General features: G+C 45.3%; 79 protein-coding genes. 33 read left to right on the top strand and 46 right to left on the bottom strand.

The features are described 5' to 3' along the window. Positions 1 to 184: 184 nt before the first annotated feature. The 5 genes from QUA80_RS13110 to mnmG form a co-directional block, all read right to left on the bottom strand. Positions 185 to 424: a type II toxin-antitoxin system RelN family antitoxin gene (locus tag QUA80_RS13110; RefSeq protein WP_333425076.1), complete on the bottom strand. Its 240-nt coding sequence runs from the start codon at positions 422 to 424 to the stop codon at positions 185 to 187. Positions 425 to 547: 123 nt separating this feature from the next. Further along, a complete protein-coding gene (locus QUA80_RS13115) occupies positions 548 to 1,282 on the bottom strand; it encodes a GDSL-type esterase/lipase family protein (protein WP_333425078.1) in 735 nt (244 codons plus the stop codon). Positions 1,283 to 1,410: 128 nt separating this feature from the next. Then, complete coding sequence (locus tag QUA80_RS13120; RefSeq protein ID WP_333425080.1) at positions 1,411 to 1,776, bottom strand: hypothetical protein; 366 nt, start codon at positions 1,774 to 1,776, stop codon at positions 1,411 to 1,413. Further along, positions 1,769 to 2,029, bottom strand: a complete 261-nt coding sequence (locus tag QUA80_RS13125) for a hypothetical protein (protein ID WP_333425082.1) — start codon at positions 2,027 to 2,029, stop codon at positions 1,769 to 1,771. Before QUA80_RS13125 ends, QUA80_RS13120 begins: the two co-directional genes overlap by 8 nt. Before the next feature lie 39 nt (positions 2,030 to 2,068). Then, entirely contained in the window at positions 2,069 to 3,985 is a 1,917-nt protein-coding gene (mnmG, locus tag QUA80_RS13130) for a tRNA uridine-5-carboxymethylaminomethyl(34) synthesis enzyme MnmG (RefSeq protein WP_333425084.1), read from the bottom strand. Positions 3,986 to 4,297: 312 nt separating this feature from the next. On the opposite strand from mnmG, the gene QUA80_RS13135 reads away from it, so the two are divergent. From QUA80_RS13135 to QUA80_RS13175, 9 genes are all read left to right on the top strand, one after another. Continuing rightward, the gene (locus QUA80_RS13135; protein WP_333425086.1) at positions 4,298 to 4,933 is read left to right on the top strand and encodes a DUF3800 domain-containing protein; all 636 of its coding nucleotides are present in this window, start codon (positions 4,298 to 4,300) and stop codon (positions 4,931 to 4,933) included. A gap of 859 nt (positions 4,934 to 5,792) precedes the next feature. Beyond that, complete coding sequence (locus QUA80_RS13140; protein ID WP_333425088.1) at positions 5,793 to 6,122, top strand: hypothetical protein; 330 nt, start codon at positions 5,793 to 5,795, stop codon at positions 6,120 to 6,122. 198 nt (positions 6,123 to 6,320) lie between these two features. Further along, on the top strand, positions 6,321 to 7,850 hold the full coding sequence (gene psbB / locus QUA80_RS13145; protein WP_333425090.1) for a photosystem II chlorophyll-binding protein CP47: 1,530 nt from the start codon (positions 6,321 to 6,323) through the stop codon (positions 7,848 to 7,850). A 143-nt stretch (positions 7,851 to 7,993) separates the two neighbouring features. After that, the gene (locus tag QUA80_RS13150) at positions 7,994 to 8,089 is read left to right on the top strand and encodes a photosystem II reaction center protein T (protein WP_006635641.1); all 96 of its coding nucleotides are present in this window, start codon (positions 7,994 to 7,996) and stop codon (positions 8,087 to 8,089) included. Positions 8,090 to 8,305: 216 nt separating this feature from the next. Next, on the top strand, positions 8,306 to 8,863 hold the full coding sequence (gene nrdR, locus QUA80_RS13155) for a transcriptional regulator NrdR (protein ID WP_333425206.1): 558 nt from the start codon (positions 8,306 to 8,308) through the stop codon (positions 8,861 to 8,863). A 639-nt stretch (positions 8,864 to 9,502) separates the two neighbouring features. Then, complete coding sequence (locus QUA80_RS13160; protein ID WP_333425092.1) at positions 9,503 to 10,597, top strand: 30S ribosomal protein S1; 1,095 nt, start codon at positions 9,503 to 9,505, stop codon at positions 10,595 to 10,597. Positions 10,598 to 11,476: 879 nt separating this feature from the next. After that, positions 11,477 to 11,653, top strand: coding sequence for a hypothetical protein (locus QUA80_RS13165; RefSeq protein ID WP_333425094.1), 177 nt, complete (start codon positions 11,477 to 11,479; stop codon positions 11,651 to 11,653). A gap of 433 nt (positions 11,654 to 12,086) precedes the next feature. Then, positions 12,087 to 12,692: an adenylate/guanylate cyclase domain-containing protein gene (locus QUA80_RS13170; RefSeq protein WP_333425208.1), complete on the top strand. Its 606-nt coding sequence runs from the start codon at positions 12,087 to 12,089 to the stop codon at positions 12,690 to 12,692. Positions 12,693 to 12,929: 237 nt separating this feature from the next. After that, entirely contained in the window at positions 12,930 to 17,144 is a 4,215-nt protein-coding gene (locus tag QUA80_RS13175; protein ID WP_333425096.1) for a chemotaxis protein CheB, read from the top strand. Positions 17,145 to 17,907: 763 nt separating this feature from the next. On the opposite strand, the gene QUA80_RS13180 is transcribed toward QUA80_RS13175, so the two are convergent. After that, a complete protein-coding gene (locus QUA80_RS13180) occupies positions 17,908 to 18,759 on the bottom strand; it encodes a M48 family metallopeptidase (protein ID WP_333425099.1) in 852 nt (283 codons plus the stop codon). 515 nt (positions 18,760 to 19,274) lie between these two features. Here QUA80_RS13180 and QUA80_RS13185 point away from each other — a divergent pair. Continuing rightward, complete coding sequence (locus QUA80_RS13185) at positions 19,275 to 19,799, top strand: DUF4330 domain-containing protein (RefSeq protein ID WP_333425100.1); 525 nt, start codon at positions 19,275 to 19,277, stop codon at positions 19,797 to 19,799. Between the two features lie 363 nt (positions 19,800 to 20,162). Here QUA80_RS13185 and QUA80_RS13190 read toward each other — a convergent pair whose 3' ends face one another. Beyond that, positions 20,163 to 21,068, bottom strand: a complete 906-nt coding sequence (locus QUA80_RS13190; RefSeq protein ID WP_333425102.1) for an alpha/beta fold hydrolase — start codon at positions 21,066 to 21,068, stop codon at positions 20,163 to 20,165. Positions 21,069 to 21,603: 535 nt separating this feature from the next. On the opposite strand from QUA80_RS13190, the gene QUA80_RS13195 reads away from it, so the two are divergent. Beyond that, positions 21,604 to 22,218, top strand: coding sequence for a hypothetical protein (locus QUA80_RS13195; RefSeq protein WP_333425104.1), 615 nt, complete (start codon positions 21,604 to 21,606; stop codon positions 22,216 to 22,218). Here the strand turns inward: QUA80_RS13195 and QUA80_RS13200 are convergent. Beyond that, positions 22,201 to 23,139, bottom strand: coding sequence for a hypothetical protein (locus tag QUA80_RS13200; protein WP_333425106.1), 939 nt, complete (start codon positions 23,137 to 23,139; stop codon positions 22,201 to 22,203). The two genes, QUA80_RS13195 and QUA80_RS13200, sit on opposite strands and share 18 nt — an antisense overlap. Positions 23,140 to 24,060: 921 nt before the next feature. Here QUA80_RS13200 and QUA80_RS13205 point away from each other — a divergent pair. From QUA80_RS13205 to QUA80_RS13215, 3 genes are all read left to right on the top strand, one after another. Then, positions 24,061 to 24,963 (top strand): MBL fold metallo-hydrolase, encoded by a 903-nt coding sequence (locus tag QUA80_RS13205; RefSeq protein ID WP_333425108.1) that lies wholly within the window; start codon positions 24,061 to 24,063, stop codon positions 24,961 to 24,963. A 189-nt stretch (positions 24,964 to 25,152) separates the two neighbouring features. After that, a complete protein-coding gene (locus tag QUA80_RS13210; protein WP_333425109.1) occupies positions 25,153 to 26,373 on the top strand; it encodes a bifunctional riboflavin kinase/FAD synthetase in 1,221 nt (406 codons plus the stop codon). A gap of 164 nt (positions 26,374 to 26,537) precedes the next feature. Further along, a complete protein-coding gene (locus QUA80_RS13215) occupies positions 26,538 to 27,446 on the top strand; it encodes an AAA family ATPase (protein ID WP_172188278.1) in 909 nt (302 codons plus the stop codon). 394 nt (positions 27,447 to 27,840) lie between these two features. Here QUA80_RS13215 and QUA80_RS13220 read toward each other — a convergent pair whose 3' ends face one another. The 18 genes from QUA80_RS13220 to QUA80_RS13305 all read right to left on the bottom strand — a co-directional run bounded on the left by QUA80_RS13220 (position 27,841) and on the right by QUA80_RS13305 (position 43,043). Then, the gene (locus QUA80_RS13220) at positions 27,841 to 29,040 is read right to left on the bottom strand and encodes a glycosyltransferase (RefSeq protein ID WP_333425111.1); all 1,200 of its coding nucleotides are present in this window, start codon (positions 29,038 to 29,040) and stop codon (positions 27,841 to 27,843) included. 99 nt (positions 29,041 to 29,139) lie between these two features. Beyond that, entirely contained in the window at positions 29,140 to 29,763 is a 624-nt protein-coding gene (locus QUA80_RS13225) for a hypothetical protein (protein ID WP_333425113.1), read from the bottom strand. 90 nt (positions 29,764 to 29,853) lie between these two features. Beyond that, a complete protein-coding gene (locus tag QUA80_RS13230) occupies positions 29,854 to 30,165 on the bottom strand; it encodes a hypothetical protein (RefSeq protein ID WP_015176578.1) in 312 nt (103 codons plus the stop codon). Positions 30,166 to 30,321: 156 nt separating this feature from the next. Continuing rightward, complete coding sequence (locus QUA80_RS13235; RefSeq protein ID WP_333425115.1) at positions 30,322 to 30,906, bottom strand: DUF7662 domain-containing protein; 585 nt, start codon at positions 30,904 to 30,906, stop codon at positions 30,322 to 30,324. A gap of 407 nt (positions 30,907 to 31,313) precedes the next feature. Then, positions 31,314 to 31,619, bottom strand: coding sequence for a transcriptional regulator (locus tag QUA80_RS13240; protein WP_333425117.1), 306 nt, complete (start codon positions 31,617 to 31,619; stop codon positions 31,314 to 31,316). After that, the gene (locus tag QUA80_RS13245) at positions 31,616 to 32,095 is read right to left on the bottom strand and encodes a type II toxin-antitoxin system RelE/ParE family toxin (RefSeq protein WP_333425119.1); all 480 of its coding nucleotides are present in this window, start codon (positions 32,093 to 32,095) and stop codon (positions 31,616 to 31,618) included. Before QUA80_RS13245 ends, QUA80_RS13240 begins: the two co-directional genes overlap by 4 nt. 122 nt (positions 32,096 to 32,217) lie before the next feature. Beyond that, entirely contained in the window at positions 32,218 to 32,859 is a 642-nt protein-coding gene (locus QUA80_RS13250) for a hypothetical protein (protein ID WP_333425121.1), read from the bottom strand. Positions 32,860 to 32,861: 2 nt separating this feature from the next. Then, positions 32,862 to 33,926 (bottom strand): RAMP superfamily CRISPR-associated protein, encoded by a 1,065-nt coding sequence (locus QUA80_RS13255; protein WP_333425123.1) that lies wholly within the window; start codon positions 33,924 to 33,926, stop codon positions 32,862 to 32,864. Further along, positions 33,923 to 34,399, bottom strand: coding sequence for a hypothetical protein (locus tag QUA80_RS13260; protein WP_333425125.1), 477 nt, complete (start codon positions 34,397 to 34,399; stop codon positions 33,923 to 33,925). The genes QUA80_RS13255 and QUA80_RS13260 overlap by 4 nt, the downstream gene beginning before the upstream one ends. Further along, positions 34,396 to 35,364 carry an RAMP superfamily CRISPR-associated protein gene (locus QUA80_RS13265; RefSeq protein ID WP_333425127.1) on the bottom strand — a complete coding sequence of 323 codons (969 nt, stop codon included), beginning with the start codon at positions 35,362 to 35,364 and terminating at the stop codon, positions 34,396 to 34,398. Before QUA80_RS13265 ends, QUA80_RS13260 begins: the two co-directional genes overlap by 4 nt. Before the next feature lie 29 nt (positions 35,365 to 35,393). Beyond that, the gene (locus QUA80_RS13270; RefSeq protein WP_333425128.1) at positions 35,394 to 36,014 is read right to left on the bottom strand and encodes a hypothetical protein; all 621 of its coding nucleotides are present in this window, start codon (positions 36,012 to 36,014) and stop codon (positions 35,394 to 35,396) included. A gap of 28 nt (positions 36,015 to 36,042) precedes the next feature. Then, the gene (csx7, locus tag QUA80_RS13275) at positions 36,043 to 36,894 is read right to left on the bottom strand and encodes a type III CRISPR-associated RAMP protein Csx7 (protein WP_333425130.1); all 852 of its coding nucleotides are present in this window, start codon (positions 36,892 to 36,894) and stop codon (positions 36,043 to 36,045) included. Between the two features lie 52 nt (positions 36,895 to 36,946). Beyond that, complete coding sequence (locus QUA80_RS13280) at positions 36,947 to 38,116, bottom strand: putative CRISPR-associated protein (RefSeq protein WP_333425132.1); 1,170 nt, start codon at positions 38,114 to 38,116, stop codon at positions 36,947 to 36,949. Between the two features lie 34 nt (positions 38,117 to 38,150). Beyond that, the gene (locus tag QUA80_RS13285) at positions 38,151 to 38,570 is read right to left on the bottom strand and encodes a hypothetical protein (protein ID WP_333425134.1); all 420 of its coding nucleotides are present in this window, start codon (positions 38,568 to 38,570) and stop codon (positions 38,151 to 38,153) included. Continuing rightward, the gene (gene csx10, locus QUA80_RS13290; RefSeq protein WP_333425136.1) at positions 38,567 to 39,814 is read right to left on the bottom strand and encodes a type III-D CRISPR-associated RAMP protein Csx10; all 1,248 of its coding nucleotides are present in this window, start codon (positions 39,812 to 39,814) and stop codon (positions 38,567 to 38,569) included. The genes QUA80_RS13285 and csx10 overlap by 4 nt, the downstream gene beginning before the upstream one ends. Further along, a complete protein-coding gene (locus tag QUA80_RS13295; RefSeq protein ID WP_333425138.1) occupies positions 39,801 to 40,526 on the bottom strand; it encodes an RAMP superfamily CRISPR-associated protein in 726 nt (241 codons plus the stop codon). Before QUA80_RS13295 ends, csx10 begins: the two co-directional genes overlap by 14 nt. After that, positions 40,523 to 42,775 (bottom strand): type III-B CRISPR-associated protein Cas10/Cmr2, encoded by a 2,253-nt coding sequence (gene cas10, locus QUA80_RS13300; protein ID WP_333425140.1) that lies wholly within the window; start codon positions 42,773 to 42,775, stop codon positions 40,523 to 40,525. The genes QUA80_RS13295 and cas10 overlap by 4 nt, the downstream gene beginning before the upstream one ends. A gap of 61 nt (positions 42,776 to 42,836) precedes the next feature. Next, positions 42,837 to 43,043 carry a hypothetical protein gene (locus tag QUA80_RS13305; protein ID WP_333425142.1) on the bottom strand — a complete coding sequence of 69 codons (207 nt, stop codon included), beginning with the start codon at positions 43,041 to 43,043 and terminating at the stop codon, positions 42,837 to 42,839. Between the two features lie 114 nt (positions 43,044 to 43,157). Here QUA80_RS13305 and QUA80_RS13310 point away from each other — a divergent pair, with 114 nt between their 5' ends. Continuing rightward, positions 43,158 to 43,484, top strand: a complete 327-nt coding sequence (locus QUA80_RS13310) for an MgPME-cyclase complex family protein (protein WP_333058829.1) — start codon at positions 43,158 to 43,160, stop codon at positions 43,482 to 43,484. Next, positions 43,481 to 44,218: a hypothetical protein gene (locus tag QUA80_RS13315; protein WP_333425144.1), complete on the top strand. Its 738-nt coding sequence runs from the start codon at positions 43,481 to 43,483 to the stop codon at positions 44,216 to 44,218. Before QUA80_RS13310 ends, QUA80_RS13315 begins: the two co-directional genes overlap by 4 nt. A gap of 191 nt (positions 44,219 to 44,409) precedes the next feature. Here QUA80_RS13315 and QUA80_RS13320 read toward each other — a convergent pair whose 3' ends face one another. Beyond that, positions 44,410 to 46,506 carry a tetratricopeptide repeat protein gene (locus QUA80_RS13320; RefSeq protein WP_333425146.1) on the bottom strand — a complete coding sequence of 699 codons (2,097 nt, stop codon included), beginning with the start codon at positions 46,504 to 46,506 and terminating at the stop codon, positions 44,410 to 44,412. A 184-nt stretch (positions 46,507 to 46,690) separates the two neighbouring features. Between QUA80_RS13320 and QUA80_RS13325 the strand changes: the two genes are divergently transcribed. The 4 genes from QUA80_RS13325 to argJ all read left to right on the top strand — a co-directional run bounded on the left by QUA80_RS13325 (position 46,691) and on the right by argJ (position 49,711). Further along, positions 46,691 to 46,918, top strand: a complete 228-nt coding sequence (locus tag QUA80_RS13325) for a hypothetical protein (protein ID WP_333425148.1) — start codon at positions 46,691 to 46,693, stop codon at positions 46,916 to 46,918. A gap of 835 nt (positions 46,919 to 47,753) precedes the next feature. Continuing rightward, positions 47,754 to 47,948 (top strand): hypothetical protein, encoded by a 195-nt coding sequence (locus tag QUA80_RS13330; protein WP_333425150.1) that lies wholly within the window; start codon positions 47,754 to 47,756, stop codon positions 47,946 to 47,948. A gap of 60 nt (positions 47,949 to 48,008) precedes the next feature. After that, complete coding sequence (locus tag QUA80_RS13335; RefSeq protein WP_333425214.1) at positions 48,009 to 48,149, top strand: hypothetical protein; 141 nt, start codon at positions 48,009 to 48,011, stop codon at positions 48,147 to 48,149. Between the two features lie 320 nt (positions 48,150 to 48,469). Then, positions 48,470 to 49,711, top strand: coding sequence for a bifunctional ornithine acetyltransferase/N-acetylglutamate synthase (argJ, locus tag QUA80_RS13340; RefSeq protein WP_333425151.1), 1,242 nt, complete (start codon positions 48,470 to 48,472; stop codon positions 49,709 to 49,711). A gap of 47 nt (positions 49,712 to 49,758) precedes the next feature. On the opposite strand, the gene QUA80_RS13345 is transcribed toward argJ, so the two are convergent. After that, entirely contained in the window at positions 49,759 to 50,766 is a 1,008-nt protein-coding gene (locus QUA80_RS13345; protein ID WP_333425210.1) for a zinc-dependent alcohol dehydrogenase family protein, read from the bottom strand. Between the two features lie 134 nt (positions 50,767 to 50,900). Between QUA80_RS13345 and QUA80_RS13350 the strand changes: the two genes are divergently transcribed. Next, entirely contained in the window at positions 50,901 to 54,443 is a 3,543-nt protein-coding gene (locus QUA80_RS13350; RefSeq protein WP_333425153.1) for an EAL domain-containing protein, read from the top strand. Positions 54,444 to 54,583: 140 nt separating this feature from the next. Here the strand turns inward: QUA80_RS13350 and QUA80_RS13355 are convergent, their stop codons facing one another. From QUA80_RS13355 to QUA80_RS13375, 5 genes are all read right to left on the bottom strand, one after another. Beyond that, the gene (locus QUA80_RS13355; protein WP_333425154.1) at positions 54,584 to 54,754 is read right to left on the bottom strand and encodes a four helix bundle protein; all 171 of its coding nucleotides are present in this window, start codon (positions 54,752 to 54,754) and stop codon (positions 54,584 to 54,586) included. Between the two features lie 175 nt (positions 54,755 to 54,929). Next, entirely contained in the window at positions 54,930 to 55,448 is a 519-nt protein-coding gene (gene ilvN / locus QUA80_RS13360; RefSeq protein WP_333425157.1) for an acetolactate synthase small subunit, read from the bottom strand. 454 nt (positions 55,449 to 55,902) lie between these two features. Beyond that, complete coding sequence (locus QUA80_RS13365) at positions 55,903 to 56,715, bottom strand: carbon-nitrogen hydrolase family protein (protein ID WP_333425159.1); 813 nt, start codon at positions 56,713 to 56,715, stop codon at positions 55,903 to 55,905. 249 nt (positions 56,716 to 56,964) lie between these two features. Further along, positions 56,965 to 57,093, bottom strand: coding sequence for a photosystem I reaction center subunit IX (gene psaJ / locus QUA80_RS13370; RefSeq protein ID WP_333425161.1), 129 nt, complete (start codon positions 57,091 to 57,093; stop codon positions 56,965 to 56,967). A gap of 117 nt (positions 57,094 to 57,210) precedes the next feature. Then, a complete protein-coding gene (locus QUA80_RS13375) occupies positions 57,211 to 57,699 on the bottom strand; it encodes a Photosystem I reaction center subunit III (protein ID WP_333425162.1) in 489 nt (162 codons plus the stop codon). Between the two features lie 329 nt (positions 57,700 to 58,028). Between QUA80_RS13375 and tsaD the strand changes: the two genes are divergently transcribed. Both tsaD and QUA80_RS13385 read left to right on the top strand, forming a co-directional pair. Then, positions 58,029 to 59,105 (top strand): tRNA (adenosine(37)-N6)-threonylcarbamoyltransferase complex transferase subunit TsaD, encoded by a 1,077-nt coding sequence (gene tsaD / locus QUA80_RS13380; protein WP_333425164.1) that lies wholly within the window; start codon positions 58,029 to 58,031, stop codon positions 59,103 to 59,105. An 88-nt stretch (positions 59,106 to 59,193) separates the two neighbouring features. Continuing rightward, the gene (locus QUA80_RS13385; RefSeq protein WP_333425166.1) at positions 59,194 to 59,685 is read left to right on the top strand and encodes an N-acetyltransferase family protein; all 492 of its coding nucleotides are present in this window, start codon (positions 59,194 to 59,196) and stop codon (positions 59,683 to 59,685) included. 132 nt (positions 59,686 to 59,817) lie between these two features. On the opposite strand, the gene QUA80_RS13390 is transcribed toward QUA80_RS13385, so the two are convergent. The 6 genes from QUA80_RS13390 to rfbF all read right to left on the bottom strand — a co-directional run bounded on the left by QUA80_RS13390 (position 59,818) and on the right by rfbF (position 66,042). Then, the gene (locus tag QUA80_RS13390) at positions 59,818 to 60,558 is read right to left on the bottom strand and encodes an HAD family hydrolase (RefSeq protein ID WP_333425168.1); all 741 of its coding nucleotides are present in this window, start codon (positions 60,556 to 60,558) and stop codon (positions 59,818 to 59,820) included. 593 nt (positions 60,559 to 61,151) lie between these two features. Next, positions 61,152 to 61,922 (bottom strand): metallophosphoesterase family protein, encoded by a 771-nt coding sequence (locus tag QUA80_RS13395; RefSeq protein WP_333425212.1) that lies wholly within the window; start codon positions 61,920 to 61,922, stop codon positions 61,152 to 61,154. 295 nt (positions 61,923 to 62,217) lie between these two features. Further along, a complete protein-coding gene (locus tag QUA80_RS13400) occupies positions 62,218 to 62,964 on the bottom strand; it encodes a DUF1995 family protein (RefSeq protein ID WP_333425169.1) in 747 nt (248 codons plus the stop codon). Between the two features lie 178 nt (positions 62,965 to 63,142). After that, complete coding sequence (locus tag QUA80_RS13405) at positions 63,143 to 63,877, bottom strand: cyclase family protein (RefSeq protein ID WP_333425171.1); 735 nt, start codon at positions 63,875 to 63,877, stop codon at positions 63,143 to 63,145. Positions 63,878 to 63,961: 84 nt separating this feature from the next. Further along, positions 63,962 to 65,026 carry an acyl-CoA dehydrogenase family protein gene (locus tag QUA80_RS13410; protein WP_333425173.1) on the bottom strand — a complete coding sequence of 355 codons (1,065 nt, stop codon included), beginning with the start codon at positions 65,024 to 65,026 and terminating at the stop codon, positions 63,962 to 63,964. 242 nt (positions 65,027 to 65,268) lie between these two features. Next, positions 65,269 to 66,042, bottom strand: a complete 774-nt coding sequence (gene rfbF, locus QUA80_RS13415) for a glucose-1-phosphate cytidylyltransferase (RefSeq protein ID WP_333425175.1) — start codon at positions 66,040 to 66,042, stop codon at positions 65,269 to 65,271. A 357-nt stretch (positions 66,043 to 66,399) separates the two neighbouring features. On the opposite strand from rfbF, the gene QUA80_RS13420 reads away from it, so the two are divergent. Both QUA80_RS13420 and QUA80_RS13425 read left to right on the top strand, forming a co-directional pair. After that, positions 66,400 to 66,939, top strand: a complete 540-nt coding sequence (locus QUA80_RS13420) for an RNase A-like domain-containing protein (protein ID WP_333425177.1) — start codon at positions 66,400 to 66,402, stop codon at positions 66,937 to 66,939. Continuing rightward, positions 66,936 to 67,235 (top strand): contact-dependent growth inhibition system immunity protein, encoded by a 300-nt coding sequence (locus QUA80_RS13425; RefSeq protein ID WP_333425178.1) that lies wholly within the window; start codon positions 66,936 to 66,938, stop codon positions 67,233 to 67,235. The genes QUA80_RS13420 and QUA80_RS13425 overlap by 4 nt, the downstream gene beginning before the upstream one ends. 125 nt (positions 67,236 to 67,360) lie before the next feature. Here the strand turns inward: QUA80_RS13425 and QUA80_RS13430 are convergent, their stop codons facing one another. The 3 genes from QUA80_RS13430 to QUA80_RS13440 form a co-directional block, all read right to left on the bottom strand. Then, positions 67,361 to 68,689 (bottom strand): GH39 family glycosyl hydrolase, encoded by a 1,329-nt coding sequence (locus QUA80_RS13430; protein WP_333425180.1) that lies wholly within the window; start codon positions 68,687 to 68,689, stop codon positions 67,361 to 67,363. Positions 68,690 to 68,774: 85 nt separating this feature from the next. Further along, on the bottom strand, positions 68,775 to 72,281 hold the full coding sequence (locus QUA80_RS13435; RefSeq protein WP_445302232.1) for a glycosyltransferase: 3,507 nt from the start codon (positions 72,279 to 72,281) through the stop codon (positions 68,775 to 68,777). Positions 72,282 to 72,441: 160 nt separating this feature from the next. Further along, on the bottom strand, positions 72,442 to 75,009 hold the full coding sequence (locus QUA80_RS13440; protein ID WP_333425183.1) for a glycosyltransferase: 2,568 nt from the start codon (positions 75,007 to 75,009) through the stop codon (positions 72,442 to 72,444). Between the two features lie 164 nt (positions 75,010 to 75,173). On the opposite strand from QUA80_RS13440, the gene QUA80_RS13445 reads away from it, so the two are divergent. The 3 genes from QUA80_RS13445 (at position 75,174) to QUA80_RS13455 (ending at position 84,565) form a co-directional block, all read left to right on the top strand. Beyond that, positions 75,174 to 77,492, top strand: a complete 2,319-nt coding sequence (locus QUA80_RS13445) for a tetratricopeptide repeat protein (RefSeq protein WP_333425185.1) — start codon at positions 75,174 to 75,176, stop codon at positions 77,490 to 77,492. 169 nt (positions 77,493 to 77,661) lie between these two features. Further along, positions 77,662 to 78,954 carry a response regulator gene (locus QUA80_RS13450; protein ID WP_333425186.1) on the top strand — a complete coding sequence of 431 codons (1,293 nt, stop codon included), beginning with the start codon at positions 77,662 to 77,664 and terminating at the stop codon, positions 78,952 to 78,954. Between the two features lie 415 nt (positions 78,955 to 79,369). Continuing rightward, complete coding sequence (locus tag QUA80_RS13455; RefSeq protein ID WP_333425188.1) at positions 79,370 to 84,565, top strand: PAS domain S-box protein; 5,196 nt, start codon at positions 79,370 to 79,372, stop codon at positions 84,563 to 84,565. 63 nt (positions 84,566 to 84,628) lie between these two features. Here QUA80_RS13455 and QUA80_RS13460 read toward each other — a convergent pair whose 3' ends face one another. After that, positions 84,629 to 85,192, bottom strand: coding sequence for a Uma2 family endonuclease (locus QUA80_RS13460; protein WP_333425189.1), 564 nt, complete (start codon positions 85,190 to 85,192; stop codon positions 84,629 to 84,631). A 163-nt stretch (positions 85,193 to 85,355) separates the two neighbouring features. On the opposite strand from QUA80_RS13460, the gene QUA80_RS13465 reads away from it, so the two are divergent. Continuing rightward, entirely contained in the window at positions 85,356 to 86,741 is a 1,386-nt protein-coding gene (locus QUA80_RS13465; protein WP_333425191.1) for a lipid-A-disaccharide synthase-related protein, read from the top strand. A 260-nt stretch (positions 86,742 to 87,001) separates the two neighbouring features. On the opposite strand, the gene QUA80_RS13470 is transcribed toward QUA80_RS13465, so the two are convergent. Beyond that, complete coding sequence (locus QUA80_RS13470; RefSeq protein ID WP_333425193.1) at positions 87,002 to 87,793, bottom strand: 2-phosphosulfolactate phosphatase family protein; 792 nt, start codon at positions 87,791 to 87,793, stop codon at positions 87,002 to 87,004. A gap of 89 nt (positions 87,794 to 87,882) precedes the next feature. Here QUA80_RS13470 and QUA80_RS13475 point away from each other — a divergent pair, with 89 nt between their 5' ends. Continuing rightward, positions 87,883 to 88,758, top strand: a complete 876-nt coding sequence (locus tag QUA80_RS13475) for an EI24 domain-containing protein (RefSeq protein ID WP_333425195.1) — start codon at positions 87,883 to 87,885, stop codon at positions 88,756 to 88,758. 21 nt (positions 88,759 to 88,779) lie between these two features. On the opposite strand, the gene QUA80_RS13480 is transcribed toward QUA80_RS13475, so the two are convergent. Further along, complete coding sequence (locus QUA80_RS13480) at positions 88,780 to 89,031, bottom strand: hypothetical protein (RefSeq protein WP_333425196.1); 252 nt, start codon at positions 89,029 to 89,031, stop codon at positions 88,780 to 88,782. Between the two features lie 302 nt (positions 89,032 to 89,333). Here QUA80_RS13480 and QUA80_RS13485 point away from each other — a divergent pair, with 302 nt between their 5' ends. The 3 genes from QUA80_RS13485 to QUA80_RS13495 all read left to right on the top strand — a co-directional run bounded on the left by QUA80_RS13485 (position 89,334) and on the right by QUA80_RS13495 (position 92,505). After that, positions 89,334 to 90,839, top strand: coding sequence for an MBOAT family O-acyltransferase (locus QUA80_RS13485; RefSeq protein WP_333425198.1), 1,506 nt, complete (start codon positions 89,334 to 89,336; stop codon positions 90,837 to 90,839). A 10-nt stretch (positions 90,840 to 90,849) separates the two neighbouring features. Then, entirely contained in the window at positions 90,850 to 91,767 is a 918-nt protein-coding gene (locus tag QUA80_RS13490) for a hypothetical protein (RefSeq protein ID WP_333425200.1), read from the top strand. A 312-nt stretch (positions 91,768 to 92,079) separates the two neighbouring features. After that, on the top strand, positions 92,080 to 92,505 hold the full coding sequence (locus tag QUA80_RS13495; protein ID WP_333425202.1) for a DUF7873 family protein: 426 nt from the start codon (positions 92,080 to 92,082) through the stop codon (positions 92,503 to 92,505). 115 nt (positions 92,506 to 92,620) lie between these two features. On the opposite strand, the gene QUA80_RS13500 is transcribed toward QUA80_RS13495, so the two are convergent. Continuing rightward, positions 92,621 to 93,055: an IS630 family transposase gene (locus QUA80_RS13500; protein ID WP_333425204.1), complete on the bottom strand. Its 435-nt coding sequence runs from the start codon at positions 93,053 to 93,055 to the stop codon at positions 92,621 to 92,623. Positions 93,056 to 93,187: the final 132 nt, after the last annotated feature.

A 93,187-nucleotide genomic window follows, 5' to 3' on the forward strand; every position in this document is an offset into this window, starting at 1 on the left:
TATGAATTACGCCCTTGATTTAGCTAAATACTTCATCTTATCATGTTTTAGGTTGAAATTAAGATGCGTTTACCCTGGTTCAATGACCGGTTGTATATCATTCCGAATACTGCGATATTTCTTGGCAATAGCGCCTAGATTTCGGTTGAACATGGCCGAAATTTCAACTAGAATTAAAGGCTGCTCAGACATCTTCAATCCCTTCCCAAAGTTGAGCAACTGAGATAGTTTGTCCAGTCATGGCTTCGTCCCAAGCTTGCCGAAAATCTGCCAACACTTCTACTTGAGATTTATTATCTAAGTCTGCCTCTTCTGGAATTAGAACAATGACTTCTACACGGCTATTTTTATCAGTTATTAGAGGCAGATATAAAGTTAGTTCTCCCTGCTCATCGATCGTTGCCATGACTTTAAGTGCTTTCATTGCTACCTACTCGCAGATCCTTTAATTGGTAATGGTTAGATTTATTTCCAGGGTTTCAAGTTGGTGGTTTGTCCAATCGGTTGCAACTTCATTGGTTTCGATCGTTAGACATCTAGCATTATCCTACGGCACCAAAATACCAGCAATTGCCTGGTTGAGTGCCGCATAGCCTTCTGAATTAATATGCAGAAAATCTCGACTGTATTTAGGATCGACAATCCCCTGGGAATTCGCCAATACCTGACTGCTATCAAACACAGTTACTCGATCGCCCGCCAGCGTTTTGATATAATCGTTTACCTCTTGAATTGCGATCGCCACATCATCCGACCAAAACGGCATTCGCTGTATGGGCAACTTTCCTAACGGAAAGATAGTCGTTACCACAACCTTAGCTCCAGTATCAAGAGAATTTTTCACGATTTGCCCAATATTTGTCTGGCAATTTCGGATAATCGCCTCTTTTTGTTCTGGAAACAGGGGGATAGCCTTAAGGTCGTTGACACCAACTTGAATCACAATCATCTTAGGCTTCAGCGAAGCTACGTGTTGCTGAAAACGTCCCAGCACCTGCGCCGTAGTCTGACCACCTATGCCGCGATTGATGATAGTTGCGTTTTTGATTTGGTCAGGTGCCGGCCAAGTCTCAGCCCGTGAATCGCCGTAAAAGACAATGACAGGCTGTTGTGTCTTTTCTGCTGAATTGGGATAGGAGTTGAGGCCGAGTGGGTCAAGTCCCGTAGCATTTAATAGCAGGTAATACTTTTGCCATTGTCGGTAGAGAAAGACATTCAATGCTGCTGACCCTAACAAAGCTAAAGAAAGCGCTATAATTGCTATTTTTGTGGGTGTTTTCATAAGCTTTAAATGTTTTTGGTTCCCCCACGCGCCTAGTCAAAGAAACCGGGTTTCTGCGATAATTTAGGCATCCTGACGAGATTTTAGGAAGAAACCCGGTTTCTGAGTCCCCTGATTATCTGGGCAGTTTAACTTCGCGAACGCCATTGTTGATAACACCAGCAGACTATGTTCAGTCCCAATAATGGTAATAATATCGGTAGCAACCATTCTATAAACTTAAATTGCATTATCAAAAGTGGCAAAAAACATAGCAATAAAAATAATGACCCTCCAACAAACACCCCGACACCCATTGCTAACGATTTAAAACGTTTTCCCCCTGACATTTGAGGAGTCATCAAAATACCACCGACCATATCAAGCAGCATAAATACTTGAGCAATCATAATTATGCCTAGCAAAACCTGAATCCACTGAGGCTGACTTTGAACAAGATAAATAACTCCCTGAAAAATATCCTGCAACAACGTAAAGCGCTGACCATCAAGCATTGACTCCTCCCTGCGCTGCTTCCAAAAGGTCTGACAATGCTTGAACTGCTGCGCTATCTGCGTGAGGCGACCGTACAACTGCGCTGGTTGATGCCAATTGATTCAGAAGTGCATTCTCCGAATCATTATTTTCAGGAGTTTCTAGGCTGCATCCTTCCTCCTTAGCAACTACAAGAAGCAGAAAATGGATGAGTCGAAGTTTGTCTTGATGAGATAATTGACTGACAGTAGGTAGAAGTTCGCTCAGAGGCATATTGAAAAAAAGAAAAAGTTAATAGAAAAACAAATCGGATTATTTTCCTACACCAGCCGGCTGCTGACGGTTTCGCAGTTCGAGAAAAATCAACAAAGCATTAACATCAGCCGGATTCACCCCGCCAATTCTCGCCGCTTGACCAATAGTCAGCGGTTTCACCTTAGCCAATTTTTCCCGCGACTCTTTCGAGAGAGTTGTAATTGCCATGTAATCCAAATCCGCAGGCAATTGCCGGCGTTCGTGTTTGGCAATGTCGTCAATTTGATTTTGCTGTCTTTGCAGGTAGCCGGAATATTTGATGTCAATTTCTGCACCATCTTTCTCCGCCAACTTCAGACTGGAATTGCCTAAATTGTAGCGTTCCAAATCGACATAATGAAAACCCGGACGGCGCAACAAGTCAGCAAGAGTAATCGAACCTTTAATCGCTTGTTGAGTATCGGCAAAAATTGCCTTGCCAACTTCCTCGTGTTCTTTCACCCGCGTCGAGTACAAGCGTTCCTTCTCTGCCACAATACTAGCTTGTTTGCGATCGAATAACTCCCAGCGGCGATCGTCAATCAAACCAATTTCCCGTCCCAGCGGAGTCAAGCGTTGATCTGCATTGTCCGATCGCAATAATAGCCGGTATTCCGATCGCGAAGTCAACATCCGGTAAGGTTCCCGCAAATCCTTCGTACACAAATCATCTATCAAAGTCCCGATATAACTTTGCTCGCGAGAAAACACAATCATCTCCTGATTTTTCGCAAACCGAGCCGCATTAATCCCCGCCACAATCCCCTGTGCAGCCGCCTCCTCATATCCGGTCGTACCGTTCACCTGTCCCGCGCAAAACAGCCCTTCAATCTTCTTCGTCATCAGCGTCGGAAAACACTGAGTTGCCGGCAAATAATCGTACTCCACGGCATAAGCTGGACGCATCATCTCGCACTTTTCCAAACCCGGAAGAGTCCGCAGCATTTGCAATTGCAAATTTTCCGGTAAACCAGTCGAAAATCCTTGAATGTAAAGTTCAGGAATATCTCTACCTTCCGGTTCAATAAAAATCTGGTGACTTTCCTTATCCGCAAACCGCACAATCTTATCTTCAATACTCGGACAATAGCGCGGGCCCTTCGCATCAACCCAGCCGCCGTAAACTGGAGAAAGGTGCAAATTGTCTCTAATTAACTGGTGAGTAGCGGGCGTAGTCCGAGTCAAATAACAGGGCATTTGTTCGCGTTCGATCCAAACTTCTGGATCGAAACTAAACCAGCGAACCTCTGCGTCTCCCGGCTGCAATTCCAGGTTGGTGTAATCGAGAGTACGTTTGTCAACTCTTGCCGGAGTTCCTGTTTTTAACCTGCCAGTTTCAAAGCCCAAACGATTGAGAGTTTCCGTCAAACCAACGGCAGCAAATTCTCCCGCACGTCCGGCGGGCATCGACTTATTGCCCACCCAAATCGTGCCACCTAAAAAAGTACCTGTGGTCAGAATTACTGCTTTGCATTCAAAGGCGACGCCGAAGTATGTTTCGACTCCGATTACTTCTTCGTTTTTGCCCAAAACTAAGTCTGTTACCATCGCTTCTCGGATGGTCAAATTCTCTTGATTTTCAACAATATTATTCATCACAGCGGCGTATTCCCGCTTGTCAGTTTGTGCTCGCAGCGCCCACACTGCGGGGCCTCTCGAAGCGTTGAGGACGCGCTTTTGTAAGTAGGTGCGATCGGCCATTTTGCCAATTTCCCCGCCTAACGCATCAACTTCGTTAGTAAGTTGGGTTTTAGCCGGGCCGCCGACAGCCGGATTGCAAGGTTGCCACGCAATTTTGTCGAGGTTGAGGGTGAGAAGAAGGGTGCGACATCCGAGGCGAGAAGTGGCGAGGGCGGCTTCGCAGCCGGAGTGTCCGCCACCAACTACGATGATGTCGAAACTGTCTTGGAATTGTACTGGAGTTTGTGCGGTCATTCGATTTTAGATTTTAGATTTTAGATTTTAAATTGAAGAGGTGACTCCACGGATTAATCTGGGGGCTTGTATCCTGGATGTTGGCAATCAATATCAGCGCCGATGAGAGATGGGGTTTTAGTCTTGTCTTTATTCTAGTATAACTTAAAGGCTAAAAGACACTTATAATGTAGCGTTTATGTCAAAAAGTTACCATAAGGCGAGATGACGATTTTATTTTACGTTGATGAGGGTGGCACTGGCTGGAAAGATATGGAGACAAATTTCTTTTTTTTAGCTAGCTTTGCTATCCATGTCCAGCACTAGCCACAAATGGATAGAGAAGTTTCAGAACTTAAAAAGGAGATATTGAGTCTAAGGGAACCTGAAGGCTGGGAACTTAAGGGGCGCGATATTTGGCAAGGTCAGGGTTCATTTAAGAAATTTCCCCAGGAATTCCGTCATAGAGCCTTCAAGAAAGTTTCAGAAACTATGAGTCACTTACCTTGCCATATATTCGCTGTTCAAGTAAACAAAAAAAACTTGGGCGAAACCAGCGAAGATATTAAAGATGACACTGGTTTGTATCGTTTAGCTTTCAATCAATTATTAGAGCAGCTAGATGCTTATCTAAAGCAATATAACGAAACTGGAATATTACTTATGGATTCGCGCTCAGCTCACCATACCAGTGTTCAGGATCGGAGATCGAGCGATATTTATAGAGATTGGAAGTCACAAAAAAAATCTTCTAACTTTATGGAACTACCTTTTTTTGGGGTCTCAGACGGTTACACTGGTTTACAGCTAGCAGATTATGTGGTGTACTTGATCGATCGTTATTCAAAAAAAGCACGGACTGCCAGTGGTCATACTGAATTGGAGGAAGCCTTCCATCTACTTGAGCCGAAAATACAGTTGTTGAAAATTCCTATTCTCCAGCATAAAATCCACTTTGAATACCGCTAAAATGAAGGGTAAGTTTAAATGCGAATCCACGACTATTATAGTCGTGGATTTCGCCCTTATTGAGAGCTTAACCCTCTTTTAAAAGGGGCTTAAAATAACTCTCTACGCCTTGGCGGGGCGTTATTTTGGTAGGGATGGTTTCTTTCATCAATGTATCTTTCTGGTTGACAGGCGCACGGCATCTCAACCGTACCATACCTCCCCGTGCAGTTCGGGGCACCTTGTCTCTGACAGGCGCACGGTATCTCAACCGTACCATACCTCCCCGTGCAGTTCGGGGCACCTGTCATTTAATACCATTATATAGTATGGTAAAAGGTGTGGTCAAATATTGAACGCTCATAATTGGGGCATATTAATTGAGATTAAGATGATGCGATCGACTGCCAGATCAAAAGGGCAAAGTTACCACAACCTTGTTAGCGCCCGCAGGCACATTTGAATGTTTAGAAACTCCTGGCGCAACCGAGCCGCTGTGAGGAGTATTCTTTCTCCAACTGCTAGGAATTGCATTCGACTTGAACAATCAAAGATTGGATATTTTACCGATTAGCCAGACCGAAACTGATCTGACAATTCTGTAGATTGCTCCCCTGTTGCTAGAAAATTACCTGTAGCAGTTCTCAATCTTGGTGAGGTATGCCCGCGGAGCCCTATGCCCTAGAACACCTCATGTTACTGAGAAAGGCTATACTCCTTTTCTTCTCTACTCTTCATTGGCGTCCTACCTACCCTTCACCGAACCCCTGCGGGGAACGGGAACGGCTTCGCTGAAAGCGTCTTCGCGGTTCAATAATTCCGTAATCTTTCAGTTTTGCGCTATGTTAGACAAAAAAATCTCAACAAGCGTACACAACAAATGAAATATTTTTTCTTATCCGACGGGTGGAAAGTTGGGCGAGTCTGGGGAGTCGGCGGCGAGTGGAGTTACGCCGCTTGGAGACGCCACCCCGACATTGTACAACTCGACCTCTGTCTGTGGGATAACCAAGAAAAAATGTGGCTCTACCGCGTAGAAGACGCTGTACTGATGGTAGAAGTCAAACCCACAGCCCCAGTAGACCCGAACGATCCTGCCAAAAACATCGGCAACGTCGTGCTGACCAGACTGATCGATGCCGAGCAAGTCCTCGAACGCCTCGGGACGATCGCCGCCCGCTGCGAAATGGGCAACCCGCAACTAATATAATGCCCAACATATTGCAATCGGTTCTAACACTCGATACACTTCTTTAAATAACTTTCATTTTTATGCTTCCACCTTTAAAGGTAGAGGGCATTCGGCAAAAAGCAGAATTTAAAGCCCGCAGGTAACTGCTAGGGATTGAGAATCTGATTTTTCCGTCAAAATAGACATCATCACTTACACCTTGGAGAACCGCAGTCAATGGGACTACCCTGGTATCGCGTACACACAGTCGTCTTAAATGACCCAGGCCGATTGATTTCTGTACACTTAATGCACACCGCCCTCGTGGCAGGTTGGGCCGGCTCAATGGCCCTTTATGAACTAGCAGTTTTTGACCCTACAGACCCTGTTCTGAACCCGATGTGGCGTCAAGGGATGTTCGTGCTCCCCTTCATGGCCCGCTTGGGAGTAACGGGCTCTTGGGGCGGTTGGAGCATCACCGGCGAAGGTAACGTCGATCCGGGCTTCTGGTCTTTTGAAGGCGTCGCTGTCGCTCACATCATCCTCTCGGGCCTGCTGTTCTTGGCAGCAGTCTGGCACTGGGTATTTTGGGACTTAGAACTTTTCAGAGACCCCCGCACCGGTGAACCAGCGCTCGACTTGCCAAAAATGTTTGGCATTCACCTGTTCCTCTCCGGCTTGCTCTGCTTCGGCTTCGGGGCATTTCACCTTTCGGGACTTTTTGGCCCGGGAATGTGGGTGTCCGACCCCTACGGTCTGACCGGTCACGTCCAGCCAGTGGCACCTGCTTGGGGCCCAGAAGGCTTCGACCCGTTCAATCCGGGCGGCATCGTGGCTCACCACATTGCAGCGGGCGTAGTCGGCGTAATTGCCGGTTTGTTCCACTTGACTGTGCGGCCGCCGGAACGTCTTTACAAAGCCCTGCGGATGGGGAATATCGAAACTGTACTTTCTAGCAGTATCGCTGCCGTGTTCTTCGCAGCCTTTGTGGTTGCCGGTACGATGTGGTACGGTTCTGCTGCTACTCCGATCGAACTTTTCGGCCCGACTCGCTATCAGTGGGACAGCGGCTATTTCCAACAAGAAATCGATCGCCGAGCTCAAGCTAGTTTGGCCTCCGGCGCTAGCATCCAATCGGCTTACGAACAAATTCCCGAAAAATTGGCTTTCTACGACTACGTGGGCAACTCTCCAGCTAAAGGCGGTTTGTTCCGCGCCGGCGCGATGGTTAATGGCGACGGTATTGCTAAAAGCTGGCTGGGCCATCCAGTATTTACTGACAGCGAAGGTCGGGTATTGTCGGTTCGCCGCCTTCCCAACTTCTTTGAAACTTTCCCAGTGATTTTGACGGACAAAGATGGGGTAGTTCGCGCTGACATCCCCTTCCGCCGTGCTGAATCAAAATACAGCTTTGAACAAAGCGGAGTTACCGTCAGCTTCTACGGCGGCGAACTTAACGGTCAAACGTTTAATAATCCTCTAGATGTTAAGAAGTTTGCTCGCGCCGCTCAAAAGGGTGAAGTGTTTGAATTCGATCGCGAAACCTTGAATTCTGACGGGGTTTACCGCACTTCGACTCGCGGTTGGTTCACTTTCGGACACGCTTGCTTTGCTTTGCTGTTCTTCTTCGGCCATATCTGGCACGGTTCTCGGACTATTTTCCGCGACGTGTTTGCTGGAGTTGAGGCTGACATGGAAGAACAAGTCGAGTGGGGCCTGTTCCAAAAGGTGGGCGACTTGACCACAAGAAGAGAAGAATCTCTCTAGATTTCTCCAGCCTCCGGGTAGGCGAGAAACTTCCCCGGTACACAAAAACCCGGTTTCTTTAAGAAACCGGGTTTTTTTAGTTAATAATAAAACCAGCAATTAAGATAAAATAATACGGCAAGGGAAGATAGGGAAAATTTAACATGGAAAGTGTTGCTTACATTTTGATTCTGGCTTTAGCCATAGGCGTACTATTTTTTGCGATCGCCTTTCGGGAACCTCCCCGGATTGGCAAATAATTAGCTATACGCCTGCGGCAAGTCCAAAATATCCTGAACTGGACTGGGGTTAGCCCGCATCACAGCGATCCTCTTCGAGGGCTGCGCTAACGAATTTGGTGCGGGACTATTTCACCGCTGTTTGCTTTCGTTATTTTTCTAGTCCAGCCATTCATCAAACCGGGCGCGGTTTGATGAATGGCAATTTGGTGGCAACGCCTGTTAAAATCAGCAATCATGCGCTGTTCCTCCTGCCAACACACCAATAGCCGCGTTTTAGAATCGCGTTCAGCCGAATCAGGTCAAAGCATCCGTCGGCGGCGCGAGTGTTTGAGCTGTCAGCACCGCTTCACAACTTACGAACGCATAGAATTTGTGCCGATTACGGTGATCAAGCGAGACGGCAAGCGCGAATCTTTTGACAGGTCAAAATTAGTCAGAGGATTGGTTCGGGCTTGCGAAAAAACCGGTTTGTCTTCCGGGAATCTCGAAACCCTGGCAGAAGAAATCGAGGCACAACTCCAAGGTCGATCGCTTCGAGAACTTGCCAGTTCAGAAATTGGGGAAATGGTGCTGTTGCACCTGCGGCCGCTCAGCGAAGTCGCTTATGTCCGTTTTGCCTCCGTATACCGCCAATTTCGAGGCATCCGAGACTTTGTAGATACCCTAAATCACCTTCAGAATCCCCTCAACGAAGCTGAAAATCCAGAAACTCGGCCACATTTTGACGCAGCTTTGCCGGATGCGGATGCAGTCGATCGAGAAAGCCCAGCATCCTGCGCTACTCCCAGCTAAGCTCGCTTAAATTAATTTATAGAAATATTCTGGGAGATTGAAAACCGTGTCGCGAGGAAGGCCCGGAGGAATAGCGACTCAAGGGACTCTCATTCGAGCGAGCGTTCTTTTTTCTCAGTAAGAGTGCTGGGTGTGATATGATCGTCATCGGTCTAAAATAGAGTATAACTAGACAACGTAAAAACTTAACTGGATTAGTTGAGTGCGTAGTCACACCTAACGGTGTTGCAGTTTAGGAAAGCTCGCATTTGAACAAAACCTAACTAAAGATCGGTGACTAATTAAATACGGTAAGGCATACCGAAATTTACGCTTCTGGAGAAACCGACCTCTACTTAGACTGGAGTAATCCTGTCGCCAGCAAGTCGGCTCGTTGAATGAAGAATCTCAGTTTATTTATACCTGAGAGTGTCAAAATAGTCTACTTGACTCGGAATGTTAAGATTAAACGTTTTAACACAGAGTATGGAGTAACAGTAATGGCAAGCGCTGGTGTGCAGTTGCACCCGGCAAAAGTTAGCAAAAACTGACTTTAGTAAAAGATTTTGAAAAAAGTTAATCGCTTTTTCACCAAAATCTCGAAGATCTGCCGGCACAAACGAAAAACATGAAGGAGAGAAATCCTAGGAAACTATTCGCATGGTCAATCTCAAAACCACAGTCAAAGACATCGGCTTTACTCACGAAGATTTTGCAGCCCTACTTGATAAATATGACTATCACTTTAGCCCGGGCGATGTAGTAGCGGGTACAGTTTTTAGTATAGAACCCAGGGGCGCTCTGATTGATATCGGTGCTAAGACCGCAGCGTACATTCCCATTCAGGAAATGTCCATCAATCGAGTGGAAAGCCCTGAAGAGGTATTGCAATCAAACGAAACCAGAGAATTTTTCATTCTAACCGATGAAAATGAAGACGGACAATTAACCCTGTCTATCCGGCGCATCGAGTATATGCGGGCGTGGGAAAGAGTGCGACAACTGCAAGCAGAAGATGCCACAGTACGATCGCAAGTATTTGCCACCAACCGCGGCGGCGCACTCGTGAGAATAGAAGGGTTGCGAGGCTTTATTCCCGGTTCTCATATAAGTACCCGCAAACCGAAGGAAGAATTAGTCGCCGAAGAATTACCATTAAAATTCTTAGAGGTAGACGAAGACCGCAACCGCCTAGTGTTGAGTCACCGTCGCGCCTTAGTTGAGCGCAAGATGAACCGCCTCGAAGTTGGGGAAGTGGTCATCGGTACAGTGCGCGGTATCAAGCCTTACGGTGCCTTTATCGACATCGGCGGCGTCAGCGGCTTGCTGCACATCTCGGAAATTTCGCACGATCACATCGATACGCCTCACAGCGTCTTCAATGTCAACGACGAAGTGAAAGTGATGATCATTGACTTGGATGCCGAGAGGGGCCGGATTTCTCTCTCCACCAAGCAATTGGAACCGGAACCGGGCGCGATGGTCAAAAATCGCGAATTGGTGTACGAAAAAGCTGAGGAAATGGCAGCTAAGTTCCGCGAGAAAATGCTCGCTCAAAAGCAAGCTAAAGCAGGCATAGATATTCCTGTAGACTCGATCGATGCTGATGATGACCTATCCGACGAAATACTCGAAGACGTACCTTCAGCCATGGAAGAGGATCTGCCCGAGGTAGCACCGGAAGCAGCCGCAGCAGCACCCGAAGCAGTATTAGATTTAGTAGAGGAAGAAATCCCTCCTGCGACCGTCGAATAACATCGCAGTCACTGTTCTTCAAAGAGGGGATTTCCCCTCTTTTTTTTGCCTTTAAAGTGCCAATCACCAATCATCAATTACCAATTATATCGTTTCCGGTTGCACGATCGACACGATCTTGAAGACACCGCGCCGTGCTCTTGGATTACCCGGATTAATTGTAGGGAAAGGGCACTCCCGTTTTCTGGCCGTGGGTAATATTAATTCAGATGCGCCCGGATTTGATATTACAGCAGATTGCAAGTTTATTAACTACACCTGGGATCGATCGACTCCCTACAATGGCTTACCTGAAAAGTGCTGTATCAATTACTAATTACCAATTCCCAATTATTTAAAATCTTCCTGCAGACAGATGCAGCGATCGCTCTTTGAATTAATCCCACTATAGCAATGCTTGCAGGAGTCGTAAAATTTTTACCCCACCCCAACCTTCCCCTTATCAAGGTCTGGGAGTAAGAAATTCACAAATGATGCGAGGATTGCTATAGCAGATCGCTATTCCTAAATAAACATCGCCTTTAACCTGCTAATTTGTTAAGAGTTACAAACATCACGAACATCCGCAAAGATGCAAACTCATCTGAATTATCAGGCAAGAACCAACCAGACAAGCAAATCACACAACATAATGCTTAGAAATTTCTTGCCATCAAACTCACAGGCAAGCGGATAATGAAATCGAACTATTAAAATAAAAATTAGAACAGCTCAAAAAACGTCCCTATTCTAGCAAAGGAGCGATCGACCAAATCGAAAAATGGTTAACCGGTTCCCACATTTTGCAGAGATTGAGAATTAATCCTTACTACGTAGCCGGCGATACAATCAAAAATGTTAAAAAAATTACTTCCGAATTTCTGCACGGAGTGAAAGCCGGTGTCTTCGACTTGCACGCTCGATATTCACTGCCCCCACTGCAACATGATTACAGAAGAATTTAAGGATTTGGCAGAGACATCAGAAATGTCTGTTTGCCCGATGTGCGATCGCGAATTTAAAATTGATTTGCTCGATCGCGTCGAAGTTAGTTTTTCCCTGAACAAAGAAATCTAAGACCCGCAACTGCGACCCGTCTGCGCTCCCCCCTCCCGTACTCCAGAGCAAACTGCAACTGGTAACGCCTCTCTACTGCACCGAATCAGAGATAGTTAGCTGAGAAAAAGGTCGCTACCGCTACTGCTGTCCTCTGACTTTCGCTAAAGGGATTTTAAAGGTTGAAGGCGAAGAAACAGAAGCCATACAAAAAATTAAGTTCAAGCAGTTGGCCGGCGCAGATTTTGATAAAAAAGAGCTGGCCGTGCGTCCGGGAAAAGTTAAGCTCGAATTAACTAATACCGAACACAATTTGTCGGGGCTGATTTTGCATTCAGATCAATTGCCCGATGAATTGACAGTAGAACAACGATTACTATTATGTTGACTGATAAGCTGTTCTACATTTAAATTGTCTGTTAAAAAAGAATTCCTGTCTTGTGGGGAGTATGGGTTGGGCTCTTATAGCCCGCCCAGAATATACAATTTAAATGCGCGACAGCTTATTACCCGTTCTACCAGAATGTACGAAACACTGGGAGATACTAAAGCTTACAATATTGTGCGCGATCGTTTTGAAATTTTCTTTGAGTCGATCGATAAATTTGGCGGTAAAGTCATTAAAACCGTCGGCGATGCCGTCATGACTTCCTTTATCAGCAACGAACAAGCAATTATGGCTGCCGCTGGTGCTGTCGCCTGTTTGAGAGAATACAACTCAACTCGCCAACCACAAGACGGAATTCAAGTCAGAATTGGCATTCACCGAGGTACCGCTTTGCTGGTAAATCTTAATAATTCGATCGGCTATTTTCGCTCTACAGTCAACAAAGCCGCCCGCATTCAAAATCTTTCTAAAAGTGAGGAAGTTTCGTTTTCCGAAGAAGTTGATCGTGACCGAGCATTTATAAGTGCATTAAAAACTGCTGGAGTCTCCGAAATTCAAAAACGAGTAGAAGATTTAAAAGGAATACAAGGCGCACAAGTCGCTTATACTGCTAGAATTAATACCGAATCAGTAATCGCGCTGTCTGCTACACTGGCGGGTAAAAGAAGCTAAGTACGCAAGCAGATATACTACTTGGTTACGGCCAGCCTCTCGTTGCGATCGCCCCAACAGCAGATTGCATTGTTCAATAGCGCTCAGATCGTGGCTCCCACACTGTAGCTAATCCTTAAGGGATCTTCATCAGGCCGACAAATTAAGTAGGCTCTGATACAAATAGTCTGAATTACTCAGCCACACACTTACCAAATATGTTGGCTCCTAAATAATTGAAGTCCAGGATTTCACATCATGACTTCTCCTCAATTACCTCCAGAAAATACACCCGAATCGATCGCACCAGCGGCCCTCGACAGCGAACAATTAGCCGAAATCGAGGCCCCCTTTCCCATTGTTGGGATTGCCGCCTCAGCAGGAGGGTTGGCAGCATTCACGGGATTACTCAGCCATTTACCGATCGATACGGGTATGGCGTTTGTGCTGATTCAGCATTTAGACCCCAATCACAAAAGTCTGCTGACCGAGATTCTCGCCAGAACGACGCAAATGCCTGTTAATCAGGTAGAAGACGGGGTAGCTGTAGAACCCAATCAAGTCTACATAATTCCGCCCAACACCAAGATGGTGCTATCTAAAGGCACGCTGCAACTATCACCCCGCGAGAAGATTGAGGGCAAATATATGCCGGCAGATGCGTTTTTTCGCTCGTTGGCGATCGATCGCGGGCACAAAGCAATCGCCGTAGTTTTATCCGGGGGAGACGGAGACGGTTCACTCGGGATCAAGGCAATCAAAGCAGCCGGAGGCATGACTTTTGCTCAAACTCAAGACACAGCAAAAGTCGATAGTATGCCGAATACCGCTGTTGCCACAGGCAATGTCGATTTCGTTATGCCACCGGAAAAAATTGCCGAGGAACTCGGAAAATACAGTCGCAGTCGCCTTCTGACTGGCCGGCTTCCCCTGACAAAAGTTGACGAATCGCCCGAAGAGGGAGATGCCCTGGCAACTATTTTTGCGCTGCTGAAATCCACCACAGGCGTTGATTTTAGCAACTACAAAGCCACCACGATCGCTCGACGCATCCAGCGACGGATGGTGTTGTACAAGCTGGAAAGCTTGGATGATTACACCCAGCTTCTTCGACAAAATTCGGCTGAAGTCGCAGCCCTGTATGAAGAAATCCTGATCCACGTTACCAGTTTCTTCCGCGATCCCGAAGCTTTTGAAAAGTTAAAAGAGCTGGTTTTTCCCACGATTACCCAAAATAAATCGGCCGAAACTCCGATTCGGATTTGGGTTGCAGGATGTTCGACAGGTGAAGAAGTTTATTCGATCGCCATGTGCTTGTTGGAGTTTTTGGGCGATCGAGCCATCGTGCCACCGATCCAGATTTTTGCCACGGACATTGGCGAACAGGCGATCGGCAAAGCGAGGTCTGGCTTCTACTCAGAAAACCAAATGGTAGATGTTTCACCAGAGCGACGTGCTCGCTTTTTTATTGCCGAAGCAAGAGGTAGTTATAGAATCAGCAAGGCAGTCCGCGAACTTTGTGTATTTGCCCGACAAGACTTAGGCAGCGACCCGCCTTTTTCCAATATCGATTTAGTTAGCTGTCGCAATGTGCTGATCTACTTGGGAGAGCCATTGCAAAAAAAAGTGATGCCGATTTTTCATTACAGTCTCAACCCAACGGGCTTTCTCTTGTTAGGAACTTCTGAGAGTACCGGAGAATTTTCCTACTTGTTTAGTTCATTGGATAAAAAGTCTAAAATTTATGCCAAAAAGTTGACTGCGACTCGTCCTAATTTTTCGTTTACGCCAACTTCCTATCCTGTACTTAAAGCACGCGAACGGCAGGAAATGAAGGAAAATTTTAGGAATAGCTTTGATTTGCAACAAGAAACTGACCAACTGATTTTAAATCGATATGCCCCAGCCAGCGTGGTTGTCAACGAGCAGATGAAAATCCTGCAAGTGCGGGGAGACCTCGATCCTTACTTGAGAGTGGTAGCCGGAACGCCCGACTTAAACTTGCTGGCAATGGCAAGGGCAGGCTTGCTGGTTGAGCTTCGCACCGCGATTTATCAGGCACAAACGCAGAACGCAACCATTAGGAAAGAAAGGGTATTGCTTGAACTGGGCGGACGATCGAGTACCGTCAATTTTGAGGTGATTCCGTTCCAGCCACAGGCCGTCGAAGGACGCTACTTTTTGGTGGTATTTGAAGAGGTTTCACCCCCGGTGCTTAACCTCAGCACCCTCACTTCTGAAAGCTTAGATCGAACCGATCTATATCCTGAAATTGATCTGCTGAGGCAGCAACTTGCAGTCGCTAACCAAGAAAAAACTGCGGCTCAAGCCCAACTGCAAGCGCTGACCCAGGATCGGGAAAGTCTCAACCAAGACCTCAAAATTGCGAACGAAGAAATCCTATCGAGCAACGAGGAGTTGCAAAGCATCAATGAGGAGTTAGAAAGTGCCAAAGAAGAGATTCAAGCCACTAACGAGGAACTCACTACCACTAACGATGAACTTCGCAGCCGAAATATTGAACAAAGCGTGGTCAATAACGATCTGATAAATTTGCTTTCCAGTATCAATATCCCTATCTTAATGCTGACAAACGATTTACAGATTCGACGCTTCACGCCAACGGCACAGCAAATTTTTAGTGTGATTCCCACAGATGTCGGACGACCCTTTAGCGACATCCGCTCAACTCTGAACGTTCCTGACTTGGAACAAATGATTTTGGAGGTGATTGAGACTCTCCAGACGAAAGAACAAGAAGTTCAAACTTTATCGGGATATTGGTACAACCTCCGCATTAGTCCTTACCAGACAACGGAAAACCAGATTGACGGTGTGGTGATGGTTTTCGTCGATATTGATGCTCTTAAACGCAGTGCCAGAACTTTGGAGGAGGCCCGAAATGATGCTGAAACCATTGTGGAAACTGTGCAAACGCCTTTAGTCGTCCTAGATGCTGATTTCCGAGTGAATAAAGCAAATCGATCGTTCTATGAAATGTTTCATATTTTACCGTCAGAAGCAGCAAAATCTTCGCTGTTTGAGCTAGGCAACGGGCAGTGGAATATCCCCCAAGTGCGATCGATTCTGGAACATATTCTGGTTGGTGATGTTCAGCTTCAAAATTATGAGTGGAATCACCTGTTTGATAATATCGGGCACAAAACCATGCTGCTAAGTGCTTGTAAATTTGAACGAGAAGATCGAGCTGTAATGATTCTGTTGTCGATCGAGGATATCACGGAGCGCAAGCAGTTTGACGTAGTACGATCGCAGTTATTACTGGAGGAACAGTTTGCCCGCCAACAGGCAGAAACAGCCAACCGCAGTAAAGATCAATTTCTCGCGGATCTCTCCCACGAATTACGCAATCCCCTGACTCCGATCCTGGGCTGGACACAAATTCTGCGTTCCGGGAAACTGAAGGAAGCAGCCGTTACTAAGGCTTTAGAGGTGATCGAGCGCAGCGCGAGGGCGCAATATCAGTTAATCGAAGATATCCAGGATATTTCCCGGATTGCCAGTGGCAAGCTTCAACTGTGCGTTTGTCCGATCGATCTGCGGTTAGCGGTGCAATCTGCACTGGAGAGGGTTCAATTATCCGCCGAAGCAAAAAACATTCAACTTGTTTCGGAGTTGACTTCTACGACTGTTTTAGGGGATATGAATCGCTTGCAGCAAGTTGTGTGGAATCTTCTGTCTAATTCGATTAAGTTTACTCCGGCGGAGGGACGAGTGGAAATCATGCTATCGGCGACGGAGAATCACGCTCAACTTCGTGTTAGCGATACGGGAAAAGGGATTCCGGCAGACTTGTTGCCGTATATTTTCGACTGTTTCCCTCCAGCCAATTCCAGCAGGGTTAAAGGGAATCAAGGGCTGGGATTGGGTTTATCGATCGTGCGTCACCTCGTTGAATTGCACGGGGGAACGGTGGAAGCCGAAAGTCCGGGTGAGGAACAAGGAACTACAATTACTGTGAGATTGCCGTTGCGATCGCTGCCTCAAGAGTTGACCTCGGCGATCGATTTAAAGTCAACTGCTTTGGTAGAACATTTAAACACCTCTAACGAGCGCGTCCCCTCTCTCGAAGGCTTGCACATCTTAGCCGTAGACGATCGGATCGATACGCGCGAGTTCTTACAATTTGTGCTTGAAGGCTATGGGGCGGAGGTTTTGGCAGTTGCATCTGCCAGAAGTGCGATCGCTGCTTTGACTGAAAATCCGGGGCGATACGACTTGCTAATCTCCGATATCGGAATGCCAGAGGAAGATGGGTATTTCTTAATTCGAGAAGTGCGAGCTCTGGCTGCGGAAGCCGGAGGAGAAATCCCCGCAGCGGCGCTGACTGCCTATGCGACCGATAAAGAAGGGCAAAGGGCGATCGAAGCGGGTTTTCAAAAGCATATTGCTAAACCTGTGGATCCCGTTAAACTAGCATTAATTATTGCCAATTTAGCGGGACGATTTTAATTTATTTATTGTAGGAACACAACATTTTTCATAGTGCCAACTTAACCCTAACAGTCCTGGAAGCAACAACGCGGTTGATTAAGATAATTTGGTCGTATACGCTCGATCTCGACAGCGAGAAACAGGTTTTTTTTTGCAGGAGTTAAGCACAGATGCTACCTGTACGTGCAAACTGTGCACCTTACCACTACAAATATTGTAAAAAATTATTCCTTGCGTAAGTCCTATTTGATTGGCCTGCGTCCAGAACCGATCGACATCAGCTTCGTTTGTGGGATTCATGTTCGCAGATTTGGGACTTGTGTGTACAGGGTAGGCTTCTTAATGGGATCGAGACTCGGCCAAAAGCGAAATTTATTAATGGTTTTGGAGTTAAGGATCGTCAATTAAATAATTTCCTTTTTTCTTGTGGGATGGGAGTCCCGCCCGCCCAGAAATGACGGGCGGGACGCCCATCCCACAACAAACAGGAAAAGTGGATTTTATTTAATTCTCATTCCTAAGCTGATATTAAATTAATAGTCCTGGACGCACGATTGTTGAGAAACCGGGTTTTTTTACGAAAACACGGGTTGTAGGCCGCACAGGGGCGAAAACAACCCGGTTTCGCACCGCCCCCGATGCGTGCTGGACTGATTAATTGCCTTTTTCAAACCGCTGGCGCGCGAGGGGATTTAAACAAGGTCGATCGTTGGTGGGTCGATCGCCCCTTCGCGCACAAACCACACCAGCGCATGAATCGAAAAATCACCTTAAAACAGTTTTAAGACCCCAAAAGCCTGCGGATTTCTTGCCTGTAATCCTCATTATTCAAACCTTCACCGCTAGCGAGCTCCGGATCTATCGCCTGCGAGATAGCAGCAATCCGATCGGCAGTAGCGGGGTGAGTGCTCAAAATGCTGGGAGGAGAAGGCTTGTCGAGCAACTTTTTCATAAAATCAACCATCCCAGATTGAGCGTAGCCCGCTCGCCCCATAGTTTGCAATCCCAACTGATCGGCTTCATATTCTGCTTGGCGGCTGTGGGGACGGCGCAAAGCCAGTTCCACCCCAATCTGAACTGCCTGAGATCGATCGAGCCCAGTCGCCGAAGCCAAACCAGAGGCGATGGCCATTTGACGCATTTGTTTAAGCGCGTGGCGAGCGTTAATGTGAGCGATTTCGTGGGCGATCACACTTGCCAATTCTGCCTCATTGTCCGCCGCCGCCATCAAACCTTTATTCACATAAACAAAACCGCCCATTGTCGCAAAAGCATTAATATTGTCGTCGTCAATCACTTGAAAAGTATAGGGAATATCGGGACGAGTGCTTTCTTGAGCTAGCCGCTGACCGATGCGGTTGATATATAGTGTAGTGTCCCGATCGCGGTCAATTTTAAACTCCCTGTTGGCCAACTGCTGATTAATTTGTTGGCCAATAGTCACCTCTTGGCGATCGGACATATTCGATAATTGAATAACTTGAATGCCCCGAAAAATTAGTTCAGGCAAAGAAAATGCTTGAGTCTGTTCCGGGGAAACCACCCAGATACCGGCAGCGACAATCAGCGACAGAAATAGATAAATCCCCCGGCCGCAGGTACGCCGGCAAGTCAACCAAAAACTTTTTAACATGAGTGATACGTGCGAGAAGTTAGATAAACTTTTAGGAAAACGGGAAAAGTCACTACATCGGCAGACGCAAATTGAGGCTGCTTAGTTGCTATTCTAGCTTTTTGCCAATTTTTGACCGAGAATATGTTGATGGTACCCGCCACGCGATTTATCCGTGGAATCAATCGAAAGCATCTCAAATCGAAAATCCTCAAGAAAGAGCATTTATCGGTGGGGTCAATCTAAAATCTCAAATCGATTGACCCCGCCCCGAGTTCCCGGCGATGGCCCTGCGGTCAACCAACCGCCCTCTACTGCCTTCTGCCTTCTGTTTTAAGTGCCCGAGTGATGCGGATTTTGGGCGATCGTTGTGGTAATATCTTTTAGCTTCAGGACTTACGCATCAATTACGCATCAATTACGTATGCCTTTGCCAGCCGTAGCGGATCTTTGGCAGCATCCGTTTTTCCTCGGTGTCTGCGTAAGTCCTGAGCTTGTAAACATACTCCTGTCGCTATCAGTTAATTAAGCGATTTATGAAAATTTTGGATTCTCAAGGTCGGCTGTTCGGCAAACTCAGCATTCTAGACGTAGGTGCAGCGATGATCGTACTGCTAGTTGCAGTCGGAATCTTTTTCTTTCCCGGCACTTCTGGCGGTTCCGTCGCCCAAGTCGGCACCAGTTTCAAACCTGTAGAGATTGATGCAATTGCGATCGGTCTCAAAGGGACAAACGTTCAAGATTTATTCAAACCAGGCGATCAAATCAATGTGGTGATCCGCAATCAACCCTCCGGTCAGATTACTATCAAATCTGTCAAAACTCTCACCAGAACCCTAGCAGTTCCTCAGCCTAACGGCACTCTGAAAGCTCTCCCCGATCCCAGAGAAGAAGAATCCTTCAGCAAAAATATGATGTTTACCTTAGAAGGTAAAGGTCAACTTACTGAAAATGGCCCGGTTTTAGGGAATACGAAAGTCAAAATTGGCACTACCCTAGAGCTTGAAGGCAAAAAGTACATTTTCAACGCTAGCGTCATCGATGTGCGAGTAAAAGAATAGTTATTAGTCATCAGTCATCAGTCATCAGTCATTACTAATTGGTTATGGGGAATGGGGAATTAATCTTCCTTATTCCCTCTTCCTCAATGGCTTACATCCGTTATATCAATTGCGGTGTAACCGCAATTGATATAAACGGAGGACACGGCAATGCTGTTTCCCTACCCAATTAATTGTAGGGAAACAGCATTGCCGTTTTCTCATGGTTCGAGTCCGCACGCGCCTAAGACTGTGGGGTAATATTAATTCCGATGTTACCGAATTTGATATTACATTCCTTACATCCGAAGCAAGCGAATCTGTTGCCAAATTCCCTCTTCCTCCATCCGTTACATCACCTACATTGCTAGTTGCCGAACTTCTTCACCCTTGTGAAAGCAATTTTAAATACTGCCGAATTAAGCCAATGGTGACAGCCGGCATTTCTAACTGCGGAGTTAAACCTACGTTTTCCAGAGGTTGAAAAACTTTGATTGCTTCGGGGTTGAGGTTTGCCAACCGCTGGCCGATATCGGGGCCGGTAAACTGCGATTTTTCTCCCCATATAATCGCTGTCGGTGTTTTTAGCTGAGTGATGTACAGCGACAAATCAAAACACAAATCTCCCCGTACAAAAGACAGCGCAGCATATTCTGCATTTGGTTCTAAAGCAGATTCGAGGTAAGCATTAACAATTTCTTGGTAAACGCGGCTCGGGTCTGCAAATTGGCGCTGTTCTAGGAAGCTGCGGATGCCCCCATCGGTGGCGATGCCGGTACTGTAAAGCAATTTGTCTAAAATCGGCGTGCCCACTAGCTTGGCGAAGAAACTGCGGCCGTAATCTTGTCCGAAGTCCGACAAACCGCTGGGTATCGTCAAAATTAGGGATTTGAACAGATCCGGCCGGACGATTGCCGCTCGAATCGCGATCGCCCCCGTCAGCGAAGAAGCGATCGCATCTGTCGGACTGTCGCAAGTTTTTTCCAGAAATTCTATCAAAGTTGTGATATAATCTTCAACCTGATAATTTCTCGGCGGATGTTCCGATCGTCCCCAACCGATTAAATCAGGTGCTAAAATTCGATACTCAGCCGCAAAAGCCGGATAAACTTTCGACCATTCGTAGGCACTCGACCCGCCCCCAAAACCGTGAAAAAATACTAAATTCGGTTTATTTTCCGAACTTGAGGCAGGCAAACCGATCCAAGGCATTTTTTCAGCAGTGTAGTAAACCATTCTGCCGAGAGAAGTAACTATCGATCGCTGACCGAAGCCGAGGGGTACAAGCATAAACTAACCTTAATCGCTGTTATATTTTAGATTCTTTTCCACCGCCCCGTGTCTGTTTAAAAAACTTGCAAAGCTGGTGGCGTTTTTGTAAAGATTGAGTAATGATTTAAGTCTATTTTAGTACAAGTGAACCGTGAAACTACAGACAGGAAGTAACCTTTGCGATTTGGGCAGTTCCGCTTTGTAGTTATCCTTACAGTTGCAAACTACCGCCGATCGGAGATAATAGCAAAATGATGGGTAAGACCCCTCAACAGAATGGAGTCTGTTCGCCAACCCGGAAAGCAGGCCCTGGAACAGTGGGAGCATTGGATCTCGCTTTCAGGTTGAAGGCAGTTTTGCAGCCGTGAGCCAATCATAAATAATTAATCACCATATTTGGCGGAGCAGTGGCTTTTGAGGTCGAAAGTCTTTGTTGGAGGGGGGGCGATCGATCGGTTTTCGATTCCTAAATAGCAGGTTTGGCAATCACGGGCACGACCGCTATAAATTCCCAAACACAAGAAACAATTAATCTTAGGGAGGTCTACTAAAAATGCAACTGCTTAGGAAACGGGATCGCGAGGGTTTTATGGTTGACGCAAAAAGTCTTCAATCTGACGGGTTTGCAGAATTTGATACTGCCTGTAGAAACACGGATTTAAACGGCAAAAAGTCTTTTGTCGCCACTCCAGAACGATCGGGCGCAGGGTCAGAGATGCGATCGCGGGCTACTGTACCGGCGGTCGTCCGCGTAGCTTTAGAAGACTTGAAATGCTTTGAAGTAGTAGAACACCAGTTTGCACATTGGGGGGTGACTTTTACCAATGCCGTTGCCATCCAACCGTCAAACCCAGCATTTTTCACGGCTTCTGGGTCAACAGTGTTAATGGGAGCCCCCAAAAGCGGACTGATCGAAGTAACTTTTAAGTATCCTGTTCGCTGGGTGTCAGGACTGGTAACCAGTTCGCGGCGAACTGTTTTATCTGCTTGCGACATCGACGGCAACTCAATTGTTCACGATGAAATGCCGGCCCCGAATCTCGCCGGGTCTAATTCTCCGATCGCCCCTAGCGCTCCCCTGCGCGTAAAAGCTCCGAATATTTATCGAATTACTTTTTACGCTTTTGACGGTCAGCTAGTAGTCGATGACTTAATGTTTGGATTTTAAAGCCATGCCATATGTAGCGTCCCAAGTCTGCAAACCTTCGAGAAGGGCATTGCGGACTAAAGCTTCTGGTTCCCGACTCAGCATCAGGCGAAAGCACTCGGCAGCGCGGGAACAGGCGATCCTCTGCGAGGGCTTCGCTAACGAACTTTTGACGGAACTCACAGGACCAAACCCACCCTTATTCACCAAATCGGTCATTTGCCGCACTGCAATCAAACGCTTCACGGGGTCAGCATCAGTCAAATCCGCCAGAATGCGATCGAGCGCCACTTCATCTTTTGCGGCCCCGAGATTCAACCATTGCCGCAGCAACAGCCCTGCAATCGCGATCGTGCCCAAATTCTGCAAAATCAGGCTCAAAGCCATCCAGTGGCTGCTTGAGTCCGCCCAAATCCCCAAACTCATGTAAGCAGCCAAGGTAGCAATCCCGCCCGTACCCACCGCTAAAACAAATCGGCGGTTCGGGCCCTCCCAAAATTGCTCGCTTTGGGATCGCAGCCATTGCCAGTCCCGCGACTGCCCTCGGTAAACCAGCATCATCGCTGCTATCCCCAGCCCAGTCGAAAACAGTAATTGACTGTTCCACCACCCCCAAACTGCTGCCAGGGTGAGAACTGCCAGCCAACCTTTCGATCTAGTCAAACTCTCTAGCAGCCACTTGAGAAAGGCTGTAGAAACCACAGGCGATCGGGCCCGCTCGCTCTTACCATCTACCCTCCGACGCCTTGTTTCGGCAGTCCGGCCTGCCGCTGCTGGGGTTCCCGGCAGGCGACCGTCCGAACTAAATTCTCTCAAAGCTTGGCTATCAGTCATTTCTAAAGACAATTCGCTCAAGGGGAGATTACCGAGTTCCAAAGTGCGATCGGAAACTTTCACGGGCGATCGATTCAGCTTGGTTGTAGTTTTTTTAACTTGATTCATACTGACTTTATTGAAAAATAAGTTAAAGTTATCCAGGCTTTTTTAGCACTGATTTAGATTCTCGGCAAACAAGACTCTAAGACTCTATGATACCGGAAATTCTACCCCGTGGCGAGTACAGCAACTGCGCTGAATTTCGAGAAATCCTTACCAAAAATAGAGCAATTGAAGATTGTTCATAAAACCACCACGATAGGTTAACAGCGAATATTTCTGCATCACTCTTGAGACAGAATGGCGGTCTGAGTTAGCATGACTGCAAAAAACCCAAAAAATTAAACTTTCTGAAATTGAGGGAATTTTGAGTGCTTGAAGTCGTCCCCAAAGAAATGCGCGACAAAAATTTAGCCTTTTGCCCGCAGGCCCGGGATCTGGCTGCTACCTCCGGTGTCAGATGAAAGTGGGTTCAGCTTGACGGCTAGCTTCCGGAACAGCAGCCTCCGGGCGGGCCGAAAATCCAGACACAGACAGTATTGTTGGATAATTAGCATGAGCATTCCTAAACTGCTAAGATTTTTGAATTAACGGGAGTTGAGGGAGCCCATCATCCGAGTTCAAACCGGTCAAGCAGCAAGGCAAAAAACCGACCGCGCGATCCTGTTCGGCAAGTGCGGAGGCTAGAAAAACAGCGGCTTTTGACCAGACTCAGGCAGAATTCCTGCCCCAAAGTGTGTCTGCGGAGGTTAGGCTAGTGAAGAGAGGAAAAGAATAGTTACGATCGAGACTTCATTAGTTTACCTTGTAATTTCTTGCTCAGTTGTCAAGCCCAACAGTTTTGCATTTTCTGGCAAGCGAGACTCTTAGCACTTCCAACCAGTGGGGAACTCGACCGTCAAAGAGCTTGGGTTTGATGGTAAAGCCCTTACTAAATATGTAAACACCTTACCGATGGCTCGCCGGAACAATCTTGCAAGAAAACCCATGTCTAGTATGCAAAACCAATTCACGGTTCACTTCTGGGGCGTTAGAGGTAGCATAGCCTCTCCCGGGGCTGAAACAGTACGTTACGGGGGCAACACGCCCTGTGTAGAAATGCGAGTGGGTGAGAGCCGCCTAATTTTCGATGGCGGTACAGGATTGCGGGTTTTGGGACAAACTCTCCTGTCTCAGATGCCCGTAGAAGCTCATATGTTTTTTACTCACTCTCACTGGGATCACATTCAAGGATTCCCATTTTTTGTCCCAGCTTTTATTCCAGGCAATTGTTTTCACATCTACGGGGCAGTTGCTCCTTCTCCTAATAATGCTACTATCCAGCAGCGGCTAAACGACCAGATGCTCCACCCGAATTTTCCGGTGCCCCTGCAAATTATGGGGGCAGACCTGAAATTTAACGATATAGAAGTGGGCCAACCGCTCGAAATCGGAGATATTAAGGTGGAAAATGCTTTGTTGAACCATCCCGGGGAAGCTATAGGCTACCGCGTGAACTGGCGGGGGTATTCGGCTGCTTACGTGACTGATACCGAACATTTGGCCGATCGTTTAGACGAAAATGTGCTGTATTTGGCCCGCGATGCTGAGGTGCTGATCTACGACGCTACTTATACCGATGAGGAGTATTATTCGGAGAAGAGCAGCAAGGTCGGCTGGGGACATTCGACTTGGCAGGAAGCGGTGAAGGTGGCAAAGGCTGCTAATGTCAAAAAGTTGGTGATTTTTCACCACGACCCGCTGCACAATGACGAGTTTTTAGACAGGGTGGGAGAACAAGTGGCTCAAAGGTTCCCGAACAGTTTGATGGCGCGGGAAGGTTTGTCGTTACAGTTGCTGCCTCCTCATAACGATTTATCTGATTCTGAAGTCTTGAGGTCGGAAATCTAAAATTTAAGTTAGGACTGACCTCATTCAAAGACGGATACAAGCCCCTGACTCCTGTCGTGGAAAATCTAAAAGTTGAGACCAGAGTTCAACCTCCCAGATTGCATCTGTGGAGTCAATCTAAAATCTAAAATCTAAAATCTAAAATCGAGTGGCGATCGCAATCTGGCTAAGTATGTCAAAATCTTAAGCGTGTGGGTAACTTCTTCTTGTACCGCTGCTCTGACTCCAACTTCTGTTGCCTTGGGAAACTTTGACGGTTTGCACCTAGGGCATCGACAAGTCGTGCAGCCAATAATTTTAAATCGATCGCCCGGGCCAAATTCTGCGACAGTTGTTGCGTCGGGAGAAAACTTGCGTTCAAACGCTGGCACAGATGAAAATTTGGAAAGCGAACCTCCGGCGACCTGCTACAACGACTCAGCAGCACCGCCCGATGGAGCCGACAGCGGCTGTAATTATGATGGTTCGATCGGGCAGACGAAGGCAGAGGGGAACAGCCTCTGTGCTCGAGATTCTGATGGAGCCGATCGACTTTACAGCACAGTGGTGACATTCAATCCCCACCCGCAAGAATTCTTTTCGGGTCAACCGAAAAAACTGCTGACGCCTCTGGCAGAAAAGGTAGAATTGCTCGCCGCAATGGGCGTCGAGCAATTAGTCATGCTGCCGTTCGATCGAGAATTGGCGGCTTTGACTGCTTGTGAGTTTGTCGAGAAAATTTTGGTGCAACAACTAAAAGCGAGTCGAATTAGTGTGGGGGTTGATTTTCGGTTTGGACGGGGACGCGCTGGGACGGCTGCAGATTTGCAGTCGATCGCCTCGGGTTACGGTATTGATGTTGGTCTTGTACCGCTGCACAATTGCGGTGAGGGCGATCGGATCAGCAGTTCTGCAATCCGCGAAGGTCTGGCATCCGGCGACCTCACAAGAGCGAATAAGTTGCTGGGGCGACCTTACAGTTTAGTCGGGACTGTGGTTGGGGGACAGCGGCTGGGCAGGACGATCGGATTTCCTACTGCTAATATCGAACTGCCGCCGGAAAAATTTTTGCCGCGTTTTGGCGTGTACGCGGTGCGAGTCTCGGTGAAGCATGGATGGGAAAAGATGAAAGAGGAAAGTTCTTCCTATCAGCGGGAAAATCCCAAATCTCTAATTACCGGCACAGCATCAAATTTATCTTTTGTCAATGGGGTGATGAATGTTGGCTGCCGCCCGACGGTAGACGGGCTGCAACCCACTGTGGAAGTTCACCTGTTAGATTGGTCTGGGGATTTGTACGGTAAAACCTTGAGCGCGAGTCTGGTAGAGTTTTTGCGGCCCGAACAAAAATTCGCTTCTCTGGATGCTCTCAAAACTCAAATTCAGGCAGATTGCGATATTGCTAGAAGCGTATTAGCTGCTAAAGTCTAATAATTATGTGATCTAGAACAGGCGATCGGTTTTCAAAATGGTGCAAGATGAGTCAGACTAAATTCTAGTTCTACAAATATGAAGTCCGCAAGGCAAAGACTCAAGAATTTGGCAATCTTGATATCTTTTCCACAATTAGCAATTAGCAATTAGCAATCAGGGATATGAGACAACATATTGAGCGGCTCAAACAAAATCTAGGCAAAACTATTGTTGGCAAAGCCGATGCTATTCGCTTGGTGCTGGTAGCCGTGCTTTCGGGCGGACACGCGCTGCTGGAAGACGTGCCTGGTGTGGGAAAAACACTGCTGGCGAAGTCTTTGGCGCGATCGATCGATGGGAAGTTTCAGCGGATTCAGTGCACTCCCGATTTGTTGCCGACTGATATCACCGGTACTAATATTTGGAATCCGCGCAGCGGAGAGTTTGAGTTTTTGCCAGGGCCAGTTTTTGCTAATGTTTTGCTTGCCGATGAAATAAATCGGGCGACGCCGCGAACTCAGTCAGCTTTGCTGGAAGTGATGGAAGAAAAGCAGGTGACAGTAGATGGAGTGTCTCGGAACGTTCCCGCACCATTTTTTGTGATTGCGACTCAGAACCCGATCGAATATCAAGGCACTTTTCCGCTGCCGGAAGCGCAGATGGATCGGTTTACTTTGTCTTTGACTTTGGGCTATCCCGCTGCGTTGGAAGAGTTGCAAATGTTGGAACGGCTTTCTGATAGTTTTGCAGTTGAAGATTTGCAGCCCTGTATTTCTTTGGAAGAAGTGCAGGAATTGCGCCGTTTGTGCGCTGCTGTGAAGGTGGAAGGCTCTTTGAAACAGTATATTGTAGATTTGGTGCGATCGACGCGGGAAGATGAGGAAATTACTCTGGGGGTGAGTCCCCGGGGTGCCGTGGCTTTGCACCGGGCGTCGCAGGCTTTGGCATTTATGGAGGGCCGGGATTATGGGACTCCTGATGATGTGAAATATTTGGCGCCGCACGTACTGTCTCACAGGTTGATTCCGGCAGGCGGAAGGAGGGCTAAGGCGATTGTTGACAAGTTGTTGCGGTCTGTTCCTATTCCTTAAAAAGTTTGTAAGTAGGTTGCTTTAATTCAAGGAACAGGCTTTGCGGCCTGTTCCACAAACAATTAATTTTCCTGTAAAGTGGGCAGGAGAACCCGCCCTTGAAAGACTTATTAATCATGGTGCAAGATGTCATATCAAACCCGGTAGCATCGTCGGGCGTCAAATCCAGTCAACACTCAACAATCACGGACGCTGCAACCGGAATCAATCTAATTCATCTGCGTTAATCTGTGTTTATCTGCCCTCATCTGCGGTAAAAAAAAGAAAATTTCAGCAAGCGCAGATGACAAGAGATTGACGCAGATTCACGCAGATAAAGATCGGAGATATCTGAATAATTCCGATGCTAACAGATAGATTTGATATCAGTTAATCAATAGGTTTTGCACCATTCTCAAGCACTCTCAAACAGCGCCACTAATTTCTTTGCCTCTAAATCGACATTGTGTTGTTGAGCAACCCGTTCTGCTCCTGTTTTCCCCATTTGTTCTAGTTTTTCTACAGGTGCTTCCAATACCGCGCGCATCGCTACCGCTAATGCTTCTGCGGAACCGGGAGGAACTAACCAACCGCAAACACCGGGTTCTACGAGCTCCGGGATGCCAGCAACATATGTGCTAATTACGGGCCGGTGGAGAGCGAGGGCTTCCATAATTACAACGGGCAAACCTTCAGCAAAACTCGGCAATACCATTGCCCGCGAAGCTAAAATCTCTTGCTGAACTCGATCGCCGCTGGCCCAGCCGGTAATTTCTATATGATTTTGCAGGCCGAGTTGCAGAATCTGCTTTTCAATATCCGATCGCAGCGGCCCGTCTCCTACGAGTACCAACTTAAACTCTAAGCCTTGAACTGCTAGCAAGTTAGCAGCTTCTAGCAATAACAAATGACCTTTTTGTTCGCTGAGCCGGCCAATGCAAGCTAAGCGGGGTGCTGCGGGTATGGGGACGTAGGGTGCAGCTAAAAATGCACCATCTACGCCGCAGTGTATGACTTGAATTTTTGACCAAAAAGTGCGATCGCACCACCGAAAAAGCTGACTTTTACCGAAGGAACTAACGGCCGCTACAAAGGTCGATCGTTTAATTTTTTCGTCTAAGGAAAGAAGTGTGGCTTTATCGAATTCTTCAGGGCCGTGAACCGTGAAACTGTAAGTCGGGCCGCCAAGCACGCGGCACAGCATTGCGACTGTTGTCGAATTTGTCCCGAAGTGAGCGTGAACGTGTGCTGTACCGGATTCTGCAAACCAATTTAAAAGAATGCAAGCTTCTGCTAAATAAGCTAGATGCAGCAAAATCCCCCGTTCCGAGTGCCAGCCAACTTTGAACATTAACCGCACAGCTTCGATGAATCGAATTGGTCTAGTTGCGGCAGCGCGGAGCAAACCCCAGGCTAAGCCCTGTGCACCAACTCCGAGGATGACTTCAGTCAATTCTTGTTCTTGTTTGTCGGCTTCATCAACGAGTTCTGATTCGCAGGATCGGATCGAAAAACGCGCGACTTTCATGCCGCAATTTTCAACTGCTAGCACTTCTCTGCGGACAAAGCTGTGGCTGACTTTGGGATATTGGTTGATTAGATAAGCAATGTTCATGAACGGGGAGAAGATATTATAGTAAAGCTTTAGTTCAGTTTAGCCTTTAGTCGATCGAAGTCAAGTGATTTTCTGTAAACGAGCGCTTATTGTTGTCAATCATGACTGCAACTTATCTGAATTGCTCAGTAATTCGCACTGTTGAAATACATAATTTATGGCAGCAAAAAGTTTGTCTAAATCGTCTATTAAATAAGATTTTTTGTTGAGAGTAAAAACATTTGTTTTGAGTTTGCCAAACTGCCATAGTTTGCCGTTGGAAACAATGCCGAATACATCTTGTTCGGGTTTGTCATTAAGCCGTTGAGCTGCGATCGCTTCGGCTAAACATTGCGCCCATCCAGCCTCAAAATCATCTTGTTTGGCTTCTATAATTACAAAATAAGGTCGATCGAATACCAATTTACCTAAAGGAGATTTTTGAGCTAAAATATATTCAGGAAATCCGTTAAGATTAGCATCGCAGTTTAAGGCTTGGTGGCTCCACAAAATGAAGTTTTTGCGATATTGCTTCCAAACTTCTTTTAAAATCGGCACAATGATGTATTCACAAATAGCGTATTCTGAGTTGTTGACGACATTATCTTGCCTGACAATTTCTAAATCTTCTCGAAAGTAGTCAGGAATATTAAATGCTGTTTCAACAATAAAATTTGCTTCAATATAAGTGATTGTAAATTCTTTGAGAACGGCAGCGATCGTTTTATAAGCACTCAAAGGCATATCGAGATCCCCAACAAATGTTTCAGCTTAATTATAGCGGGCTAAATTAAAGCCACCTACTTGGTCAGGTGGCTGGGAAAAAATGCAAGATTACGAATTGGCTAAGCAAAGTTGTTGCCGAAGTTCTGGGGGAATGGCTTCAAAATGCTCTAACAGAAAATTCATCAAGGCGAGGTGACGCAAGTCGTGCAGTTGGGGATGGCGGTGCCTGCCTCCCCTGGTAAACCAGCGACGCACAGTAGAAAGCTCACGACAGCAAATGAGAGCTAGAGCTTCTTGCGGGACATCCCATTTTGCGTAGAATTGCTGCGGAGTCATCGCCAGTTGACAGTCAGCGTAAAGCTGAATGATTCGTTTTTCTCGATCCGTAATCGGGCGAGGCGTCAAAGAATGGTGTATCATAGAGGTGATTTTTTAATTTTGAATCGGCCAGTGCCATATTTGGGGCGCTGGCTTTTGTTTTTGGGGGCTTTGTTTTTTGGCGCGATCGCACTTGACGATCGCCTAACTAAGCCTTACTATAACAACATACTACTATAATAGTAAAATGTCAATTAGTTAATCTATGTTTTCAGATTCTTCCCTGGAGCTGAAACCCGCTATCTCAGCTACTAAATTCAGATGTTTGAGGGTGGAACGAGCAGGTAAGTGTCCGTTCTCCCACTTACTTACAGTCCTCTGGTCAACCCCCAACCGTTCTGCAAATTCTGTTTGTGTCAACCCCAGATGGAGACGTAATGCCTTGATCAGTTCGCGATTCCACTGCACCCCATCGCCCGCCTGCCGAACCTGAATTTTCTGAATTAACTTGCGAAATGTTACCCGTTGTGAGTCCAGATCGACAGTTTCCACCCGATATCCTGCCTGCATCCAAGCGGTAGCTTGCAGAGCGCCCTTTTTGCGGTTGCTCCACCAAGCTTGTTGAGTGCGTGCGGAAGGGGGGAGTGCGTCGTTTAGCAATGCCTCTATTTCGGCGAAGTTGAGGGTTACTTCGTCGAGATGGCGATTTTCGCGCAGATAATCTAAGAGCGACTGGTACTTGCTGCCCTCCTTCATGCGGTGTTTTGTGAGGTTTTCAGATATAGAATGCCACAAATCGGGGGATGACGGGGAGCGGATGGGAGTGGGGGGTGCGATCGGCAATTATTGATTTACCCAGACACTTCGATTGTGTCTGTTGCGTAATATTTGGAATTTTTATCGATATAAAACATAAAAAATGGCGATCGCCCTTGACGGAATCGAGGATTGAGAGGGGCGATCGGGCGTTTAAAAAAGTGTGGGATGCAATTAGCTTAATAAATTAAAGTCCCCTTGCGGGGAAGTGGTGAAAACTGAATCAACTGTTCAACGATCACCTTACTAGAGGCGTGTTTCCATCCCCTTGCGGGGAAAACTTTGTTAAAGTCTTGGAAAAACTTAAACCTTCTAGTCTTTTAAAGAATAGCTGTCATTTTGATAAAAGTCAAGTCATCTTTCTTCCAAAGAAAGAGCAGGATTATTATCTCCTCTACTCTTTCTTTGGCTTCAAGATACTGCACCAGTAGCAGTTAATCAAACTGAGCAAGAACAATCTCCTGGTCAGGGAAATTAGCTACTAATTTTAGACTTCCACCAAGAGCTTGGATGTAGCGAGAGAGGGTAGAGACTTGAATATCTTCTGGCTTATCCAACTCAGAAAAAGCAGACTCAAAAGTGCTGAGGTCTTTTTCCAGATCCTCATCTGTACAACCCAACAACTTTCGCTGTTCCAAAAGAGTAAGATGGATCAAAGCAAGTTGAGTGCGTATTTTGTTTCTTGCTCTTCGCTCTGGTGTCATCCGATTTCGCAATTCACTAAAAGGCTTTGTCTTCATATCAATCCTTCATTTTCAAGCTCTTTTAAGAGTTCGTCGTAGAGCTGATCTGCTTTGGGTACATTCTCTTCATACCAGCGGTCATTACCCTTTTTGTTACCGCCTAAAAGGAGTATTGCAATCCTGCGAGGATCGAACGCATACAAGATTCGATAAGGCTCTCCTTGATGTTGTACTCGAAGTTCTCGTATATGTTGGTGACGAGATCCATTGATACGTGAGCTCCGGGGAAAGGGAAGATTCGGCCCTCTTTCTTCGAGCAACTCTACCGAGCTATCAATAGAGTCTTGCGTTTGTGCATCAAGTGTTTCGTACCACTGCTCGAACTCGTCGGTGTACTCTACTTCGTATGCCATGTTGTCCTTGCCTGTTACAAAATACGTTCTAGTAGGTGCTGATTGAACAGTTGATTCAGTTGTTCTAGCCTCAGCTAGAGCTATTGATGTAGGCAAGTCCGGATCTTTGAGCCTGTACATAGGTCGATCGCTCCAAAAAAAATATCAAAGTTTACAAGGCTCACAGTTGAAACTGTGAGCCTCACTTTTTATATTACACTATATTACACTCAGAACACGCTCGGTATCGGCAAATATTGTTTCTAGCCCGCACACTTGACTTTCTTGGGACTCCCATCCTCCTTAATGTCTAAAATTTCCACCTTAACCGTTTGTCCTTTAGAAAGAGATTGTGCTTTTTTCGGTTCTTTTTCAGTTAGCCTGATAGTTCCCAGAATTTCATATGTCACCTTGTTTCCTTTTACAGCAGTAACTTTGGCTTCGACAATTTGATCCACTGCAAACTCATGACTGCCGATCGCCTTAGCAATTTCAACTTGTCTCGCTGACTCTACAACTGGGGCCACAACTTCTCCAATCGGCCCCGCTTCTTTGTAGTAACGCATCAAACGAGATGCCCAGCCTAAAATTTGCAGCAAAGTGCTAGCATCCCCTTGAAATCCTTTGAGACAATCGCTACAAGCTTTGTCGATGCTGCGGTAATAATCTGTGGTTTTGCTACTGTGTCCGATTTGTCTGCCATTACCGACAAGGGTTTTAAGATACTTGAAAAACCTGGAATTGGCATCAGATCGATCTTGATTAACTGCATTGCGGAGATAGGCGATCGCCTTTCCCAATTCATTTACATCGGTTTGTTCTTTAACTAAAGTTTGAGCGATCGCGTGGGCAATCTCCCACTGGTTTTCGGTCAAAGATTCTGTCAGTAATTCAGTATTCGACATCTTTAATACATTCCTGTTGGCGGTTCCCGATCGGTCGGATATTTCAACACTTCAGCTAGTTGTTGCAGTTGAGTTGCTTGCACTAAGCTAGAATGAGCAGCTTGAATATTTTTTTGCATAAATTGTTGCAGTTTTGTGCCAGTCATGCTGTCAGATTCTGGAGGATTGTAGGAGGAATAGCGATCGCGCAAATCTCCCTTATTCTGCAAAACCTTTGCTGCTGTTACCTCCACAGTCATTGTTCCCATGCCGATCGGCTTCCCGCCGCCTACCTTGAGGGCGATCGGATACTTTGGATCTTGCCCCAACACAATCAAAAGCGTTCCCAACTCTGCTGCTGTTAAGTTTTTGAATTGTATCTGTGTTTTGAAAGTATACTCTTTAGCCGCTTGCTGAACGGTAATTCCTCGATCTTGACCTTTGTCGATCGCCCGAATTGCGTGATAGTAAAACTTGCGACCCGCTACTTTCCCTCTTCGGTCAAAATATGCCGAACTCGGGTCAGGTCGGGGACGATATAAGGATGGCATAAATCCTGTTGCAAAACCAGTTTTTTCACACTTGGCATCGCTAAACTCAATTAATCCTTGCCAGTCCAAAGCACCAAATACTTGACTGGCCGGGCAAAGTTCGTCTTTCTTTTTGCACGGCAAACGTTCCGGAGGTATTTTATCCCTATACTTTGAAGTAACTACTGCCAAAGTGCTGTTAGTAATTGCTTCGTAAACAGATCGAATGCAGCCTTTTAAAGAACTGCCTTGAATCGATAGTTTTTGGTCAGTTGCTTGCACCATTGTTTTAATCAGGGGAAGGCGACTGCCGATATCGCTACCCATGACCACAACTCCGGTAGAAACGTGCAAAGAAGTCTGAACTTTTAGGGTAAGAAAAAGAGTTCCGTGGATGCGATCGCTCTTATATTTGTCGTGTCCGGCTGGAGGCTGCAAAACAGGACGTTCTGCGGGAAACGAGACAAAAGCATAAGGTTTTGGTATACTTTCATCAGACGGTAAACCCGAACTAGGGCGGTTAGGTGGTTGAGGTGGTCTAGGGTGATTTCCAGTCATTTTTCTGTTCCAACTGTGAGGGCAACAAAATGTACGGTTGCAGTTGCGGCATTTTGAAAATACCGCTGACCCACTGGAATTTTTGTCGGGTCGATATCTTCGTCCTTTTCATCTTTAAAAGTGAAACCTTTGGGAAATCGGGTTTCACCTGCGTTGTAGAAGTAGGCAGAGCGATCGTCCGCTTTCCACTTCCCCGGAATTTCTTCAAATCCTAACTCATTTTTAGGTTCAATACTAAGCAGTAAAACTTCGTAACCCTTTCCCTGTTTTTTCCAGCGCAGTTCAAATTTAGAGTTAAACATTTGCCCTTCAGGACTTGGAAAATCCTTCGCCTCCGGTAGCATTCTCCTAATACCGCTGACTTTGTGCGACCAACAGAGAAAATAATAGCTTTGCTCAACATTTAACTCTTGGCGAGCGAGCAATGCTTGCAAATCTCCAACCCGTTTGTAACTTACAAACCCATCTCTCATGCTGCTGTTCCTCGCGGGAATAACTGACTCCAAGAAGTGACTGCTCTAGCAAACAAATCTTTTACCTGTATGTCTCCCGACCAAGTTAGCTGCACTCCAAAACCTAAATCCATCTTTTCAGCGCCAACAGGAGTTTCTTCTCTATCTACGGATCTATCTACGGAAGGGAAACCGTAAGCTTGTGCTTCAGTTGGTTCGAGAAATTCTCCCGCACCTAATAATGAGGTGTAAGCCCATTGTTTTTGAGTGCCAATAGCGCAAATTTGGTTGCCATCTAAAATACAGCCGGGATATTGCACTGTGGCTGAATTCAATTTTACTATCACCGTCCCCAAACCGCGAGATTTGGCAAAACCTAAACCAAACCAGCCATCATTTAAGTCTCGCAATACTAAACCAATCAAGGCTAATTGTGCGAGGGTGAAATTCTTGAGGTGAATTTTGGTGTGAAATTCTCCAGCGGTGCAGACTTGGTAGTTGAAGGGGCCGACAGCTACGGAACCGAAAACGCGATCGATCGCGACTCCATTGCGTTCTTCAACCTTTGGTTTGGGTTTATCTTTGTCAGGATAAGCGTCTTCTATTCTGACGCGACTGGCTATAGAAGTATTGCCAAACATTTGGTCAGTAAAGCAGGAGAGTTTGTAAATCTCTGATGCTGATTGATCTTTCAAATAGTCATACTTATCATTTAAAGGATCGTTAGCCCAAGGTAAATTTGGTTTTTGCGAGTTATAACGTTCGCTTCCTACAGTTCTAACAATCCTTTCAGCATGAGCGCGAATAGCACCTTTTAAACTGCTTCCCGGTAGATAAATTGACTTCCCTCCTGCATGGTAAGCCTCGACAAATTCCATGTCCGGTTTAGTTGGATCTGCTCCTTCTTTACCGGATTTGATGAGAATTGGGCCGTCGGGAATCAGAGTTAAGTCAATGGTACAGTGGTTGACAAATCGTTTGTGCATAGTTGAGGAGGTCAAAAGATAGTTTAAATTTAAGCCGCTACTAACTCATTTAGCTGAACTTCGCATTGTTGGAAAACATAGTTAACGGCAGCAAATAGTGGATCTAGCTCTTCTATTAAATAGCGGTTAATATTCTTGGTGAAAACCGTTTCTTCTAGTTTGCCAAACTCCCAATCCTTGCCATTGGAAACAATCCCAAAAATTATTACCTGAAGTTCATTATTAAGTCGCTGTGCTGCAAACATTTCAGCTAGGCACTGCGCCCAACCTTCATCGAACTTGTCTTGTTTTGCCTCAACTAATAGAAAATATGGCTTGCCAAACACAAATTTTCCTAAAGGGGAACGTTTAGTCAAAATATATTCAGGAAAACCACAGAGATTCTGGTCATAAGTAAGAGACTTATGGCTCCATAAAATAAACTTAGTATAATAAGATTTCCAGACTTCTTTGATAACTGGATAGATCAAATTTTCACACACAGCAAACTCTGAATTGTCCACAACTGCTTCTCGCATCATAAATGTTAAGTCTTCCCGAAAATAGTCAGGGATACTAAACTCTGTTTCTCCCATGAAATTAGCTTCAGTGTAAGTAATCTGAAACTCTTGGAGAACTTCACCGATATCTTTGTAATTACTGAAGCCCATCTTTACCTCCTGCGTGCAGTATTTAGTTTTACTTTTGAGCTATTTGAGATGGAGATGATTGAGAAATGTTATTGTTCAGGTGATCTATCAGCTTTTGTACCCACTCATCTTTATAATCTGCCGCATCTTCATAAGCCGTTTCATCTCCCATAACTAACTTTTTTAAGTATTGTAACAAAAATTCGGGATGGCCTTCGACATCAATCCAGCGCATCTTATCAATTTCTAGTTTAACCACGCCTAAGCCGCGCGATCGCCCTCCTCCGAGAGGAATTTGTTCTGTCTCAAATTGGTGCAAACCGATCATTAATAAACCCAATTCCCAATCGCGAGCATTTTCAACTACTGCTTTAAAATGAAAAGGAGTACCTGCCGGGACAACTTGGTAATCGTAAAGTTTGCCATCGGCGGCGGTTTCTGTGTCTCTGTCAATGGCTACGCCATCTCGTTCTTGATATTGTCCGAACCACGCATCGGGTTGTACGGTTAAGTCGCGGACTTGAAATTTGCTGGCCATCCAAGGAGTGCCAAATAGACTGCCAATATCGTCGGTTATTTTGATGAGTTCTTGTGTTAGTTCAAAGTCATTGTTTTTGTAATCATTTTTTAAATCTTTGACTTGATTGTTTCTAGTTGAACTTGTGTAGTTAGCCGGATCTTCGGCTCGATGTGGGTCGATACCTCGGAGGAAGCTCTCTAAGCGCGATCGAAGAGCACCTTTAAAGCTCGAACCGGGAATCAAAGGTTGACCCAGAGCATCTTTGATTACGGGTAAATCGGAGCCAATTGGTTCGGTGGAACGTCCGGCACTAATGCGTAATGCGGTTACGGTTGTGAGTGTTCCTGTGATTTCCAGTCGATTTTTGAAAGTGTCAAACATAAACTCACCTAAGTAATTAGTTGGAACTTACTTAAACTATTGATTCAATGAATCAATAAGGATTATTGTTAACGTCTGGTTCCCTACCATAACGATGTAATAACAAGATACCATTCGATGATGTACAGCTTACTCGTATTCCCCGAGATACTCTAAAATGAGCGATATCAATCTTATCACCATTCGCGCTGGTATATGGTTTCTTGTTGGTATATTTGTCATATTGCAATCCGGGATCTTGCTTAAGAATACTGGTGTCGCCACCTGACTTTTGCAAAAGTTGAGAAGTTTTAGCAAGAGTTTCCTGTAATTTTACTTGCTGTTCTCGATTATTTTCAATTGTTTGAAAGTCATCGATAAAACTAGACTTGTAATCTATTTTAGGGAACTTCAACAGCTTTTGTGAAAGCAGTTCTTTTTTACATTGCTCCCAAAGTAGCTGACCCCATGCTGATAGAGTCATTTCTTGTCCATCAACTAAGATCCATTCTTGAGGAACTTCTTTAGCTTCTTCCCAAGATGTAGATATTTGCCCAACATCCATCATTGCTAGTTGAACTTCGTATGGCTTAATCTTTGAAACATCAACCTTTACCGGAAGCTTGGGAATTTTGATTAATTGATTCGACCCTTCAAATACGTAAATAATTTCATCAGCATAAAACATTCCGATTGTATTGAAATAGCCTTGCAAAGCCTTGAATCCACCGACAAGATTAAAGCAAATTGTGTATTTGCTTTTTTGCCATGTTTTAATAGTTTCTTGCATTGAAGGAAATAACTTTGCCATCCCTTCTACAAAAATTTCGCTGCTAGCAGTAGAAAGCCCAGACTGAGCATGAGTGCTGATATTAGTTAATCCCTTGCTCTTTAAAAAAGACTCAACTACTTCAGCCGCGACTCTACCTTGTGCAGTGTCGGTAGTAACTAATAAGTGAGTATCTGGTTGGCCCTGTTCTATTTGCCGATTGTACAAACTATAAATACCATTGAGTTCTGCGCTCGCTTTTCGGATTTTATCGGTATTATCACTGTACAGTTCTTTTTCGGCTCTTTCCTTCAATTCTGAAATAATTTGTTTAATGTCTGGATCGTGTTGGATTTCATTATCGGTATAGTTTGCTGTTTGCTGTAGTCTTTCATAGTAATTGTCATCTGTAGCCGGATCGATCTGGTTAGTCAATACGCTAGTACCAACAGTGGAAATTACGAGTCTAGCCATAATTTTGTCCTCCTAATTAATTGCAATTTCTAGACTAAGATTGACCTTTATTTTTGTAGACTAGATAGCGAGCGCCATAGCCTAAATAGCGACGGGTAAGCTCTATCCAAATCTGATTAAAAAAATCTTCGGCTTTGGCGTTTCGGGCAATATCCTGAGCAGTAGTTTTGATATTTCTGTCAATGTCATGAATAATTTTTTGAGCTAAAGAGTTTGGCCCTCTACCCCACTTTTTATCGCGACCTACTTGATAAAGTAAAAAGTTTTTGATCACTTGCGTGCTTTCAGTTGCGTCAGCAACTCTTACTAAATTCCGAAATTGTGATTCTTCTAAGTCATTGTATGAAATTGTATCTTCTAAGGCAGTTTGAATGTCCGTCACTAACTTATCTTCAGCTCGGCGAATGCCTTGCAGAATTTTGAGTTGTTTTTGTGGATCTAGTGATTCGCTCATACTGCATTCTCCCGAAATACAAGGTGAAACTGGTTGCAAATTTGAATTTGTCCGAAACCTTCGCAGGTGCGATCGCCCAATCCCCTCATTTCCAAATCTCCCAACACGTTATTCCATATCTCCCGTTGAGTTGTGCTGAACAAATAAACCGAGCCTTTGTTGGTTATTAACTCTACATCTTTCATCAATCCCCAAGCCGCATTCCAGCCAGAAAGATAATCGTAACTGCTGTAAGCTGCTTCCAGTTTCAATGATGGATCTTCGACTTTGGCAAATTGCTGCAACATCTTTTCGGATATTACAGTGGTGCGCCGCCAGTTTTCGGTGAGGATGGCGTCAGATTGCAAGTCGAGGGTGAAATATGTACGATCGCCCGATAACTCCTTTAACGGAACGCCAAAAATTTCCCATTTCTGCCAACGGTCTTGTATGGAATTGGTAAAGTTAGTGATTTTTTGCTTTATATCTATTTTAGCACTAACAGGCTGTTTGGTGGTAATTTCAACTTTTCCTAATCCTCTGGAAGTCGAACCGCCCAAGCGGAAGTTCTGATTTCGCCGTTGAATGAAGTTACGCAAAGATTCTGCTAAATCGTCCTCCACGAAAATTGCACATCGATAGCAAACAGGCTGCTGTTTCTTTTCCTGAGATTCGTTCAAAACTTCAACGCTGTAAAGTATCTCTTCCTCTGATGCAGCCCTGCGGCGATTGATGCCGACTCGCGTTAAAAGGTGTTTGTTAGCACTTAGACTGTGATACTTTTTATTGAATTTACCGTAAAAACTAATGCCGACCGCATCGACTCTCCCTCCGTCTTTCGGACAATTCGGATCGTAGGGATATCCATAACCTTCGGCACAAAAGCGATCGATTAAAGTATCGAAAATGCCATTATTTTTTGGTGTAAACCCCGACTTATTTTTAGAACTTAGTGCGGTAGTGGGTAACACTCCATTGTCTTCAAGTCTTGCTTGAGGGATGAGCTTTCCATTGATTACTAATGCTGGATAAGCATTTTGAAAAATTGCTGGGTTTTCGCTCAAAAATAACCTCTGAAAATCGCCGCCATTTTCGGTCAGATTGCTGAATTGATGACCGGATTCGTTTAAGATTTTAGCAGCCACAGCACCCCGAATTACCGTACCGGGAATATAGTCTACAGCTTTGCTAATCGAACCACCCGGTTTCTGACGGGCGAGCGCCAAAGCAGACAAAGCCTTAATTTCCAGTTCAATTCGCTGCATTATTTCCGCCTTTTGCTAAAAAATTCCAATCTTCGTCAGTCGGTTTAAATTCGGGTAATTTGTCCCAATTCAGCCATCCCAAACCGGCCGATTTACTTCCACCTAATGCGTGAATGTGTTTGAAACCAGCCAACATCAAAGGTTGGGCGTAGCTGGGACAATTTGGTAACAGGTGAATTTGACCTTCAAACTTCAGCGAAACATTAGCTGGAGAAGTCTCTAAAAAATAAAGTTTTTTCTCTTCTGCTGTGCGTCTTCGGCGGTTCATTGTGACTCCAGGGCGGATAACTTCGGGTAGGTTGTCTGGCTCTTCCGTGCAAATTAAGTCGTCAAAAATTACCCGGGATGGCAAAACAGGATCGCCGAATATTTGACTTATTAAACAGTGATAAGTCTCATCATATCCTGATACTTCGTATTCCCGGCGCTTAAATTTATCCGGTGCAGTTTCTCTGCGGATTACCATTTTTCCCGGACTAGGAGACTCGCAAATCTCCCAATCCAAACCTCTAGCAATTTTCTCGCATTCGTGGCGGAGGCGACCTTTGATTTGAGAACCCGGAATTAACAGGTTTCCTTCTGCGTTGCGGACGATCGGCTTATCTGCAAGGGAACCGGAGGAACCGCCCGCGCCTACACACAAAGCTGTATCAATTACTGCCGTAAGTGTATAGGTTTCAACTAAATTTGAAAGTTCATTGAGAACAATCATGAGTCTATCTCCATATTTGCTAAGTCTTCTGAAATTGGTTCGGAATCTTCTAATTCGATGAAGTCGTAAATATCTATAATTTCTCGCCAAATTGTTTCATAAACTTTATTCTCTGCATCGTACATCCAAGGTGCAACATTACCAGGATTAGTTTTGGCATTACACCAAGCATCTTCAAATTCTGATTTTAATTCTGCCTTACCTTGTTTCAGTCTGGTTCGGAAATAGCGGTAGTTGAGGATTGCAGTTTGTTTTCCTCGTTCTAAAAAACTGCGAATTTGGTAGAGTTGCGATTTGGGAAATTCAGCTTTCTTTAAAGCTTTGACCGATTCAATTAATCCGCCAATCTCGTGTAAAGTGTAAGGTGCGGCGTATAGTTTTAGTTTTGCTCCTCGATCTAAAGTTAAACCTTCATCGCGGAAGCTTTCAATATTCGATGAGATCGTAGTGACAGATTTCATTACTAAGAAATCAATCGTACCTCCGCAATATCCAGCATCTTTCAATTTCTTTCCAGATATTTTTGCTGACTTAAGTAGCTGATTTGTCAAGTTCTCTGCATAATAAATTGGTGTATCTTCTGCTGCAATCAACACTCCGGATGACATACTTAACTTGCACTGAGAAGGAGTTGCTTTTTGTGGAGAATAGCGGTGTCCCGCGTAAATTAGACTGCTCTTATCCAGTTTATAACCACCTATTCGCAGCAATATGTTTTCAAATTCTTCGCCGATGGTTTTGGCGATCGCCAATGCTCGATCTGCTGGCACAATCAACATCACATCATCGCCGCCGATCGCCAAAATCTCAAAAGGATGAATCCAGCACCCGTTGCGCTGCTTGTTATCTGGATCGGTTAAGTTGTTCAATAGATGGGGTTTGAGATGTTGTGCTAATGCTTTGTAAACAGATTTTTCAGTTGCTTGGAAAATATCTTCACTGAATTTCTTGTACTCTTGGGGAGTTTTAATTTGTTGAATGTAGCCGCCCATATTATTGCCATCTGCATAAATATACGCTACAAAACCTTGACAAGCATTGCCAATCTCTCTGAGCGATCGCGCTTCTTCAGGGTGAGGATAAATGGTATAATAGTCCCTTGCTAGTTGACTGTTTTCTGGCTGGTTTAAATAATCCTCAAATTCGGCTACCCAACTTTTAATTCTAATACCAGTCGGCTGCCAATCAAGACCGAGATTTGTAAACCAAGCCGGTAAATTTTCCTGAAATACCTCTCGTTTAGCTATTTGGCCCGCAATCCTCTTGCGAACTAACGATTCAGATAGCGAGGGATTGCCGGCAAGATCGCTGATTCTGGCGATCGCCGATCGTCGATCGCTCTCATCTCTCCTCAAATAAGGATGTGTTTCAAACATCGGCGGATACCGACGACTGGGGCGATTGGGAAAATTATTGCCACTTCGGCGCTGATTGAATAAAATCGCCAACCTAGTAGTTAATTCGTTAAAACTCTTGCGGTTCTGAAAAATATCAACTTCTTCAGAATCATTTTGGGGATAACCAAAACACGCTTTGACTAATTCTTTTTTAACACGGTCGGATTCAGAATTAGCCTGCCGGTATTTTTCCAACCAGAAAGTATCTTGAATATTATCGGGCAACAATCCTAAGCGAATTTCTAACAGCCTATAAGTCTCCCCAACAGCACAAGAATTTGCCGTTAAAGTCTCATAACTATAACGTTTTTCAATGGCATCAGCTAAGTCATCTACAAATGCAGCAGGACAAAAAGCTAGTATATTGCCACCTTTGTAGTAAACAAGTAGTTCTTTAACTAAAGCTGCTTCTAAAGTGGGAAAGCTTTCTTTTAGCCATTGGGAAACAGAAACAGATTTTTGAGGTTCGCCAAAAAAAGCAGGGAGATCGACTAAATTAATTCGGTCTAGCAAAGCTGATGCGCCGCGAATATCCGGTAGTTTGGCCGCTTCAAACACATATTGCTTGATTTTGGTCGCACCGCCGTAAACTAAACCAATTTTAGATTCCCACAGTACCGGATATTTTTTTGTCAGTTCCGTTAGTTCTTCGAGAGTTTCAGGAAACTCAAGTTTTTCTAGTTCCTGAACCCGATCGACAATTTCCCTCACATCCTCCGGCACTTCCTCCCCAGAATTCAAAGCCCGTCGCATTTCCTGCAACACGCCGATCTCAAATTGAGGTTCGCGTCGATCGCCCCAAGCCAGACACCAAGCAATACCAGTCGCGATCGCACTCCAACAACTTTTCATATGCAAACCACTCCCAATCAGGTTTAACAGCCCCCAGATTGCCTCAATAATTGGTAATTATTCAACCTGCAATTCCATCTAATTTCCTATTGTCACCTAAATTTTCCCGAAAATCACCAGCCCGAAAAATAATCGCCCAAATCCCCAAAAAACTAGCAACTCTCGCAACACTCACAACTCCCCCAACTCTCACCACCAAAGATTTTTCTAAGGCGACTTGCTCTGCATCTACCCAAGATGACAGCAAATAAGGTAAAGTAAACGGCACAAGAGTCTAGAACTCTCCAAAGACCGCAACTCGGCAAACCCGCCCCTGACCGGCAAAACTGGTCGGTACAGGCGGCATTAACCGCAAACCGTCAACCCCTAACAAGCGAGAAAAATGCAAACCTACTACTACGTTTTAGCCAGCCAACGCTTTTTGCTAGAGGAAGAACCCCTAGATGAAGTGTTTAAAGAAAGAACTCGCAACTACAACGAACAAGAAAAACAAATAGACTTCTGGTTGGTCAAACAGCCCGCTTTCCTAGAAGCACCGACAATGGCAGAAGTTAAAGCAAAATGCCCTCAGCCAGCCGCCGCTATTATTTCTACCGATCCTGTCTTCATCACTTGGTTGAAACTGCGATTAGAATATGTACTGACAGGTGAATTTCAAGCACCATCACCAACTATTCCCGATGCCCTTGCATCCCTACAGACAGCATGAACAAAATACCAAAATATCAGACAAAACAACTAACAACAATTAGGGGTAAATTGTACAAATTTATTTTGTCTATTCCCCTATTTTCTGCTACTTGGCTCGCTCTTTTGGTATTGACAATTTTATCGAGTTCTGTTAAAGCTCAGTCGAGCTGCCAACCGCCGCAGTCCGACGAATATCTACTGTTAATTGTCACCAGAACACCCGAACAGCAAGAAAGAGCAAAACGCTCTTTCCCTGGAAATACTAACAACACAGTTTGTCGGTACATCAATGACACGGTGACGCGAGTTGGTGGCTTTCGCGACTCGCAAATCGCCAGCGATTGGGTTAAATACATCGAAGATGTTGTCGGATTGCAAGCTTACGTAGTACGATCGCCCGCAGCGGCACTACCCAAAAATTTGCCAGTCTACAACCCTCAGCCAGCACCGGGTTTTGAACCAATCACCAATTCTCCCAGCGGCAATCTTGCGTTCAATCCCCGACCCCTGGGCCCTGGTTATGCAGTGTTAGTAGATTACTTCAACCAACCGGAATTAGCCGCCCAAGTCAGGCAAGTATTAGGCACGCAAGTAGGCTTAGCTTCCTACGGCCAGCGTCCCTTTTTATTCGTCGCTTATACAACGGATCAAAACGCCGCTACTGCTGCGGTAAAAGCATTGAGCGATCGAGGTTTTTGGCCGATGTTAGTAGACAGCCGCCGTGTTACTTTAATTGCTCCTGCTGTTCGCTAAAAGATAATCTACCCCCACGATCGTTCGGACTTGAAATCGCTACTAAGCCCAGGCGCATTTAAATTTTACAGCCAAATTTGATGAAATTATTGTGGGGAGTAGGGGTTAGGCGTCTCGCCCGCCCGAAAAATACAATGCAAGATGCGGAATAACTTACACAAAGAAAGTCCGCCCACGCAGGTTAATAACAATTATTGTTGTTGTTTGGACTCTAGCAGGCTGCTTCCTAGCTGACTTTCTGCCCGCTTTTTTGCCTCGATTGCGGCTCCGTAATCCGGTTTGTAGCGAATTGCTTTGTCATAGGAGACGATCGCATCTTCGTATCTTTTTACCGCCACCAGTGCATTGCCGTGGCTGTACCAAGCTTCCGAGTAGTCAGGCCTGACATAAACGGCTTCATTGTAAGAGACTAGCGCATCTTCGTACCGCTTTAAATTGTACTGAGCATTGCCTCTATTGTACCACGCTTGATATTCTTTCGGGTTTAAATCTAAGGCTCTGTTATAACACTCAATTGCTTGTTCGTACTTGCGTAATTCGTGGTACGACCAACCTAAATTGTACCATGCTTGATAATAATCAGGTTTTAATTTAACAGCTTTTTCGTAAGCTTCTATCGCTTCTTTATGTCGGCGCATTTTCAGCAAAGCGATGCCTTTGCTGTACCACGATTGATAAAAATTTGGCTGAAACCTCACGGCTTTTTCGTATGCCTCAAAAGCTTCTTGATTTTTGTTTAATTCGAGGAAAACATTGCCTAGGTTGTACCAAGCTTCAAAATTATCGAATTTGATTTCGACTGCTTTTTCATAGGATTCAACGGCTCGATCGTACACTTTCAATTTTTGGTAAGCTTGTCCCCGATTGTACCAAGCACGGTATAAATTGGGCTGAAATTGTACCGCTTTTTCGTAGGAGGCGATCGCTTCTTCGTACCGCTGCGAATCTAAAAGAACATTACCTCTACCTTCCCAAGCGGCGGGATAGTCGGGCTGGATTTTCAAAGCGTTATCAAAAGATGCGATCGCCTCTTGAGACTGTTGCAACTTATCCAAAGCATAACCGCGTCCCGTCCAAGCTTCTAAGTATTCGGGCTTTAATTCTATGGCTCGATCGTAAGCTGCCTGCGATTCTTGGTATTTTTTCAATTCGTACAAAGTTTTAGCTTTTTCCTGCCAAACTTCCGCGTAGTCAGGTCTGAGATTTATTGCTCGCTCATAAGCTGCCAGAGCTTCTTCAAATCGGCTTAAATTGTAAAGAGTATTACCTCGGTTGTACAGGTCAGTTGCATTTGCAGAGTTAAACGTGTTTACACCATAAATTGATGCTATAATACTGATGCCAATTAAACTGGCGACCGACAATATTTTAAAATACAGTTTTTTCCGGGATTTGACTGGCCCCTTCGCAGCAGCAACCGGAGGCAATACAGGCACTGTACCGCTGCAAGAATTTTTTAATTGTTTAATAGCTTGCAGTGTTTCGCCGGCACTAGAATAACGCTGCCGAAAATCGTACCTCACCATCTTATCTAAAATCTTCGCAAATTCAGGACTGACTGATGTTTTGTCCTGCCAAATAATTTCCTCTGTATCGGGATTTTTTGGCATTTGGTGAGGATTTATGCCCGTGAGGAACTGAATTGCGATCGCACCTGCGGCATAGATATCGCTGCTGAGTTTCGGGTTGCCGTGAGCTTGTTCGCTGGGCATATAACCGGGAGTACCGATGCTGACACTCAAGCTATTCTTGGGCTGAGGATTGGTAATTTGAGTAGTAATTTGTTTGACTGCACCGAAGTCAATTAAAACTAACTTGCCATCTCGATCTCTGCGGAGGATATTGCGGGGATTGACATCGCGGTGAATCACATTTTGCTGGTGTACGAAATCTAAAATTTCGAGAAGTTCCTGCAATATACAAATGACTGCATCTTCCTGCATGACTCCTGCTGTGCCCGGAACACCTGACGTAAGTTCTTGACTTAAATCGTGGCCTTCTATAAATTCTTGAACGAGATAAAACTCTTGATTTTCTTCAAAGTAAGCAAAAAGTCGGGGAATGCGATCGTGATTTCCCAACTTGTACAAAACTTGTGCTTCAGTATCGAATAAACGTCTTGCTACCTGTAGAGTTTCCGGATCGGTTGCTTGAGGTTTAAGCTGCTTGACGACGCAGAGGTGATTGCCTGGTAGCTGCTTGTCTTCTGCTAAATAAGTTTGAGCAAATCCGCCGCCTCCCAAGTGACGGATAATGCTGTAGCGAGTACCGAGTGTTATTCCAAGCATGAAATTCACCTAATATTTCCTAGTCTTTCTCCCCTTTCGGAGTAAAACAAGGGTTGGGGAGAGGTTTTGCATTTAATTAAGTGTAACTAATTTGCGATCGCCTTTGTAGCACAAAGTCTGTACACTTACAAGCAAATTCTGCCGACAACTTACAAACATAAACTAGGAATCTTACTCCCTCCCCTTGACAAGGGGAGGGCTGGGGTGGGATATTTCTGGCAATGAAAGTCAAAACTTCGTGCGATCGCAGCTATGCCGCAGGGAATCGCCCATCAATTTATTGAGAATTCTCAAAACTATTCTTCCTCTCCTAAAATACCTGGCAGATCGCGGGCTGCATGGAGTAGTCCAACAATCTCAATACACTCATCGCTTTATACATAAAAAATTAGATGTTTGTCAAATTCCTTGAATGCCAGCCTCCGCCAACGAACCAGACACAAATTGTCAACATTATCGAGTCTACTAATACTAGACCTTTGTGCTAATTGTGAGAAAGTTTGCCCTGCCTCATCTCAAGAATCTCAACGCCGCATTAAAATTATTTTTAGCGATACAAGCAAACCGTTCGTCAATGTCAACATTAGCCCTCAGTCTAATTAAAATGGGTCTGATAATATCTTTTGTTTGCTGACTTTTTCTACAAGTTCAGTGCGTTTTTTTCACCGCTCATCGCTAATCTCAATCGGTTTACCGCTATCTAAACCTTCCAATAGTAATCTCTCAAGTTTTGTTTTTGCCACTGGTTCTAGTTCTTGGCAAATCTAGTATCGGATGTATTCGCTAGCGGTACTGCAGCCACTTTTGGCAACCTGTTCGCCGATCAAGTCCCGCATCGATTCGGGCTGCGAAATTTTGAGTGTTGTCATAGTTTGTAAACATTTACATCTTTCACAGTCCTGGAGGCAAAAACCCGGTCTCTGCAAGTAATTTGGTCGTATGCGCCAGATCGCGACAACGATCGACCGGGTTTTTTTGGGAAGCGTGCGTCTAGGACTGTTTAATTTAAAAATCGCAAATACTGTCAATTTTTGCCAACTGTTGCTTGAGGTTGGGCGTGAATCAACGAGGCAAAGCCCGATCGCACTCCCTCAACCCTCGATCGACTTTCTCGCCCCCCAGCCCAATTGTAAATTTTTGTTACAATTTTAATTTGGTAGCTTTAGATACAGAATTGTCTGTTATAGTGATAAAAGAAAAGAAAAAAGCAGCCCAACATTAATCTAAAAAATACGGAGGAACCCCATATGTCTACCGAAAATCAAGCTCGCTCTCTGATGATGCGCCACCACCAACTGGTGAAGAACCGGCAGCAATCCATGCTCAACCGCACCGCCACCGAAGTCGGGATGGAAGATACCCACTACTGGGGTCACATTCAAGGCAAACCGCAGCCCAGCCTTCAAGCCAGTTACGATCGCAGCCACGCCACCATGAGCTAAGGCAAGCTCAATTTCCCCAATTGTCTACTAAGTTATTACCTATCTTTGGAGAAACCAGTTATGTCAACTCAAGAACAAGCCCGCAGCCTGATGATGCGCCACCAACACCTAGTTAAGAATCGCCAGCAATCTCTGCTGAGCCGTACGGCTGCTGAAGTTGGTTTAGATGCTGGTTCTCAAGCGAGTATAGATCGCAAATAACTCCTTTTTTCAACGGCGAGATAGTTGAATCGAGTTTGTTGTTTGCCAGCTAAAAATTAATAATGTCAGTTACAAAAATGTCGCGACTTCTTCTTGAGTTCTAACTCTAGATAGGAAGTCGCGATTATTTTTATGCGGTTGGTTAGAGACAAAAAGTGAGTCACAGCCTCGCTTGAGTGCATTTTCACGCCTGGGAACCAGAAAACGAGCAAACCCTTACAAAATCAGTTGTCCGCCATCTAAAATCTAAAATCTAAAATCTAAAATCTAAAATGATATAATCCCCTTTCAGCAGATTGAAGGCTACTAGGGAGGTCATCATGTCGGACTGGAAAGAAATTGGCGGCGGAGTTACAGCACCCAGAGGGTATCGAGCCTCGGGAATTACAGCGGGTTTGAAGCCTTCAGGCTTGCCAGATTTAAGTTTAATTTTGTCAGAGGTGGATGCCATCGCCGCAGGAGTCTTCACCACATCCAGTGTCCGGGCTGCTTGCGTGGACTACTGCCGCCAGCGTTTGCAAGCTAAACCCAGTGCCAAAGCAATTTTGTGCAATGCGGGACAAGCTAATGCGGGTACTGGCGAACAAGGTTTGGCAGATGCCCTCGAAAGTGCCAAATTGTTGGGAGAAGCGCTGAATATTCCTCCAGAATCGATTCTTTTAGCCTCCACTGGCGTCATCGGACAGCGGATTAAAATGGAGCCGCTGAGGGCGGGAATTCCGCGATTAGTTGCTGAGGCCTCGGAAACAGGTTCTGATGCGGCGGCTAAAGCTATTTGTACGACTGATTTAGTGCCGAAAACGATCGCCCTGGAAACCGTGTTTGGCGATCGACCCGTGCGGATCGGCGGCATTTGCAAAGGTTCGGGAATGATTCATCCAAATATGGCAACAATGCTGGCATTTGTAACTTGCGATGCAGCAGTGTCGTCGCATTTGTGGCAAGAAATGCTGAGCAGGGCGGCGGATAGAAGTTTCAATCAAATTACTGTTGACGGCGATACCAGTACCAACGATTCGCTAATTGCTTTGGCGAACGGTCAATCCCGCACGCCGGCAATTACGGAAATGGGGGCGGATGCTGAAAAATTAGAGGCGATGCTGACAGAAGTTTGCGTGTATTTAGCAAAGGCGATCGCCCGCGACGGCGAAGGTGCAACTTGTTTGGTGGAAGTACAAGTTAGCGGCGCGCTGGATGAAGTTTCTGCGAGTAAAATTGCCAAAACAATTGTCGGTTCTTCTTTAGTGAAAGCTGCTATTTTCGGACGCGATCCGAATTGGGGCAGAATTGCCGCGGCGGCGGGGCGCGCTGGCGTACCTTTCGATCAAGAGAATTTGCGGATTCAATTGGGAGATTTTTTGATGCTGGAAAACGGGCAACCTAAAGAGTTCGATCGGGCTGCTGCCAGTAATTATATGAAAGCGGCTGCGGAGGGGGAATATTTGAAGGCCGATACGGTTTTAATTCAGGTTAGCGTCGGGAATGGCAGCGGTTTTGCGAAAGCTTGGGGATGCGATTTGAGTTACGACTACGTGAAGATTAATGCGGAGTATACGACTTGAGGAATTGCGGGCGATTCTTCAACCCGCAATTTCAATCGCCCGCAATTTTAACCGCCCGCAATTTCCATCACTATTTTACCCGTTACTGAGCCTGTTTCTAATAGTTCGTGAGCGGCTCGGGCTTCTTCGAGGGGGAAAGTTTGGCTGACGTGAATTTTGAGCAAGTTGCGATCGCACAAACGAGCACACTGCTGCAAAATATGAGCCTGGTGTTCCTGTTCCTCCACCAAGCCTTCTAGCATCGGCGTTAACATTAATTCCAAACTAATTCGCAGATTTCGCATTCTCGCTGTTTTCAAATTGCCCAAAGTTGGATCGGGTTCCAAAATAGTTACCAAATCTCCGTAAATTTTCACAGCCGGAATAGTTTGGTAAAAAGTTTCTCCTCCGACTGTATCAAAAGCCAAGTCAACTCCTTGTCCTTGAGTCCAAGTCAAAACCTCATCGACAACATCGGTATTTTTGTATAAAATAACTAAATCTGCACCTAAGTGCTTGACAAAATTGGCTTTTTCCTCAGAGCTAACAGTAGTGCAAACCTCAGCACCCTGCAACTTCGCCAACTGTACCGCGACGTGGCCGACACCGCCGGCACCGGCTTGAATCAGCACTTTTTGGCCAGCTTGCAAGTGCCCTCGATCGTACAGCGATTCCCATGCCGTAATTAAAACTAACGGTGCAGCCGCCGCCTCAGCAAAACTTAAAGCAGCAGGCTTGATGGCGAGAAAGCGTTGGTCTACAACGGCAAACTCAGCATAAGTACCGATCGGCCCGCCCAAACCGCCATTGCAGAAAAAAACCTCGTCTCCCACTTGAAAACTTTGCACGCCAGCACCCACAGCCTCTACGACTCCAGCACCGTCGCACCCCAAAACGTGAGGAGTTTTTTCGGGATAAAAAGTGCCGCGGGCCCGCAATTTAGTATCTATAGGATTGATCCCCGCCGCCCGCAACCGCACCAAAACTTCAGTATCTCTTTGTATAGTAGGGGCGGGGATATGTTGCAGTCTCAATACGAGCGGGCTTCCAGGCGTGTCAAAAACGATCGCTTTCATCACGGTTGTTAACTCTGTTGTCGCTTTCACCTGCGATCCTACCTTGTATGCGTTACTCATTGGTGACGATACTTCGTTATTTTAAAAGAGATTGGCTTGAGGTAACTACAACAATTGTCGAGCGGTGCTAATCGATGTTCGATCTAAATTTATTTTTTTACTTTGAGATTCTTGCATACTTTCTGGGATTGTCGGCGACTTTAGCCTTGGCGTCGGCGATTTATCTCAAGCGGCACCGAAGGTGGCCGACTCTGCAGCGGGCCCAAGAGCAAGGGCAGTTGGCAGAATTAAAGCCTGACGATTTATCAGCAGGATTGAAAATGCGGAAAAAATTTTTGATTTTCCCAAACTCACATCTGTGGCGGCCAACTGACAGTTTGTTGGGTAAAGTTTTATGTATTAGCCGCGCTGTATTCTTGGCTCAGCAACAGCGCCTAACTGTGAATTCTTCGCCTGTTGTTGGGCCTCGAACCAACAAAAGCCTAAGTCAGAGCATTTCGGGTTCGATGGGGGAAAATCGCGATCGCCCGAATGCCGACAACCCTCCCAAAGTCACCGCTTCCCCGCAATTAGAGGAAGAATTGCTCGGCGACATTCTCGCAGGTACAGATTCGCCCGGGGGAGCAGAATTCTTTGATTCGTTAGTTCGCCACTTAGCCTCAGCACTCGGAGTTTGCAGCGCCATCGCTGCCAAATCGATTAAGTCAATGGAAAACGCCGATGCTGCTCCCGATAGATTGCAAGTTATCAGTTGTTGGAGCAACGGACTGTGGCAGCCAAACTTTGAGTACGACACCGCCAATACTCCCGAAGCGCTGGTACTCGATCGGGGAATGTACTCCTGTCCCGACTACCTGCTGGAAACCTTTCCAGAAGACCGCAGACCGGTAGTTACAGGTGCGCGCAGTTTCCTGGGAGTCTTGCTCAAAAACTCTTACGGCGAACCTTTAGGCATTATTTGTATTTTCCACGATCGACCCCTGCCGGAAGCACATCTTGCCAACTTCCGACTAATTCTCAGCATTTTTGCCGGACGGGCCGCCGCCGAATTAGAGCGGCAGCGCTTAGAAGCAGCGCTGTGCACTGTAGAAGCGAAATACTGCGCGCTTGTAGAACAAATGCCGGCTGTCACCTACATTTCTCCCCTCAACCGCAGCGCTGCCAAACTTTACATCAGCCCGCAAATCGAGACTTTTCTGGGTTATTCTGTCGCTGAATGGCGGGCAGACCCCGACCTGTGGCTGAAACTGGTTCACCCAGAAGACCGCGACCGCGTGTTAGTTGAAAACGCCACACAGAAATTTACCGTTGGAGAAGAGTTTTGGGACGGGCCGCTGGTTTCAGAATACCGCGCGATCGCTCGCAACGGTCGAGTTGTCTGGTTCCGCGATCGAGCGATCGCAGTTCGCGATGAAGCGAGCAAGTCTGTTATCCTTCAAGGTGCAATGTTTGACATCACGGAGACTAAAGTAGCTGCCAGCGCACTGTTAGAAAGCGAATACCGCTATTACACCTTGGCAAAAATCCTGCCGGTCGGGATTTTCCGCGCCGACGCTAGTGGAGATTGCTTGTACGTCAACCAGCGATTTTTGGAGATGGCGGGGCTGACGGCACCACAAGCACTAGGCGAAGGTTGGACGCAAAGTTTGCATCCCGAAGACCGAGCGCGCGTTTTGAGCCTGTGGTATGGCGCTGTCAAAGAGAAGTTGCCTTGTAACTTAGAGTACCGCTTTTGCAACGGCGAGCTCACAACCTGGGTATTTTGCCAAGCAGTGCCGGAAATTTCCAAAAGCGGGGAAGTTCTCGGCTATCTCAGCACGCTGACTGATATCAGCGATCGCAAGCAGGCTGAATTCGCGCTGCAACAGGCTGAAGAGAAATACCGCAGCATCTTTGAAAACGCGATCGAAGGAATTTTCCAGACCACGCCCGACGGGCGCTACCTCAGCGCTAACCCTGCTTTGGCAAGAATTTACGGCTACGACTCGGCCGCCGAATTGATCGCGAACATCCACGACATCGACCACCAACTTTACCTCGATCCCAACCGCCGCGTCGAGTTTTTGCGCGCGATCGAAAAACACGGTTTTGTGTCTGAGTTCGAGTCTCAAGTTTACCGCGCTGACGGCACCACCATCTGGGTTTCCGAGAACGGTCGGGCAGTTCGCGACGCTGGCGGCAATTTGCTTTATTACGAAGGTACTGTCGAAGATATCACCCTCCGCAAAATAGCAGAAGAGAAGTTAGTACACGATGCTTTGCACGATATGCTAACGGGTTTGCCCAACCGAGCTTTATTTATGGATCGCTTGGGACACGCGATCGAGCTTTCAAAACGCCGTCCCGAAATTTTGTTTGCGGTGCTGTTTATCGATCTCGACCGCTTTAAGGTTGTCAACGACAGTTTGGGGCATTTAGTGGGCGATCGGTTGCTGATCGCGATCGCGCAGCGCCTGGGAACCTGTTTGCGGGCTGGAGATACTGTTGCTCGTCTCGGCGGCGACGAATTCGCTATTTTGCTCGAAAATATCAAAAACACCGAGGATGCGACCCACATTGCCGATCGAGTGCAAGCAGAACTGGCAGAACCTTTTTACCTCAACAAATATCAAGTTTTTACCAGTGCTAGCATTGGGATTGTGTGTTCCGGTTTACCGCAGCATCCAAGCGAAAGCAGCGAACAGTCGAGTCCACGAAATTTGGTAAATATCGATCGGGAAACTTGTTTTTCTGGCTTATCTTCCGACTCCCCAGTTCTCAATGTCCCGTTCCCAACATTGTACGAGCGACCAGAAGAACTGCTCCGAGATGCAGATGCTGCCATGTATCACGCTAAGGAATTGGGCAAAGCTCGCCACGAAGTTTTTGACTTAAGTATGCACACTCGCGCCGTCGCCCTTTTGCAACTGGAAAACGACCTGCGGCGCGCTTTAGACTTCGAGGAATTTCAGCTTTACTATCAGCCCATTGTTTCTCTAACTAGCGGTACAATCAGGGGTTTTGAAGCGCTGCTGCGGTGGTATCACCCGGAGCGGGGTGTCGTATCTCCCGGCGAGTTTATTTTAGTAGCAGAAGAAACTAGATTGATTATACCTATTGGCTGGTGGATGATGCGATCGGCTTGCCGTCAGATCCACCAGTGGCACCAAAAATTCCCAGATTCCCCGCCGTTGACTGTCAGCGTCAACCTTTCTAACCAACAATTTAAACAGCCGGATTTAATCGACCGCATTCGTGAAATTTTACAAGAAACTCAGCTTGACCCCCGGACTTTAAAGTTAGAAATTACTGAAGGGGTAATCATGGAGAATGCCGAATCAGCGGCAGCTATCCTTGCGGAATTGAAAAATTTAGAAATTCAATTATATATTGACGATTTCGGGACTGGCTATTCTTCTTTGAGCCGCCTGCACACTTTTCCAACTGACGCTTTAAAGATCGATCGAGCTTTTGTCAGCCGCATGACTGAAGATGAAGGCAACGAAGCCATCGTACAGACTATTTTAATTTTAGCCAGTCATTTAGGTATGGATGTAATTGCTGAAGGAATCGAAACCATCGAACAGCTTAATTTACTCAGAGCGCTGCAATGCGAGTACGGACAGGGATACTTTTTCTCAAAGCCGATAGACAGCATCGCAGCTACACTTTTGATAGAAAGTCAACCTAAATGGTAATTTGACGGTTGACTGTTGACTGTTAACGTTTGGCTTTTTGTTTTAGTGAGTTAAGATAAGCATTAAGTTTTGGCGAAAGTTCATTTAATGAGGGATGCAGGCGATCGCTCTGTTCTTGAGTTAAAAGATTTCGAGATCCGTCAAGTCTTAACCAGTGTCTTGTTTCGTTTAAGGGACTCAAGAGCAATTTTCACAAAACGCTGACTATCTTGGCAGCTATAGCGTCCATGTCCTTCTGCAATATTAGCACCAACACTATCAGCGATCGCACTATTTGTTTGCCCATCGTATCCTTCGTAAACTCGTCCCATTTTTTAACAATAAACCATATTTCATTTGATATTTTTTCAGCTAATTGATAAACTTGTAGCTGTTGAAAGCTTTCCATATTAGCTCCTTGAACATAGTTGATGGCAAACCGTCAACAGCCAACAGTCAACCGTCAACAGTCAACCGTCAACCGTCAACAGTCAACCGTTAAGCAACTTAAACTTTCGCTTCCAAAGACTTGAGAAACTCAGTATTTACTCCCGACTCCCGCGTCAGGGCAATTTTCCCAGTACGAGCAATTTCCTTAATCCCAAATCTATTCAGAACCTGGACGATCGCCACCATTTTACCGGGATCTCCCACAACTTCCAATGTCAGCGTATCATCACCAATATCTACCACTCGCGCTCTAAAAATCTGAGCTAACTCAATTATCTCCGATCGCGTCCCGCTAGCAGCATTAACTTTCAGCAACATCAACTCCCGTTCCACACAGGGAACTTCCGTTATATCCTGAACTTTAAGCACGTTAATCAACTTGTACAGTTGCTTTGTCAACTGCTCAATAACTTGGTCATCTCCGGGTACAACCATCGTAATCCGAGACACTCCCCCTTGCTCCGCCGGGCCAACGGCCAGACTTTCAATATTAAAACCCCGACGGGCAAACAAACCAGCAATTCGAGTGAGGACACCCGCTTCATCTTCAACTAAAACCGAAAGAGTGTGTTTCATTTCTCCAAAAAGACGCATTTCGTGCAATTCTACTTTCGCTAATTCGCCTTTTAGCAGAAGTGCACGGTCATTGAACCTGTATTAAACAATATATAGCAGTTGACAGTTGACAGTTGACAGTTACATATAGCAGTTCGATCGCTTTGTGAGGTACGCCCGCTGTGCCCTATATCCCAGAACACCTGATGTTACTGAGAAAGACTCTAGTATCCGACTCAAACCGTTGACGAAGCAAGGGATCGCGGGATCTATTCATGACGTTATTTATGATGTCAAGACCGATATAGCGGTTGCTATATTATCTTGTACGAGGAGGTATGGGGTCGATTCTTCAATTCTAAAATTGCTTTGGCATTATTCGCGCTCGCCCTGCAACCTCTAAAATCTCAAATCTCAAATCTCAAATCGATTGACGGGAACTGAAATTTTGAGACCTATTGGTCTCAAAATTCCTTCACAGAAAAACCCGGTGTTGCAGCGACGGCATCTGGCGGCGGACTTGTTCTAGTCTATCGGGATTAATTTCTGCAATCGCCACACCCGGTTCGTCTCCAGCATCCGCCAAAACCACACCCCAAGGGTCTACAATCATCGCGTGACCGTGAGTTTGACGGCGGCCGTAGTGGCGGCCAGTTTGTGCGGGGGCGATCGTATAACAAGTATTCTCGATCGCCCTAGCTTGCAGCAAAACCTTCCAGTGATCCTTGCCAGTGTAAGCAGTAAACGCCGCCGGCACGAACAAAATATCGGCCCCCTTGTACGACAAATGCCTGTACACTTCCGGGAACCGCACGTCATAGCAGACCGACAGTCCCAGCGTCCCCAACTCCGGCGACACATAAACAGGCGGCAACTCTTCACCAGCTTTCACGGTGTTCGATTCCCTGTAAGTAATGCCGTCTGGCACATTCACATCGAACAAATGTACTTTGCTGTACCTTGCCACTTCAGTGCCGTTTTGGTCTACCAGCAAAGAGGTATTGTATACCTTCCCCCCCTCCGTCGGCACCGGGAACCCGCCGCCCAGAATCGTTACCTGGAACCGCTGGGCCATAGTTTTGAGGAATTTTTCGCTTAGGAGCCCGATCGCCTCTGCAGAAGCAATCTTTTCCTCTTCTTCTCCCATAAACGAGAAATTTTCTGGTAAGGAAACTAACTCTGCACCCCGACGCACTGCCAGGTCGATTAATTCCTCTGCCTGAACCAAATTTTTTTGCAGGTCAGGCAAGCTAGTCATTTGAATTGCTGCGGCGAGATAAGACTTCATCGATTCACAATATTAGTCATTAGTCATTAGTCATTAATCGTTAGCCATTAGTCATTAGTCATTGGGAACTAATTTGATAACTAAATAGTTTAGATCGTTGGCTTTCACCCATTTAGGCGCTGCTTTTGTACTCACTGCTGGTTTGAGAGTTTTGATATTTGAGCTTTGAAATAACTTGATAAATCACCGCTCCAACTTCAAAACTCTCAACTTTTTTCCTAGGTTTGGGAACCTAAGTCCACTGATTTTTTATGGCATCGGATGGAAAAGCAAGTCTGGGAAAAAACGGTTGAATTCAATTAAAATTCCCGCCGTTATCACCATCCAAGCTGCTGTCAATACTGGTGCGGTCGAAAGATACTTCAGAAAGTATTGCATGAATACTGCTCCTCAAAAGTCGAGACAACTTAAATTATGCGAACTGATTTTAGATTAAGGGTTTTAGGCTGGGACTTTGTAAACCAACTCAAATCTAAAATCTCAAATCCCAAATTGCTAGCGCGGCGAAACAGTAATTTCGTCGTCCTTCGCAAACATTTCACCAGTGGTGATTTCTTTGAGAGCTGCTAGAGGCCATAAAACGCCGCTCAACATCAATGCGACTGCCTTTGGAACATCGATAATAATCTCTTTTTCCTCAGGAGAGTCAGATTTTTTGGCTGCTTGCAGATAAGCACGGCCCACCCAACCAATCCAACCTGCGATATACAAGAACAGCACGCTGGGAATCAAAAAGTCCCCTGCTTTGCTCAAGTTGCCGTCTACGATTAAGTGCGGGTATCCTTCCGGGCCGCACATAGCTTGAGAATAGCGCTCGAATCTTGCTTTGGCAGATGCGGGGTCGCCATTCGTAGAACGGGCATTTTTAGCCAGTTCCTTGAATTCGGGAGAGTCCTTGCACGGCACTAAATTGTAAGCCGAAGCAACTGGAGCAAAACTGATCCAGACACTCAACACTAAAATTGCAGCAAACAATCGTCGCATGGAATTGTTTCCTTTTGTTACAAAACAATAAGTTTTTGTACAAGCATTTCAACTTGCCGATCTGGAATCCAGATTACCGTGTTTGTTGACAGTCTCAAGTATCCATCATTGATGCGACAAAGCCCAATAAAATGAGGGATTCGCGTTTTCATAGGTCAATGCTGAGCTAGCAATACCGCGAGGATATTCCTTCATTGCATCAGATGATGGCCTTACCTGTCGATCGGGCAAAAATCCCTTAACAATAACCTGAGTACAGGTAGAGCGGGGACTCGCGCCGAATTAGTTAAGCTAGCAATAACTAACCTATCAAATAAAATTACCAGTTAATGGCAACCATTTTCGCAATCGAAACAAGTTGTGACGAAACAGCAGCAGCAATTGTTAAGAATCGTCAAGTTTGCAGCAATGTTGTGGCATCGCAAATTAAAATCCACGAGCAGTATGGCGGGGTAGTGCCAGAAGTCGCTTCGCGGAGTCACCTAGAAATGCTCAATCAGGTAATTGGCCAGTGTCTGTGTGAAGCAAACCTGAGTTGGTCAGAAATTGACGGCATTGCTGCGACTTGTGCCCCCGGTTTAGTAGGTGCATTGTTAGTCGGGCTGAGTGCGGCGAAAAGCTTGGCAATAGTCCATCAAAAACCTTTTTTAGGCGTCCACCACCTCGAAGGGCACATCTACGCTTCTTACCTTATCGAACCAGACTTGCAGCCACCGTTTTTGTGTTTGTTAGTTTCCGGGGGACACACCAGCTTAATTTACGTCAAAGATTGCGGTGTTTATGAAACTTTAGGACAAACACGCGACGACGCCGCCGGCGAAGCTTTTGATAAAGTGGCGAGACTGTTGCAGCTAGGATATCCCGGTGGGCCCCTGATTGACAAATTGGCCGCCCTTGGGAATCCCCAAGCATACCCTCTACCAGAAGGTAGAATTTCATTGCCTGGTGGTGGTTACCATCCTTACGACAGCAGTTTTAGCGGGTTGAAAACCGCAGTTTTGCAATTAGTGCAGAAACTCAAACAACAAAATAACAATGTGAATGCCGAAGGCTTGTTGCCTGCCTCTACAGTTAATGATATTGCGGCCAGCTTTCAGGAAACAGTAGCCAAGGGTTTAACCAAAAGATCGATCGACTGTGCCCTAAATTTCGGGCTTGCCACTATTGTAGTCGGCGGCGGAGTTGCAGCAAACAGCGGACTCCGAAAACACTTACAAGCTGCTGCTGCAAAACACAACTTGCGGGTATTGTTTCCGCCATTAAAATATTGTACGGACAACGCAGCAATGATCGGCTGCGCGGCGGCAGAACACTTGCAGCGAGGACACACCTCACCGCTGACTTTGGGAGCAAATTCGCGGATGGCCCTCAGCGATATTATGGAACTGTACAAGAAGAGTTATTAGTTATTAGTCATTAGTCATTAGTTAACAGCCAACAGTCAACAGCCAACGGCCAACAGCCAACAGTCAACAGTCAACAGTTAACCAAACGATGAAAATCCGCGACGCAGTAGAAAGCGATTTGCCAGCAATTGTCCAAATATACAACGCAGCAATACCAGGTAGAATGGCCACAGCAGATTTAAAACCAGTCTCAGTCGAAAGCCGCCTCCCGTGGTACAGAGAACACTCCCCCAATTCCTGGCCGATTTTGGTAATCGAATCAGAACAAAATATTGTTGGCTGGCTGAGTTTTCAGCTTTTCTACGGACGCGCTGCCTATCAGCATACAGCAGAAGTTAGCATCTACGTCGCACCCGATCGCCAGCGCTGCGGAATCGGACAAAAATTATTGCAATCGGCAATTGTGCGGAGTCCAGAATTGCAGATAAAAACTCTCGTGGGAATAATTTTTGCTCACAATCAGCCGAGTTTAAGATTGTTTGAGAAATTTGGCTTTCAGCGGTGGGGATATCTGCCGCAAGTTGCCGAACTTGACGGCGTTGAAAGAGATGTCGTAATTCTCGGTTTGCGTTGTTTGTAGGGACTGAGATGTTGCACCATTCTCAAGAACAGGCTTTTCGGCCTGTTCCTAAAAGGATTATTAACAATACTGCAACATCTCAGCAGGAACTGATACCAAATCTGGTGGCACCGGAATTGATGTGATCTTTGCTCAATCTGCTAAAATTGAAATTTCATCCAAAGATGCGATCGCCACATCAGCTTTTTCCAAATGGCGAACCTCCGCATTTCCCCAACAAATCCCTATACAGCCCGCCGCGCCCGCATTTTTACCCATCTGAATATCGCCCGCTGAATCTCCCACCATCAAAGTTGCTGCGGGTTCAACTCCGAGTTTCTCGCAAGCTTGCAAAAACAATTTCGGGTCTGGTTTATGAAGGGTTGAATCAACTCCCATTTCTAACTGAATGTAGTCGGTTAATGCGTGGTGTTTCACAAATTTCTGCACCGCCGCAGTCGTAGCCGCCGAAAGAATTCCCAGCTTCAAACCCGCTTCCGAAAGATATTTCAGAACTTCCAAACTGCCGACAAATAAAGGAGAAACAGCGCTATTTTTAAACATTTCGTCAGCTTCGTCAAAAGCGCGGCGCGCAATAGTTAAAGATTCCAACCATCCCCTGCCGGTTTCCGCGATGTATCCCGCTGCAACAATCTCATTTTCCCTGCGGCTGCCGACTGCAAGCAAGCCTGCGGGGTCGATGCTGCCGCTGTCGATACCGAAAGCCATTTGTAACGGCTCTCCAACGCCGGGAATTTGAGCGTCTGCGAGGCGCGATCGCTTAATCCCCAACAGTCTCAAAAACTCCTGAGAATCCTCTAGAGTCCCGTCTTTGTCAAAAATCACGGCTTGGATATTTGAGAATGTAATTCCCCGACATTTAATAGTTACCAAGAATCATAACTCCCGAATTTCTATATTTTTTTCTATTTTCTCATATTGCGGTCTTTTTAGCAATTGTTTTTAGCAATTGTCACTTGATTTTTCGATTGTTGCCCAATAACCGCAGGTGCGTTGCCGCCACCAGGAATACAATTATCCTCATTTATTTAACGTGTAATTTTTTTAGCACAAACAGTCAAATTGCAAACAACTAATTCCCGCAACTAACCTCATACAATAACTGTCAAATACTTGATTAATATTGTTTTTTATGAGATATACCAGTTAATTGGAACTTGTTGAATTGCCATAAAATGCCAAATAAAGTCACGGAAATTATGTTTTTGAAGGGCAAAAATTGGTATTAATTTAGCCAAAATAGAACTTACGAACGATTGTTTAGAAACCGGGTTTTTTTACGAAAAGATGCGTTGTAGACCGCCGATTCGGTAAAAAACCCGGTTTCACCGGCCCCGATGCGTCCAGGACTGAATTAAAATTATCACTGATTGTCCTGACTGTGTAGGACTGCCAGGTCTGCATTGATGAATTCGTGCACTGCGAGTTTCAATCCCATCGGGGGAAGTGGTTTAAGGAAAAGATTGTCAAGCTTTTGAGAATACTTCCTCGCTCATCTCCGGTTCCGGGGGTGCAATCTGCTGCGATTTCAATTGTCTGACAACTTCGTCAAAAGGCAAAATTCGGACTTGATTGTTAAATACATTGACTTGATAAACTCTGCGGTAACTGAGGTCAAATCCTGTCAGCCAGCCGCTTTTGGGATGATAAGCACCCGTATCAATATCCAACCAGCCTTCGCCCCTGACTAATTCGCCTGGTCTGACACCCTCAAAGGTAAAAGTGATGGTGTGACCCGTGATAATTAATTTATTGGGAAAATAGGGTTTCGATATGGTGTGAAATTCTTTGCGAATCCAGCAGAATTGTTCGATCGACTGCTTGTCAATTGGCATATGGGGGTGGACGCCGGCGTGAACCAGCCAGGTGTCCCCTAAGTCTAGGTGGGTGGGGAGCGTTCGCAGCCACTCTAAGTGTTTGTAAGGCATCATCCCTGTATCTCTGTAGCTGGCTACTGTCGCATCGCCGCCGCTGTACAGCCAAGATTGCCACGCTCGCATATCCATCGGCACCGCCGACAAAGCCTCCAGCATCAGTTGTTCGTGGTTCCCCAGCAGAGTTTGGTAGGGGCTGTCTTGGACAAAATCTAATACCTGAGCGCTTTTGGGGCCGCGATCGATTAAGTCTCCCAAAAAATAGACGCGATCGTCCGAGCTGGGGGCCAGTGCCTCTAGCAGGGTCATTAAGCCGTCGTAATGCCCGTGTACGTCCCCAATAACAATGCGCCGGTGCTCCATTGTGCTTATGCGCTTCCCTGACTCAAAAGCCAAATCTTTAGCAAATAGCATCTGATTGTGCTGCTATTCGCCTCCCCTCTTTTACGGTGGAGGGGTGTCACCCATTATACTGCTTTGTATCAGGATTGGGTAAAGATCGCCAGTATCTGTTTCCGTAGCTACCGATCCGTAAGCGGGTAAAAATAAACATAATGTGGGAGAGGGCGGGTTGTGCAAAGGCCAACTGGCTCATAGCATAGATCCCGGGCTTAACCCCCCCTATAATTTCTTGTCAATTGTGCTTTTGCAACTGCTGTTACTGACTCAAAGTTTTGAGGAATGTCTGGAGTTCTGCCAAAAAACCTTTCTTTTTGAGGGGTTTTGCAGGTGTCGTGGAGTCAGGATCGGCGCTTGGGAGAGAAGCGGCTAAAATCCGCTCTAAATCGTCTCCGACAGGTTTTTGGGCGGTTTCAGAAATTAGTTCGTATTCGTCGTTTGTTTCCAGCCAGACTTGCCAGGATTGGGGGTAGCAGCGGAATAAAGCCGCACGGTCTAGGGGTCTGATATAGTAGCAGGATTCGATTTTGTTGAGGAATCGATCGCGCAATTGGCGGCCCGCATAGCCTATACCTATGGTGGCAACATCTTCGAGGCGCGGGTTGAGTAGAATTACTGGGCGACCCGCCGCAGCTATGTAAAGTTTTTCGACTTGGGCCACTTCTACGGCTGCTGGATCGATCGAGATAAAAAGTTGATCTTCCGGTGCTATTTTGTCTTCAACAGGGGTGCGACTGCTGCCCAAATCAGTCACTTTAAACGGTGTTTCTCCCCAGTCGCGGCGCGCGAGGGCTGCCGCACCGGTGTCGGGAAAAAAGACTTTTACTCCGGGGTAGATTTCCTCAAATTCTGGGAGGAATTGTAGGGTGATAGACTGTGCTTGCAGCGCGATTTCTGGAAATACTAATTCGACTTGCAGTAGAGTTTTGCCGTCCGAGAGGGCAGCGGCGGTGGCCATGCGGGATTGGGCGATCGCCTCGTTGAGATCCTTGGGCAGTTCTGTCATTAATTTTATTATTTTTGCTCGACTTCTCTCAATCCAATTTTACCTGAGAGCTTGCACCATTTTCAATTACCTATTTAGGAACGGGCTCTCCGGCCCGTTCCACAATAAAATTCACTCTTTGTGGAACGCGCCGGAGAACCCGTTATTGAAAATAGTGCAAGATGTAAGTTTTACCGCATCAAGCAACAAAAGCTAACACCGACACTGGGGAACCTGAACCTCCCAAAAGACGCAATATTCCGATAACTAAAGTGATGTCAGCCGCCGCAGGTAACAAGTCGAGATTTGCTAGATTTTCCAGCACTATTCGCTGCTTTTCCAATACCAATTTATTAACTGCAAAACTTTCATCTCTGCCGGTATCGACTCCGTGGGTGTCGGTTCCTATTCCGGCGATCGAGCGTTCTTCTAGCAAAAATTGAGTTGCTGCTTTGCCAAATCCGGGAAAGTGGCAAATGCCGCGCTCGTCTAGGTTAAAAAATGCTCGCTCGTTATCCCATTTTTCTTGCCAGCCAGTATACAATAAAACCAGATTTCCCGCTTCTATAAGTTTGTGCTGCCGTTCCCAATTTAATACATCGTCTATGGTTAAAGTGTAGTCTGGATTGGCAAGACTTTGCTCTCGGATGTCGATCGCAATTGCGGGGAAAACTAGCGACTGGGGCGCATAACTATCAATGCTGGGGCCTCCTGCATGAAAGCTGTTGGGTGCGTTGATATGAGTGCCGCTGTGTTCTCCTATTGAGAATTTTCGCAGGAAATAGCCGTGTTTTTCTATTTGAGAGACGGTTTCAAATTCTGTCGCTGGATCTCCGGGCCAGATAGGGATATTTGGGTGAATTGCATGGGTTAAGTCTACAATTTCGCTGTAGGCGATCGTTTTTATATTTTTTGACTTTAATTTGTCTTTCATTATGTAAAATATATCTATTAGTTATTACACACAGTTGATTCCGTGACCTTCTGCGAGATCAATCTAAAATCTAAAATCTAAAATCTAAAATTCGATTAGTCGATCGAGCGTTGCTGCCATCACATCCTTTGTTTGCCCGGAAACAGTATACACCAAAGCTTCTCGATAAACTCTCCCGGCCGGGTGGACAATACCGTTAGCAGCACCGCTAGAAACTGCAACCGCAGCGTGTCCGCAACGCGCCGCTAAATCAATAGCTTGAGCTCGCAGCGCTAATTTTTCTGCTTTCGAGCTGTGTTTAGATTGTTGGAAATTTTGTTTTAGCCGATCGAGCTTTTGCTCTAGTTTTTGACAAGCTGCCGATATAAAAGGTGAATTCTTAGCCGCCGCCGCTGCTGCAATTACATCCAATCCCGCTCGAATACAGCCAAAAGTACCGGGGACAAAATTCAGTATATTTTTGCTGTCATTTTCCGAAATCCAGCCGACAGGTTTAACTGAAATTATTTCCGATTCATGCAGCAACCAATTATCGAGAGTTGCTGTCACAGTATTAGTCGAGTTCATGGCGATTAACTGCATGATTTCGCTGAAAGCTATTTTACCGTATTCGCGTTCAATATTAACAAAAGGCAGCAAACCGAAAACAGCGCGTTCGTCAGGAAGTACCGCAGCTACAATAAACTTTTGAAACAATCCAAAACCTGTTATCCAAGGAACTTTTCCTGACAGTAAATAGCCATCTTTTGCGGGAGTCGCTGTGACAGCAGGATTGCCCGATCGCCTTAAATGCGAAAACCCAATACCCAACCGTAACTCTTTTTGGGCGATCGCGGGCAAGTATCTGCTTTTTAGCATCTCATTGTCGCTGTTGGCAATCATGGCAGTTGCGCTGTGGTGCTGAGTTTGCAGAAAAGACAAAGCGCCGGAATATCGAGCCGTCAATTCCTGATATTGATAAAAAATCTCCGGTGCAATTTCAGCCCCGCCCCATTTTTGGGGAACTCGCAATGCTAAGAGCGATCGATCTTCCAATCCAGCAACTGCTGTTTTTAACGCTTCCGAGTCGCTGTCGATAATTTCCGCGTGGGGTGCAACCCACTTTTGCAGGTAAATTTCTGTGCTGTTAAGCATATCTTGGAAATCCATTTTTTATAATTATTTTATAGCAGAGGTAGGGACACGGCACTGCCGTGTCCCTACTTATTTCCTCGCATTGTGCACCCTTTTCAAGAACAGGCAAGATTCCTGTTCCACAACCAACAAATAAATTCTATTTATTGTCGAACGGGCCGGAAAGCCTGTTGCACAACAAATAAATTCTATTTATTGTGGAACGGGCCGGAAAGCCCGTTCATCAAAGGCTTGTTGAGAATGCAACAATTAACTTTTTACCACAGTTTCCAAGGAGCCTTCCCTTCGTCCCAAAGTTCGTTTAAATACTTGTATTCTCGATAAGTATCCATCGCAAAGAAGAAGCCTTCATGACGGTAAGCCATCAACTGTCCCTCTGCGGCCAAACGCTGCATCGGCTCTTGTTCTAAAATACAATCATCTCCCCCCAAATACTCAAATACCCGGCGGTTGAATATCATATATCCAACACTTATCCAGCCGTCGATTTGAGGTTTCTCAGAAAATTGTACTACCCGGCTATCGCTGTCTACATCCAAAATTCCAAAGCGAGAAATCGGGCGAAATGTAGTGACAGTTGCCAGCTTACCGTGAGACTTGTGAAAATCGACTAAGGCGTCAATATTGACATCAGCAACTCCATCACCGTATGTCACCATGAAATTCTCGCCATCGATATATTTTTCGATCCGTTTTACCCGCCCTCCCGTCAGGCTTTCTGCCCCAGTTTCAGCCAGTGTCACCTTAAAATCTTGTTCGAGATGTTCCTCGTGATAAGTGATGGTATTTTGGCGTCCCAGACAGATAGTAAAGTCATTGTTCATGGCTTCATAATTGAGGAAATATTCTTTAATCATGTTGCCGCGATAGCCCAAGCACACAATAAAGTTTTGGAAACCGTAGTGTGCATAGATCTTCATGATATGCCAAATAATCGGATGCCCCCCTACATCAACTAAGGGTTTGGGACGAAATTCTGTTTCTTCTCTGAGACGAGTACCGAGACCGCCGGCTAGGATAACTACTTGCATTTTTTCACAGTTTTAAAGATAATTAATTAATTTATCATCAATCATTAGTTATTATTGAAAATAATTGTTAATATTTAATCACAATCAGTGAAGCTTTGTAAACCACAAAAATCACCAACTATTAGAAATAATCTTAGGGTGTTGGGTGGGCACCGTTTATTTATGAATAATCCTAGGGTTCGCACCGAACACCACGTATTTAAATACTGCGTGCAATTTCTACTAACAGTAGGGCGTGAACTGCCCACCGTATATTTGAATGGTGCTCGCAATTTATAACTTACGAATGGTAGATTCTAAAATAGACAAAAAAACAGCAATCATTTATACTAAATCTAAGAAAGAGATTCAACAGCAATGAAAAATCAACTCGATCGCCTAAAAAAGTTTTTAGGTATCCTGTGTGCGATCGCCTCAATAATTATATTATTCCAATCGGCAATACCTGGTGTTTACGCCACAGTTATTGTACCGGAAGGCTCAACTATACCACACACCACCGTAGCTTTTGTTCCCAACATACCGGGCGGCGGCTTAGACTTTCACGAAGCAGCAGGAGGACACACTTTAGAGAGACACGTTGGGAAAACAGAAGCACAACTAGCACAGCGACTCGCAAGCGAAACGAGAATTCCTGCCGCATCTTCTTTTACTGACCGTTCGGTCGCCGAAGCGGCTATTGGGGAAGCAATGAACAGAAATCAAAATGCGATCGACTCGTGGGTGAAAAGTCGAGGTAATCGTTATACGATCGACTACAACACCAACAGAATAATTGGCATTACTCTGCGTCGCCGCGCATCCAAAGCAACTTCAGCATCTCGCCTGAAAATCGTCCTCCAGCGCAGCGCCAAATTACCTCCCGGATACTTTATTCTCACAGCCTATCCCGAATGATAAATCAATTTCCTCATTTAACTCAATTTTTCAGTTCCTACTTTCACCAAGACTGGCCGTTAGAAGCTGACACCCCCAGAGATGTAGTGAACAAATACCGCAGCAGCGAACCGCCCGCAAGTGTTGAAGCTGCATCGCAAGAACTCAGGAAACTGCTAGAAATGCCGATCGCCCCAGCCGATTTAGAAACATTCATCCTCGATGAATTAGGGTGTTACTACGACCCAAAATCAGAAAATCAAACCGCCAGAGAGTGGTTGGAAGCCGTACAAAAATCTTTGAAAAATCCCAGCTAAACTCTACTGACATCAGATACCGCGCGATCGATAAATCCGTAGGGGCGGGTTCACCACTAGCCTCAAAAAGTACAGATAGGTTAAATAAACCCGCCCCCACCCCGCGATTTCTCTTCAAATCAAGCTCACTTGCTAACCGTCAATAAGTAGCCTTCGTGGACGTTGAAATTAGGGATAACATAAGCCAAGCTACCGCTACCCACCGAAAAACTTTCTTCTTTAACGGTGACAAGCTTTTGCACGGGGCCTTCTTGATTGTTGGGAATTTTTTCTAATTTTAGAGTGATTTTCTGATCTTTTTGAAGACCTAGCTGCTCCAAATTTATGAGGCTTAATGTTACGGTGGTTGCTAAGGAATAATTGCGGTCGAAATAACCTAAAAGTATCTGTGCTTTACCTTCAGGATTTGACTTGCTGGCTAAAGCGACAAGGCGATCGTTATCTGAGCGACTCCGCACCCGCGAATTAACTCCGTCAGCATAAGCTTTGTAAGTCCACCAAGCTGCTCTCGGCTCAAAAGTATTAGGCGTGACCATCCCAGTCAGCGTATTGTTGAAGCAATTGCTAACTTTTTTAGCTCCTGTTGTATTCCAACAAGCTCTGCAAGCACCGTCAGCTTTTGCGTACTCCAACTGATAGAAATAACCTAAAATTTCTCCCGGCTGATACTGCGCTAATTCCCCGACAATCTCGTTGACGTAAATTTTTTGCAATTTCAGTTCCTTGTAAGAGGGACTTTGCTGAAAATTGCGTTTAGCATCGATGACATGATCGTCCACAAATAAAATTTTGCTATCGTTGAGTTCGTGCCAAGCTAAGAAATTCACTTCCAGTTTATTCGCTTTACAGTAATCCAAAAAGTCAGCGAGATATTCTTTGTCGTAAGTGCTGATACTCGGCCCGCCAATCATGGCTGACGGCCCCAATTCTTCCCGCAAAATTTTGTAAGCCCTTTTGTAAGTTTCAAAGAATTGTTCTCGGCTTCCCTTCCAAAACGGATTTTTTAAATCCGGTTCGTTCCAGATATCCCAAATAATTTTCTTGCCTTTATTTTGCTGGGCTAACTGTCGGATGAATGCTTCCCACGCGGGGTAATTTTGATAGGGCCAGCCATTGGGATTGCTACCGTAGCCCCACAAGTCGCTGACTACCAGTTGAAACTCAGCTCCGTTGGCGATTACGCGATCGTAAATATCGAGTCTCCCGACTCGCCAAAGTTTCGGCTGCAAGGGTTTGATTGAGTGATCCGGCGGCTGGCTGGGGTCTATTCCGTGCAGCATACCGCTCATGGAAATTGTTCCGGTGGCTGGTACTCCAAAGTCTACTGCGACGTTCGATCGCAGTTGGGCAACAGTTGGTTGTTGCCCAAAATATGTTATTAACAGGACAGTTACCGCAGCTAAGCAAATTGGCAGCAGTTTATTAATATGTTTGAACTTGAAGGTGAACTGCATATCTTTTCTTTTCTCCATTCTGCGAAGGTGGACTTTGTATGTGCAGTAGCGATTTCACGCGCGGATTTGCTTTACTGAAAAAGTTTTAACCAACAGATGAAACGATTTCAAAACTCTGTATTGATTCCATCAACTGTTGCCACTCTCCTGAGCTAATTAGCGCGGCACTATCAATTTTAATCCCATTTTGGGAAGACAACAACACAAAAACATTCACCCAACTCAAGATAGTTTCTGTTGTAAAAAGTGGCGTGCAAGCCCAAGATGATTGCAAATTCTTAACCATCTCCGACATATCTCCCCTAGCATAAGCATCCCAAGCTTTCCACACTAAATAATAGTATTTGAGCAGCCTATCTACTTGCTGTATCTGCCTTTGGACTTTCGGACTAATAGAGGAACTGTCGCTCTTGTCGTCTTTTGCAAGTGCCTGTTCAATGATTTCTCCATATTCCCGAAGCATTCGTTCTTCTTTGAATAGTTCTTCGGCTCTCGCTTTGCACGCTTGTCCTGCAAGTCGGCGCAATTCGGGATTTCCTGCCCATATTTCCACCGCTTCTACCAACTCTTTTACTGTTCCTTCAGGCTCGATTTTAGGATCTGGGAGCAGCTTTCCCGTATCTCCCAATTCTTCGGGAATACCGCTGACTGCGGTTGCAATTACGGGCAATCCTTTCGCCATTGCTTCCATGATTGCTAGCGGCATTCCCTCTGCTTCGGAAGATAAAATAAAGATGTCGCTGGCGTCTAGCCAATCGGCAATATCCCATCGCTGACCTAGGAATTTAACCTGTTCGGTGACTCCTAATTTGCTCGCAGTTGCTCTCAATTCAGGCTCCATATCGTCGTGAGTGGTAGAACCGGGGCCGGCCCAAACGAAGTATAGCTGCGGCCAAACTGGACGATTTTTCAGTTGGGCGATCGCCTGCAATTGATACTGATATCCTTTAATTGGAGTCAATCTCGCCGCCGTGAAGCAAACAACAGCATCTTCGGGGATTCCTTGTTCTTGGCGCAGGCGTTGACGAATTGAAAGATTTGGGGGTTCAAAATAACTGTTCGGCCTGCCATAATAAATAACTTTGCCCCGTTGTAGAGGCACTTTAAAAATTCGTTTGAACAAGTTGAAATTTTCTTGTGAAACTGCTACTACTGCTTTTGCTAAATCGTACTGATAGGAGACTGCATCAAAATAGGGAATTTGATCGCCCCGATCGAAAGTTTCATAATTGCGACCGATATAACCGAGAGCAACTATGTACGGTATGTCCTGCTTAATAGCAACTTGTTTAGCCGCAAAATTTGCCATCGGTGAGCCATCGCTAAATATAATTAAATCCGGTTGAGCCCGGGCATAAACTTTTTCAGCATCTCCTAAATTGTACGAAACTCGCAAAAACTCTTTGATCGTGTCAAAGTCCAGCCAAATATGTTCTATACCTAGCTGTTTTTGTTCGGTAATTAAAGGGTTAGAACTTTGAGTTTGAACACTAATAACTTGGTAGCCGTCGGCTGCTAATTTACACATCAGCGAGTGGTTGAACTGAGCCAAACCTCCCACTCCGTGGTCTTCTGCGTACAGGAGTACGCGGGGTTTTTGCGGCAGCAAAATCGAACTACCGGCAGGTTGGAATTGAGGAGTGTTGTTGGCAGCAAGCACTACGATGTCTTGCCATTCTTTTAAAGTAGTTAAGGCATAAGCATCAAATTCGATACCGTATTCTTGCGAAAAACCCTTAAAACTTTCTAACCATTTAAAAACAGTTTCTGTACCTGTAAAAGGAGTGTAATGAAGAGATTTCTCCAAACACTCGACCATCTCTGCCAAATATCCATCACGGTACATCCGCCACGCTATCGATACTAAGCACCTGTAACGTTCCTCGCCTTTCAAGTCGCGGATGTGCTGAGGTAAGTCTAGCCGCGCAAAAAATTTATCCATCATAATTTCCATATTTTTCATTACTTGGGAGCCGCCGGACATCAGATTGCTGTCGTGCTGGCGATAGCAGCTTAATATCTCTTTTAACCAAACTGACTTGCAGCCTTTTAAAGCTAAACGCAAGACAAAATCTAAATCTTCTGTCGGCGGAAAGCGAGGATCGAAACCCCCCAAGCGTTCCCACCACTCGCGCCGCAGCATCACCGCACTCAGCCGCACTGATTTGTACAAAACTAAGCTTTCTAAATCTAATTTGGGTGCTTCTTCCCAAGGCTTTACTCCGTAGATGCCTGCGTCCTTTTTGTCAACTATCAGCCAACCTGTCTGCACCAAATCTAACCTGGGGTCAGCGTCAAAGCAAGCAATTTGTTTTTCTAGTTTTTCTGGGAGGAAGAAGTCGTCGCTGTCGAGAAAAGCTAAAAATTCGCCTTTGGCTAGTTCGCAGCCGCGATTCCGAGCTATTGCTGCTCCTTGATTTTCTTGATAAACGTACTGAATGAAATCGCAGTAAGGCTCTAAAATTTGGCGGGTGTTGTCGGTCGAGCCGTCATCTACGATAATAATTTCCCAGTCTTGGTAAGTTTGGTCTATCACACTTTCTACTGCTCTAAGTATATAGCAATCGCAGTTGTATGTCGGGATAATTACGCTGACTCGTACTGCTTTTTTGGGAAGTATGTTAGACATTAACTGTTGCCATTGTGGTAAGCTTCTTAATGATTGCATAGTTAGGGGAAAGCCGTAAGCTTTAGCAATAGCACCGAGACGCTTTATCCAATCTATTACGGTTTTTCTAGCAGAGTAAGGAGTATAAGGAAAAGATTTTTGGTAATACTCAACCGCTGCCACCGGATGACCAGTATAGTACAAGTGCCATGCCATCCATGTCAGTGCTTCGTAGAAAGCAGGATTTTCTAACTCGCGGATGTGCTGTGGTAAATCGGGTTGGTTGAATAAATTTTGTTTTAATTTAATAAACAGATTTGCTTGTTTGAGAGATTTTTGAATTGACACATTTTTGTCATGCTGGCGATAACAGACTGTCACCTGCGGTAGCCAAGCAGCTTCGCAGCCTAATAGAGCTAAACGTAATAGTAAATCGGCATCATCTACGGAATCAAACTCAGAGTTAAATCCGCCTACAATTTGTAACCACTTTCGCGAAAACATCATTGCGCTCGGAAGTACGGGCATCTGTACTATCCATGCTTCTAAGTCTAATTTTGGTAAATATTCCCAACATTTGATATCAGAAATTGTCTCTCCTTGCTCGTCAACTAAACGCCAGCCACTATTGACAATTCCTAATGAATTTGACGAGCGAAACAGCGCTACTTGTGCTGCCAACTTATCTGGCAAAAAGAAGTCATCTTGATCTAAAAAAGCAATTAATTCACTTTGGGATTCCTGAATTCCTCGGTTGCGAGCCGCTGCTACTCCTTGGTTTTCCTGATAAAAGTAGCGAATTTTGTCAAAATAAGGCTGCAACGCTTGGCGAGTGTCGTCCGTTGAGCCGTCGTCTACGACAATAATTTCCCAGTTTGTATAGGTTTGGCTCAACACGCTTTCCACGGCTTGCGCGATGTAGCGATCGCCATTATATGCAGGTATAATTACGCTGACTTGCGGTGTCGAATTTGCCATTGATATGAATTTACTCGGTGATAGGGAAGGGTTCGGGAAAATAACACGGATTTAGACGCGGATACACAGATTTTCGATCGTTGTTGGGTCTATAAAATACAATTTTACTGATATTTGTGGCTGTACTGCTGACAGCAAGCTCAATTTAAAATGTCAATCGGGTATTTTAGCGTGCATAAAATACAGATTCTAGACCCTGGACGCCCTCGACCAATTGTTGCCATTCTGCTGATTTAGTCAGAGAATATGTATCTAAATGATGCCCTTTAGATAACGAAAAATTACCAAAACATTCTATCCAGTTTAACATTGTTTCTGTACTCAAAAAAGGCGTACACTGCAAAGATTCTTGAAGCCACTTCTGCATCCCGATGAGGTCTTCTTGACAGTAAGCGTGCCACGCCTTCCACACTAAAAAGCTGTAGCGCACCCGGCTTTCTACCTTCGCCATCCACCCCTGCACCTGTTGTTGAGTAACAAATCGATCTTTTTCGCCATCGGAAAGTAAAGCTTTTTCGATCGCCTCAACAGACTCTGCGAGCATCCGCTCCTCTTTGAACAATTTCTCGGCCCGCCGCTTGCAAGCTTTGCCGATTTGGCTGCGCAATTCTGGATTCAGCGCCCAAGCTTCTACAGTTTCCGCCAATTCCCTCGCTGTTCCCTCTGGATCGGTATTCGGATCGGGCAACAACTTCCCAGTATCCCCGAGCCCTTCTGGAATGCCGCCCGCTGCCGAAGCAACTACAGGCAATCCTTTAGCCATCGCTTCCATGACTGCAAAAGAAGGTGCAGCATCGCCGAGAGATGTCAAAATGAAGATGTCGCTAGCATCCAGTAAATCTAAGATATCCCAGCGCTGTCCGATCAATTTCACGCGATCGCTCGCCCCTAATTCCCTAACAGCTTCCCTCAATTCTTTTTCTAGATCGCAATAGCTTCCCTCACCATTCCCGGCCCAGACAAAATACAGTTTAGACCATACAGGAGACTGCTTCAACTGCTTGATTGCTTCGATCTGATATCGATGCCCTTTAACCGGTGCTAATCGAGCAGATGTGAAACAGACAATCGCATCTTCAGGAATTTCTAACTCTTGCCGCAGGCGTTGGCGAGCCGAAGGATTAGGAGGTGCAAAATATTCAGGAGAGCGCCCCAAATAAATGACTTGCCCCTTATCTTTGGGTAAATCAAAGTCATCGCATAATAAATTCAAATGTTCATAAGCGCCAACAATCACCGCTCTAGCTTGCAGGCAGTGATACAGCACTCCCTCTCGATAAGGCACTACATCCCCGTAGGCAAAACTTGCGTGATCGGGCATGACTAACCCGATTACCATCATGTATGGTATCCCCATCTGAATAACTACCTGTTTTACTGCAAAATTAGAATAGGGCCAGCCATCGCTAAAAATAATCAGATCGGGTTTATTTTTAGAAAAAATCTCTTGTGCATCCTCCGTATTTCTTAACACCCGCGCTAAATCTCTATGGCTGCTAAAATCCAGCCACAAGTGTTCTATACCTAACTCTCGTTCTCGCTCAACCAAGGGGCTAGAATGTTTGGTTTGCACGCAAGTGACTCGATAGCCCAACAAGGCTAACTGACAGAGAATGGCATGGTTGTACTGCGCTAATCCTCCCACGCCCGGATCGTCGGCGTTGTAGAGTAAAATGTGCGATTCCCTAGGGGATAGCTTCGCCGCGCGTGATTTTGGATGTGTAGAAATAGAGCTCTGTTGCGATTCGGGCTGATGGGTCATAACCATCAAAATTATATCTTGCCATTCTCTTAACTGAGTCAGTGAATAAGCATCAAAATTGTCACCGTATTCTTCAGAAACACTATGAAAAGTTTCCAGCCAATTCAACACTGTTTCTGTGGGCGAAAAAGGGGTATATTGCAATGACTTTTCCAAACACTCTGCCATCTCTGCTAGATGACCGCCGCGATACATCCGCCATGCCATCCACACCAAGCACTGATAGCGTTCCTGTTTTTTTAACTGGCGGATTGACTGAGGCACATCAGGTCTGGCAAAGAATTTTTCCATCAGAATTTCTGTATTCTTCATTAGCGGAAAACCGCTTGACATGAGATTGGTATCGTGCTGGCGATAACAGGTAAGTATCTCTTTTAACCAAACTGATTTGCACCCTTTTAAAGTTAAACGCAAGGCAAAGTCTAAATCTTCCGTAGGCGGAAGCCCAGAATCAAAACCGCCCAAGTATTCCCACCACTTACTCCGCAGTAGCATCGCACTTGGGCGCACACATTTATAGAGAATAAAGCTTTCTAAATTTAATGTAGGCGCTTGCTGCCAAGGCTTTACCGCAGAAATATTTTGCCCTTTTTCATCTACCATGAACCAACCTGTTTGCACCATGTCTAATGTGGGGTCAGCATCAAAGCAAGCTACCTGTTTCTCTAGTTTTTCTGGAAGGAAATAATCATCAGCATCTAGAAAAGCTAAAAACTCGCCTTTGGCTAGCTGGCAAGCACGATTGCGAGCTATTGCTGCTCCTTGATTTTCCTGATAAATGTAGCAAATTCTGTCAAAATAAGGCTGCAATACTTGAGGGGTGCTATCTGTCGAACCGTCGTCTACAACTATAATCTCGAAATTAGTAAAAGTTTGACATAGGACGCTTTCTACCGCTTGCACGATGTAGCGGCCGCCATTATATACTGGTATGATTACGCTGATTAGCGGTGTTCGATTGACTGTTGACATTATGTAGCTCGCTGTTAACCTATTCTTGTCTAGTTTATATTAATTTGGCTGAGATTTAGCACTATTTATTTGCCAGTCGGCAGATGTATTTACTTGAATTTGAAGTTTGACAAGTTGTACCATACAATAATACATGGAATTATTACTCAACAGGAACGCAAGAAGTGAATTCAGAAACAGCAGCGGTTGATTTTCAACAACAGGCAGAAATATATTTAGCTTTAGGGAAGTTGGAGGAGTCGATCGCGCTTTGCCAAAAAGTTTTGGCATCGCACCCCAATTCCGCCGAGACTTGCAAGACCCTGGGGAAGGCGCTGCAAGCTCAGGGTAAGCTAGAAGACGCAAGGTATTGGTATAAAGTTGCGATCGCCCTGCAACCGGATTTTGCCGAAGCTTTTGCTAACCTCGGCACTCTCTGCGCTACATTGCAACAGTGGCAAGAGGCGATCGCCTGTTACCAAAAAGCCATCTCCCTCCAACCGGACTTTGCAGGATTTTACCGAAATTTAAGCCGGATATTTACCCAAGTCGGTCAAGCTGAGGAAGCGGCAGATTGCTGGTATCAAGCACTCACGATCCAACCGACTGAAATAGCGGAAGAATATCTCGACTTAGGTAATACTTTGTTGGCGCAAAACAAGCGTGAAGAGGCCCTAGTTTGTTACCACCGTACCATTTATTTAAACCCCAGTTGTTGCGAGGCTTATTACCAGTTGGCAGCAACTGCTAGCCAACTACAACAGTGGGACGAAGCTATTGTTCACTACCGCAAAGCTATTCAACTCCAGCCAGATATTTCTGAGCTTTATTACAAATTAGGCAATGTTTTTCAAGACAGCGGACGATTACATGAAGCGGTCGCCGCTTACCGGGAAAGTATTGAGTTAAATCCCAACTCTTTTTGGTCTTACTACAATTTAGGTAGTGTGTCGTTCAAGTTGGAACAATGGCAAGAAGCCGTCGTTGCTTACCGCACGGCTGTTGAAATTAACCCGGATTTTTCTTGGTGCTACTACAGCATCGGAGAAGCTTGCGGCAAATTAGAAAAATGGTCGGAATCAGCCGCTGCTTACCAGCGATCTATTGACTTAGACCCTAATTATTCCGGCTCTTTTCATAACTTGGGAGATGCTTTTTTTCAACTACAAAAATGGTCGGAAGCTGAGGCTGCATACCAAAGGGCGATCGCACTTAATTCAGAATTCTTTTGGTCTCATTATAATTTAGCTTTAACTAAAGTTAAACTCCTGGATTGGTTGGGAGCAATCAGCGCCTACCAGCGGGCGATCGAACTCAACCCAAACTTTTCTTGGACTTACCATAATTTAGGAGAAGCACTGTTAAAAAACCAGCAGTGGAAACCAGCCGCTGCCGCCTACAAGCGCGCTATTGAACTCAACCCCAATCTTTCTTGGTCTTATTACAATTTAGGCGATGCTTTGACTGAGATGCACGATTGGAATGAGGCTGTTTCCGCTTACCTTTGCGCCCTGCAAATCGAGCCTGAACTCCCGAACATCTACACCAAGTTAGGCGATGCTCTCATCAAAAGAACTCCGACCGATTTAGACGCAGCAACCAGCTACTATCACCACGAATTGCAGTCACTGCACCCTCCTGAATTTTACTGCGAAATAGCCCAAAAGTTTGCCGAGAGCGATCGGCTTGACGCAGCGACAGTTTTGTACTTGATGGGATTAGAAATCCGGCCAGAAGATCCAGCAATATCCAGAAAATTGGCGGAAGTTTTGGATAAAAATCACTCGTCGGGCGATCGCAGTATATTATTAGAGTTGGAGACACGCGATATTCGCGATCGCTACATTGCCCGAGTCGTCAAAGGCAAGACTTTTGGAGAAGTCGGCGGACTTTGGGGAACTGTCAACGAAAAAGTTTCTGTAGCTAGCAAATACGGTGCAGTTTCTCTGACAATGATTGATGTGATACCCCCATCCGCACAACTTTGGCAAGATTTTCGCAGACGCATGGCAAGTTTAAATATTGCTAATTATAATTGTATCAGTCGAGAGATAACTCAGATTCAGCTTGCAGAAATTGGCGAGCCTTACGATGTCGTCCACTGTGCAGGAGTTTTGTACCATCACGCCCACCCTTTGCAAATTTTAATTAGCTTGCGTCAAATAACAGGGGAGTATTTAATCTTAACTTCAGCTATTACTCAAGAGGTTATAGAAAACGAGCGGGGACGCTACGAAATTCCAGCTTCTGCGGTAATATTCATTCCCGCTTTAGACGAAGCAGAACGAGCTATCTTAAGCGCTTACTGGCAGCAGCACACCGGCGGCGCACCAATTTTCGGAGTAATTCAGAAAGCAGTTTTTGACATCAACGACTTTGGGCCGTGGTGGTGGCTGCCGACAGCTACTGCTTTAGAATCTATGTGTAAAGTAGCTGGATTTAAGGTTTTAGATAAAGCATTGACTTGGAACAATAATGCTATGACTCTGCTGCTAGGCATTTGATGATTGGTAAACCAACAATAACGGTGCCGGACGCGCCAAACTTTTAAAAACCAGGTTTCTGAGGGGATTATTCGTTTCCTTCCCCCAATATTCCTACTATAAACCTGGTATTTTCCGTAATTTCTAAATAAAATAGCTGCAAACATCTGTGAAAACAGGAAAATAATTAATGAACAATTACCAACCAGGGACGGCATTAGGCAACATTTTAGTAGTAGACGATACGCCAGAAAACCTGCGCCTGTTGTCTACGATGCTTACTCATCGAGGGTACGCGCCCCGCTGCGTGATTAATGGAAAAATGGCTCTGAGAGCCTGCAATTCTAATCCGCCGGATTTGATTTTGCTCGACATAATGATGCCGGAAATGAACGGCTACGAAGTTTGTCAACACCTGAAGTCCGAACCAAAAACTCGCGAAATTCCGGTAATTTTTATCAGTGCTAAAGATGAAGTATTCGACAAAGTAAACGCATTTGCTGTTGGAGCAGTTGACTACATCAGCAAGCCATTTCAGTTTGAAGAAGTGCTCGCCCGCATCGAAAGTCACCTCACCCTGCGGAATTTACAAAAGCAGCTAAAACAACAAAATATGCTGCTTCAAGAAGAAATCAACAGCCGCTTAGCCGTTGAAAAAGCAATTCACGAAAAAAACCAAATTCTGCAACAAGAAATTAGCACCCGCCGCGCCGTTGAAAAAGCTTTGCAAGAGCAAAATTTGCTCCTCCAACAAGAGATATCGAACCGCCAGCGCGCCGAATCTGCTCTCTTAAAATCTAACCAAGAATTGGCGCGTTCAAATGCGGAACTAGAACAATTTGCTTATGTGGCTTCTCACGACTTGCAAGCGCCTTTAGCAACAATTGCTAGTTATGCTCAACTTTTAGAAAAACGCTACAAAGATCAACTCGACAGCCAAGCTAGTAAGTTTATTGGCAATATCGTTCACGGCTGCACGAGAATGCAAAACTTAATTGACGATTTACTCGAATATTCGCGAGTGGGCAGGAGTCAGAAACCTTTTCAACTGACAGATTGCAATCACGCAGTCGAGCAAGCAATCGCCAACTTGCAATGGGCGATCCGCGACACTCAAGCAGTTGTTACTTACAGCGAATTGCCAGCGGTAATGGGGGATATTTCTCAACTCGTACAGCTATTTCAAAATTTAGTCGGCAATTCGATTAAATATCGCCAAGATGCACCGCCTGTGGTTCATATTACCGCTAGTAAACAGGAGAAAGACTGGTTATTTTCTGTCTCGGATAATGGAATTGGGATTGCGACGCAGCATCAAGAACGCATCTTTCAAATTTTCCAGCGCTTGCACACTCAAAAAGAATATTCTGGGACAGGTATTGGTTTAGCAATTTGTCAAAAGATTGTGGAACGTCACGGCGGATATATTTGGGTGGAGTCGAAGCCGGGGCAAGGTTCAACTTTTTACTTTACTATCGCTTAATTGAGACATCTTTTCGGCACAATGTAGAAGCTATAATGCTGCGAAATTTGAATTAAATATTATATTTAAATGCAGAATCTAGAATGTAGAATGTAGAAGTTAATAGCATTTAAAAAATTAAATAAAAAAATGAATAATTGGGATGAATTGTGACTATTGGGGGTTGAGATTGCGAGGCTAAAGTTGCATTTTTTTTAAAAAAACTCGTATAAATTGGAAGTTAGAAAAAAAAATGTTTTGCGTTGACACTTTAGTCATTGCGTGATAAAATTATATATCTTAAACACATTTTTTGTAGAGTTCGCTTACACCGCAATGTGAGCGCCGATGTAGGTGTAAGTGCAATTAAATAGCTGCCCCGGAAATCACAGGTAACATTTAAGTTTGTTTAACAGTTTTTTAATTAATAGTTATTATGAAAGCAGTTTTTAACTTAGCTTTGCCTCCTCTCTGCTTTAAAGTTCTGTTAGTAGAAGACAACCCTCAAGAAGCGGAGCTGATTGAAGATTTGCTGTCAGAAATTGGCGGTCAACAGTGTATACTGCTGACGAAAGTAGAACGCCTCAGCGAAGCGCAGCAGCGATTGAATGAAGAAACTTTTGACATAATTTTATTAGACCTTTCACTGCCAGACAGTCTGGGAATCGAGACGGTTGCTCGGGTACAAGAGTATGGAGTAAATGTGCCGATCGTAGTTTTGACTTCCCAAAATGACGAAGAGCTTGCCCTGCGGTTGATTTCCGTCGGGGTACAAGATTATTTAGTAAAAAGAAAAATCGACGGCGAACTGTTAATTCGATCGCTCCGTTACGCCATAGAACGCCAGAACAGTCAAGATGCTTTGCGAAAAAGTGAAGAAAAATATCGCTCGGTGGTCGAAAATTCCCTGATCGGAATTGCCATCTTTGCTCCAATTATTGACAGCGAAGTTCCTCAAAATTGCAACTGGATAGAAGTTAACGATGCGCTGTGCAATTTGTTGGGCTATGAGCGCTACGAACTCGTGCAAAAGAATTGGCTAGAGTTGACTCATCCAGAGGATTTTGATGCCAATTTGAAACAATTGTCTCAAATGTTAGGAAGTGAGAGCGATGGTTGCATCTTAGACAAAAGGTGGATCGGAAAAGACGGCGAAATAGTTCACACGCGAGTTTCCATGCGCTGCATCCGCCGCCTGGACGGGTCGATCGACCGGATTATCGAAGTAGTGTTGGACGTGAGCGATCGCTACCGCTACGAAGCCAAACTGAAAGCGTCCGAAGAATTTTTAAACCACACCATAAATGCTACCCCAGACCCAATTTTTGTCAAAGACGAGCAACACCGCTGGATGATATTAAATGATGCTTTTTGTCAGTTGCTCGGCAAATCGCGGCAAGAACTGATCGGCAAATCAGATTATGACTTTTTCCCCAAATCAGAGGCTGATGTTTTTTGGGCAAAAGATGAAGAAGTATTGACAACGGGTATCTGCTTGGAAACTGAAGAAAACTTCACAGACACTGGCGGAAAAGAACACATCATCTCTACCAAAAAAAGCGTATTTAAAACATCCGCTGGCAGTAAAGTAATAGTAGGCATAATTAGAGATATTACCGAATACAGACGGCAGCAAAAAGCCCTGCAACAAAGCGAAGCTCGATTTCAAAAACTGGTAGCTAACCTGCCGGGAGCAATTTATCAATTACGAAGGTCAGCAACGGGAGAAATATCTTTTCCCTACGTCTCTTCAGGCAGCCGCCAACTGTACGAATTAGAAGCAGAATCAATAGAGCAAAATGCGAAACTGGTTTTCAGCGGAATTCACGCAGACGATCTCTTAGATTTAGAAGCATCGATCGAAATCTCTGCAGCTACCTTGGAACCTTGGCAGCAGCAGTGGCGGCAGACTTTGCCATCGGGAAAAGTTAAGTGGCTGCAAGGAGCGGCGAGACCGGAAAGGCTCAATAACGAGACAAACTCTGGGAGCGAAGGCGATATTCTCTGGGACGGTTTAGTGATGGATATCACTGAATTAAAGCAGGCACAAACAGAGCGCGACCGCTTTTTTACCATCTCCTTAGACTTGCTTTGTATTGTAGGTTTCGACGGCTTTTTTAAACGTTTAAACCCTGCTTGGTCAACGGTTCTAGGCTACAGTAGTGCTGAACTTTTTGCCAAGCCGACGATCGAATTTGTGCATCCCGACGATCGACAAGCTACCGCAGCCGAAGGGGCTAAACTAATAGCAGGTACCTCCAGTATCTCGTTTGAAAACCGCTATCTTTGCAAAGACGGTTCTTACAAATGCCTCCTGTGGACGGCATCGCCATTTAGTGAAGAAGGTTTAATCTACTCAGTCGGTCACGACATTACCTCTCGCAAACAAGCCGAGTCCAAACTTCAGCGACAAGCAGTAGCAATGGCCGCTGCTTATGACGGTATCGCGATCCTCAATGCTAGGGAAGAATATATTTATTCTAATCAGGCTTATCTGCAAATGTACGGCTTTTTAAATTCCTCCGATTTATTGGGTAAAAGTTGGAAAATCCTTTATGAAGAAGCAAAAATTCAAGAAATTGAACGAGAAATCCGCCCGGCTCTCCATGAAAAAGGATACTGTAATATAGAAGCAACTGGTCAGCGGCGAGACGGTACTCTTTTTCCTCAAGAACTTTCGCTGACTATGCTTGCCGGTGGGGAGATAATTTCCATAGTCCGGGATATCACTAATAGAAAACAGGTAGAATCAGCACTGCGAGCGAGCCAGCGCCGCTACCAAACTTTAGCAGAAGCATCGCCAGTTTGCATATTCCACACCGACACCTCGGGAAATTGCCTTTATGTGAATCAGCGGTGGAGCGAAATTACGGGATTAAACCCAGAATTAGCAGCAGAAAAGGGCTGGATGAATACCATACATTCCGATGATGTAGAGCGGGTGAAAAGTGAATGGCATCGAACAATTATTGACAAAATTCCTTTTAAATCAGAATACCGCTTTCAGCGTCCAGACGGTCGGGTAATTTGGGTGATCGGTCAGGCAATTGCAGAAATCGGAGACAAGCAGGAAATTAAAGGCTATATCGGGACTATTACTGATATTAGCGATCGCAAACAAGCAGAATTAGATTTGCTGCGAGTTACTCAAGCCGTAGAAAGCACCAGCGACGCGATCGGCATTGCTGACTTGGCAGGGCGATCGATCTACCACAATCAAGCCTTTGTTCAGCGGTACGGCTACACAGCAGAAGAACTGAACACAGCAGGGGGAGCAACGGCACTTTACCCCCGAAGTCAAGTGCTGGTAGAAATGTTTAAAACAGTCCGTAAAGGCAAATCTTGGCAAGGCGAACTCCAAATCAAAACTAAAAGCAACGAAGTGGTAACGACTTTATTTCGTGCCGACTGCATTAAAGATGAAACTGGCAATTTAATCGGGCTAGTGGGAGTAATTACCGACATCACCGAACGCAAACAAGCTGAGATGGCCCTGCTGCACCAATTAAGGCGAGAACGGCTGGTAGTTGCCATGCTCGATCGCATTCGCTCCTCCCTCAATTTAGAAGAAGTCCTGACAACTGCTGTTGAACAAGTGCGGCAGTTTTTGCAAACAGACCGCACAGTTATTTACCGTTTTAATCCCGACTGGAGCGGCTTTGTAGTTGTGGAATCTGTGGCTGAAAATAGAATTTCGCTGCTAAATTTAAACAATATTGATGGCTGTTTTAAAGAAAAATTTGTTGCTATTTATCAGCAAGGCTGTATTAGAGCTATGGAAGATATTTACCGGGAAAATTTGACGGAATGCCACATGAAATTTCTCGAAGGATTTGAAGTAAAAGCTAACTTAATAGTGCCGATTTTAAAAGCACGAGAAAGCATTTCCCAGACCCAACATACCGCAGAAAATCAGCTTTGGGGACTGCTGATCGCCCAGGATTGCAGCGGCCCCCGTCCCTGGGATTCCTCAGAAATAGAATCCCTCCGGCAATTGTGCGTCCAATTGGCGATCGCGATCCAGCAATCGACGTTATTTGAACAAGCACAAACCGAAATTGCCGATCGCAAACTTGCAGAATCTGCCCTCCAACAAGCCAAAGAAGTCGCAGAAAGCGCCAACCGCGCCAAAAGCGAATTTCTCGCCAACATGAGCCACGAACTGCGCACGCCTTTAAACGGCGTTTTAGGTTACGCTCAAATCCTCAAAACCGACAAAGACTTAAGCTCCGATCAGCAAGAAAGTCTCAGCAATATTCAACAGTGCGGGGAACACCTGCTGATGTTAATCGATGATGTTTTAGACCTTTCCAAAATCGAAGCTAGAAAAATGGAACTCTACCCGGAAGAGTTAAATTTTCTAAAGTTCACGAAAAACATTGCCGATCTATTTCAGATGCGGGCATTGCAAAAACAAATTTCCTTCAATTACGAACAAGTATCTCCCCTGCCTAGTTTCGTTCGTGTAGATCCAAAAAGATTGCGCCAAATTCTCATGAATTTACTCAGCAATGCCGTTAAGTTTACTAACAGCGGATGTGTGACTTTTAAAGTCGGCTATGTCGGCACAGGTGCCTGGATTCAAGGGCAAGGCGACAATTATGAATTGTCGATTTTGAGTTCGGAACTGAAAGAAAATTATCTGCGCTTCGCCCACAACTCTAGCGCAGCAAAACACGCTTTAAAAGTTCGTTTTCAAGTCGAGGATACTGGCACAGGAATAGATCGAAGCAAGTTAGAAGAAATATTTTTGCCATTCCACCAAGTAGGAGGCAATACATTTGTTGAAGGTACAGGTCTCGGACTCTCGATCAGCCAGAAATTAGCGAAAATGATGGGCAGCGAAATTGGCGTCAACAGCACTTTGGGAAAAGGCAGCACTTTCTGGCTGGATTTAGAATTGCCCGCAGTCCAACGGTACTTGGAGGTGTCTCCTTTGCGGGAAAAACCCTGGCTTGTCGGTTTTGTTGGCAACAAGCGGAAAGTGCTAATCCTGGATGAAAATCAACTAAATCGCGATTTGTTGTGCAGGCTGCTGGGGCGTTTGGGATTTGAAGTTGCAGAAGCACAAAACCGTCAAGAATGCCTCTGCAAAGCAGTTGAATTTCAACCGGATGTGATTTTTATCGACTTGGGGATGCCTGTAATGGATGGCGTAGAAACTGCCACAAGACTGCGGGAGTTACCGGAATTAAAAAATGTCGTGTTAATCGCTATGTCAGCTAGCGTTTTGGAGGGGGCGCAGCAAGAGAGCATCCTCGCAGGGTGCAATGATTTTCTTCCCAAGCCGATCGCAGCAAATCACTTTTTGGCACAGTTGCGCGTGCATTTGGACCTAGAATGGATTTACGGGGAAGCTTCGGAAAACAAAAAGCGCAAAACTCCGAGTTTGTCACCAGCATCGGATTTTCCGGCTTATTCTTCTCTGTTGCCTGCGGCTTCTGAGTCGGTAGCACAACTTTTGAAACTCGCAGCTATGGGCGACATTGAAGAATTTTTTGAGGAGAGTGCTAAGCTGGAGTGTTTAGAACCTAAATTAGTACCGTTTGTCTCGAATCTGCGCCAACTTGCTAAGGGATTTCAGCTCAAACAAATTCGGAATGCTTTAAAGCAATATATTGAGGGGCAGTAGTCAGCAGTCAGCAGTCAGCAGTCAGCAGTTATATCATGTGCGGTCGCTCGATCGGAGATGATATCACTCTAACAGCCAACCAAATAATTCTCCTACTGTCAGTTGCAATTCCCTGGCAAAAGATGGCACGGGCAATAACTGTTCCGGTTCGTCAAACACCTCCGTTGATTGAGTGGGCAGATATACAAAAACCGATCGATCCTCTGGATCGATTAACCAACTCATTTGAGTTCCGTGTTTGAGACAATGTAAAATATTTTTAGTAACTTTAGTTTGGCTTTGCTCGGGGGAGAGGATTTCAATTGTCCAATCCGGGGCGATCGCAAACACATTTGCCACACCACCATTTTCTTTACGGGGAATGCGCTCCCAAGCGAATACAGTCACGTCTGGAACGATCGCTCGACCGCCAAAAATGCACCGTAGTTCTGGAAATGCTCGCGCCACCTTTTGAGGTTTGAGAGCAGTATTAGCAGCGCTGGTCAACTCGCCTTGAATGACACTATGTTCTCCTTGAGGCATCGGTTTTTGAATGATTTCGCCGTCAATGTACTCGCTGGCTGGTTTGGTTTCTGGCAACTTCAAAAACTCTTGGAGTGTCAAAGATTTTGGCAGGGTTTCTACCATCCGATTTTATCTCTAAAATAGAGTTTCATCTGCTATTTTACCAAAAAGTCCCGGACTCGTGCGATCGGCGCTCCACTTACTTCAACATCCGGCTATACCACCTTGCATCCTGCGGCTAATCTTGCTTCTATATATTCAGAGACAGTTTTTGAGAGAGTTGGGATTGAAATTACTTTGCCTCAGTAACGGCCACGGAGAAGACGCGATCGCCCTTCGCATCTTGCAGGAACTGCAACAGCACCCGCATCCGCCAGAATTAGCCGTGTTTCCGCTAGTGGGTGAAGGGCAAGCTTTCGCTCAACTAGAAAACGCCCGCATCATCGGCCCGGTGCAGCGGATGCCTTCGGGCGGCTTTATTTACATGGACGGGAGGGAATTTTTGCGCGATGTCAAAGGCGGCCTGCTTCAGTTGACAATCGCTCAGTTTAAAGCCATCCGCGCTTGGGTGCGGACTCAACAACAGTCTGGGAATCAAGACGGCGTTATTTTAGCCTGCGGGGATATTGTACCGCTGCTGTTTGCTTGGCTCAGCGGCGCGCCCTATGCCTTTGTCGGTACTGCCAAGTCCGAGTATTATTTGCGGGACGAGGACGGGCCTCTGGCTCGCAAATCCAGGGTCTTTGGTGGGTGGAGTTGGTCGCGATCGGTTTATTTGCCTTGGGAGCGCTGGTTGATGACTCGATCGCGCTGTCGGGCAGTTTTTGCCAGGGACGCGCTAACCGCCGAGACTTTACAAAAGCTGGGAATTCCCGCTTACAATCTCGGAAACCCGATGATGGACGGACTCGAACCGGAAAATCCAGCCGGTTTTTACGGCCCTGACGCAGAGTTTCGGGAAAGGTCGCGATCGCTCGTCATCACCTTACTCCCCGGTTCTAGAGCGCCGGAAGCCTATGCTAATTGGCAGCTAATAGTAGAGGCTGTAGCCGGAATTTTGTTGCTGTTTGCCGATCGCAAATTGTTATTTTTCGGAGCGATTTCCCCTGAGTTAAATCTAGAAGCTTTGCGACCTATTTTAGAATTTTTCGGCTGGCGCCAAGACGGCGAAACTAGAACGCAGCGGCGAGAAGGAAGTATTTTGCGACCTCCTGTTTCCAGCGCTCGAGAAATTCACAAAGAATCTCCTAATTTGCTATTGCCCTTGACATTTGTGCAGAGAAACGCCACGATGATTTTGACTCAGCAAAGTTTTAACGATTGTTTGTACGAAGCCGATTTAGCAATAGCAATGGCAGGAACAGCTACAGAACAATTTGTAGGTTTAGGAAAACCGGCGATCGCCATTCCCGGAAACGGCCCGCAATTTACTCCAGCTTTTGCAGAAGCTCAAAGTCGCTTGTTAGGCCCGTCATTAATTTTAGTCAAACATCCCGCCGAAGTTGCCGCCGCCGTGCAGTCTTTGCTCCGCGATCCCGACAGGTTGCAGCTAATCGCTGAAAATGGCTTGCGCCGCATGGGAGAACCCGGTGCCGCAGCCAGAATTGCCGAGTGTTTAATTCAGCGGTTCGGCGGTGAATACAGCAATTCTCAATTGCCGGCAATAGACTAGGGAAAAAGCAATTTTGTGTTCCTGCCCAGTATTTTTAATACTACTTTCTTTTAAAAAAATCTTGTTCGCTAACTACTAAGGATCGTCAATTAAATAATTTCCCTTTTTTCTTGTGGGATGGGCGTCCCGCCCGCCCAGAAAGGACGGGCGGGACGCCCATCCCACAACAGTCATAGAAAGTGGATTTTATTTAATTCTCATCCCTAATTTCCGTAGGTGCGCCGAGGCGCACCTTACTAATACTGCACTCGCAGAAAATATCAATTCGCCGTTTTTTCTGAAGATTGAACCCAGAAATCAGTCTGAGGAATTTTAAAATCCGACTTAACCAAAACTCCCGGTTCTCGCTGCACCGGCAGTACATCTAAAGTATCCGTTTGCGCGCAATATTTTAAATCTTCAATAACACCTAAACCGAGGAGGCGCTGGCCGTGACTGGCCCTTTCCAACAATTCGTGCAACCTATCTTGCCAGTGGAGATAAAGAGCAATAGCCGCAAATACTTCATCGTTACCAGCAAAATCCCTCGCAGGAATACCGCTTTCTGCTAGCAGACTTTGGGCGATCGCACCAGCACAAACCGTATCTTCCAACGAATAACCCCCTTCCCAACCAGAACCCACAATCCAAATAGTTTCGGGCTGTTTATTTAACAAAAACTGCACCACTGATTTGCGGTTAATCAAAGCCGCCGTTAACACAGTTGCAGCAGCTTGCACTCGTTCCAGAGCCCGAGTACCGTTAGTTGTGCTGATAAAAATTCGCTTCCCAGTGACCTTTTCTGGCGTGCAGTCGAAGGGGGAATTCCCCATGTCAAATCCGTCAACTTTGCTGCCGCCGCGCTCTCCGGCGCGAATCCGCTTGTCTGCAGGCCATTTTTCGCTCTCGGCCATTAACTTATCTAAGTCGCTGAAAACTTGAACAGCTTCCGCCCCATTATTCAGGGCCGTTGCCATTGTCGTAGTCGCCCGCAGCACATCAACTGCGATCGCGCAAGCGGGCATTTTGTCGGCTGGCGTAAGTTCCGGGGTATGGTAAATAAAAAGCTTCACTTTTGGGCTACCTGCGATAAATCCTCATCAGCAATAATAATGGAAAGTGGATAATAGAAAATAGAGTCGAGTCCTCAAAAGCAGAAAATATGTCAAAACAGCTAAATTCAAACCCCGCCCCCACCGCCATTAGCGCACCAATTGGACTCCTGGCAGGTTTCACCTATCCTTTGCGAGCTTTCACGCTGATTTTGCAAACTCCCAAGCTGTGGACTTATGTATTAGTTCCCGTGGTGCTAAATTTTATAATTGGTATCGGTCTTTATTTAAGCTTGCTATTTCCCAGTTTGGCAGGCATAGACGTTTTAGTTGCCGATTTGTCCGTCCGATTTAATGCTCTAATTGCGAGTTTTCCAGCTTGGCTGAGCTTTCTCGGCGTGTTAACAATTGCTTTCGGCTGGCTGCTGCGCGTACTCCTAGTGTCAGGACTTTTGCTGATAATTGGATTTTTGTTAGTGCAGTTTGGCGTGATTTTAGGTTCGCCCTGGTACGGCCAACTTTCCGAACAATTAGAGCTCCTGCGGAACGGTCAATTGCCCGCAGAAGCACCAATGAATTTGGCGAGTAGTTTTCGGGATATTCAAAGGGCGATAGCCTTTGAACTGCGAAAACTACAAATTTTGTTGAGCGTCGGTATACCGCTGCTGCTGCTAAATTTTCTTCCTGGAGTAGGCTCTATTCTTAGCAGTTTGGGTGGCGTAGCTTTGGGCGCGACTATTGTCTGTTTGGACTTTTTAGATGCACCTTTAGAGAGGCGGAGGCGACCTTTTCAGGAGAAGTTGGAGATAATTCGGGAGAGTTTGCCGGCCAGCGGGAGTTTTGGTGTGGTTTGTTTGGGCTTGGTGAGCATTCCGCTGTTGAATTTGTTGGCGATTCCGCTGTGCGTGACGGCGGGAACTTTGTTTTTTTGCGATCGCATTTGGCCGGCCCGCTTTGCCCCAGAAGAAACTCATAGCGATCGATAAACTAACATTACCAATTAAAAACTAGGGAGATGCTTCTTCCTTCGGCTGACTCTGGGAGTCAAGACCCAAAAACGGGCTTAAAAACAGCCAGCTAATGAAGAAAAAGGATGCTGTAAATAGCTGGACAATATCGATCGCCGACAAATATCCGTCAGATAATAGTGCAATAGTTCTATCTGTCAGCCCGAATATCCAAGAGAGAATCCCAAACAACCAAATGCCTTTTTGGAGCATGGGCAAAAATGCTAAAACTTCGGAGTTTTGCTGGTTCATTGATTTAGCCCTTGTTTGCGAAAAGTCTGATTAACCGGGTCACCCCAAGGGCTTAAGGATTTTTGGTGTCTCCTTCGGATTCCCTTTGTTATCTATATGTTAAGAAATATTTCCAGAGCTGACAACACGCCCTGGGAGGTATTTCCGCATCTATCTTAAGAGGTAGTAGCAGCCCTAACAAAAACTGATATTTGCTACACTTTGGCGGGATGCGCGATCGGGCTATAGCCGACTTTTGTCATTAGTCCCAGGCCCTTGATATAGTGGGTCACAGGCTACGTAAAAGAGCGAAACCACAAATTATGTTATTTAACAGTATTGAATTTTTAGTATTTTTTGCGATTGTTTTCACCATATATTATTTCCCTCCCTGGCAAACACTCCAAGTTCCCATCCTCATAATTGCGAGCTTTATTTTTTACAGTTGGAGCGCCTCCGCACTGCTACTTATCCTCCTGCTATCAATTATTATCAACGCTACAGCTAGCTTTCAAGTTGCTCGCATTTCCGACAACAAACAGCGATTGTTTTGGGCTTTATCAGGAGTAGTGCTCAATTTATTAATCTTGAGCTTGTTTAAATATGCCGGTTTGCTAACTAACTTTGTTGCGGATGTTTTTAATATTGCTAGAACCGAAGGCAGCATTGCTTATTTATTCTTAAAACTGCCTCTGCCACTCGGCATTTCTTTCTACACATTTGAAGGTATCAGTCTCATCTTAGACGTACTGACTCAAAAAGATACAAGCACAACAGAATCAAACGCTTACGTCTCGCCAAACTTCACCGAACACCTGCTCGCTACCTCATTTTTTATTGTTTTTTTCCCCACTTTACTGTCAGGCCCGATTTTAAAATATAAGACATTTTATCCGCTGATTGCTCCTAAATATTTTCAAGACATTTCTTGGGATTTCATTTTTAGGTCGCTCACAGTCGGCTACTTCCTAAAAATGGTCATCGCCGACAACTTAAAAGACTATACCTTCTGGATCGGCTTTTCCTACTACCAAGGATTTGGAACTATTACCAACCTGACACTGCTGTTCGGCTACTCAATACAAATTTTCGCCGATTTTGCCGGTTATTCCTTAATTGCGATCGGTTTTGCAGCCGCTTTGGGTTACAAAATTCCCGACAACTTCGACTTTCCCTACATCTCTCGTTCCCTCTCCGAATTCTGGAGAAGGTGGCACATTTCCCTCTCAACTTGGCTCCGAGATTATCTATACTTTCCCCTCGGCGGAAACCGCAAAGGAAAAATCCGAACTTATGTTAACTTAATCACAGTCATGACATTAGGAGGACTATGGCACGGGGCTGCTTGGAGTTATGCAGTTTGGGGAATTTATCACGGACTTGGTTTAGCCGTAGAGCGCTTTTTTGGCTTAGATAAATCAAAAAACAAATCGCAAGAACCAAATCAATCAGAAACCAAACCAATCGGACAGCAATTATTATTTGATACACTTAGTGTTTTAGGAGTTTTCTCTTTTGTTTCCGTGGGATGGCTGCTTTTTAAACTGCCTCGCTTTGAAGAAGCGGTTGACTTCGCTGTTACTTTAGTTCGCAACTATAAAGTCAAGCCCGGTTGGAGTCACATTATTCCCACGCTAATTTTTTCCCTACCAGTAGTGATTTATCACATTCCCCATTTTCCCACTTGGCAAAATCGGATGAAACAAGATTCAAATAAAAATGCTCAAAAAGTCTGGAGCATTTATCAAGATTTATCTTTAGGAATTATGCTAGCCATGATATTCCTCAACAGCGGCAGCTCGAAACAATTTATTTATTTCCAATTCTAGAATGTGTTCTATGTTTGTCAAATCCCAGTTGCAACCGATTTTGCGGTCGGTACTAATTTTTCTGTTTCTAATGAGTTTTTATCAAGTGCTTGTCAGCGGCGGAGTTTTGCCAGCTTCTGACGGAGTTAGCCTGATTCAAAATAATATTGTCAAAGCTCAAAGGTATGTATATCAGGATGATTGCGATCTAAAAATGGTAATTGTAGGTAGTTCTCTAGCTGGCAACATAAATGTAAAACACATTGGCAAGGGCGTAAAAAGCATAGCTTTTGCGGGAGGAGCAAGCCAAACAGGTTTAGAAATAGTTAAAAGAAGTAAAAGCAAGCCTCCGATACTTTTGGTAGAAATTAATGATACTATTATCCGCCAAATAGATACAAACTTAGTTGATGATTTGTATCACCCTATTTTTTATTGGCTGCGTCAGTATCTGCCGATGATGAGAGAGGAATACCGTCCTGTTAGCGTTTTTATTGATTATTTGAAAAGTCGAAGGCAGCAATATACAAATCTTTCAAAAGAAAAATTAGACAGCTTAGAAGCTCGAAATCTTACTCCCGAACTAGCGCAAAAAGCTATTCAAATGATAGTGGAGGTGGAAAGCCAACCTTTGTCTAAAAATGATGCAAAAAATATTGAAAAAGAAGCTGAGTTTATTAAAAGTCAAATCGCTGAAATCAAAAAAAATAGAGGGGTAAAAGTAGTTTTATTTGACATACCGCTAGAGTCGCGAGTTAACGCTGCAATCAGGAGAAAGCAAGTAGCAGAATTGACGAAAAAGCTGTTTCCCTCCGACCGTTTTGATTGGCTGCCGCCCCCTAAAGAGCGAGAGTGGCGTACCAATGATGGCGTCCACTTGATCCGCAGCGACGCTAGAGATTTTGCCGAGTTTTTGAGAGATAATACTATTTTAGATTTGAGATTTTAGATTTGAGATTTGGCATGACTGATTCTATGATGGGTTTGGATCGCGGGCCTACAGTTGCATTCTTTGTTTGGAGAGAGATAAATTGCTGAGCACGGTATCGGCGGGTTCTTTTGCCACCGCGCCTAGAAAACAAAGCTTGTAATTTTATTTGAAGTGTGTCATACTACATAACGAGCAAGTTTGGTTCAAGAACGATCGTGAGGTTTGTACTGAGGACTGAAGTCTTCAAAGCCCTAAAAGCCACAGGACAAACAATTTGATTATCAAAATCAACCGGACTTGATATGAGTTCAGTATCAATAAAATCGAACAATGGCACGCTTAAATCAGATTATTGCGATCGAAAAAGGCATCAAAAGCCGCTGTGCTCAAGAACTCGCAGAAGCTCAAAAAGCACTCCAGAAGCCCGCTGTGCTTTCTGGAATCTCCCGCACTTACCGTCCCAAAGACGAAGAAGGCGAACAACTGCCCCCGGAGTCCAAAAAAGTTGAAGTCAAAGCCGAAGAGATTATCCGCAAAACAACTGAAGTTTTGACCAAACTCTTCGACGTAACCGCAACCAAAGATTGGACAAATTGTAGCGCCCGTGCCGACGTGACTGTAGACGGAAACGTGCTTTTGAGCCAAGTGCCTGTCAGCTATTTGCTATTCATTGAAAAGCAGTTAGCAGATTTGCAAGCATTCATCAAAAAACTTCCAGTCTTATACCAATTCACTATGAAGTTGCACTTAATATAGCTTCAAGGATATAGTCCCAACCACAGAGAGATAAAACTTCTTCATTAGTGAGAGATTTGATAATTCTATTTACCTGTTCTTTGAGTTGATCTAAACTCGAATAATTTGCCCACTCTTAGTCTTTTTTTGTATGCTCCCACAATCTTTCAATCGGATTTAATTCAGGACTATAGGCTGGTAAATATATTGGCATTACATGGTCATCCCAGTCTAGTAATAGAGCTTTATGGAACCTACCATTATCGATGATAATTAGATTGAAATTATCTGAGTATTTTTGACCAAATCCCTTGAAAAACTCTTGAAAACAGTTGTAATTGAGCCGAGGAAATTCTTGATAATATTGTTCACCTGTTGCTGGCTCTACGACTCCATAAATATAAAAGTTTCCTCGTTTCCATTGTTTTTTGCCCAGGGGTTTTACCCCCTTTAATGTAATCCTTTTGCCCGGCTGAGTAATCAATCCAAATCTACTCTCATCCTGACACCATATCCTTACAGGCTTGGAGTTTCCGAAATATTTAGGGCTTGCTGAATAAGTGATCGCCAATCAATAACAAAAGCGATCAATATATTCAACCAACGTTAAATATGAGTTTTTCCTGCTTCAATTTTAGTAAAGCATAAGTGTAGATTATGTTCGACCCAAAAACAGGCATTATTTTCCCCGAACGGCCTAAAA

This window comes from Microcoleus sp. F4-D5, from assembly GCF_036704885.1.
Taxonomy (GTDB): Bacteria; Cyanobacteriota; Cyanobacteriia; order Cyanobacteriales; family Microcoleaceae; genus Microcoleus.

Coding starts and splice junctions, on each gene's coding strand:
- QUA80_RS13485 (WP_333425198.1), top strand. CDS start 89,334: ATGTTATTTAACAGTATTGAATTTTTAGTATTTTTTGCGATTGTTTTC.
- QUA80_RS13295 (WP_333425138.1), bottom strand. CDS start 40,526: ATGATTGTTCTCAATGAACTTTCAAATTTAGTTGAAACCTATACACTT.
- QUA80_RS13375 (WP_333425162.1), bottom strand. CDS start 57,699: ATGCGACGATTGTTTGCTGCAATTTTAGTGTTGAGTGTCTGGATCAGT.
- QUA80_RS13180 (WP_333425099.1), bottom strand. CDS start 18,759: ATGTTAAAAAGTTTTTGGTTGACTTGCCGGCGTACCTGCGGCCGGGGG.
- QUA80_RS13215 (WP_172188278.1), top strand. CDS start 26,538: ATGAGACAACATATTGAGCGGCTCAAACAAAATCTAGGCAAAACTATT.
- psaJ (WP_333425161.1), bottom strand. CDS start 57,093: ATGCAATACTTTCTGAAGTATCTTTCGACCGCACCAGTATTGACAGCA.
- QUA80_RS13460 (WP_333425189.1), bottom strand. CDS start 85,192: ATGGTAGAAACCCTGCCAAAATCTTTGACACTCCAAGAGTTTTTGAAG.
- nrdR (WP_333425206.1), top strand. CDS start 8,306: ATGCGCTGTTCCTCCTGCCAACACACCAATAGCCGCGTTTTAGAATCG.
- QUA80_RS13185 (WP_333425100.1), top strand. CDS start 19,275: ATGAAAATTTTGGATTCTCAAGGTCGGCTGTTCGGCAAACTCAGCATT.
- QUA80_RS13195 (WP_333425104.1), top strand. CDS start 21,604: ATGCAACTGCTTAGGAAACGGGATCGCGAGGGTTTTATGGTTGACGCA.
- QUA80_RS13135 (WP_333425086.1), top strand. CDS start 4,298: ATGGATAGAGAAGTTTCAGAACTTAAAAAGGAGATATTGAGTCTAAGG.
- QUA80_RS13250 (WP_333425121.1), bottom strand. CDS start 32,859: ATGTCGAATACTGAATTACTGACAGAATCTTTGACCGAAAACCAGTGG.
- QUA80_RS13205 (WP_333425108.1), top strand. CDS start 24,061: ATGTCTAGTATGCAAAACCAATTCACGGTTCACTTCTGGGGCGTTAGA.
- QUA80_RS13160 (WP_333425092.1), top strand. CDS start 9,503: ATGGTCAATCTCAAAACCACAGTCAAAGACATCGGCTTTACTCACGAA.
- QUA80_RS13425 (WP_333425178.1), top strand. CDS start 66,936: ATGATAAATCAATTTCCTCATTTAACTCAATTTTTCAGTTCCTACTTT.
- QUA80_RS13400 (WP_333425169.1), bottom strand. CDS start 62,964: ATGACAGAACTGCCCAAGGATCTCAACGAGGCGATCGCCCAATCCCGC.
- QUA80_RS13475 (WP_333425195.1), top strand. CDS start 87,883: ATGTCAAAACAGCTAAATTCAAACCCCGCCCCCACCGCCATTAGCGCA.
- QUA80_RS13495 (WP_333425202.1), top strand. CDS start 92,080: ATGGCACGCTTAAATCAGATTATTGCGATCGAAAAAGGCATCAAAAGC.
- QUA80_RS13225 (WP_333425113.1), bottom strand. CDS start 29,763: ATGCCTTTGAGTGCTTATAAAACGATCGCTGCCGTTCTCAAAGAATTT.
- QUA80_RS13200 (WP_333425106.1), bottom strand. CDS start 23,139: ATGAATCAAGTTAAAAAAACTACAACCAAGCTGAATCGATCGCCCGTG.
- psbB (WP_333425090.1), top strand. CDS start 6,321: ATGGGACTACCCTGGTATCGCGTACACACAGTCGTCTTAAATGACCCA.
- QUA80_RS13280 (WP_333425132.1), bottom strand. CDS start 38,116: ATGGCTAGACTCGTAATTTCCACTGTTGGTACTAGCGTATTGACTAAC.
- QUA80_RS13395 (WP_333425212.1), bottom strand. CDS start 61,922: ATGGAGCACCGGCGCATTGTTATTGGGGACGTACACGGGCATTACGAC.
- QUA80_RS13190 (WP_333425102.1), bottom strand. CDS start 21,068: ATGCTTGTACCCCTCGGCTTCGGTCAGCGATCGATAGTTACTTCTCTC.
- QUA80_RS13440 (WP_333425183.1), bottom strand. CDS start 75,009: ATGTCAACAGTCAATCGAACACCGCTAATCAGCGTAATCATACCAGTA.
- QUA80_RS13430 (WP_333425180.1), bottom strand. CDS start 68,689: ATGCAGTTCACCTTCAAGTTCAAACATATTAATAAACTGCTGCCAATT.
- QUA80_RS13365 (WP_333425159.1), bottom strand. CDS start 56,715: ATGAAGTCTTATCTCGCCGCAGCAATTCAAATGACTAGCTTGCCTGAC.
- cas10 (WP_333425140.1), bottom strand. CDS start 42,775: ATGAAAAGTTGTTGGAGTGCGATCGCGACTGGTATTGCTTGGTGTCTG.
- QUA80_RS13345 (WP_333425210.1), bottom strand. CDS start 50,766: ATGAAAGCGATCGTTTTTGACACGCCTGGAAGCCCGCTCGTATTGAGA.
- QUA80_RS13450 (WP_333425186.1), top strand. CDS start 77,662: ATGAACAATTACCAACCAGGGACGGCATTAGGCAACATTTTAGTAGTA.
- QUA80_RS13110 (WP_333425076.1), bottom strand. CDS start 424: ATGAAAGCACTTAAAGTCATGGCAACGATCGATGAGCAGGGAGAACTA.
- QUA80_RS13175 (WP_333425096.1), top strand. CDS start 12,930: ATGACTTCTCCTCAATTACCTCCAGAAAATACACCCGAATCGATCGCA.
- QUA80_RS13265 (WP_333425127.1), bottom strand. CDS start 35,364: ATGCACAAACGATTTGTCAACCACTGTACCATTGACTTAACTCTGATT.
- QUA80_RS13120 (WP_333425080.1), bottom strand. CDS start 1,776: ATGCTTGATGGTCAGCGCTTTACGTTGTTGCAGGATATTTTTCAGGGA.
- QUA80_RS13220 (WP_333425111.1), bottom strand. CDS start 29,040: ATGAACATTGCTTATCTAATCAACCAATATCCCAAAGTCAGCCACAGC.
- QUA80_RS13330 (WP_333425150.1), top strand. CDS start 47,754: ATGTCTACCGAAAATCAAGCTCGCTCTCTGATGATGCGCCACCACCAA.
- rfbF (WP_333425175.1), bottom strand. CDS start 66,042: ATGCAAGTAGTTATCCTAGCCGGCGGTCTCGGTACTCGTCTCAGAGAA.
- QUA80_RS13355 (WP_333425154.1), bottom strand. CDS start 54,754: ATGGGACGAGTTTACGAAGGATACGATGGGCAAACAAATAGTGCGATC.
- QUA80_RS13150 (WP_006635641.1), top strand. CDS start 7,994: ATGGAAAGTGTTGCTTACATTTTGATTCTGGCTTTAGCCATAGGCGTA.
- QUA80_RS13240 (WP_333425117.1), bottom strand. CDS start 31,619: ATGAAGACAAAGCCTTTTAGTGAATTGCGAAATCGGATGACACCAGAG.
- QUA80_RS13350 (WP_333425153.1), top strand. CDS start 50,901: ATGTTCGATCTAAATTTATTTTTTTACTTTGAGATTCTTGCATACTTT.
- QUA80_RS13260 (WP_333425125.1), bottom strand. CDS start 34,399: ATGAGAGATGGGTTTGTAAGTTACAAACGGGTTGGAGATTTGCAAGCA.
- QUA80_RS13480 (WP_333425196.1), bottom strand. CDS start 89,031: ATGAACCAGCAAAACTCCGAAGTTTTAGCATTTTTGCCCATGCTCCAA.
- mnmG (WP_333425084.1), bottom strand. CDS start 3,985: ATGACCGCACAAACTCCAGTACAATTCCAAGACAGTTTCGACATCATC.
- argJ (WP_333425151.1), top strand. CDS start 48,470: ATGTCGGACTGGAAAGAAATTGGCGGCGGAGTTACAGCACCCAGAGGG.
- QUA80_RS13230 (WP_015176578.1), bottom strand. CDS start 30,165: ATGATACACCATTCTTTGACGCCTCGCCCGATTACGGATCGAGAAAAA.
- QUA80_RS13245 (WP_333425119.1), bottom strand. CDS start 32,095: ATGTACAGGCTCAAAGATCCGGACTTGCCTACATCAATAGCTCTAGCT.
- QUA80_RS13270 (WP_333425128.1), bottom strand. CDS start 36,014: ATGGGCTTCAGTAATTACAAAGATATCGGTGAAGTTCTCCAAGAGTTT.
- QUA80_RS13285 (WP_333425134.1), bottom strand. CDS start 38,570: ATGAGCGAATCACTAGATCCACAAAAACAACTCAAAATTCTGCAAGGC.
- QUA80_RS13320 (WP_333425146.1), bottom strand. CDS start 46,506: ATGCTTGGAATAACACTCGGTACTCGCTACAGCATTATCCGTCACTTG.
- QUA80_RS13410 (WP_333425173.1), bottom strand. CDS start 65,026: ATGGATTTCCAAGATATGCTTAACAGCACAGAAATTTACCTGCAAAAG.
- QUA80_RS13490 (WP_333425200.1), top strand. CDS start 90,850: ATGTTTGTCAAATCCCAGTTGCAACCGATTTTGCGGTCGGTACTAATT.
- ilvN (WP_333425157.1), bottom strand. CDS start 55,448: ATGAAACACACTCTTTCGGTTTTAGTTGAAGATGAAGCGGGTGTCCTC.
- QUA80_RS13140 (WP_333425088.1), top strand. CDS start 5,793: ATGAAATATTTTTTCTTATCCGACGGGTGGAAAGTTGGGCGAGTCTGG.
- QUA80_RS13255 (WP_333425123.1), bottom strand. CDS start 33,926: ATGACTGGAAATCACCCTAGACCACCTCAACCACCTAACCGCCCTAGT.
- QUA80_RS13385 (WP_333425166.1), top strand. CDS start 59,194: ATGAAAATCCGCGACGCAGTAGAAAGCGATTTGCCAGCAATTGTCCAA.
- QUA80_RS13420 (WP_333425177.1), top strand. CDS start 66,400: ATGAAAAATCAACTCGATCGCCTAAAAAAGTTTTTAGGTATCCTGTGT.
- QUA80_RS13310 (WP_333058829.1), top strand. CDS start 43,158: ATGCAAACCTACTACTACGTTTTAGCCAGCCAACGCTTTTTGCTAGAG.
- QUA80_RS13335 (WP_333425214.1), top strand. CDS start 48,009: ATGTCAACTCAAGAACAAGCCCGCAGCCTGATGATGCGCCACCAACAC.
- QUA80_RS13455 (WP_333425188.1), top strand. CDS start 79,370: ATGAAAGCAGTTTTTAACTTAGCTTTGCCTCCTCTCTGCTTTAAAGTT.
- tsaD (WP_333425164.1), top strand. CDS start 58,029: ATGGCAACCATTTTCGCAATCGAAACAAGTTGTGACGAAACAGCAGCA.
- csx10 (WP_333425136.1), bottom strand. CDS start 39,814: ATGCAGCGAATTGAACTGGAAATTAAGGCTTTGTCTGCTTTGGCGCTC.
- QUA80_RS13315 (WP_333425144.1), top strand. CDS start 43,481: ATGAACAAAATACCAAAATATCAGACAAAACAACTAACAACAATTAGG.
- QUA80_RS13405 (WP_333425171.1), bottom strand. CDS start 63,877: ATGAAAGACAAATTAAAGTCAAAAAATATAAAAACGATCGCCTACAGC.
- QUA80_RS13115 (WP_333425078.1), bottom strand. CDS start 1,282: ATGAAAACACCCACAAAAATAGCAATTATAGCGCTTTCTTTAGCTTTG.
- csx7 (WP_333425130.1), bottom strand. CDS start 36,894: ATGTTTGACACTTTCAAAAATCGACTGGAAATCACAGGAACACTCACA.
- QUA80_RS13125 (WP_333425082.1), bottom strand. CDS start 2,029: ATGCCTCTGAGCGAACTTCTACCTACTGTCAGTCAATTATCTCATCAA.